This window comes from Paenibacillus agaridevorans, assembly GCF_018604145.1.
GTDB classification, from domain to species: Bacteria; Bacillota; Bacilli; order Paenibacillales; family Paenibacillaceae; genus Pristimantibacillus; species Pristimantibacillus agaridevorans.
In genome coordinates, this window is sequence record NZ_CP075889.1 from 7,688,187 (window position 1) to 7,803,529 (window position 115,343).

Here is a 115,343-nt window from a genome sequence, read left to right on the forward strand (position 1 = left end):
GGAAGACGGCATGGTTCGCGTCGGAGCTGCAGATGGCGCCGTCGCTGGGCCGCTTCTGCAGACGTTCCGGGTTGGCAAGGGGATAATCGCCCGCTGGGCCGTAGATATTCCTGCTCTGATCGTACGACTTCAGCAAGGCGAGCTGCCCGTCTATGAAGACGGCATTCCGGCGCAGGACGGATCAGGGGCCCTCAATGAAGGTATTCTGAAGGCGGACGACCAATGCCAACTGGACTGGGAAGCCGACAGAACGCACACGGCAACGGGTATGCCTTATTATGAGCATCCGTACGCCGATTATTGGCGAGAGGCGTTTATGCATCAGCTTCTGTCCGCGGCGTCGGCCTCCGATCTGATTGTGCCCTTCGTCGACTACTGGCCGGCGGGAGTCGAGGCGGTTGCTATGATCTCGCATGACAGCGACTTTAATAGCGACGATGCGGGCCGGACGACTCTCGAGGTGTTAAGCGAATGCGGCGTAAGATCGACATGGTGCATGATTGAACCGGGATATTCCCCAGAACTGTATCCGATGATACGGGAGGCGGGTCATGAGCTTGCGCTTCATTATAACGCTCTGGAGATCGAGCAAGGCATTTGGTCGCAAGAGGAATTTAATCGCCAAGCGTCCTGGTTCAAGAAGGCAACCGGTCTTCCGGCGGCAACATCCAATAAAAATCACTATACGAGGTTTGAAGGCTGGGGCGAGCTGTTCCGCTGGTGCGAGGAGGCCGGGATTCAGTCCGACCAAACACGCGGTCCAAGCAAAAAGGGGAATGTTGGATTCCCGTTCTGCACAAGCCATCCGTACTTCCCAATCGCCTGGGCAGATGAATACAATCGTCTCTACGATGTGCTGGAAATTGGATTCTTGACGCAGGATCTGATGCATCCGGCCTTATCGGATACGTCTGTTATTGCGCCTTTCCTGGAGAAGGTTATGGAGGTTCGCGGCGTCGCGCATTTTCTTTATCATCAAAAGCATATTCATGAGCTGCCGGAGGTCCGGAAAGCGTTGGTGACTACGGCAAGCGAAGCGAAGAAGCTCGGATTCGAGTTCTGGACCGGAGCCGAGATCAATGACTGGGTGAGGGCGAAGCGCGAGCTGCGGATTATTGGACTTGGCGAGGGTGGACGCTTGCGCGTAGAAGGCGAAAGAACGGCAATCGCCGCTTATCGTCCGCTGCTTGCAGGGGAGTCGTCCGAAGGCGCGGTGAAGCGATTTGGACTCCCGTGCGTTTTGCTGCAGGTCGAATTCGAAGGAGCATCGCGGCAACAATCCGTTGCGTTATCCTCATTACAATAAAGCCGAAGGGCCGAAAGGGGCAATGAAATGATAAGCAAGACGGAGGAGCTCGCGCTGTTGGGCGGGCCAAAGACGAAGACGACTGCATTTCGCACAGGCAAACGATTCGGGGTCGAGGAGGCTCGCGAGCTTCTGGAGGCGCTGGAGCAAGAGACGCTGTTTTATCATTTTGGCAATAAGGTCAAAACGTTTCTTGATGACTTTAATGCCATCTACGGTGTAAAGCACAGCGTTGCGACATCGTCCGGAACGGCGGCGATTCATGTGGCGCTCGGCGCGGCTGGCGTAACCGTTGGCGATGAGGTGATTACGAGTCCCATTACGGACCAAGGAACGCTGATTGGCATTCTATACCAGAATGCCATCCCGGTATTCGCCGATCTGGATCCGCATACGTACAACCTGGATCCCGCATCTGTCGAGGCGCGAATTACGCCGCGTACGAAGGCGATTGTCGTTGTTCACCTGGCCGGCAATCCTTGCGACATGGATGCGATCATGGCGATTGCGCAGCGTCACAACCTTAAGGTGATCGAAGATTGCGCTCAAGCCTACTTGACCCGGTACAAGGGGCGTTATGCGGGTACATTTGGCGATTATGGCTGCTTTAGCACCAATGATTTCAAACATATATCGACCGGCGACGGCGGCATGGTTACGGTGAATTCCGGCGAGGAGACAGACTATTACCGGGCACACGGCTTCGCGGACAAAAACTATCATCGATTCGGGACAGAGGTGCAGCGCGAGCTCCATTACGTTGCCCCGAACTATCGAATGACCGAATTGCAAGGCGCTGTCGGCATCGCGCAGCTGAAAAAGCTGTCATGGATTTGCGAACGTCGGCAGGCGATCGGCGATCGGATTACCGAAGGACTGCGCGGAACCCCGGGCATACATGTTCATCAAGTGACGGAAGGCGGGGCCTGCACGTATTGGTTCTACATGATGAGGCTTGACTTGTCCGCCTTATCCTGCACGAGGCAGCAATTCAGCGAGGCTCTTGAAGCGGAAGGGATTCCGAGCCGGCCCGGCTATATCCCGCAAGTGGTCTACAAGCAGCCGTTGTTCCAGCGGAAGCAGGCCTATCTGAACAGCCACTTCCCGTTTGATCTGACGGATCGTTCGTATCAACAAGGAGATTGCCCGGTAGCCGAAGAAATTTTAGAGACAGCCATACAAATTCCGATCAAAGAGTTTTATTCGGATACAGATGCAGAAGATATTATTCGAGGGGTGCGCAAGGTCGCATCGTATTACAAAAAGTAAATCTACGAAAGCGAAATCGATGACTTGTGAAAATGGGATGGTGAGCATGCAGCAGTATACAGAGCATGGCGTTCCTGCGCCTGTGGTAGAGTCGCGAACGGCCGCGGTGTGCCGAAGCCGCAACGGCGACGAGCGCGTCGTCATTCTGGCGAAGGGATTTCTGCTCGTTGTCGACCCGGTAACGGAACGCTGCACGCAGGTTTCGTTCCCGAATGGCAACACAGAATATCCATATATGTGCTTTGCCAGTTCGGAAGGCATGTTCTATGCCGGAGCCGGGACGCAGTTCATGGCGTTCGATCCGTTCGATTGCAGCTTCCTTCATGCCGAGGACGTCGGCATGGAGGGTGAACTGGTCGGCTTCAGCTATGCGGAGTCGGCGGAGGGTACGATATATTTTGCGGCTTATCCTCATTGCAGATTGTTTGGTTATGTGCCTTCGGAGAGACGCGTTATTCCGTTAGGCCAGCTTGATGCAGAGGAAAAGTACCCGAGTCATCTCGCGGTTGATGAAGCAGGCTGGGTGTATGCGGGCATCGGCACAGAACGGAGGGGACTGATCACCTTTCGGCCGTCCGATGGACGCACGATTCAGCTTGTACCCACGGAGGAGCGGACGCGAGGGATGGGCGTTGTTTACGCGGCTGCGGACGGCTCCGTGTACGGTCATTGGGCGTTCGCCGATTTGCGGGAAGCGGAGACGCCGGAACGATACCGCTGGATGCGGCTTCGCAGCGGGCAGGCAACGCCGGTTGATTGGCGCGATGTCCCGCCTTCTTTATATTCCGGAGCGGCGTTCTATCGGCTGCATCGTCAGCTATCGGGCGCATGGAAAATCGAGAAGCATGATCTGGCCGAACGAGAGCTGAGGCTGCGGGCGGCGGAGGGATCAAGCACGCGAATGATTCCGCTTCGTTACGAATGCGGCGGCGCGCAGCTGTCTCCGCTCAGTGCGGGAGCGGACGGGCATGTATACGGAACGAGCAACCATCCGCTTCACTTCTTTAGATATGAGACAGGCGAGCAGCGGATTCGCAGCTTCGGAGGGCAGGTAATTGAATTCGGCGGCGGCGGCAACCTGTGCGCCTATGCTTCAGTTGGTCCGATGCTAGCCGGAGCCGCTTATCCGGGAGGGCACCTGCATCTGATGGATACGAGGCTGCCTGTCCAGGCCGAAGCCGGGGATCCGAACCAAGCGCGCAATCCGCGCCTTGTTGCCAGTCACCCCGAGGTGCATCGCCCACGCTGCGCGCTGGCGCATTCCGACGGGGAGCATGTGCTGTATGGCGGTTATCCCGGCTACGGCGCTGTCGGAGGAGGCTTATGCCTCTATAATATAACGACAGGCGAGGACATGCTTTTGACGCATGACCAGGTAGTTCCCTTCCAGAGCACGATCAGTCTTGCGGAAGGCCAGTCGGGTCATATATTCGGGGCCACCAGTATCGAGACGCCGGGCGGAGCTGCGCCTAAGGAGACGGGAGCCAAGCTGTATCGGCTGCACTGGGAAAGCCGAACGGTGGATGGGGTATGGTCTCCCGTAGAAGCGCGGGAGATCGTCTGGATTTATGCAGACCGCAAGGGACGTATTCATGGCATGACCGAGGCTTCTCGTTACTTTGTGTTCGACCCTGTGGAGGAAAGGCTCTGCGCCGAAGCGGATTTGTCGGAGTGGGGTTCGCCGGTGCGGGTCGGTCTCGCAGCCGATCCGAACGGAACGATCTACGGTGCGCTCAGTGGGGCGATATTCCGCCTTGATCCGGATCTGTCCATGGCGGTGAAGCTGACGGAGCCTCCTGTTGCGATAACGGCGGGTCTGGCCGTCGCCGGGGACAAGGTTTTCTTTGCATCGGGCTCGCGGCTGTGGAGCTATCAATTGGAAGTATAAACGGCGGAAAAGCCGAAAGGAGGGATTTTATGAAGTATCGATTATCGGATTTGAATGAAGGCAACGTGCCAAAGCTTGCCATCGGCAAGGAGGCCGGCGCCGCCGAGGCATGGGGGGAACGGCGCGCGGAGATCGAGGCGGCATGGAGGGAGTATGTCGGGGAGATTCCCGCGCCCGTTGATCCGCAGCCGGAAATACTGGAGACGGTGCGGGAGCCGAATCATGTGCGCGTACATTTACGATACGCTACGGGCTTCGGCGACAAGGTAACCGCCTATTTGCTCATCCCCGGCGACGATCCGTCGCCTCGGTCTCCGCTTCCTGCTATATTAGCGCTGCATCCGACGCATGCCTCCGGCAAGGCCGACGTTGCGTCGTCCGAGGCGCGTGCCAACCGGGCGTACGGCTTGGAGCTTGCAGCGCGGGGCTATGTCGTGCTGGCGCCGGATACGATCACGGCAGGAGAACGCGTCTACGAGGACGAAGAAGCATTCCGGACCGCGCCGTTTTATGCCATGCATCCGACTTCGACGGCAGTCGGGAAGATGCTGCATGACCATCGGCAAAGCCTGGATGTATTGTCTGCTTTGCCGTTCGTGGACGCGACGCGAATAGGGGCGATCGGCCACTCGCTTGGCGGCTACAACGGCTTCTTCCTTGCCGGTTCCGATCGCCGAGTAAAGGCCGTTGTCTCAAGCTGCGGCTTTGCAACCTTCGCGGGGGATCCCGATCCGAACCGCTGGGGACAGAGGGAATGGTTCTCTCATTTGCCGCGAATCAGCGAATGCTTATCGTCCGGCTATGTGCCGTTCGAGTATCATGAGATCGCCGCGCTTGCAGCTCCGACGCCATTTTTTAATTGGAACGGCATGTCGGATCGGATCTTCCCGCATTGGCGGCCGGCAGCGGAGGCATTGGCGGAGCTCGGCGAGTTGTATCGGGTGCTCGGAGCAGAAGACCGGCTCGAGGTGCTGTTTGGCAACAGCGGTCATGATTTTCCGCCTACGATTCGGAAAGCGGCCTATGCTTTTCTTGATCGATGGCTGAAAGACGCGGTTGAGGAAGGATGACCTGCAAGTGAAAATATGTTACAATATTGAAGACTAATATACAATATAAGGAAGATATTGAAGGCAGATATGGACTGTCGTGAATGTGGCAGAGAGGGGAGCCGGTCGGCATGTTGAAACGTACCAATAGTTTTGAAGATCGGTATAACCGATTACAGCAGGAATTGCGAAATGAGATTCTCACAGGCAGTCTTCTTCCGGGCGAATTTATTTTGCCCGAGAATACGCTTAGCGAGAAGTATGAGATCAGCCGCGTGTCGGTTCGCAAGGTGTTGGCTAAGCTTGTCGACGAGGGCCTTATCGAGAAGATTGCGGGCAAGGGCAACCGAGTGCGCATTCCGGGCGAGGATCTTAAGCGCGAGACATTGACCGTCGCTTGGTTCTCCACGTCCTACGAGCTTGATATCATTCGTAATCTGATTGCTTTGTATGAGCAAACGCATCCTTATGTCAAGGTAGAGCTGCTGCTTCTGACAGAAGCAGAATATATTAATAATTTGGTTCATCTTATCAATTACGGGTTTGGACCCGATGTGTTCATTCTCTCCGATATTCATATTCGCCATTTGATCGAAAAGGATCATTTGGACATCTTGATGCCATATATGCCTGCCGGTATCGATATCGAGCGGGATAGCTACCAGAAAGTATTCGACATGTTTACGGTGCAGGGAGAAGTGGTATCGACGCCGATCGTGTTTTCGCCGACCGTCATTTGTTATAATGAGCGGCTGATCAAGGACGCAAGCGCCGAGCTGCATGATTCGATGAAGGATTGGTCCGATCTGCTGAGCTTGGCGGAGCGATGCACCGTGCAGCGCAAGGATAACGAGGTTATCGATCGATTCGGCTTCTGCTTCTCCGCATCGCCGAACCGCTGGCCCGTATTTATGCTTCAAAATGACGGCAGATTCATTGAGAAGGACGGGCGAGCATCCGTATTCTCCGAATCCAATAATGTCGAAGCGCTGCAGTTCTGCGTCGACCTGATGTACAAGCATCAGGTTTCGCCGATCTATTCGCACGGGAGCAGCTATTTGGCGGAGGGCTTGTTCAAGAAGGAACGCGTGGCGATGATTCTCACAACCTATTACTTTATGAACGAGTTCCGCGGTCATGATCTTCGCTGGGATGTGCTGCCGCTGCCGCAGCGGAAGAAGCCTGCTACTTTGCTGATCGGAGGCAGTCTGGCCATCAATCGCCAGACGAATCAGCCCGAGATTGCCAAGGACTTCATTACCTTTATGACGAGCAAGACCGCCCAGACGATGTTGAAGCAGCAGGGCTGCACGATCCCGATTCTGCGCGAGGTCGCGGAGGATGATGGGCTCCTCGACCCCGATATTCATCCGGAATGCTACAACGTATTCCTTGAGGTACTGCCGTATGCATCGACGCTCCGCGATTTGTCGCTTAGCCAGTCTGAGCTCGAGCTTGTTCAGAAGGAGCTCAGCTTGTTGTGGGCCAATATGGAGACGCCGGAGGACGCATGCAAACGCATCGAAGAGCAGCTGAACGGGCTCAGAAACATTGTCCCGGTATCGGGGGTCTGATACCGGAGGTCAGGCTACCAGAGACATAAGTGATAACACAGCGACAGTCCAGGACTTTATCGTCCTTCGACTGTCGCTGTTTCGATTTATTGGGTCAGATATTGGATGGCGATTTCTTGCCCATTGCCAACGATCTCGATTTCATAGACATCATTGCCGAGCGGAGTGATGCAGCCATTTTTATTTGTGCTCGGCGTAATTAAGCTATGGATACGCAAAGTCCCCGACCCAGTTGTAGCTGTTATGCGTATGGAGGTCGTATCCATATACAGCCTGACTTCGCCATTATGTATAGGGACTGTACCTTTTATCCAGCTCAGGCCGCCAAGATTTGGTTCAATATCATACATAGCGTAACCGGTTGCCGAAGGTTTAACGCCAATATAGTATTTGCCTAGCAAGTATATAGGACTTGCCCCCCAGGCATGGCACAGGCTTTTGCCGTAAGGCAAGCCGTACATCTCGTAATGCTGTAAATCCTTTGCTGTTGGATCATAAGTCTCCCAGAAGGTGGTTGCGCCCAGCGCGAGCATGCCTCCCCAATAGTTGATCATTTCATTTGTTACATGCTTGTGCTCGCCAATTTCGCATAAAGCGGCCAACTCATAGAAACGCATATATGGTGTTGTAATGGCTTGTATGTTTGGATTCAACAATATGTTCTGCTTGACGCTTTCTTTTTGCTCATTGTTCAGATAACCAAGGAGCAGGGCAAACATGCTGGCATGTTTAGTAATTTGCGCTCCTTGTTGTCCATCTTTATATTGATGAACAAGCCCTCCGTACTCTTTATTCCAATACAGGTTAAACGTTTTTTGCTTGATATCTATAGCTAAATTTTGATATTGTTGTTCGCGTAAGGGATCATTGGAAAGCCCCGCAAATAGAGTCATTGCTTCAAGACTTCTGCAAAATAGTAACTGTTCAAAGCAAACAGCCCCCTGATTATCTATATCCGCCCAGTCTACAAATACCCAATCGATCTCATGTCCTTCAATTAATCCGTCTTGATTGAGACGTGTCAAACAATAATCCATCAAACTTACCATTGAACCATAATGGGTTCGTATAAATGCTTCATCTCCTGTGTGAACAAAATAATCATACAGGCCAATAAACCAATAAAAGCTATAATCCAGTATAGTGTTAATGTGGGTGGTGACCGGATCCTTGCCTCGAAGGGAAATTAGTGTTCTCTTAACAATGTCTATATCAAAATAACTATAATAATTCATTAAAAACGACTGATACGCGTCTCCTGACCATACCCAGCGATCCCGTTTAATACCATCAAGGAAAAACTCCCTGGTGTTGAGCCGCAGCGTGTAAAGCGAGGTCTCCCATATTTTGTTCAAGGTTTCGTCCGAGCATTGAAAGTGGCCGCGATCTTGAACGGGCAAGTATTCATATAACATGGAAATAGAAGCGATCTGGAGCTCTTCCTCCCGGCCTTTGTCAGCCTGAACACGCACATACCTGAACGCTCTCGACTCGGGAAAGTTGTAGTTTTGCGGAGAAGACCCATGCAACAGACAGGAGTCAGTCTGAAGACAGTTTTCATCGTCCAATGCTTCTTCCAACGATTCGCCATAATATATAGTGAGGCCGCCATGACCAGTTGCTTGGTTGATTTTCAGATAGCCGATTGTTTCCTTGCCAAAATCAACGACCCAGCCTTCTTGTTTTTTTTCTAGCCGTTCTGGGAAGATCTCCGTTGTTGCTAGTTTGTAGGCAGAAGGGGGATGATCGGGGTGATCAAAATGCCAGAAACCAGCTTGATGCCACTGTTTATCTTGACAAGTTACCAGCCAATCGGCATTTGTTGCTATAGTATCCCCCTGTATAAATATTGCCGGTGCTGCCGTGTTATTGTAAACCGCAACGCGGATCTCATGTTTCCCGGCAGGTACAAGCAACTTGGACTGAGTGAAACGCTGGCTGTCCTTGCCGTCCAAATAGAGAGAAAACTCTCCATCGGCATAAATGGAAATCTCCTCATCCTGCTTTAAATCAACGTTGCAGCAAAAAGACACACTGCTGTAGTGCCGGTCAAGACGCCAAAATACCGGATAGATGGCTCCACGTACCTTGCGCCGTATATGTACCTTTTCATTTAGCCAAATTTCGAAATCTCCGGGATACCATATCCATGTTGCTTTAGACATATGCTCTCGCTCCTTAATGTTTACTGATATCGGCGAGGTTAGCGTATCATCTCTAGCAAATTTTCGTATATAGCTCAATTGCTACTCAATAGACAAAAAGGCAGAACGCAGAAATTTACTTCTTGGCAATCCGGGAAAGCTTAATTTTTTCCTCGTAATTTTTCAAAATTTCCGCACCATGATACTGATTCATCAGTTGATCCCGGTATTGGGGCCAATTACGACCGGACTGATCGGAAAATAGCATTTTGATATGGAATTCATGCTGCTTGCTGCGGAAGGCATCAACATCGATTTCCATCGGAGGGGTTAATGTTGTGCCGAGCTTGTCCTTTGTGGGAAGCGACGCCAAATAATCTTTAATTTCCTTGTCTCTTTGCGTTAATGCGGGATCGACCAGGTGAAAGCCTAAAACGGACGGCGTCTCGGGAGTGAAGAAACTCCATATGTCCAAAAAATCCAGTCTTTGTTTGTCTTCCTCTTTGTCCGGCGGTATCAGGGTAATGGTATTTCCGCTCCGCGTGTAATGCTGATTCTCAATGCCATAATGAGTAAGTAAAAAACCTTCTGGACCAGCCAGCCAGTCTAACAATTCAACCACTTTTTTAATTTTTTCAGGCTGAGTATCAGTGGTCATCTTGGAGAATACAAACGGATAACCCGGGTCAATTCCTGAACGCAACGGCTCATTGCCGAACGGATTAAAGGGCAGCCAATTGGCATTAGGATTGTACGCGCGGCTACGCACTTGAATGCTTCTGTGATTGGAATCATAGGCAAAGTCGGCAGTTTCACCAAGAATAACACCAGCCTTACCTTGAACGGCCTTATCGATATGCTCGCTGTTCTGGTTCAAGAACCAGTCCGAATCAACCAAGCCCTCTTTAATGATTTTGATCATGTCATTGATAACATATTCGAATTGAGGATCAGTACCCATGTCTATTAATTTGTTGTTAACGGTATAAGAAGGGTATATCAGCCCGTTCTTTATGTATTCAGGCCATTCGGTCGAAAGGGTCGCACTGTTGCCTGATGTCGTAAAACCATACGTATTGTTAAGGCCGTCATTGTCTGGATCTTGATACGTAAAGGCGCGCAGTACGGACAGATATTCCTCATAATTGGTTGGAATATTGAGATTCAACGCCTCCAGCCAGTCTGCCCGAATATAATAGCTTCTATATGCATTTTTGTCATAGGGGATTGGCGCGCGATAGAAACGATTATGAAGTTGATAGTCTTTGAGAACTTGCTCGCTAACCCAATACTTGTAATAATTCGGCATCGAAAAGGGGCTTACATAAGGCGACATATCCGCAATAACTTCATCCAATGCCGACTTGGAACCGCCATCGTTGCTAAGCTCCAACCACATATCCGGCGGGTTGTTGCCATTAATCAAATCGGCTAAGCGGGTTGTATAATCGATTCCGGCTAACGTATATTCTACGTCAAGAGAAATATTGAATTTGTTTTCGATCGTTTGCAAGACAAAATCCTGATCAGCCGGGGGAAGTTCAATATGCTCGGGGGCACTGATAAGAAGTCGAATGTTGAGTATATCAGTGGCCTGGGGCTCAGAATTTTGCAGCTTCTGCGATGTAAGGGTTCCCCAAATAATGGATATGAAAACAAGCAACAACAATAGAGGAGTAATGACAAATACATATTTTTTGCGCATATGGAGACCTCCTGCCCTGTGCAATGATCATGAAGATTGTTGACTTGATCAATAATTGAAATATATCATAGCGTGTAACCAGGCTACGTGCAAGAAGCGATTTCAGCCAGCCTTATATATGCAATTGTCGTTCGGGAGGGTATCATGTGAAAAACAACTGGTTCCACAAGCTGCTTGTGTCTTATCTGCCGGCGTTTGTCATTATTTGCTTAAGCATGTTATTAATGAGTTATTTGAGTTTGATGGAAATGTCTAAAAAATCAACGGAACAGGCCCATACGGCCCTTGTCCAAAATGTCAACAAGCTGATTGATCAGAGACTAGAGAGCGTTAATTCGCTGATGAATTATGAGATCAAAAATAATGTCGCCATCAATAATTTCTATGATGACGCCTTCAAATCCGATCGCTATTACACCGATGTCCAGGCAGCGGTAGCTGTCAAGAAGCTGCTTAACGACAACCCGTTTATCGAATCCATCTACCTGTTTCGGGTTCCTGATCAAATGGTGCTTTCACCATCCAAACTGGTCAACCTGGATCAGTTTGACGATAAGGGGTACATCGGCGCCACGCTTAATAGCAGAACGGCCTATAGCTGGAAGCCAAGAACAGTCAAGACGTCAGTAGAAGCGAACGGAAACGCGGATATAGCAGAACGACGGGTAGTCAGTCTAGCCAAAAATACCAATTTGAAAAACTATAGCTTTATGATTGTTAATGTGAATATTAATCAAGTTAGTGAATTGCTTTACAGCATGATAGACAAGGACACGACTTTTATCCATCTGATTGATCCCGAAGGAAAAGTGATTGTATCTACTGATCCCAGCCAGCAGTATAATAGCTCGCCTAGCGGCGGGAAAATAATTGCTTCTGCTAAATCGGCTTACACAGGATGGCTGGTAAGCAGCGGCAGTAAAGTAGGAGGTATTGTTGCGTTTGTATCCTCCTTATTTTATTTGTGGATGGTCCTTTCTTTTATGATCATGCTTGCCGGGCTCATCTGGATTATTTATGTGTCGCGACGAAATTATCGCCCCATTAAAACCATAATGGAACGTATATCGGTCTTGCCTGGGAGTAAGGAGACGGAAACGAAACGGTCCAATGCAGATATCGACGAATTTCAATATATCGAGACGACGATCGATTCTCTTATGCAGGAATCAAGCTCATTACAGGAAAAATACAAGGAAACCTCTTTGTTTAGAAAAAAACATATTTTGCTAAGTATGCTTGGACTTGAACAGGGCAACGGCATTACCAAATGGGAAGAGGAGTTAAAGCTGCTAGGACTTCGTTGGACCAAGCACGGAGCTGTTGCGGCAATTGTCGAGATTGACCAATATTCGAGATTTATTAAGGAGTATAAGAATGATCACCATTTGCTAAAATTTGTGCTCAGCAACGTAGCCAGAGAAGTTGCCGAAAGCAAAGGGTTTTCCGTCTGGTCGGAGTGGATTGACCAATCGCGGATGGTTATCTTGTATTTTTTGGCGGGGAATGAAGGGGAAGAAAGTGCGCTTAAAGATAATTGTGAGCTCTTGCGAGATTGGGTTGCGCAAAATTTGGACTTTACTATAACGATTGGCATTGGTCCACTCGCGCAGCATATCGAGCAGATACAATCATCCTTCCGGAAAGCCGCTGTCATTGTAGGTTATAAATCGTCACTCGGGATCAATCAGGTCATTATGGCTGCGCAGGTCATAAACCGGCCAAAAGGAGAGCTGTTTAAGCAGCTACAGTGTATTCGTTCGACCAGCCAGCTGTTTCGGGCTGGAGACAGCCAATGGGAGCTGCACTTTCAGGAAATGTATGAGGATTTGAAATTGCAGTTGTATGCGTATGATGATTTGACCAGCTTAATGCAGGTGCTCATTAGTCATTTGCAAAAGGAATTATCCGAGCTGCCGGAAGAGCTATATGCGATTTGGCGAGATGAAGCTTATCAAAACCTGATCAAAGAGCTGGAACAAAATGAAACCTTGGATGAAATATTTGCGGCGTTTAAAGCAATCATGCAAAATTCTCTTTTAAAAATGAATGAAATCCGTGAAAACAAAACCTCGCATCAAATGGTAATGAACATTAAGCAGTATATTACTGATAATTTTCATAATCCTGACCTATCGTTAACGCATTTGAATGAGGCGTTTGGTTTAAATGCCAAATATTTGAGCCGACTGTTTCGGGAATCATTTGGCGTAAAGTTTCTAGAATACGTGACAAGCTATCGAATAGAGAAAGCGCAGCAGCTGCTGGTCGAAACAGACAAAACGATTCAGGATATTGGACAGGAAGTCGGTTACGAGCAATCCTTGACATTTATTCGGGTATTTAAAAAGCAGACGGGAGAAACACCGGGACAATATCGTAAAATGAAAATGAACAAGTAAGGGACGATAGAGCGGCTTGCGGCGTTAGCGCAAGGCCGCTTTATGTTGTTTTTGCGCGGTTTATCAAGTCAAAAGTTCCTTTTTGTCTATCATCTTACATTTAAGCTATGTACGATAAAAAGGTTGCGATGCTATGTTGATTATGCCAAACGGCAGCTGCAGCCTGGCAAACGCTTTCAAACTAAAGGAAATTCATTTAAACCATTTTATGCGCTTAATCAATTTTAAATGGGGGGTACAGTTAACTTGAACAAAAAGGTAATGTCTATCATTTGTTGTTTAGCCATCTTATTAACGACCTTTCAAAACATTTATGCAATGGCCCCACTCAATGACCAATCCCCATCCGTCACTCATCCTGATTTTATTCAAGAGCTGCCTAACGATGCATGGGTATTAATCGAAAACAGTGAATTAGCTCTTCATGGTAATGCGATCAATGTTGCTGATGCAACTGCCACAGACGGTTCGGCTGCAAGGATTGGCCCCAATAACAATGAGTGGGCTATCCAGCTGGGCAATGACATTTTGCCAGAAGAAGATAAGTGGGATATTTATGTGCGTATGCGGATAGATAATAATCCAAGTGCCGCACCAACGCATGCGTTCGTATATGGACAGCATCCGTCGGGAAATATCGGATTTGGTTCTCTGGATACCTTTGGGGACGAACAGTACCATTATCAGAAGCTGGTTTTTTCTTATGACTCAAGCATCAGTAATCAGCTGATTTACTTTACTACGGAGAATGCTTCCTCGGCTAATTTCTATGTCGATCATGCTTATGCAGTTAAAATCAATACGGATGAACCAACTGATCTGCCTGACTTCTTGGACGGAGTGCCTGCCGAGAATTGGATCAAAGTCGATGAGACGCAAATGGAATTACACAATCCAGCTATTTTAGATACCGACAGAAAAGCAGAAAACGGTATGTCTGCTGTTTTGCCTGGCAACAGTCCGGTTTGGGCGATACAAGTATCTAACAAAACTATTCCTGAAGAGGGAGAATGGAAAGTATTTGCTCGTGTTCGAGTAGACATTGGAGATCAGAACCCTGCTTATGCTTTCAACTATGGGATTTATCCTCCATTAAGCTCCGGCAGAGTAGCGGATATCGAAACATATGCGGATGGTGAATATCATTATCTGGAATTTGATTATAAGTATGGCTATCAAGCAGGAGTAAGCAATCAATTTATTTGGTTCTCTACGGATGGCATAAATATCGATAAGCTTTATGTGGATCACTTCTATCTTGTAAAGCATATCCCTGAGGTAAATTCGAATCTGCCTGAGTTTCTGGAAGGAGTACCAGTCAATCAGTGGATGATGCTTGAAGAAAACGAGTTCGATCTATATAATCCGGCAGTTATAGTGTCAGATAACGAAGCAGATAATGGTAAGGCTGCCAAGCTATCCGGCAATGCGAATGATTGGGCCATTCAATTACCTAAGACAAAGCTTCCTCAAGAGAAGTATTGGGAAGTATATGCCAGGGTGAAAATTGATGCAGGTTCAGTAGCGCCTGACGCTTCGGGCTTTGCATTCAATTACGGCTTCTACAACGTACCACAGAACGGTAAATTTGCAGCCTACTCTGATTATTCCGATGGTGAATATCATTACTTGAAATTCCCATGGATCATTGATTCGGAACAAGAAGATCAACTGTATTTATATTTCTCAATGAGCAACTCACTGGCTGCTAATCTATATGTCGATAAGTTTTACGCCGTAAGCTATACTCCAGAAACAAAAACGGAAATACCGGATTTCGCTGTTTGGCTTTCAGTGGATGATTGGTTAACCATTGAAGAGAGTCAATTTGAACTGCAATCGCCTGCGGTTATTCGTGATGACAAAAAAGCGATGAATTACAAAGCGGCGCAGCTTGCCGGCAATGTGAATACGCAAGCGATTCGAATTCCCAGCTCCGTTCTTCCTACTGCAGGGGAATGGAAAATCTACGCAGACGTCTATGTAGAACAAGGTCAAGCGCAAAGCGGAGCACAAGCCTTCACTGCCGGTATGGAAGATACAAATTCGCAATCCAGATCCTTCTACGTCCCAGAGCAAGCGGTCGGTAAATACCAAACGATTCGACTGCCATGGACATATGAGTATGATGCGAATGCCGCCAACCAATTTATATGGTTTTCAACGAACGGCGCTTCGATCAAGAAACTAAATATCGACCGAATTTACTTGGCCAAACATGTAGAACAAGCACCAACTGAAGTCCCGGCATTTGTTAGCCACCTGGATGCTAATGATTGGTTGAGCATTGAAGAGAGCGATTTCCATGTCTCTGCACCTGCTGCAATTGTGCAAGATGCAAAAGCTTGGAACCAGCAAGCCGTACAAATTCCAGGTAAAACAGCAGCAAAAGCAGTTACAATTGATCAAGCAGACTTGCCTACCACCGGCAAATGGAAATTGTATGCCAATGTTCGCGTAGAATCAGGACTTGCTTCTACCAGCAATGCGATGCAGGTTGGTTTGTCGCCGAACACGGCCGAAGGAACTTCGATTAGCAAAGTTCCTCTAGCAAGCGGAGAGTATCGCTATTTGGAAATTCCCTGGATCTATGATGCTTCCGCACAAACCGACGCACAACTATTCTTCCATACAGCTAACACGCAAATCGACAAGCTATTTATCGATCGGGTTATCGCTGTAAAATACGAAGAACTAGAAACGGAAGCGGTAACGATTGTTGACGATCGTATAGCTAACGCTGTCATTGTGTACCCGGAGCAAGCAGACACAAAAGTAATTGATGCTGCTTTTACGCTGCAGAACTATGTGAAACAATCCACGGGCGTTACTCTGCAAGTAATGTCGCGTGACTGGGCGTTAGCGTTGCAAAGCGACATTAATCGTATTTATGTAGGCTTTAATCCATACAAAGATTATACAGCTATGTTGAGCGGGCTTAAAAAAGATGCATTTATTATGGATGCCAGCGGCAACTCGATTACAATTATCGGCGCTGACAAGTGGAGTACAGAGTTTGGGGTATATCGTTTCCTTGAGAAATATGCAGGCGCGATTTGGTTAATGCCGGGGCCGGACGGAGAGGATGTACTTTCGTACGATACGATCTCTGTTCCAAGTGGTACGCTAACGGATGAACCTGATGCAATTGCCCGTCATTTCTTCGGTACAGAAGCCGAATGGGGATTACATGCCAACGCAGAGTGGGCTGTACGAAATCTGATGCACGATAGCTTGAATTTTCATCATAATATGACGGAGCTATTCAACCCGTCTGTGTTTGCCGACCATCCAGAATACTATCCAGACGGAAAAGTTCCTACTCATGCTTTCGAGTGGCAGCCATGCTTTAGCGATCAAACATCAGAAGCGGCTATTGCGAGAATTGTTGAATTCTTTCAAAACAATCCGGATGAGATTTCTTATTCACTTGGTGTAAATGACAGTAAAAACTATTGTGCAGCAGACATTGCACGCTCCCCTAAGATTAACTCCATGGGTGCTGTCGATTTGTCGGATGTCTACTATGCATGGGTAAACGATATTGCAGAGGGTGTAACTACTTATAATAATGGCGAATTCTCTGACAAATATTTTGGCTTGCTTGCGTATTGGAATGTTTTAGAACCGCCTTCCTTCCAGCTGCATGAGAATGTAGTTCCGTATATCACGGTTGACCGCATGATCTGGGGGAATCCTGATGAAAAAATAGGCGGACACGCACTAACAGAAGCTTGGTCAGCAGTTGCGACTAATCTTGGTTTCTACGAGTACATTTATGGCTCTCAATATCATGTTCCGCGTATTTATATGGAAACTTTGTCCGACATGTACAAATACGCTGCAGAAAACAACGTAATCGGGCATGTTGGCGAGTTGTTCCCTAATTTCGGCGGTGAAGGCGCGAAACCATGGGCAATGGCGAAGATGCAGTGGGATGCTGATCTCAATGTAGACGATTTAATGTATGAATGGTATGAGAGAGCAGTAGGGGAAGAAGCGGCTCCATATCTAGAGGATTATTACGCCATTTGGGAAAACTTCTGGACAAATCGCATTTTCGATACGGAGTGGTACCAAACCTGGGCAAACCGAGAAATTCGTGCAAATTGGCTCTCCTTTGACGACCTGCGCTATCTTCAAGATGTAACAGAAGAAGAGCTGACGCAAGCTCGTGCGCTTATGGAACAAGTAGTTGCACATGCTGGTGACGGCAAACAACAGGTTCGTGCTGACAAGATGATGCAATCCTTCGAATATTACGAGGCTTCTGCAAAATCTTTCCCAAGAACGTCTGCAGTTGAACCGGAAAATCTTGAGCAAGCTGAACAATACGTCGCCTTCATTAAAGACAGCTATGAATATGCTAAAACGCGAGTTGAATTACGTAATGGATTTTTAGGCGATCCGATTCTAGAAATCTCCGATTATTTGAATCCTGCGCAATTTGATGGTGTTCAATCCAAAATGATTGAGGCATTGCTCTCCTATTTGGAGAAAAATCCTCAACATACTGCTGTTAAGGCCGAGTTGAACAGCTTCTTAATGCAAATTGGTTACAAAGAATATCTAGCAACTGCCGTAAAAACGACTGCTGACAAAGATGATATTTTAAATACATTAGACTTCACGTCCGGTCCTTGGACTGGCGTGCAGCCTATGTCGGATTTCCTGGTCATGAGTAAACGTACGGCAGCCCCTGCGGAAACAAAGGTGTATCTATTATGGGACGAAGAGTACCTGTACGTTGGCTATGATAATGTCGATCACAATATCAATTCGCCTGAAGTGAAAATCAGTAATTCCATTACAGCCGGCGGCTGGTGGACAAGCGGGGCAGATGATTCTGTAGAAACATTTGTTGCTAAAGACGCTTTCAGTCCCTATTATGCCTACATGACAAATCCGCTGGCAATTAACGTACTGTATTATAACGCAGGTGCAGGCCAAAGCTATCAACCGACGAAGCAAATTGAAACGAATGCTGATTTATACGAAACAGGCTGGAAGGTTGTACAAGCTATTCCGTTTGAAAAGATTGGTGTAGATCCGAATGAAACGGACAGCTTGATCGGTCTATTTTTCCGGAATTACCACGGCAATTCGGTATATATCGGATGGGGGGGAAGTCAGCCTTGGCGCCCAGACACCTTCCATACGATCAAGCTTCAAAAACCAGGCGGCTCTAATCCGGATCCTGGTTCAGGCACTAATCCAAATCCGGGCGCTGGAACCGGAACAACTGTTGTAGAAGAAACAGATGAATTTATTTCGATTGAGGAAAGTACGCGCGGAGATCAATCTGTCGTCACGTATGAGATTAACCAAAACCATGTTGCAAATGTGCTTGCAGCAAATGGACAAGCTTCAAAAGTCACAATACCTGTCGGTGGAGACTCTGATGTAATAATCGCTCGGCTTAATGGCGAAATCATCAAGCTTCTACAAAACAGCCAAGCGACGCTAGAAGTTGTAGCCGATCGTGGCACGTATACGCTGCCTGCTCAACAAATCAATTTGGACGCACTTGCAGCACAATTCGGATCTAATGCAGTGCTAAAGGATATCTTCTTCCAGATCGAAATTGGCGCCGCATCCGCAGAAATGATTCGTATTGTTGAAGCTGCAGCCAATAACGGACAGTTTGACATTATGGTTCCGCCGGTTAACTTTGTAATCACTGCTCATTATGGCGGTAAACAAATTGAAGTTTCAACCTTCACAGCTTTCGTGGAGCGACTAATCGCTATTCCAGACGGCATTGATCCAAGCGGCATTACAACGGCGATAGTTATTGATGCTGATGGAAGTACCCGTCATGTACCTACGCAAATCGTAAGTATGGATGGAAAATCTTACGCTAAAATCAACAGCTTAACTAACAGCACGTACGCTTTAATCAGCAAATCGATAACGTTTAAGGATACGACGAACCATTGGGCAGAAGAAGCTATTCTAGATATGAGTTCACGTACGATTATTAATGGAATCGGCAAGCAAATGTTTGCTCCTGATCGTGAGGTTACACGCGCCGAATTTGTTGCTCTTGTTGTTCGTGGTTTAGGAATCCCGCTTAAACAAGGGGAGTCCAAATTCTCTGACGTAACATCCGATGCTTGGTACGCCGGAGTTATTCAGGCAGCTGTCTCTTATGGTTTGATTACTGGATACGAGGATGGTACTTTCCGTCCAAATGATCGCATCACGCGCGAACAAACGATGGCAGTCATTGCTAGAGCAATGCTCTTAACAGGGATGAGTGACGGTCTTGATTCCGCAGCTGACACAGATTTATTAGCAGCCTATCAAGATGCCGATTCTGCAGCTGCTTGGGCAAAAGCCAGCATTATCAAGTCCGTCGAATCAGGTATTCTTACTGGTAGAAGCGGTCGCTTCCTTGCACCAAAAGCTTTCATTACTAGAGCCGAGGTTGCTACTGTCATTCAACGATTACTAAAAAAATCGGATCTTATCTAGCTGTTTATTGATTTTAGCGCCTTTATTAAGGCAAAAGTTCCTTTTTGTCTATCACATTACATTTAAGCTATGTACGGAAAAATGCTTGAAATGCTAAGTTGATTATGCCAAATGAAAGCTGCAGCGTGGCAAAAGTTGTTCAAGTAGCTACACGAATCTAATTCTTTTTTGGAGGGGTCAACATTGAAGCGTAAACACAAAAGTTGGAAGCTGGCACTCATCTGTATTCTATCGATTGCAATGCTAGCCGCATGTTCGGGCAAGGGAGCTACACCAGGGAATAGCAGTACACCATCAAGCTCGACTCCAGATACGACTGCAGCTCCTGGAAATTCGGAACCGGCTGTTTATGAGGAAAACGGTTTGCCTAAAGACGAGAAGGTGACGTTGAAGTTCGCCTATTGGGAAAGCGGTACGGGACGGGAATGGATTGATTATGCCATTCGTACTTTTGAAGAAAAATTCCCTAACGTAAAGATTGATACAACCTATTCTCCGAAGATCGATACGATTATTTCAACAAAAATTTCAGCGAATAATGACGACGATATGTTTGATATCTTCTCTGCTTTTCTAGGGGAAAATTCGGCTGCAGTCGCAGCCGCGCTTGCCAAGGAAGGGAAAATAGTGCCGCAGGAGGATCTGTGGGAGCGCAAGCTGTATGATGGCGACGGCAAGACACTTGGCGAATTAACAAATGCGCTAAATAAGTCGACGCCGACACTACATGGTACACAATACGCTCTTCCATACAGTCAGAATGTAACGGGTTTATTTTATAACAAACTTTTATTTGAGGAAAAAGGCTGGAATCAAAGCCCGCAAACCTGGGCCGAGTTTACCGAATTGGTGGATACCATTCGCGCAGACAATATCATCCCAATTACGTATCCGGGCAAATATCCAGGGTATTTGGAATTTTCTCTAGGTGTTAATCAGATGTATGCAACAGCTGATATTAATGGAAATCTAGATTCATTCAACAAAAATTACAAGAACTATCAAACGCCGTTTTATATGTCCGAAGAGAGTGTAAACGTTCATAACAAAATTTATGAATTAGGGAAAAAGAAAGCGTTCCCGGATGGTGTTGCGGCGCTAAGTCATACGCAATCACAGATGCAGCTGCTGCAGGGACAAGCGGCAACAGCTTCTACTGGCGAGTGGGTGCAAAATGAGATGAAGGATTCCATTCCGGAAGGATTTCAGTGGGGCTTTATGCTGATTCCGATGGGAGAGAAGGCGGAGGATGTGAAGTATTACAGCTCGCATCCAGGCGGCGGGCATTACATTTGGTCCGCAAAGCCCGAGTTGAACAAGAAATGGGCGAAGGAGTTTATTTTGTGGATGTATAATCTGGACGTGCAGCTGCAAATTGCCGAAAAGGCGGGTACATTGCCTGTTCGCGCCGACTTTTTAAATGATGAATCAAAAGCGGACAAGCTGCAAGATGCTCCAAAGGCGGTACTGGAGTATTTGAAAAATAATAATGTGAAAGGGGCAAGTCCGGATTTGAGAGACGTGTCACTGACACATCAAAATGCAGACAGAGCTATGAAATTAGTTAGAGAATCATTAAATGATATAGCATCCGGCAAACAGGATCCGCTCCCGAAGCTGGAAGAAGCAGAAAAACTACTGCAGGTAGCGGTAGACGCTCAGCAGTAATTTAGTTCGAGGTTAAGGATGCGGGCGAGCCAAAGGCTTGGCCCGCATCCCACTCTCGAGAGAAAGGGGAAAGACATCTTGACTGAGATGCTGATCAAAGAGAGTAGGTTAGGTAACGGCTGGCGTAAAAAGGAAAAGGTACAAAAGCTGGTTTTTATTCTGATAGGCCTTATTCCGGCATTTGGCGGCTATGTATTGTTTACGCTATATCCTAATCTGTTATCGGTTTATTACTCTCTGCTGGATTGGAATGGCATTAATGCAAAACGTTTTGTCGGACTACAGAATTTCATTTATATGTTTCAGGATACGTATGTATGGAGGGCGCTATGGCATAACCTCATTTACATGATTACGATCCCGCCACTCGTGATTCTTATTTCCCTTCTGTTGGCTTATTTATTAACAAGTAAAAACTATAAGGGCAATTCGATATTTAAAGTCATATTTTTCTTTCCTAACGTCTTGTCGACAGTAGCGATCTCTCTGTTATGGGCCTTTATTTACGATGGAACCTTTGGCCTGCTTAATGCGGGATTAAAAATAATAGGTGTAGATATTGGGAATTTTTATTGGCTGGGCGAAAAAAGCACGGCCATTTGGGCTACGATCCCTCCTTCGGTCTGGGGGATGGTCGGATTTTATTTTGTTATCTTTATGAATGCCATGACAACCATTCCCAAGTCGCTTTACGAGGCGGCTACGCTGGAAGGGGCTAATCATATGAACAAGCTGTTTCAGATAACCATTCCGTTAATCATGCCAATCATTCGAGTCGCTGCTTTGTTTTTAATGTTAGGCGTATTTAAAGGCTTTGAGAACATCATGATACTAACAAATGGCGGCCCTTCAGGTTCAACCGATGTTATTGGTCTGTACATGTTCAACATTGCTTTTGGCGGTGGATCACAAAGCTATGGGTATGCATCAGCGATTGGGATGTTACTATTTGTTGTTATGGTTGGCGCAAAACTGATTATTGATAAATTTACGGCAAATCGATCAGCGGAATTTTAGGAGGAAAGAGTAGTGAAAGAGAAACGCAATGCTGCGGATATCGTGTGGACATTATTTCTCTTGATTTGGACAGTTTCCATCTTGTTTCCGTTGATCTGGGTATTTTACGAATCACTCAAAACGAATCGGGAATTTTTTCAGGATGTCTGGAAGCTGCCTCAGGTCATGAACTGGATCAATTATGAAAAAGCATGGCAAGGATACGGTATTGGGCAAGCCATGATTAACACGGTGTATTATGTCGGCTTCAGCACGTTAATCGGTGCTTTTCTTACAGCTATTAATGCCTATATATTAACCCGCTTGGAGTTTAAGGGAAGGAAGCTGCTATGGGCAGCCATCATGCTGTCTCTGTTTTTACCTGGGATTAACGCATTGGTTCCACAGTATATTCTCATGCGGGATTTGAATTTGACAAACAGCTTGACGGGGCTAATTGTTCTCGACAGCTTGGGCGAAAGCGCGTTTTTTCTCATGATGTTGAGCGGGTTTATGCAATCTCTGCCAAAAGAGCTCGAGGAAAGCGGGTATATGGATGGAGCCTCCATATTTCAAGTGTTTTTTAGAATTATATTGCCTTTGTCGACAGCCGGCATTGTAACCGTTGCGATCTTCAAGATACTGGGGTTATATAATAATTTTCTTAGCCCATTTATATACTTGAGCGATCCTGTCAAATACACAATAGGCGTGGCGATGTATCAAGCCAGCATAATGATGCAATATAAGGCGGATTGGGTTACCCTGTTTGCCGGATTAATGATTACACTGTTACCGCTTGTATTTATGTATGTGTTGCTGCAGCGCTCCATTATGGAAGGAGCGACGTTAGGAGCAGTCAAAGGCTAAGGGATTAATGGATTATTCTCCACTGTTAAATCCGGTAGACTAAAAGGTACCCATACACTAAACACTTTCTTTGAAGTGCTAGAGTATGGGTACCCGTTTAATTGCTGTTTGTTACACGACAGACATAAATGATTCTAGCTCGACAGGCATTCCGCGATTGATACGAGACTGCTCAGCTGCAAAAGCGATAAGGTGGCTTTGAAGTGAGGCTGCTGCAGAAGTTAATCCTTGGTTTGGATTATTGTCAAATTGTCTAATCGCATCTATAAAGGAGCCAATAAATCGATCATCTCCTCCGCCATGCCCATCACCGGTGGGGCTGAATTGATGAATGATTTGTTTACCCGTTGCAAAGTGATACACTTTGACAACTCCATCCTCCATATTTCCTTGTATTTCGCCATGAGAGCCCATTACTTGAACGGTACGGGCTATATGCTGTGTGAAACCGGATAGTGTGAAGGAAGCGTTCGCGCCATTCTCAAACTCCATATTCACTACTTGGTGATCAACTACATCATTATCGCATCGATAAACGCATCGGCCATAAGGACCTTCCTTAATAGCTTGCAATGTATTGGCTGGCGTAGGGTTATTCGTAATATAGCGTGCATAATGCGGATCTTTTGTTTCCAAATAAATTTTAATAGCAGAGTATGGGCAGCTGCGTTCAACAGCGCAGCCATCTGTACAGCGAGCAGTTGAACCTAGAGGCGCTTCTTCCTCGCGGAAATGCATAAGACTTCCGAATGAGCTTACTCGACTGCAGCTTTGCTCCATTAGCCAGGAAATAATATCGAGGTCATGACAAGATTTGGCTAATATGATTGGGCTTGATTGCTCGGTGTTGCGCCAATGTCCGCGTACATAGCTATGTGCCATATGCTGAAAACCTACATTTTCAGTTAATTGGATGGAAGTTACTTTTCCGATTGTACCCTCTGAGATTACCTCTTTAATAGTTGCCCAAAAAGGTGAATAACGCAGTACATGGCTCACCATTAGTAATCGGCCATGCTTCTGGGCTGCTGCCTCTAATTGCACGCATTCCTCAGTTAAAGTAGACATCGGCTTTTCCAAAATAATATGATACCCAAGCTCGAGCGCTTTCATGGCTGGCTCAAAATGCATGCTATCCTGAGTGCTAATGATTGCAGCGTCTGCAATCTTGCCTTGTGCAAGGACATCTTCCCAGGATGCAAAGGTTTGCTCAGCATCGATTTCATGGACGGCTGCAAATTTGTGCCGCCGCTGCTCATCTGGCTCTGCAACAGCTAAAAAGTTAAAATCATTCGGATATTTTTCAGCGTATGGTCCATAAATAAAATTGCCTCTGCTTCCGGCACCTAACAAAATAGCAGATATAGTATGCAAATTAAGCATCTCCTTCAGTATTCTGGTATTGGATATGGTAGGTCATAACTTATCATTGGAACAACGAAATTTTCCATGATAGTCAACGGGCAATAATTCATATAAGGCACTAAATTCTTTAATTTGAACCGTTTGATTATAGTTGATCTGAACAAAACGGAAGGCTCTGGAATGATCTATTTTCACATCTTTGGGCTGTTGATGATTAATAACAATCTCATCGTAGGTTTCACAGCTTCCTTGCCGAAGTGGAGTAAATACTGTTGTCGGAAGATTCAGATATTAATATTTGCTCAGTGAAGCTTATCCTCCGAAGTGTGAAAGGGAAGCTCAGCAGCTGGAAGCCGTTATTGTATCTGTTGTTTCAGATCAAGCAGTTCCTGCGATATTTGCCGAAGGCACGCTCGTTAATTGCAATATTATAAATCCCATCTGCGTAGAGAGATACCTGCTCCTCCTTATGAAACTGGACCCATTTGCGGAATTTAACACAGTATAATGGGGATCCATGCGGAAAAAGGGCGGGATGACCGTTAATCGTTCATCCCGACGCATGCTTACTTCCTTGTGCAGCCAAAGCTCAAAATCATCCGGATATCAAATCCATGACGCAGAAAGTGTTGGATTATTATACATCAGTTGCTGCTCCTTTTTGTTATTTCGCTGCTTGATAGGGCGCGATTGTACCGCCTTCAAAACATTCGAAATCAGTTATATATACAGAAATTGTATCATCGGTAATTTTTTTGTTAATCAAATCTACTAATACGTTGACGGTACGTTCCTTCTCCGTATTGGAGATATAGTAGGTAGTTAGCTGAGGTATACTTAATTTGACCAATTCAGTAAATCCGGAACCGATCAAGCTGATATCACCTGGTACAGCTATTCCAGTACTTTGCAAGTATTGTAATGCCCCAAATTGTATAACTGTATTACCACAGAAAGCTGCTGAATAATCGAGGCGCAGCATGTGAGCTCGCTTACATATTTCATAGCCATTCTCATCATTGCTAATCTGAATGAGAGACTTATCTATCTCAATCCCACTATCTTTAAGCGCCTCCAAATAGCCTTCTAAAGTCCGCTGGTGAATGAGATAATCCAGTGATCCCATAAAAAGTGCAATGCGGGTGTGTCCGAGCGATAGAAGTTTGTTGACAGCATCATAAGCGAGCTTATGGTCATCAGTCGCGATGTGATTGCAATTTTTTCCGATTTCGTATAACGGCTTACCATAAAAGATATACGGGGTGCTGGAATGCTTGAAAATTCCCAACAATTTGTCGTCCACATCTCCGGATATGACGAAGCCATCGACTTCCTGATTTTCTATTATTTTTTGCAGCTTATTCAGCGACTCTGCTTCATGAGTGATATTCATAAAGATCAAGCCATAATCATGCTGGCTGGCAGCTGATTCAATCGCTTGCAAATCCGGCAGATAACGCGGGTCATTAGCATCTCGATCATATAGCACATAGCAAAGCTTTGGAGAAACCTCAATATCGCGATAGCCGAGATCTTTGGCTGCCTGCAATATTTTGTTGCGCGTTTCTGCGGATATAGTGCTACTAGGCGTATTGTTTAGAACGAGAGAAACGGCAGTGCGAGAAATACCGAGGTATTCTGCTATTTCTTTTTTAGTCACCATATACATAAACTCCTTTAAAAACAATTCATAACGATGGTTATATTATAGGCTGAAACTAGTTAAAACGTCAAATCTTTATGTAATTTGCGATTTTATCGTGACCAGATACAGGTTATGTAAGCGCATTAAATGCAAAAAATAATATTTTAGATCAGGGTTGACAGCAATATATAACGGGTGTTATTATCACTTCGAAAACAGGTTTACCGATTTATGGGTGGTGTAGACCTATGTTAAGAAGGATGTGATAAGGTGCGCCAAATAACGGCAGTGGTAATGGGCGCCGGGGCAAGAGGAAGATTTGTGTACGGAGCTTACGCTAATAAGCATCCATATGAATTGAAAATTGTCGCGGTTGCAGATCCGGATGAAGAACGCAGAATGCTTGCAGCTGCCGAACATGGCTTATTGCCAAATCAAGTGTATGAAAGCTGGGAGCAACTGCTTGATCAAACTAAAATTGCAGATATCGCTATTATTGCAACAAAGGATAAAATGCATTTTCTGCCTACGGTGAGAGCATTGGAGTTGGGCTATGATGTGCTTCTAGAGAAGCCTATGTCTCCATTAGAAGCAGAGGTCATTGCGATGGTCGAAGCCTCCCGCAGCTCCGGGAGATTGCTCACCGTGTGTCATGTACTGCGATATACTCCTTTTTGGTCAAGTATTAAGCGGTTGATTGAAAGCGATGCCATTGGGGATCTCGTTACCATACAATTGAGCGAAAATGTTGGATATTATCATATGGCACATAGCTTTGTAAGAGGCAATTGGAACTGCTCGGAAGAAACAAGCCCTATGATACTGCAGAAGTCGTGCCATGATATGGATTTGCTGACGTGGCTTATTGATGAACCGTGTAGGAGGGTCAGTTCTTTTGGCTCTTTAAAGCATTTTTGCCTTGAGAACGCCCCGCCCGGTTCGACTGAGCGATGTCTGGACGGCTGCGCAGTAGAGCGCGAGTGCCCGTATTCTGCTATTCGCATTTATGAGGAGGCAGAGACAACAGACTGGACCAGATTTATAACACATGATCTTTCAGCGCAAGGCATTCGCAAGGCACTGCAAACGGGCCCATTCGGCAAATGTGTTTATCGCTGCAATAATAATGTTGTTGACCATCAGGTTGTAAATATGGAGTTTAATAGCGGTGTGACAGCTTCCTTTACGATGTCTGGCTTTTCGCACGATATTTCAAGAACGGTTCAGATCATGGGAACGCTGGGTGAAATTAGAGGATATATGGAGAAAAACGACATACAGCTCTATCGATTTGGAGCTGAGCCTGAAACGGTGCCAGTCATCCTTGAAGAAGGCGGGCATGGCGGAGGAGACGAAGGGCTAATGCGTTCGTTTTTGGAGCAAGTACGATCGCGTGGCAAGGATGCAGGGCCAGGACTTACATCAGCTGAAGCCTCTATGCAAAGTCATCTGATGGCTTTTGCGGCAGAGAAGTCAAGGCTTTCTGGCGGCAAGTCCATTGAATTGGCAGTTGAGCTGAGAAGCGGTCAGCTTTTAAATAGCATCAGCTGAATAAAAAACCAGGGGGTAATTGATTTGAAAAGATTTCATGTACTTTTATTATCCGTAGTAATGTGTTTTTCTTTGCTAACGGCTTGCGGCTCCAATGGAAACGATAAACCGTCAAGCTCGCCTTCAGTAACGCCGAATGAGTCTGCTGCTCCATCTGAATCGGCGCCGGCAGAACCGGAAGTGTATGAGAATGGGCTTCCTAAAGATGAGAAGGTAACTTTAAAAGTGGGTTTATGGGAAAGTGGATCTGGTCGTATTTGGATGGACTTGGCTATGGCAGAGTTTACCAAAAAGTATCCAAACGTTACATTCGATTTGACTTCTACGCCTACATTGGAAACAATACTTGAGCCGAAAATTGCAGCGGGCAAAGATGAAGATATGTTTGATTTATTTTTTCCGCGATTCTCTGCAGCAGGATCGCTTGAACGTCTAGTAGAAGCAGGCAAGCTGGAACCACAAGATGATCTTTGGGATCGCCAACTGCCGGATGGATCTGGCAAAACGCTTCGTTCAGTTATTTCTGATGATTTCTATGATACAGCGCTAAGCCTTGGCATGACAGCTCGAGTGCCAGTTGTCGGCTACACAGCGGGATTGTTCTTCGATCAGAAGCTATTTGACGAGAAAGGCTGGAACAAAAGCCCAAATACTTGGGATGAGTTTGTTGCCCTGCTTGATCAGATCAAAGCAGATGGCATCATTCCAATTACATTCCCTGGAGTTTATGCAGGCTATTTAACGAATTATGTATTCGACACAGTTCAATTTGGCATAGCGAAGGCTAATGGCAACTTCGATAGTTATTTGAAAAATTTCCGCAATTTCGATGGACCTCAGCTCACAACGGAAGAAAATAAGGAAGCTTGGAAACGTATGTATGATTTTGGTAAAAAGGGATATTTCCCAGCCGGTGTAGCTGCTCTTAATCATACACAGTCGCAAATGCAGGTCATGCAGCATAAAGCCGCAATGGTTGCAACAGGTGACTGGGTAGGCAATGAAATGAAGGAAAGCACACCAGAAGGCTTTACTTGGGGATTTATGAGCATCCCAGTTACGAACGATTCGAATCAAACGGTTTTTGTTAATGCGGGCGTAGGTGATGTAAGCTTTGTTATTTGGAAAAACAAACCTGATTTGACAAAGAAATGGGCAAAAGAATTTATTATGAGCCTTTACAATTTTGAAATTCAAGAGTCACTAGCAATTGATGCGGGCTCCTACCCAGGCAGACTTGATTTCGGCGATGACCCTGCTCGTATTGCGAAGCTGCAGCCAACACAAAAAGCAGTAATGGAATATTTCACTAAACATAATGTAGAGTACATTTCTTACCGCCGCAATTTCGGTCTGTCTAGTCCCGAAGATGGACAATCCAGTAAAATGATCAGCGAACTGATTACCGCAGTTGCAACAGGCAAAAAGGACCCGCTTCCGGTATTGGAAGAAGCCGAGAAGCTGAAGCAAGCAGCCATTGCTAAAGACCGTCCGTAACATCATTTGCGGATTTGGGAGAAAGATTCTTTCTCCCAAATCCTGTATAAGGGGGAAGAGTGTGCAATGGATGCTGAACTTAGAATGGTACAGGGCGTAGCAAGAGCTAAGAGAAAGTCGAGTAAAGCCAGCAGGCAGAAGCTGACATTTTTAATCATTGCTATTGCTCCATCCTTGCTTGGCTATATTTTATTTACGCTATATCCCAATATTATGTCCGTATACTACTCCTTTTTGGAATGGGATGGATTAACAGAACCTAAATTTGTAGGCTTCGATAACTTTGTTCATTTGGTAAAAGACAAATTCGTTTGGCGTGCCTTATATCATAATGCGATTTATATGATTATTGTGCCTGCACTTATCGTTTTCATTTCATTATTGCTTGCCTACTTGCTCAATATGAAGTCCTACAAGGAAAATGCCTGGTACAAAGTTATTTATTTCTTTACGAATGTGCTTTCTACAGTAGTGGTTGCTTTGTTATGGGCATTTATATTTGATGGGAGCTTTGGCTTGTTTAATGGGATTATTGAATTGTTTGGCATAAAGATGAATGATTTTTATTGGCTTGGCAGTACAAAGACTGCTATATGGGCGCTTGTTTTGCCGATGGTATGGGGCGGCGTAGGGTTATATGTAGTCATTTTTATTAATGCTATGAGCGCAATTCCAAAATCGCTATATGAAGCAGCTCAGCTCGAAGGGGCGCAGCCGATGGCGCTGCTCTTTAAAATTACGATACCGCTCATTCGCAATGTTATTCGGGTCTGCGTCGTTTTTGTTGTGCTGGGATCACTGAAAGGCTTTGAAATGATTATGATTCTGACCAATGGCGGACCTGAAGGCTCAACAGATGTAATCGGGCTATATATGTTTAATTTGGCTTTTGGAAAAGAGTATCATAATTATGGCTATGCATCTGCTATTGGCATGCTATTATTTGTTGTTTTGGTAGGAGCAAAAATCATTATTGATAAATTTTATCCAGAGGAATCTATTGAGTTTTAGTAGCTGCAAGGGAGGTAGAGTGTATGGCTCAACGGCGAACATTTATGGATTACATTTGGAGGCTGGCACTGTTCTTTTGGGCAGCTACCATTATTTTTCCGGTGGTATGGATAGCCTATCAATCATTGCGTACGAATGTGGAATTTTTTCAGGATATATGGGCGCTGCCTACTAGTTTGAATTGGGGCAACTACGTAAAAGCATGGACATCTTATAATATTGGGCAATCTATGATGAACACTGTCTATTATGTTGGGGTAAGTCTAGTAATCGGCACTTTTTTAACGACACTTAATGCCTATGCGCTTACGAGAATGCAATTTCGCGGCAGAGCCTTGATATGGGGACTTATTATGCTATCGCTATTTTTGCCAGGGATTAATGCTTTAGTGCCTCAGTATATATTGATGAAAAGCTTGAACTTAACGAATAGCTTGTCTGGACTCGTTATATTGGATAGTTTCGGAGAAAACGTATTTTTCTTAATGCTGCTGGGCGGATTTATGTCCTCTTTACCGAAGGATCTAGAGGAAAGTGCTTATATGGACGGAGCATCTATTTATCAAACGTTTTGGCGCATCATTATTCCATTGTCAACTCCTGGTATTGTAACCGTTGCGATATTTAAGTTCTTAGGACTGTACAACAATTTCCTTGGCCCGTTTATTTATTTAAGCGATCCAGCCAAGTATACGATTGGTGTCAATATGTATCAGGCAAATATGAAGATGCAGTACACATCAGATTGGGTAACGATGTTTGCGGGGGTCGTTATTGTTATGATTCCTTCAGTCATATTCTATATGATGTTCCAACGCAGAATTATGGAAGGGGCGACAATGGGAGCAATGAAGGGGTGATTGAATAAGGGGTAAGCATGTACTCATGCGAGTCCCTGGGTCCGCTAAAATGTAAGCACTTTCAAAGTTTGGAGTTGAAAAGTGTATCTCAAAGAGAGGGGGAAGTAATAGACAGATAAAGGCTGCAGACTTATAGGGGTTCTGGAAAGATAAATCGTAGAGGAGTGAGCTTTTTGAAAATGTGGAAGACGAGAAGTAAAAGATGGGCTGTTCAACTATTAATATTAAGTCTTATTATACCGTTTTTTTCAGTCACTGGCTATGTTCCGAAGGCAGAGGCAGCGTCCTCTGGAAATATGCTGAATAACGATGGCTTTGAGCTAATGTCAGGAGGCAAGCCGGTTGGCTGGAATCCTTCAACCGGTCAATTAGGAACAGACTTTAATATCAGCAACCAAGAAAAGCATTCAGGTACGTATAGTATTTTTATTGATAATTCAGCAGAAGCGGCTTATCCGAACTGGGATTATATCGATTATGTACCCGTAAAAGATACGAAAGAATATGAGTTCTCTGTTTGGATTAAGGTATCTGAACTGGAGATTACTGGAAAACCTACAATAGATTTGGGGTTCCATGGTGGAAATAAAGAATGGGTCGGCGCGTCTAACAAAAAAATGGAGCCCGAAGAAATGACAGGCGACTGGCAACGCTTTGTTTATCGCTTTCAACCTGTTCAGGGTACAAAATTCGTCAAGCTTTATCTGATGATAGCAGGTGGAAATGGTAAGGTCTATTTCGATGATGCTTCATTCGTAGAAATAAACCCTGATCTAGACCCGGAGCCGCAAGAAGTGACTTCTAGTAATAAGTTAAATAATGCGGACTTTGAGTTAATCTCAGATGGCAAGCCAATTGGATGGAGTCCTTCAACCGGTCAATTAGGAACCGACTTTAATATTAGCGACCAAGAAAAGCATTCAGGTACGTATAGCATTTTTATTGATAGTACAACAGGGGGTTATCCAAACTGGGATTATATGGATTATTTACCCGTGAAGGATACAAAAGAATATGAGTTCTCTGTTTGGCTCAAGGTATCTGATGTAGCGATGACTGGAAAACCTACAATAGATTTGGGGTTCCATGGCGTAAATGATGAGTGGGTTGGTGCATCGAACAAAAAAATGGAGCCGGAAGAAATGACAGGCGACTGGCAACGCTTTGTTTACCGCTTTCAACCTGCTGAGAGTGCAAAAAAAGTGAAGCTTTATCTGATGATAGCAGGTGGCAACGGCAAGGTCTATTTTGATGATGCTTCATTCGTAGAAATAAACCCAGATCCAGGCCCAGATTCAGAAGATATGACTTCCAGAAATAAGTTAGATAATGCTAGCTTCGAGTTAATATCAAGAGGCAAGCCAGCTGGATGGAGAACTTCAACCAGCCAAGTGGGAACAGACTTTGGGATTAGCGACCAAGAAAAGCATTCGGGTACGTATAGTATTTTTATTGATCATTCAACCGGTGAGGGTTATCCAAACTGGGATTACACGGAATCTATACCAGTCAGTGATACAGAAAGATATGAGTTCTCCGTTTGGCTCAAGGTATCCGACCTGGGGATGACTGGAACACCGATAATGGATTTAGGATTCCATGGCCAAAATAATGAATGGGTCGGTTCATCGAACAAAAGAATGGAGAAAGAAGAGTTTACAGGCGACTGGCAACGCTTTGTTTACCGCTTTCAACCTGTTCAGGGTACAAAAAGTGTGAAACTTTATTTGATGGTAGCAGGCGGTACTGGCAAGGTTTATTTTGATGATGCTTCATTGGTACAATTAAATGCAGGTCCTCAGTCGTCAGAAGGTACTTATCGCATTTGGACAGCACCTAGCACACTGAATTTGAAGCGTGATGCTGCTCCGCTTTCTTCAAATGAAGTGAAGCTCGAAATGGCGGGTCGTGAATATCAAAGCGGGCAGGTTCTGCTTACAGCTGACGGCGGGCATGTCAACATAACGGAGGCGACTATCTCGGATTTGAGCTCCGGCAGTTCGATCATTCCTGCAAGTGATGTCGAGGTGCTTGTGCAGCACTACGTTAAAACAACAGTAAAATCAAACAATGCTTATGAGCCAGGCTGGTATCCAGATGCATTAATTCCGCTTGAATCATATATGCAATTGCATGGTTCTATCTATGTGGAAAGCGGGAATAATCAAGCGGTTTGGTATACGGTAAAAACAGAGGCAAACACACCTGCAGGTCTGTATACAGGCACAATCTATATCACTGCTAACGGCAATGTTGAACAGGTGCCTATTACAGTAAGGGTTAGAGACTTCTCTCTGCCTGAAGAGAATCATGCACAAACTGCATTTGCTGTGTGGGGCTGGATGCTTTCATACGCCTATACAGGACTTGTAGATGGCTCACCTGAATACTGGGAGATTATGAAGAATTACTATGAGTTTTTGTTGGACTATCATGTTACGCCAACGGCTTTGCCTATCCCCACAGATGATTACGAGCGGTATGCAATTGATGCTGAGCCTTATATTAATGATCCGCGTGTATCTGCCTACAATCTACCTTATACGGTAGGTGATTTTGAAAGCGGCAGAGCACAAGCGCTCGTTGATGATTTGAAGTCGAAAGGGCTGTTTGATAAAGCCTATTACTATTTGGGCGCGGAAATCGACGAGCCTTCGGCTGCAATGTTCCCTAAAGTGAGGCTGCGCAGTCAGCAAATTGCTGCTATTGATCCAAATTTAAGAAATATTGTAACAACTACGCTTCATCCGGATCTAATTGACGATGTCAATACATTTACACCTTTGTTCCGTGACTTTGAAAGCAAGGAATATTTGAACAGGGTAAAGGAATTCACAGATAATGGCGGGAATATTTGGTGGTATGGTTGTGTTGTACCTGCTAATCCATATCCGACCTATCATCTTGACGATGATCTAATCAGCGCAAGAATGATCCCGTGGATGCAAAAATCCTACGATATTGAGGGGAATTTATATTGGGGCGTTAATATCTATGCGAAATGGAATGGCTCATATTATACGCACCGAGATATATGGAATGACCCACTAGCTTTTCCAGGTGCTAATGGAGATGGTATTTTACTATACCCGGGCGAAAAGTATGGTATGAATAGTCCAATTGCAACATTAAGGCTTCAAGCTATTCGTGATGGCAACCAGGATTATGAATATTTGTGGCTGTTAGAAGATCGTATTAATCAAGCAGCAGAGCGGTTAGGCGTGGAAGTATCGGCTAAGGATTTGATCCAGCCTTATTATGATCGCTTATTTACCAATGTAAAATCTTTTACTAAAAATGTCGATGAGCTGCAACAAGTAAGAAGTGAAATTGCAGACTTTATTGAGGAGCTAGCGAAAGATCCACAGGCACTTATCTTAATGAATGATGTACCTAATGAATTTTTGAAAAAAGAAGTTGTCGTATATGCAGCAAAAGGAACTGAGGTCACTATTGATGGTATGAACATTACCGGTGAAGTAATTCTAGGTAACTCCACTAGTGATCGCTACAGCTATATCATGAATTTCAGCATAGGTATGAATGAGGTTCAAATAAAGCTTAAGCAAGGCACAAACGAATTGACAGTAACTAAAGGATTCATGATTAAATCTCGCGTTTTAGAGCAAATCATGATGAAAAAAGTAATTAATAACTTCTCAGACCAGCAAGCGATAAGTGGCATAACATCTGTATATGGATCAACTATACTTGGCATTACAGAAGACCATGCGACAGGCGATGGAAAAGCAATAAAAGTACAGATTCCTTCTAGCATTCAGGAAAGCTATCCTGGTATACGTATTCCTGTAAGTGCTGAACTGAAAGATTTCAGATGGGCACAAACGATTGAATTTGACACTTATAATGCGACCAATGAGCCTAGAGATATTTTGATAAAGTTTTTCGATAATAATGGGGTCGCTTCTGATCACCTTATAGGTACTATTTTAGCGGGGGCCGATCATGTATCGTTTGCTATGTCAGAATTAAAGAATGATCTTTCCAATATAGTCTCTGTTACACTCTATACAAAGACTACAAGTCAGGAAGCTGAATTATATTTCAGCGATCTGCATTTGTTGGGCGTGGATAAGGATGCCATGAAGAAGTATGAGCTTCCATTCAGCCAGGTGATTCCTTATATAGATGGTAAGTTGAATGATCCAATATGGAATTCAAAAACTCAGCTGTCCTTTAAATCGGGCGTAACTGATAATGATGCTTCGGTATCATTCCATTACAACGATGAATATTTATTCGTAGCGGCAGCAGTTAAAGATCAGCAAGTCATCAATTCTGGATCTGCCAATCCGTGGGATGATGATTCGCTGGAAATTTATGTAGACGGCACAGGCAAGCAAGGAACATATGATGATCATACAGCTAGATACGTATTTAGAGTTGATGATCCGCAAGTATACATCTATCGGGAAAGACCAAAAGCGAATGAAAAGGTGAAGTATAGCTACGCTGCTACAGCAGAAGGTTATAACATGGAAATTGCTATTCCTTGGAGATCGCTTGATATCAATCCGGTGGAGGACAATATAATCGGAATCACAGCTCATGTAAATGATAAGGATATCAATAATTCTAGCTTAGCGGCAGCGGGCAAGCTGTCCTTGACAGAAGATATTTCTCAGGATGCTGTATCTTCTTCAGCTTGGATGCCGAAAAAATTTGTGAAAGAAAAATCGCTCTACGAGCTTAATGCTGTTGCAAGCAGCACGATGAATATTGACGGCATTATAGACGAATCAGCTTGGGACAACAACTGGAATATTGCTCATATGGCCTTTGGTAATTTGCTTGATGAAACAAGCGGAGGAAGACTAGGCTTATTGTGGAGTCCTACACATTTGTATGCTGCTTTCGATGTCAAGGATGGTAATATTCATGCACCGCAAACGCGTCCCGTATGGGAAGAAACAAGTGTAGAATTGTTTGTGGACAGTGAATTTATTCAAGGCGTGCGCGACAGCAGAACGCATCAATACACCATTAGAGTAGATGATCCTGTAATCTATTATAATGGAGCTCCAAGCGCTAATCTAACTCAGGGCATTATTGAACAAGGTACCCGGACTTCGGATGGTTATCAAATAGAGATGGCTATCCCTTGGACAACGATCGGCATAACGGCTGAAGAAGGCCGCAAGATAGGGGTTACAGCACATCTTAATTTGGTAGAGCCTACGAGCGCAGCAGCGCTTAGCTTAACGGATAACGGTATGATGGATGGCGCTTCGACAGTCAATTATGTTGCATTTGAATTGAAGGAGCAGACTGTAGATCCAGTAGATCCGGATAAAGTACTTGTGAGCATAACAACACCAGGGGCAATTAACGCAGTGGCTAACGGAACAGCGAAGACAGCAGATGCACTGGGCTTACCGAAGACAGTAGTGCTGGAAACTACAGCTGGAGGAGGTATAGCTGCAAGTGTTGCATGGGATGTGGCAGCGGCAAACTATGATCCGGTATCAAAAGCAGCACAGACCTTCACTGTGAACGGAACAGTAATCTTGCCGGAAGGGGTAGTAAATACAAACCATATTCCTTTGACCACAAGCATTGGAGTAACAGTAGATGCCGAAGTTCATGTAGATCCAGTAGATCCGCCTTATACCGGCGGAAACCCTGACTCGAGTTCGAAACCTAGCGAGTATGTTGTAAAGCCTCAGGACATCGCTTCGGATCAGCCTGTAATTGTACTGCAAGCCGGGCAGGAAGAAGCAGTACTTCCGCTTGATATTCTGAAACAGCTGCATGGGAAGGATAAGTCTCTTACGATCCAGCAAGGTGATGCTCAGCTCGTACTTAGCCCCGAGTGGATAAAGGAATTGCTGCAAGCCAGTGAGGCGGTAGGTGCTGAGAAGCTTAAGCTGGAGCTGAGAGCATTGGTTGAAGAACATGGACAAAGCCTTGCTTCAGTTACCGCACAAAAACAATATGCCAATGTTACTTTACCGGGTGAAGTATGGGAAGTGCTGGTGAAATGGACAAAAGGCGATAAAGAGCAGGCGGCGAAGCCATTTACAGCTCCGCTAGTGCTTTCATTGCCAGCCGTAAAAGACAAACTAGCAAACTATCATGTTTACCGGATTGGCACAGATGGGGAACTAGTCTACTTGAATGAAGAGCTTTCTGGTGATCGTCTAACCGTCCAGTTGCTTCAGGGCGGGCAATTTGCAGGCTTGGTATTTGTGAAGAAATTCGATGATTTATCGAAGGTGCAGTGGGCGCTTGAAGCAATTCGCGAGCTTGCTGCCAGACAGATTATTAATGGAATGTCAGCCTCTACGTTTGCGCCTGGCCGAGAAATTACACGTGCTGAATTTGCTGCGTTGCTGGTAAGAGCGATTGGGCTGGCTGAGGTGAGCGGAAGCACTTTTGCAGATGTAAAGCCTGATGCCTGGTATGCAGGAGTGGTTGGTGCAGCTGCGAAGGCTGGTCTCATCAATGGGCAAGGGAATAATCGTTTTGCTCCAACAGCTGCGATTACCCGAGAGGAAATGGCAGTTATTCTGAAGAGAGCTTTGGAATGGCAAAGAAAACAAGCGATCCAGGCTTCTGAAGCACATAGCTTTGCTGATGACGCTCAAATTTCTTCATGGGCAAGGGAAGCGACTAAGGCTTTGGCAGAGCTTGGCATTATGATTGGACGGAGCAATAACAATTTTGTCCCTCAAGCTCCTGTTAATCGTGCTGAAGCAGCACAAGCCATCTATAACTATTTGAAAAAGCAGTAAAGAAGGAGCCGCCTGATAGCAATCAGGCGGCTTTCTTTGTTATTAATCGGATGAATATCCATTTTTATTTTGTGTGTAGGCAATGTTGTTTGTGAGGAGAAATGGGGAGTGATTTTTTATGGCATGCTTTTCGTTATCCCCTGCTTAATAGCTCGCCCGCACACGAAGCAACACCCGGTGGTTGAGCGATTTTTCTGTGCACTCACTCCACGTTCGTCCTTAATACCGATTCTGCTTGCGGAACTCGGATGGGCTTATGTCCATCGCTTTGCGGAACACGCGGCTGAGGTAGAAGCCGTTTTCGTAGCCGCAATTTCCGGCAATGACGTCAAGCGTCCAATCCGTGGTCAAGAGCAGTCTGCACGCATGCTTGACCCGGTACGACGTTAAGTATTGCAGCGGGTTGACGCCATAGCTCTTTTTGAACTTGCGAATCAGCTTCACGGGCGTCATCCCGAACTGCTGCGCGACATCGCGGATTTCGATCATTTCATGGGCATGTTTGTGCAAATAGTCCGCGACATCGCGAATGGAGTCGTCATGCCCCGCTATGAGATCGGTGTCAGGGGATTCCATCGCCTGCCGCGTAATCATGAGCCAAATATCGATCAAATAATGCTGCCGCAGCTTTTGAGTTTTTGAATTGTAGGACAATTGCTGATCCGTTTGTCGTAAACTGCTGTAGTTTTCGGACAGTCGCCGGATTTGCGGCAGCCTGATTTTTCGCTGTGCAAGAAGGGATTGAATCTGCTGCGCTTCTCCTTCGGGGAGCAGGAACGTAAGGGAATGAAAGGATAAAGGCGTTAACACATTCCGATGAAAAGTAATTTGGGGCGGGCATACGACCACGTCTCCGAACTCCGCAACTCCGTAATCTTCTCCGATCTGGTATTCAAAACTCCCTTCTTCCACCGCGAAAAGCACCCACGTCGCATAGTTATCCGCTTCCATCAGAAATTTATCTTTTTTAATCCAATAGTTATGCCATATGAGCTCGGGCAAGGTTGCGGGCATCTTGGTTCACCTCGTCGATTCGATGAAATTTTGGATATGGAAAGTAAATTTTATGAATTCAAATGCGATAATAAAAGATAGTATCATTGAATTAAAGATATAGTATAGCAAGCAAAGGAGTCAATAAGATGGGACCGACTGATACGAAAATATGGGATACGGATGTTTTGATCGCCGGCGGAGGGATGACGGGAGTAGCAGCCGCATTAGCGGCAGCGCGCAATGGCGCGCGCGTTATATTGTGCCAGGATCGCTCCGTACTGGGCGGGAACGCCTCGTCGGAGATTCGCATGAATATATCCGGCGCTTCAACCATCGGAACGATACTGGAAGCGGAACGAAGAGAAAGCGGTATCATTGAGGAAATTATGCTGGAATGCGCTGTACGAAATCCGCAACGAAGCGCGAGCATGTTGGATTTGATCTTGTATGAGAAGTGCCGCGCCGAACCGAATTTGACGCTGCTGTTGAACACGGCGGTTGTCGGCGCCGATGTCGAGGATTCTCGAATTCGTGCCGTTCATGCGGTTAGAGAGAGCACGGAAGACCGTTTTACGATTCATGCTGCCATTTACGCGGATTGTACGGGCGACGGCAGGCTGGGGTTTGAAGCGGGCGCCGCGTTTACAACCGGTCGCGAAGCGGCTCATGAATTTAATGAGTCCGGTGCGAACCTGAATAGAGACGCATACCGGCTGGGATCCTCCCTATTGTTCACCTCGAGGGATATGGGCCGCCCGATGCCGTTTGTTCCGCCGCCATGGGCTCGCAAGTTTACGGAGGAGGATCTGCAGTTTAGAGACCACAACGCTTGGGAGTTCGGTTATTGGTGGGTGGAATTCGGAGGGACGCTGGATACGATCAAGCATAATGAACATATTCGCGACGAATTGCTGGCGATTATGCTCGGGGTATGGGATCACATCAAAAACAGCGGCAATCACCCGGATTCCGCCAATTGGGCGCTGGATTGGTTCGGTTTTCTGCCAGGCAAAAGAGAGTCCAGACGTTTCATCGGTCAGCATGTCCTGACCCAAAACGATATTCAACAGGCTGTCGATTTTGAAGATGTAGTCGCTTATGGCGGTTGGTCGATGGATACGCATCCTCCCCAGGGGATTGATGCGAAAAACGAAGAGCCTTGCAATCAGCCGTTTACGCCGTATTTGTATAGTATTCCGCTGCGCTCGATGATAAGCAACAATATTGCGAATCTGATGTTCGCGGGCCGCAATTTGTCGGCTACTCATATCGCCTTCTCCAGTACGAGGGTAATGGCGACTTGTGCGGTCATGGGAGAAGGGCTTGGAACATTCGCGGCAACGGCGGTGAAACGCAAGCTGCCGCTAGAGCAAGCATTTTGTGAAAGCGGTGTCGTGAAGGAGGCGCAGCAGCAATTGTTGCGGCAGGGCGCGTTTTTACCGGGCCGTATGCTGGAAGGCAATATCGCGAAGCTTGCTCGAATTTCTGCATCGTCCGAGCAAAAGCAAGGCAAATGCAGTAATGTTGTGAATGGGCATACTCGCGCGGTACACGGAGAGAAGGGAGTACGTCCCGACTTGACGACGGCGGGTACGCATCGCTGGATGTCGGAGCCGGGAGACGACAGTCCGTGGCTGGAGCTTGAGTGGGCGGAGCCGGTAACGGTTTCCCGGATTACAATCGTACTCGATACCGGGCTGCACCGATTGCTTATGTTATGCCATCTGGACGTGCTCCAGAAGCATATGCAGTGGGGACGGCCGCAAGCCGAGACGCTGAAGGAATTCAAGTTGATTGCGCAGGACGAAGATGGAAGAAAGGAAGTGGCTCATTTTAAGGATAATTACGAGCGAATGGTTCATTTGCCGACAATGCTGAAAAATCTGAAGACGCTGCGTCTGGAGGTCATCGCGACGAATGGATTGGACCATGCGCGAGTGGTTGAAATCGTTTGCGAGTAATTGCTTTGCGGCAGCGTCCTCGGGAGGAGAATGTGGATGAATAACGGCAAAGCCAGTTCCGTCTGGCTCTACATGAGAAAAAACAAATGGCTGTATCTGTTGCTTATACCGGGATTTCTTTATCTGTTTATTTTCAAGTACGTTCCCATGTTCGGAATTATTATTGCATTCCAGGATTTCAATTTGATTAAAGGCATAACGGGAAGCGACTGGATCGGCTTCGAAAATTTTCGTTATCTGTTCCAGTCGGACGATTTTTTCATGATTTTGCGAAATTCGCTCGTCATCAGCTTTTATCAGGTGTTGTTCGGATTTCCGGCGCCGATTCTGCTGGCCATTTTGCTCAACGAAATGCGCAGTCTGCTGTTTAAAAAATTTGCGCAAACGGTGCTGTATTTGCCGCACTTCATATCATGGGTTGTCATTGCCGGCATCGTTATTAATATGTTGTCCCCGTCGTCAGGCTGGGTCAACCGGTTGATTGTCGATTTTGGCGGGGAGCCGATTCATTTCCTGCTCAAGCCGGAATATTTCCGGACGATTCTCATTTCCGCAGAAATATGGAAGGAGCTTGGTTGGGGGACGATCATTTATTTGGCCGCGCTGACGACCATCGACCCGTCGTTTTACGAAGCGGCCACAATTGACGGAGCCAACCGGCTGCAAAAAATATGGTATATTTCGCTTCCTAGCATCGCGTCGACGATCATCATCATTTTGATATTGCGGGTCGGAAGCATTCTGGATATCGGTTTCGAGCAAATTTTCCTGTTGTACAATCCTGCCACGTACAAAGTGGCCGATGTGTTTGAAACGTACACGTACAGGGTGGGGCTGCTGGAAGGAAGGCTCGCTTTTACGGCTGCGGTCGGTTTGTTTAAATCGGTAGTCGGACTCATTATGATCGTGCTGGCTAATCGGATTGCGCGTCTGTTCGGCAAGTCATTATGGTAGGAGGTGAAGGAACTTGCGCAAGAGAATCGAGCTTTTTGACATCGCCGTCTATCTGATTGTATCCGTGATCTGCATGGTCATGCTGTATCCTCTGCTAAACGTTGCCGCAGTCTCGATCAGCTCGCACACCGCGTATATGCAAAACCCGATGCGCATATGGCCGAGCGACATCACATTTGATGCCTATAAGGATATCCTTTCGCATCCCGTGCTGGCAAGAAGCTATCTCAATACGATCATGATTACGATCAGCGGCGTGGCAATTGGGATATTTCTGTATATTATTACTGCTTATCCGCTCTCCAAGGTACATCTGAAAGGCAGAGCGATTATGATCAATTTGGTTATTTTCACGATGCTGTTCAACGGCGGCCTCATTCCGAATTTTTATTTGATCCGCTCGCTCGGCATGGTGGATACGCTGGCTGCACTCGTGTTTCCTACGCTGTTCTCCGCGTTCAGCTTGATTCTGATGATCAATTTTATGCAGAACATACCGGAGGAGCTGGAGGAAGCCGCGAAAATCGACGGAGCCTCAGAGCCCTACATTTTATTTAAAATTGTCGTCCCGCTTTCGATGCCGATTATCGCGACATTGACGTTGTTCGCAGCAGTCGGTTATTGGAACAGCTTTTTCTCGGCGATCATCTATATTCGCAGCGTGGAGAACTGGCCGCTCATGCTGTTTCTGCGGGAGGTCATCGAGGGAGCCAAAATGCTGCAAATTTCCGCAGGAGGCAACAATGCCGAGATTGGCAATATGAACGTCATGCCGGAGACGCTGAAATACGCGACGATCATGATCGTCATTCTACCGATTTTGTCGGTGTATCCATTCCTGCAACGTTATTTCGTCAAAGGGATTATGCTCGGGTCCGTCAAGGGATAACTCCTTCCGGCCCCTGTCATAGATAAACATAATTAAGGGAGGCTGAATCAAGGTGAAATTAAAAAAAGCAATAGCTTGCGTGGGCGCTGCAGTGCTGCTTGTCGCAGTTACCGCGTGTGGAGACAAAGGCGGTCCGGCGGAAATCGACGACCCGAAGCCGACGTCGGGGGCAGCGGGGGAAACCGCCAAACCGAAAGTAAACATGACGATTATGGGAGAGTTCGCGTCATCCAACTTGTCGGAAACGGACAAGCTGCTTGTTCAATCAATCGAGGAAGCGACGAATACGGCGATCAAATTCGATATCCCGCCGTCGACTGGCTATACCGAGCGGTTGCAATTATCGCTGACAACCGGCGATCTTGCCGATGTCGTCTGGTTTCCAAGTCCGGATGATGCCTCATTTTTGAAAGCGGTTAAGGATGGCGTTATCATTCCGATCGACGAATATTTGAATGAAGCCGACAATATCCAGAACTATTCCTACGACATTTCCTGGGACGCTCTGCGCGTAAACGGCGACGACAAAGTTTACGGCATTCCGCGTACAACCGTAATCCGTTCCGACGGGTACTGGTTCCGCAAAGACTGGCTCGATAAATTGAATATCCAGATCCCGGATAATAACGAGATTACATTTGATCAAATGCTCGATATCATGACCAAATTTTCGAAGGAAGATCCGGACGGCAACGGGAAACACGATACGTACGGATATGGATGGGCCGCGCAGCCTGACAAATCGATCAGACCGGTTTTCCAGAATGAGCTGGGACTTTACGGCTGGCAGGAGTCCGACGGGGGAGAGTACAAGTATATGAATCCCCAATACGATCTGAACTCGGATAAATACACGAAGGCTTTGGAGCTGACGGCCAAGCTGTTCAAAGAAGGAGTGATCGATCCGGATGGCCCTACGCTTGACGGAAGCAAAGTTCTGGAACAGTTTCAAAGCGGTAAAACGGGTGTAATCGACGGGTTTGCAGGTCATTACGAAACTTTTCTGAATGCCGGCAAACAGATCAATCCGGATTTTGAGCTTGCCTATGTTTTCGTCAAGAACGAGCAAGGCGAGATGAAGGGATTGGGGCAAGGTACGGGCTTATGGGGATTCTGGGCGGTAACAAGCAGCGCGAGTGACCCGCAAAGAGTGGTTGACGTATTTGACTATATGCTTTCGGATGAAGGTTGGGATTCCATCTACACCGGCATTGAAGGGCATGACTACAAGGTGGAAAACAACCAGCGCGTCTACTCGGCGACACCGCTGGAGACATTCGTCCGCAAAAATATGGTTCGCCGCGCCAATGACTTCATGTTCTTTATTAATCCTGCTATGTCGGAGGAACTGAAGCAGAAGCTCCTGCCGAATATCGAGAAGGCCGTAAAAAGAATCGTGATGTCCAAAGATCGCAATTACACGCCAGCCATTGCGAAGACGCCGCCTTACCTCGACTTTAACAAAAAGTTCAGCGAGGTTACGACAAAAATCATTATCGGCGATGCGCAGTCATCCGAGTACAAAGAGGTGCTGCAGGACTGGAATACGAAGTTCGGTCAAACGTATCTGAAGGAAATGAACGATTATATTGACCAAATGGAAAACAAAAAATAAGTAGCAGGATGTTTGCTCAGATATCCTTTTGCCCCACGTTCTACATGAAAAAAACGGATACGCTTTCATGCGGAACGTGGGTTTCTTTTGTTGCGTCCAATCACGATAAGAAGGAGATGATTAATGTGGTAAGAAAGCGCTTTCTTTTATGGGGGATGATTATTATGCTGTTGTTTTCCGTAGTTCCCTCGGTTTTGGCGGAAAATGGCTCAACCGGTTTGCCTGAGGAGATTGGTATGGAGGCTTTGAATGCAGTGCCGAATGATACGGGTCCCAAGCTCGCATTGGTCGAGAACGGAGAATCACGGTCCACGATCATCTTGTCGCAAAGCGCAACCGAACAGGAACAGAAGGCCGCACAGGAACTCAAAGACTACATCAAACAAATATCTGAAGTTGAGCTGCCTGTCGTGAGCAATTCGACCGGCGTGGACGGAATCAAGATCTATATTGGAAGTGCTGCCCCAGACCTTGATACAGATAAGGCTGCGATCCGGGCGAAGGGAGATGAACCCGACTCATTCCGGCTGCATGTAGAGGAGGGAGCCATTAACCTGGTAGGGTTGGACGACCGCGACAAAGGAAGCCTTTATGCCGTTTACGAGCTCCTCGAGCAAATTGGCGTACGGTGGTTTATGCCTGGCGATATCGGAACTGTCGTTCCGGAGCTGGAAACGATTGAGGTTAACTATCAAGACACCATTCAGCACGCGGGTCTTTCTTTCCGTTTTTTTCAAGCTACCACGCCATATTTATGGGCTGCCGGTATGCCGATGGGGAGCAATCTCGAAGAGGCTGCACCCTGGGTCGAGCATATGCGCCTTAATCAAAAGACAGTAGGTGCGCATGAATTGTTGAGCTCCCCTCCATCGAGATCAACGCGAGCGGATCTGTATCTGCCCAACGCCGACGGAACACCTTCGTTACACCTCGACGTGACGAAGCCGGAGGTGCTGGATATGGTTGTAGCAGAGTCGCTTGCAAAAATGCAGAAAAATCCCAACCTTGAATATCTGAGTATAGGACCAAGCGATGGGCATGTGGTGGTACTCAAGCCTGACCCTGAATGGGATGGGGATGATAGGGATGTATTAACAGGAGCATTATCAACGACGGATCGTTATATAAAATTTTTTAATCTTGTTTTGGAGGAACTTGAAAAAGAAGGCTATCAAGATGTGAAAATTGTTTTCTACGCTTATAACACTTACTATAATCCGCCGGTACGGTGGACGCCGAATCAACGAATTGTACCGATGATTGCTTCCCTCACCCTGGATCGGATACACAGCATCGGAAATCCGCTTGCATGGGAGCGCAACTATCTAAAAGAAGTTATTGATGGCTGGAATGAAGTAAGTCCCACGGTAATGATTTACGACTATCTGTATAACCCTGCCGATCCGGGCCTGCCTGTTTCGCTGGCAGAAAGAGTAGGTACAGAGTACAAGTACTTCAAAGAACATGGAGTTATAGGTATACGCGCCGAGACTACGCCGGAGTGGGGGTATGGAGGCCTGGGACTTTATCTGGCGGCCAAGATGATGTGGAACCCCGATCTGGACGTGGACGCTTTGCGGGAGGACTACTTTACAACGTTTTATGGACCTGCGGCATCGCCGATGAAGGAGCATTTTGAAATCTTGGAAAATGCTTTTGCAAGAGCGGATTATTCCGCCGGAAACATTTATGATTTCCAACACATTTTGACCGATGAAGTCATGCAAGAATTGGCAAGAACACTTGGGGAAGCAAAGGCGAAGGTGGCAGCGGATTCGGTATATGCCAAACGGATTGATATGATCAGCATCGCTAATGGTTTCAGTGAAAACTTTCTTGAAATGCTCGAACAGTTCAATCTTTTTCATTTTGATGCGGCAAAGGAAAAGCTTAATAACGTTTATGATTTCAGGGAACAGGCCGTTCTTCACTCCCCGGCCATTTTAAGCAGCTATAAAGCTTATACCTATGTAGAGTGGTTTTTTGACAGAATGGTAAACGGAGGAAAACAACGGGTCAGCAATGGAAACCAAATTGTTGCTGAGTTGCCGGATGAATGGAATGTCAAGCTGTTCCCAAATGCATCCGGCGTTGACCTGGGGCTTTGGAAACCTGGCTTGGGGACAGAATCCTGGAGGAAGCTGAAAACTTATTCAAAGACCTGGTCCGCCCAAGGGCTTCGTTATTACAAGGGACATGCCTGGTACCGGACAACGATAGATATCGCCGAGGAATTTGACACAGGAAAACCGATTCGGCTTTGGTTCAGCAGTATCGATGAGACAGCCAGGGTTTGGATAAATGGCGAAGAGCTGTCATTGGTGCAGAAGGGGACGGGTTTGACAAAACCTTGGGAATTCGACGCTACGCCGGCGGTTAAATTCGGCGAGCCCAATGTCATTGTTGTTGATGTGCGTAATGAAGACATAGATGAACTGGGTACCGGTGGGATCATGGGTCCTGCCATGCTTTGGCAGGTCAATACGGAGTTGGATTATCTCCCGCCTGCGGATGTGAAGAACTTGAAAGCTGTACACATCCCCGGTACCGCCACCGTGAAGGTAACCTGGGATATACCCGCAGATAATACAGGGGTTACAGGATATCAGTTGGAAATGCTGAACCGGGAGAGCGTAGGGGGAGTGCTTGGATCGGTAATCACTGCGACAAATGAATATATCGACACCGGTATGGAACCCGGCATGGAACGCAGGTACAGGGTAAAGGCAATCGATACTGGCGGAAATAAATCGGTTAACTATAGTGCTTACGCACGCGTAACCATGAATCCGCCCTCAACGGTGACGGGTTTGAAGGTTAAGCAAACCTCCGCCAACCAGGTTTATATAAGCTGGGACCCTTCTACCGTTTATGAAGATTTCGAAATTGCCGGGTATAGCCTGGAAGTGCTGAACCAGAATCCTCCGGGGGGAGTGCTGGAAACGATAAAATCGACAACGAATGCGTATATCCTCAGCGGACTGCAACCCGGTATGACACGCAGGTTCAGGGTGAAGGCAATCGATACTGCCGGAAATATGTCTGCTGATTATAGTGCCGTAGTACAGATAACAATGGCGGAAAATGTAACGCCTGCCGGCCCGCCTACAACCCCAACCGGTTTGAAATCGGAGCCGCTGGCTAACGGCGCGATGAAAATAAGCTGGGATCCGGCGACATCTGATGTAGGGATTGCCAAATACGTGTTGGAGGTGTGGGATGTAGACGGCGGAGCGGGACAACTTATGACGGTAGAAGCAACAACAAATGAATTTATCTTCACCGATTATTTTAAAATGGGCATCGTACGCAAGATAAGGGTACTGGCAGTTGATAATGCTGGAGGTCAATCTGCCGTGAGTGCTTTCATGACTCTAAAAGTCCCGCCTACAAAGCCTACGCTGACCGTTGAGCAGATCTCTGACACCGAGGTGAAAATAAGCTGGACTGCATCCGAATCGGTTTACGGAATGAGGGAGTATGTTTTGGAATTGCTGAATCCGGTCCCCCCTGGAGGAGTCAACAAAGAACTAATGAGAGCGTTAGAAACGGAATTTACCCACACCGGACTGGAAGCTGACGGTAAGACGCTTAGGTACAGGGTAAGGGCAATCGATCATTATAGTACGGCGTTCCCGAATGTAAGCTCTAGCGACATAGTGGAAATCATCATGCAGCCCCAATGACCCTCTAAATTATGGATGATAGGAGTTGAGCATCTTGACAAGAAAACTTTTTCTTTGCTGGGGATTAATCATGGGGTTGTTGTTTGCTTCGGTGCCCCAGATTTTGGCTGCAAATGGCCCTTCGGATCCCAAGCTTGTATTGGTGGAGAACGGAAAACCACGGTCTACGATCATCTTGTCGCAAAGTGCAACCGAATATGAAAAGAAAGCGATGCAGGAACTCAAAGACTTGATTCGGCAAATATCCGGAGTAGAACTGCCTGTGGCTGATAACACGGCCGAGGTGCAGGGCACAAAGATCTATATCGGAAAAGCCGCTCCAGATCTTGATGCAGCTAAGGCTGCAATCCGTGCCAAGGGAACTGAACCCGATTCATTCCAGCTATATGTGAAGGAGGGGATCATTCGATTAGCAGGATTGGATGACAATGACAAAGGAAGCCTTTATGCCGCTTACGAGCTCCTGGAGCAAATTGGCGTGCGGTGGTTCATGCCCGGTGATATCGGCACCGTAGTTCCGTCTATGCGTACAATTGCGGTCGGTTATCAGGACAACATCCAGCACCCGGGCTTTGATTTCCGCTTTTTGCAAGCTGTTGCGCCATATGTCGCGGGTGCCGGTTTGCCGGTGGGCGTCAATCTGACAGAAGGTGTACCTTGGGTCGAACATATGCGTCTGAATCAGAAAACGTTAGGAAATCATGGATTACTGATTACATCGCCTACGAATAAAGAACGTCCTGATTTGTTTTTGCCCGATGCCAAAGGAAATCCGACTGGACAATACGATGTGACCAAGCCGGAAGTACTGAACCTTGTCGTGGCGGAGGCAATCAGAAGATTGGAGGCAGATCCCAAGCTTGAATATCTAAGGATGGGACCCAATGACGGGCCTGTAACGGTACTCCAGCCTGACCCTGAGTGGGACGGGGATTTTAAGGGTGCCATACATGGAGGAACATTATCGTTAACAGATCGCTATATGAAATTTTTTAATCTTGTTTTGGAAAAGCTTGATGATGCCGGATATCAGGATGTGAAAATTTCTTTCTTTGCCTATGACGAGTATTATTATCCGCCAGTCAAGCATATGCCGGATCCCAGGATAGTACCGATCATCGCTTCCATTAGAACGGATAGGATGAAAAGCATTGACAATCCGCTTTCGTGGGAGCGACAGCACATCAAAGACATGATTGACGGCTGGAAAAGGGTAAGTCCTAACGTAATGATATATGATTATCTTTATAATCTTGCTGATCCGGGGCTACCTTTTTCACTTACAGAAAGAATAGGAACAGAATACAAATATTTCAACGAACAGGGGATTATCGGCATACGCGGCGAGGCGCTTCCGGCATGGGCCTATCATGGACCAACGCTCTATTTGGCGGCCAAGATGATGTGGAACCCCGATCTGGATGTGGCTGCTTTGCTGGAGGACTACTTTACAACGTTTTATGGATCTGCCGCAGAGCCGATGAAAAGACATTTCGACATTTTGGAAAATGCTTTTGCCCAGGCAGATTATTATGCGGGAAGTATCCATGATTTTCAGCATATTTTAAGTGACAGTGTCATGCAGGCGATGGAGCAGTCGCTAACGGAAGCTGAAGATGCGGCGCAACGGGCAGCGGATCCCGTATATGCCAAACGGGTCAATATGGTGCGCGTTGCTTTTAGCTTTGGCGATAACTTCCTTCAAATGAAGGAACGGATTAACAGCTTTAAGTTTATTGAGGCTAAGGAAAAATTCGATCAAATCTCTAAAGTAAGAGAACAGGCTGTTATTCACTCTCCTGTCATGCTCAATACCCTTGCCTCCTATAATTATACGGACTGGTTTTTTGATAAAATCACAAATCAGGGAAGTCAACGGCTCAGCAACGGCAACCGAATGGTTGCCGAGTTGCCGGACGAATGGCATGTTATGCTGTTCCCGAATGGTTCCGGGGATAAATTGGGGCTCTGGAAACCCGGGTTGGGAATGGAATCCTGGATGAAACTGAAAACCTATTCGGAGTCCTGGTCCGATCAGGGGATTGGTTATTACAAAGGACATGCCTGGTACAGAACAACGGTTGATGTTGACTCGGAGTTTAATACAGGAAAGCCGATTCGGCTTTGGTTCAGCAGTATTGACGAGACAGCGAGAGTATGGATGAACGGTACAGAGCTGACATTAGTTCAGAAGGGCTCTCCTCTGATGAAACCGTGGGAGTTTGACGCTACGCCGGCGATTAAATTTGGCGAACCGAATTTGATTGTCGTTGATGTGGGAAATGAAGTCCTGGATGAACTGGGTACCGGGGGGATCACCGGTCCTGCAATGCTTTGGCAGGTCAATACGGAACTGGATGTAACGCCGCCAACGGCTCCGGAAGGTTTGAAAGCCGAGCAAATCTCCGGCAGCGAGGTGCGTGTAAGCTGGTCGCCGGCTACCGATGATGTAGGCGTTGTCGGATATATTCTGGAAGTGTTGAACTCGCCGGAGATAGGCGGAATTAATGGAACGGTCAGAACGGATTCAACAACCTATATTCACGCCGGATTGGAGACCGGTACGGTACGCAGGTACAGGGTAAAGGCCATTGATGCGGCCGGAAATATATCCGGGATTAAAGATGTCGTGCTGATAAAGATGGCGAACGGGACGACAAGTCCGGGGACGCCTTCCCCGACACCAACACCAACATCGGTGCCTGGAACAACGTTTGAGGATGGACGTGTAACAACGACGATACCTGTAAAACCCGCGACAGATCAGAACGGAAAGGCTGTAGCGCCAATATCCGAGAAACAGGTGGAGGATGCCATCGCGAAGGCTGAGGCTGAAGCGGCAAAGCAAGGTGCAGGAACAGTGACGACAGTTAGAATTGAAGTGCACGTGGGGGCGGATGCCGGGACAGCGGGTATTAGTCTGACAGATGAAGCCCTAAAAGCATTCATAGATAGCAAGGCGGATACCTTGGTCGTTTCTACACCGTTTGGAACGATGACCTTGGATGACAGGACGGCAGAAGGACTTCTGAAACAGTCGGCGGGGACCATAACCATTACGGCTGCGAAGGAGAAAGACATCGGATTGCCGGCTGGAATTCGGAGCCAGGTTGGCAGCAGACCGGTAGTGAGCTTTGATATTGTAAGCGGAGAAAAGGGAATACCACAGCTTGTAGGCAAAGCGGAAGCAGCTATTCCGTATACACTGAAAGCAGGAGAAAATCCGAATGCCATTGTCGCTTATGCCATCAACGAAGAGGGGCTACCGGTGATAGTGACCAGTGGCATCTACGACCCGGCAACAGGAACACTGACCTTCAAGATAGAAGGAGCCTCGAGGTTTGCAGTCGCGTACAACAAGGTCGGCTTTGCAGATGTGGCAGAGGGCGCATGGTACTATGATGCGGTTACCTTTGCGGCGGCAAGAGGAATCACTACAGGGGTGGGCAATGGAAACTTCGGTTCGCATGACAGTGTAACCAGAGCTCAAGCCTTGGTCATGATGATGAGAGCTTTTGGTATCAGTCCTGATGAAAACACCGGAAACAACTTCGGTGATGCAGGGAACACCTACTACACCGGATATCTTGCAGTGGCGAAGCATTTGGGAATTACCAACGGGGTAGGCGGCAATAAATTTGCCCCTGACAGACAGGTGACCAGACAGGAATTGTTTGTGTTGGTATACAATGCGCTTACGAACATCAATGAACGGCCGGCAGCAGGCAACGTCAAAAATCTGTCAGACTTCAAGGATGCAGGGAAGATTGCCGATTATGCCAATCACGCCATTGAACAGTTTGTGAAAGCGGGAATAATCTCCGGTACCAATGGCAACATCCTGCCGCAAGATTCGGCAAGCAGAGCGCAATTTGTACAGATACTCTACAACATCATGACTAAATCATAATAACTAGGCGGAGTGAAAGGGTAACGGACGGAGAACGGTGAGGGTAGGAGGATCATACGTGTACAAAAAGAGCTTAGAGAATAAGATTATTTGGATTACCGGCGCATTGGGACTGATAGGCAAAGCTTCAGTCGAACACTTCCTGAAAGAGGGAGCATGGGTGATTGGTTCGGATTTGCACGAGCTCTCCACAGTGGATGAGTTCCTGGAATGGAAACGAATGTACGGGGAACGATTGGATCTGTATGCGTCAGATGCGACAAATGAAGAACAAGTTAAAGATGTAATTCAGCAAATAAAGATCAAATACGGCCGATTGGATGGTTTGTTCCATAACGTCTACACCCAAATCTGGAAGACGATTTCCGAGGCGTCGTTGCAGGAGTGGAACCTTGTCATCGAGGGAACGTTGACAAGCACGTTTATCGTCAATAAATATGTCGTGGAGATGATGAAAGAGTCGGGCGGAGGGACTATCGTCAATACATCTTCCGTGCTCGGCAATATTCCGCTCAAGAATGCTCCGATTGCTTACAGCTCGGCGAAAGCAGCGATCAATCATCTGACTCGTATTATCGCGGTCGAGCAAGCGCCGTTCGGCGTGCGTGCTAATGCGATCGTGCCGGGAGATATCAAATCCCCCGATGGTCTTCAGTCCACGCATAACCTGATCGGGAGAAGCGGCCGTCCGGAAGAGGTCGCCTGTTTGGCGGCATTCTTGCTCTCGGATGACTCCGCTTACGTTACAGGCTCACTCTATCCAATAGATGGAGGATTCATGTGTTGAACGGAATAGACTTTGGCGCATACACGCGCGAACAATTGAAGCAATTCGCCAATGACGGTTACACTGTGGTCATTCCCTTGGCCGCTACGGAGCAGCATGGCCCGCATCTTCCGGTGTGGACGGATACGGTGATCTGCGAACGAATATGCCGGGAGGCAATTGGAATCGCCACAGGTGCTGGGGCGAAACTCCTGATGGCGCCGGTGCTTGGCATCGGCTGCTCGGAGCATCATCTCGCGTTCGGGGGAACGTTGTCCATTTCATCAGAGGTATACCTGCAGATACTGATGGACATTGGACGGAGCTTGTGTCTTGATGGTTTCGGGAAGCTCGTCTTCGTGAACGGCCACGGCGGTAACGAGTGGGTGATGCAGCAAGCAGCAGTGGATCTGACTCTACAATATCCGGTGTGGACGGCTGCCGCGTCTTATTGGAACTTGGCGAAGCAAGCATTGGTGGACGCTAATGCCGGGGAGATCGGTCCGGTGCCTGGCCATGCTGGCGCATTCGAAACAGCCATGATGATGGCGCTCAATCCGGAAGTCGTGACCGGCCCCTTCGAGAAGCAGGAGCATCCCGCCATTACTTCGATCGCGCGCGGGATGACGAATGTCTTCGTCGGCCGTCGCGGCATCATTACCGGTTGGGACGGTTATACCGACTCGCCGGGCGGGGCGACGAAAGAGCTGGGCGAGCACTTTTTTTACGTAATTGCAAGGGCAGTTGGGGAGTGGCTGGTCTCATGCTGCAGTTCTATGGAGAACATTGGGCAGGCAGGGAGTGCGGAGAAGGTGGATCGGGAGAAAGGGGGCAATCGATAATGGGGCAAACGGGTGGATCGGCCAAGCCGAAAGTAGCCGTTATTATAACGGAGTATCGTTACAATTCACATGCCGAAGTCATTGTCGGGCGTCTGTTCGGTCAGCTCGGATACAAGCCGCGCATCGAGGTCGCGTCGCTTTATTTGGATCAATTTCCTGATAACGATATGAGCAGGGAGGAGGCGGCGCGTGCGGGTATACCGATTTGCGGGACGATTAAAGAAGCGATTGTCGAAGCTAACCGTCACGGTCAGGGGCTTGCAGGCGTTCTGATTATAGGAGAGCATGGGCAGTATCCGATGGTCCCGAACGGTCAGAAAGACTATCCGCGCAGGCGCTTTGTGGAGGAAACGCTGAATGCGCTCGATGAGATTGGCGTGCGGGTCCCGATCTTTTCTGATAAGCACTTGTCGTGGCACATGGACGATGCCTTATGGATATACCGATCGTTGAAAGCGCGCGGAATTCCTTTTTTGGGAGGCTCTTCGATTCCGCTCGTTCCGCTCGCTCCGGCCGTCCACGAAGCGTCGTTGCAGAAGCCGCAGGAACTGCTTGCGGTTAGCTTTGGGGGAACCGAGGATTACGGTTTTCACGCCTGGGATGCTTTACAGTCGTTAGCGGAGAGACGTTCGGGAGGAGAAACCGGCGTAACGTCCATACGAGTTATCCAAGGCGAACAAGTCTGGGAGGAGATGGATCGGGGAGAGTGGCCGGAACAATTGATGCATCTGGCGCTCGCAACTCATCCGGATCGCCGGGTTGGACATCCGCGGACAAGAGTAAACGGTCCTGTATTGATGACGGCGAGGTACGCGGACGGGTTAACGGGGTATGTGCTGCAACTGCCGAATGAAGTTGAGCAGTGGTCCGTTGCATGGCGAACGTTCGCAAGCGAGGAGTACGCCGTACGGTTCGAATCGGATTTGGCGCGTCCGTTCAATCATTTCGAGACGTTAACGGCAAGGATTGAGGATATGGTCCTTAGCGGGCAATCTCCCGTGCCGATCGAAAGGACGCTGCTTACAACCGGAATGATTCATTATTCGATGGAATCCCTCCATCACAATGCGACGATTCAAACTCCTGCGTTGCATATTCAATATTAATGGACAGCTTTAGTTGAACCATATATTAATAGAAAAGGTGGTTTTTTTACATGAGTAGCGTGCCGAAAGTGTTGCCCTTCTCCTCTTCTTCTCGTATCGGCGACTCCATATTCGTTTCCGGACAAGGCGGGCTCGATCCGCAGACAGGTGCGGTTGTCGGTCCTACGTTGGCAGAACAGACGGTACAAACGATGGAAAATATTCTCGCGATATTACGAAAAGACAATCTTGATTTCTGCCATGTCAAGAAAGTAAACATCTACTTATCCAGACGGGATCTGTACAAAGAGTTTAACGAAATATACGCTCGGTATTTCACCGCTCCTTATCCAGCGCGAACAACTGTATACTGCGACTTGAACTATGATTTGCTTGTCGAAATCGACGTTGTCGCCGAGATGATGAGCAACGGTACGAAGTAATCATCCGAGCAGCAAAAGACCGCCTCTATTTTGCATAGAGGCGGTTTGCTTGTTGTGGTCTTTCTGATTATGTTAGAACAAAGGCAGGATTTCACCGGTTGGCAAGGTAGAGGTTTGGTGACTTGGGTGACTGGTAAAAAAAGCATGGCATTGTATAATGATAGACAGGATTTCCAAGCTGCTTGGAGCCGGATAATTGTAGAAGGAGGAGAAGTACATATGGGGAAATTCATTGGCAACGAGACGCATCAATACGAAGTGGCCGAGGGATGGGGCCGGCTTCCGGAGGGAATCGCTTATGGTTATACACACGGTATCTGCGTAGATGCGGAGGATAATGTTTATGTCCATCATACAAACAAACACTCTGTTGTCGTGTTTGACCGCGAGGGCAACTTCAAGTATTCATTCGGCGATGAGTTCGAAGGGGGAGCGCATGGATTTTATCTGCACCGGGATTCGGACGGCATAGAGTACTTATATTTTACAGATACAGCACGTGCATTATTAGTAAAAACAACCCTTAAGGGCGAGGTGCTGTTAGAGGTTGGTCAGCCGGACCGGCCTGATCTGTATGATGCAGAGCGTAAGTATATTCCGACGGATGTATGTGTGGCGCCTAATGGAGATATTTATGTAGCAGATGGCTATGGTCAATATTATGTACATCAATTTACCTCTGCGGGAGACTATGTGCGCTCCTGGGGCGGGAGAGGCTCAGAAGCGGGCAAGCTACTTGAGCCGCATGGCATTTCCGTTAACCTGCGTGGAGATGAGCCGGAGCTATATGTTGCGGATCGCAGCAACAATCGCATTCAGGTATTTACGCTAGAAGGCGAGCATAAGCGGTTTATCGATCAAAATCTGGATTTTCCTTGCAGCTTTTACTTCTTCGGCAACGAGATCTATTTGCCGGATCTCCACAGCAGAATCACGATTCTGGATAAAAATGATCGTCTTATTACCCATCTCGGAGAAGATCAACAGGCGTACAAGCAGGCCGGATGGCCGAACTTGCCGAAATCGTATTATCGCGCAGATAAAGTAAGCTCCCCGCATGGCGTGTGTGTCGACTCGCATGGCGATGTATATATTGCGGAATGGATTTTTGATGGCCGCATCACGAAGCTTATCCGTCAAAGCTAGCCTGTCTAGCATATTTAATGGCGTTCTGGACGGGTTCGTCCGGCATGCCGCAATGCCCGGCACCGAAAAGGAATAGATGTCGCAACAAGTTGAAATAGACTATAGGAAAGCCACTCGGAATTTACTTCGCCGGGTGGCTTATTTTGTTTGTCAGGGTACTTTTATGATTGCAAATCAATGTTACACTTGTTATAGTTTATATATAACAGATAGTGTTGATGTTGAGGACGACGAACAGCATTGCACAGCGATAAAGAATATGGAGGCGATTAGAATGAGAAAAACTAGCGTTTACGTTTGCTTACTGTTAGCGACTTTATGGATACTGGCCGGCTGCGGAAAGTCTAAGGCGGAGGAACCTGAGGGACAATCCGATTCATGGCAAAGCATAGCCGGGTTATGGGAGGGCTCTATTGACATTCCTAATCAGCCGCTGCTTATTATTGTGAAGTTCGAGGAGAGCAAGGGTACGATTAGCATTCCTATTCAAGGACTTACGGATTACCCGCTATCAAGCGTGAATCTGACCGATACCGATTTGTTCTTTGATATGAGTATTGGAGGACAGAAGATTACGTTTGACGGCAATGTCGAAAAAGAAAAGATTGCAGGCACTTTTAAGCAGAACGGTAAAACGTTCCCTTTTGAGCTGAGCAAGAAACAAGAAGAGTCTATCGACGAGGGGGATATGGTACAAATGGAGGTTGCTAACGGTACGATGCTGGGTCAGTTGGAATTGCCCGCAGGAGAAGGTCCATTCCCGCTCATGATTATTAATGCCGGATCAGGGCCTACTGATCGCGACGGCAATTCGTTGTTGATGCCGGGCAAGAACAACAGCTTGAAAATGATCGCCGAACAGTTGGCCGCAGGGGGTGTGGCAAGCATTCGCTACGATAAGCGCGGTATTGGCAATAATGCTGGATTAGGCGGTAAAGAAGAGGATACTGCCTTTAAAGATTTTGTAGATGATGCGGCTTCCTGGGTTCAGTTTGCAAAGAAGGATAATCGTTTTTCCAAGGTTGGCATAATCGGCCATAGCGAAGGCTCCTTAGTAGGCATGGCAGCGGCCCAGCAGGCAGGTGCAGATGCGTACGTATCTATTGCAGGAGCAGGCAGGCCGATTGATCAAGTGATGCTTGAGCAGCTCGAAGCGCAGCTTCCGGCTAATTTGCTGAAGGAGTCAAAAGATATTTTGGAACAGCTAAAGCAAGGCAAGCAGGTGGACACTTTCAGTGCTGAGCTGCAAAATCTATTCCGCCAATCCGTACAGCCTTACATGATTTCCTGGCTGCAGTATGATCCGGCACGATTGCTGGGCGAGCTTAATATTCCAGTGCTTATTATTAATGGAACAACGGATATACAGGTGCCTGTCAAGGATGCCGAGCTTTTGCATGAAGCCAAGAAAGAGTCAAAGCTGCTTATCATCGACGGCATGAATCATGTATTAAAGGAATCGTCCAACGATCAAGCTGAAAATATGGCGACATACACAAATCCTGATCTTCCATTAGCTAAAGGGTTAATAGATGGAATTGCCGGCTTCTTGAAGGAAGCAGGCATTATCCAATAGATGGCTTCTCGGCATGCCGGTTCGTCCGGTATGCCGAGAAAACAAAATTTCAATTCCTATTCCTATTCTTTCGAAATTCCCTCGGTGTACACCCTGTGTATTTACGGAAAATGCGATTAAAAAAACTAATATCGTTAAAGCCGACGTTCATCGCGATGATGGCTATTTTGTCGTCAGATTGCTTTAATGCTTGGCAGGCGCGACGAATTTGGGCAGCATGCTTGAATTCGACGAGACTCATACCGGTCGCGCGCTTGAACTTTGCGGTAAAGGAAGAAACGCTCATTCGACATGTTTCCGCGAGGCTGATAAGCGTCAACTCTTGTTCGCAATGCCGTTCGACGAAGTCGACGATCGACGTCATCCAATCGTAACTGGATGGCGTGTTTGGGGCTTGAAGCAACTCACGGTTTTCATTATGGTAACGACTGAGCAGCACCAAACACTCTATCCATCGGCTTTTAATGATGATGGAAAACCCGTCGCGGTGCTGCTTAAACTCTTCATGCATAACGCGAAGATGCGATTCGAGTTGCAGACGCTGATAGTTGTCTAATGCGGTATACGGGACAAACGATGCGTTGTTGCGCAAAAAAGGAGCAAGGTAGAAAAAGTCGATGAATGCCGGAAAACGAAGCAAAGCTTCCATTTCCCGCTCGAGTAACGTCCGATGAAACAAGATGTTGTAAACGATAGTTTCCTGGTCCGAAGACCCGATATAGCCATGAACTGTGTTTGGTTCTATAGCGAACACATCACCGGGAGAGAGAGGGCTGTTTTTGTCCATCCATTCGTGCATCGCGTTTCCGGATACGATGTAGACGAATTCCACGAAATCATGTTTGTGCGGAGAAATGATTTCATTTTGCTTTATGGTGTACCGATCAATAAAAAAAGGGAAAGACGGATCATCGAAAAACTGCTGCCCCCTCATCTCGATCATTTCTTAATTACCCCCGAGTGTTTTGGTAGATAGTCTTAGTTTTTTCTTCAATACCCCAAGATTGTAAGCCAATGAAGTTGTAATGTAAAGCTAAGAAAGCACAAGTATGGAGTGAGAGGGGCATGCAGAAATGTTGGGGAAAAGTGTAAAGGCAACAGAGGAACAAGTGGGGTTTTACCGTGAAAACGGGTTCGTGCAAATGGATCATGTATTGTCGCAAGAGGAATTGGAGGAGCTTCGCGGGTACATGGACGAGGTGATGAATAACGAAGGGGGAAAAGCGGTTCATACGGATCAACAAGGAGGCGCTTACAGTAAGGTCCTGAACCAGAAGGTCAATACATGGAGAGATCACGGTGGTATGGGGAAGTTCGTGCTGCGTAATCGTTTCGCGGAACTTGGCAAGCAACTGACGGGGTTCTCTGGCGTTCGGTTGTTTCATGATCACGCCCTATTAAAGATGCCAGGAGACTCCAAGCCGACGCCATGGCACCAAGACCGTCCTTACTGGCCGATGGTCGACAACGGTAAACCGCTGCAAGCTTTCTCTATATGGATCGCCCTCGACGACGTAGACGAGAACAACGGCTGCATGATGTTCGTGCCCAAGTCGCAAAAGATAAAGAATCTGAAAGGCGTGGATTTGGTTTCGCCCGAAGATATTTTCGGACAGGAGGGCGCTTCCAATGCGGATCGGAACACCGCCGTCATCGTCCGGATGAAAGCTGGCAGTTGCACGTTTCACGACGGCATGACCTTCCACTACGCTCACGCCAACAACACCGCCAAGCCGCGCAGGGCGCTTGCGATAATTTTCTTCGAGGATGGTGTTACATTTAGCGGCGGAAATCATCTGGTGACAGACGGGGCGGGGCTTGTTGCGGGAGACAACTTGGCAGGACCGTTGTTTCCGCGTTTAGCTTAAAGAGGAAGAAGGGCTGGCCGCTCCTTTCGAAAAACCCAGTCATAGAACGCATATTCATAAATTGGAAGCATCGATATTCGCATCATGAATATCGATGCTTTCTTTTTTCGAAGTTTGTTTCCGTTGCTCCATATAATGAAAATAATTGCGTTCCCCAAGCTGCAGCAGCTCGTATTTAACGCCGCGCTTGGGGATCGTAAGCGCAGGCTGGCGCTTTATAACCTTCTGCTTGCGCAGCTGCTGTATTTTATCAACTAGAAGCTGACGGTTGCCAATGCGATTAACGATGATTTCATCCGGGTCATGCTCAGCATCATATTGAACAATAAAAGCGTCGGATAGCTCTGCGTGATCATGAGATCCTTTCGGCAGCTGTTCGATATGAATGTCTGTTATGAGACCATGCGAAATAGCGAGTATACATACTTCATTGTCGCCAAAATAGAGCACAGCTTGTCTCGTATCCGTCTGGCGCTCGACGATTTGTTTCTCCTTTGCCGCCGCCTCCAGGCTTTGAGCCGTCAGCAGCAGCTTTTGCGCCTTTTCGAAATGCAGCGCATCCGAACACTTTTGTATTTGCTCATATAATGAGGCGATTATTTCATGCGCGGGCCTTGAAAGCAACAGCGCAGCCTCTTCGGACTGCAGCTGGTATTGCTTCTTGTCGATCAGCCCTTCGCAAATGCCGCTGCAGCGGTGAATATGATAGAGCAAACATACTTTTTTCGGCATGGCTTCGCAGGAGCGCAGTCCGAATTGTTCCGTTATGTAGCTGGCCAGCTCATCGCGGTAACGGGAGCTTTTGAATGGGCCGAACTTTTTGGCGGCGGCTGATTTGGAAGCAGATATTTGATCATCACGATTTCTATAATAAATAGCTAGACGAGGAAATTCCTCCTCTGTCAGCTGCAAATAAGCATAGCCGCTATCCTCTCGGATCAAGGCGCGATTAAAAGGAGGCTTGTGCTGTTTAATGAGATTATTTTCGAGAAGCAGGCTTTCGGCTTCATTATTGACGAGCATTACATCTATAGAAGCAACCTGCTCAACCAGTTGGATTAACTTGCGCTCTGTATGCTGACGGGTGAAATAAGAACGAAGCCGGTTTCTAATGTTTTTGGCTTTGCCGATATATAACAGCTCGCCTTCCTTATTTTTCATTAGGTAGCAGCCAGCGTTTGTCGGATATTGATCGGCCTGAAAGCGAAACGGCATCGGGCGTCACCCCCTTGGTTATAGTTTAATAGAAGAGAGCCTCTAGGATTGGCTCATGCTTTTATCCTAATAAATATGCAATTGCTTTACAACATGAATGATGAATCTCGAGGAGGAAAACGGATGAGCAACAATTAAGGTGAAATATTTCCATTATGTGTTAATATAAAAACGATGTTTCTATGTTTTAAGCAAGCCTTGATCTCGTTGGAATATGAAAGTGGGAGGGTGTTATTGAAATGGCTAAGCTGATCTACAATACCAACGTATCTTTGGACGGGTACATGGAGGACGAGCACGGCAATATCGAGTGGACGATCTCCGGTGACGAGGAGTTTGCGTTCTGGACGGACTTCCAGCGGTCGATTGGCACATACCTATACGGGCGTCGATTGTACGAATCGATGGTGTACTGGGAGACGGCGAGCGCCAAGCCAGGCGATCAACCGGAGGTCATGCGGGAATTTGCGCAGATCTGGCGGGCGGCTGAAAAGATCGTATATTCCCAGACGCTTGAGGCGGTTTCAAGCGCAAGGACCAGGCTCGAGCGCGAATTCGATCCTGATGCGATCCGGAGGCTGAAGGAGTCTGCAGAAGCCGACATTACGATTGGCGGCTCCGAGCTTGCTGGTCAGGCGATGAGCGCTGGACTAATCGACGAGTTTCATCTGCTTCTTAATCCGATCGTCTTGGGCGGAGGTAAGCGAGCATTGCCGGACAACCTCCTCATGCGACTAGAGCTGCTTGGCGAACGCCGCTTCCGAAGCGGCATTATTCATCTTCATTACCGCGTGATCGTCTGAGCGCGACGCTAGAGTGAAATTTATTAGTTTATCGATAGAGACTCGCTGAATGCGGGTCTTTTTTTTATGGTCCAAGGGGCGATAGAAGGGATTCGTCAAGCGCCAAAACTGGACAACAAAGTCCCAGTCGAGTCAACAGAATCCGATTGTCCGCTTCCGCCGTTGTTTCTACAATTATAGTAGAGCGTGCACCTCTACATTATAGATACTATTTTAATTAGGAGGGTGAATATGGTAAACAAAGTCAGGAAGATGATTACGATTCTAAGTGCGGCAGCCGTGGTGTCCACGATCGCTGCGTGTGCCAATAATACACAGTCCTCTGATCCGGCTGCCGCCGCATCGGCAACGGCCCCAACTGATAGTCAGTCCCCAGAAGAAGTAAAGGTAGATCCCTTTGGGAAATATGATCCGCCGATTGAGATCACTTTTGTCGGCAGCATCAGCGACCAATTCGAAAAAACGACTCTGACCGACGGTGTCACGTTGGAAGACAATGTATGGACGAAGGCGTTTTTGGAGGAGCTTGGCATCAAGGTGAAATACAAGTGGATCGCCAAGAGCCCAGAAGAATACAAGCAGAAGCTTAATCTATCTTTGGCGTCAGGAGATATTCCCGATGTGATGACGCTGGATACGGCTGAATTACAGTCCGCGATCAAAGCGGATATCATACAGGACGTTGGCGGCATTATTGAACAATATGGAATAGACGAGGTCAAACAAAATTATACGACCTATAATTTCGACCCGTATGTTGCGGCAAAAAAAGACGGTAAGATTTTCGCCGTTCCGCAGATGTGGTCGGTCAGCGATAACGCAAGCGGCATTTTGTGGATTCGTCAGGACTGGCTGGAAAAGGTAGGCATGACTGCTCCGAAAACGATGGATGATGTCTATGCAATCAGTAAAGCGTTTACCCATAACGATCCGGACGGAAATAACAAAAACGACACTTTCGGACTGGCGATCAGCAAAGATTATATACAAGATTTAGGAGGCATGTTCTACGGCTACAATGCCTATCCGGGATCCTGGATGGAAAAAGACGGGCAACTTGTTAACGGAAGCATCCTTCCCGAAACAAAGGGCGTCATTGAAAACTTGGCGGCGATGTATAAAGACGGGCAAATTGACCCCGAATTTTATGTTAAGCCCGCAGACAAGATTGCACAGGACATTGCTTCGCAAAAGCACGGAATGATGTACGGTTTTATGTGGAACGGCATCTATCCGCTGCAGGACAGCCGCCGCGACCATCCGGAAGCTGACTGGCGGCCGTATCTGATTCCGGCTGCGGACGGCTCGGTTGCCAAGCCGAGGGCCGATTCGGGAATAGCAGGCTACTATGTTGTAAACAAAAACTTTAAGCATCCCGAAGCTTTGGTTAAGATGATGAACCTATTAAAAACACTTGGACCAAAAGATCCTAACAAATATAGCAACTCCGAGGACGGCAAAGAACTATGGAAACTGTCCCCTGTATCCGTGCCGACACTAGAAGAGAACCTGCACTATCACAAGAGAATGAACGAATTGGTTAAATCGGGCGAGACTCCGGCCAATGCAGTCGAACAGTCTGTTTTTGACAAGGTTAAGCAATGGACGGATAAAAAGGATGAAACTGTGTGGGGATTTTACCGGATGCTGGGTAACGGCGGAGTGGGAGAAATCGCGCAGGCAGCTATCGAATATTACTTTGATAATGATTTGTGGGTCTATAATGCATACCGCGGCGCTCCGACACAGACGATGAGCGATAAGGGCTCCACCTTGTCGACTCTTGAATCCGAGGCTTTTGTCAAAATGATAACCGGACAGAAGGACATAGGGGAGTTTGACAAATTCGTGACCGAGTGGAAGAAGCTCGGGGGCGATGATATTACCCGGGAAGTCAATGATTGGTATGCCAATGCCAAATAGCTCGACTTAAAGAAATGATGAGCGTGCTTGTATAAGGCGCATATGCAAAGTAAGGGGGGCTCCTTTTGCCCCCCGTTTAGCGGAGATGATCAACATGAATGTAATTAAAAAATCGAAAAACTTATCTCTACATCTGATGCTGTTGCCTGCGATGATACTCCTGATTGTATTTAGCTATATCCCGATGGCGGGCATCGTCATTGCTTTTCAGGACTTTATTCCTGCCAAAGGGTTTTTGGGAAATCAAGAATGGGTAGGTCTTAAAAACTTTGAGCTGATCGCGACCAACCCCTTTGTTTACCGGGTGTTGCAGAATACCCTTATCATCGCTTTTGCCAAGATCCTATTGGGGCTGGCGATTCCCATTGCCTTTGCCATTTTTCTCAATGAGATTCGAAGCTCTGCGTATAAGCGGACCTTGCAAACACTTGTTTATTTGCCCCATTTTTTATCATGGGTTCTTTTGGGCGGAATATTGATCGACATCCTCTCTCCTTCCACCGGGATTGTAAACAATCTGCTAAAGTCACTGGGATTTAACCCGATCTTCTTTTTAGGCGATCCTAAGTGGTTTCAGCCTACGGTGATTATTACGGATGTTTGGAAGGAATTCGGATGGTCGACTATTTTGTATTTGGCGGCAATTACAGCGATTAATCCAAGCCTGTACGAATCGGCGAAAATAGACGGGGCCGGGCGGTTTAGGCAGATGATATCCATTACGCTGCCGGGAATGAGCATGATTATTGCGATGCTCGCGATTCTTAGCATTGGCAATATTTTGAATGCGGGATTTGATCAGATTTTTAACCTGTACCACGCCGGAGTTTATGAAACCGGAGATATTATTGATACCTTTGTCTACCGGATGGGGCTGATCGATGCCAAGTTCGGACCGGCGGCGGCTGTGGGGCTGTTTAAGTCGATCTTTTCTTTGATCCTTATTACCGTTTCCTATTATTGCGCATATCGATTTGCCGATTACAGAATTTTTTAGAAGGGAGGGTGAACTTAACGATGAGAACACGGACAAATACAAAATATATCTTTCCCGTGGTTAACGGAACCATTTTGGGAATACTCGCGCTTACCTGCCTTGCCCCGCTGGTGCATATATTTGCCATCGCCTTTAGCGATAACAACGAAGTTGTTAAGGGCGCCGTCACTTTGTGGCCCAAAAGCTTTACCTTGAGTTCTTTTAACTTTGTTTTAGAACGCCAGGAATTCTGGCAAGCGTTTGGCGTGACGCTCAAACGAATCGCCATCGGGCTTCCGCTAAATATGCTCCTTACGATCATCACCGCTTATCCATTATCGAAGGAGAGCCTTACATTTAGGCCTCGAACCTTTTATGTCTGGTTTATGTTTTTTACCATGCTGTTTGCAGGAGGATTAATTCCGACATACATGCTTGTCAGACAGCTGAATATGCTGGATAGCATCTGGGCGCTGGTTCTCCCCGGAGCGCTTCAGGTCTATAATGTCATCCTTTTGCTTAATTTTTTCCGGCAGCTCCCCAAGGAGATATCCGAAGCGGCCTATATGGATGGCGCCGGGCATTGGCAGACGCTGTGGAAAATTTATGTGCCCACTTCGATGGCAGCGCTGGCGACGCTTATTCTGTTTACGGTGGTCGGTCACTGGAACGCTTGGTTTGACGGCATGATCTACATGAATATGCCGGAGAAATACCCTTTGCAAACCTTTTTGCGCACGGTTATTACGATGCCGGACTTTAAATACCTGAAGGCGGACGACTGGAAAAACCTCCAAAGCATTTCAGACCGTACTACGAGGTCGGCGCAAATTATTATTGCCTCCGTTCCGATCCTGTTGGTTTATCCGTTTTTGCAGAAATACTTCGTCAAGGGAATTGTCCTTGGAAGCGTAAAAGGTTAAGCAAAGGCTGTATACGAGGTTTGAAACAGAAAGGAGCATAAGGAGAAAATGATAAAAAACAAGAAGCGCTTATACCGGGGATTGCTGGCCGTGTTGACGGTTGCTTTGCTGTCTGGGGTCGTAAATGCGGCGATGGGACTGATTGTCGCCGCAACGCCGGACGAGCAGTTTCGCATTAATGGCGAAGGGGTTATCACGGAGTACGTGGTAGCCAATAATCAATTTGCGGCCTATAAGGATATTACGATACCGGCAACCGTTCAAGGCATAACGGTGAAAGCGATCGGGGAAGGCGCCTTTCAGGAAAAAAAGATTAGATCCGTTACGCTTCCGGACACGCTTGAGCGTATAGAAAAACGCGCCTTTTACAGCAATTATATTGAAACGATCACGTTTCCCTCAGCTTTGAAAAAGATCGGCGAAGAGGCATTTGCTTTAAACCAAATGAATGCGCTCTCATTGCAGGAGGGGCTCGAGACCCTTGGAGAATCGGCTTTTTCCGGGAATAAGCTGAGCGAGGTAACCCTGCCGGAAGGGATCCAAACTTATGGCGGGTGGATATTCCAATACAATCTAATTGAAGCGGTGCAGCTCCCAGCGGACTTGGAGGAGATACCGGACGGGATTTTTAGTGACAATAAGCTTTCTGCTGTCGTTTGGCCCGAAGGTTTGACTCATATCGGAGCGGCGGCATTTGCTTATAATCAGTTTGCCGTGCTGGATTTCCCCTTTACACTGCTCGCTGTCGGCGACAGCGGCTTTGAGCAGAACAAGCTTTCCGATCTCACTTTGCCGGAGGGGCTTCTGACCATCGGCAGCAGTGCTTTCCGGGGCAATGAGCTGACGGAGCTCGTTTTGCCGGTTAGCCTGACCGACCTGGGCGACCGGGCCTTTGCCAATAATCAAATCTCGGAGCTAACCCTGCCGCAGAGTCTGGCGGATCATATCGGAGAGTATGCTTTCCGCCAAAATCGTCTGGAATATGACTATGAACCTGTGCACGAAGGTGAAGGGGAAATTCGGGGAAAAGCGTTGCCTTATGCAAGCATTGCCGTGACTGACAGGGCGGGGCAGGAATTGGGCAAGGCAAACGCCGACGGCAAAGGCGTATTTCGCGTTGTATTCACCGGCGGACGAAAGATCGGAACGGATGAACGTTTGCTGGTAAACGTGCAAGGCGGCGATAGAACGGCAATTCAGGCCATTTCTAAAAAATAAAGTTTGCAGGGAAGGTGTTAATCCTATGAGGAGAACTATTAATAAATCGATATCCTGTGTTCTGTTGCTTGCGATCCTGTTGACCTCCGGTTATACGGTGCCGTCGGCGCGAGCCGCTGAGGCGGATCCGCCGATGACAACGATACATGTACCGACTGTTGCGGATCAGACCCCCGTCATAGACGGAGTCATTGACGACACAGAATGGAGCGGGGCGGCGCAAAGCGCGGGGTTTGCGACCTTTACCAAATCAGAGGCGGTGCCGGAGCCCACTTCCTTTAAGGTTTTCTTTACGGAGGACAAGCTGTATATTGCGGTTCGTTCGTTTCAAAAGGAAGAGCCAAGCGCCAAGGTGACGGAACACGACGGTCCGGTGTTTACCGAGGATTCGGTAGAGATTTTCTTCCAGCCGGATCTTGCGCAACAGACCTATTATCAGTTTATTGTTAATGCCATAGGAACAAAATTCGAGGGTCAGGGAAGAAACGCCTCTTGGGGGAGCAACGAGGATTGGAGAGCGAGCGCGACAACAGGGAACGGATACTGGGACCTGGAAGTGGAGCTTTCTGCAGGTCTGTTTGGGCTGGCCAGCTTTTCGGCGGAGGAATACGGATTTAATATTGGCCGATCCCAGTCGGCGGGAGATCAGGGCGGATCCGGACCTTGGTCGATTCCTGCCATGATTCAAAGCTCATGGTCGCCCTATTACAATGGGACATTTCATGATCCCGCAGCTTTTGGCAGGCTTTATCGGGGGGCCCAGGACAATAATTATGTGCGTCAGACCGTCCATGCCAATGATTTGAAAAACGGATTTCAGACGGTTTCCGGCTTTACGAATCTATCCAATAGTGAAGTGACGATCAAAGCGGTTCAACAGGCGAGGAACGGGAGTACCGGCGAGGTTCTGGGGATCGCGCAGGAACAGACTCTGGCCGTGGCTGCCGGAGCCACGGGTCATTTCACGCTGACTAACCCCTTGCAGCAAGGCAATTGGGATTGCGTCCTGATCGTTACCGACATCAACAGCGGAAAGGTATACTATAGCAGAAAAATACCGGTTCATATCCCGCCTCCGCTTCAAGTGCGTTCGTATTGGAGCGAGCAGAAGGTGGAGCTCGGCCTGGACAAAAAGGATGTTAATACAGAATTTACTGCGGAAAGCAGTCTGTTTGAGCTGAAGAATGAGCAAGGAGAAGTCGTTTCCGAGCTAGAGGCGAGCGCCGATCCTGCCGGTTTATTTAAAGCTTCGTTTGCTATGGGCTCTCATCCAGCGGGGAATTATCAGATTGTTGCAACGCTGAAGGGAAGCGGAGATTCCTTTGCGCTGCCTCCCGTGTCCCTGGAAAAGCCGGTCACGCCGGAATGGTGGGATTCTGACTTGGGTACGGAGGATATTGTGCTCGCTCCATGGACCGGCGTAAAAACGGTTGGCAATAAAGTAGAAGTCTGGGGAAGGGAATATGCTTTCGGCGGTTCTCCATTTGTTAGTCAGATCACCAGTCAGGGCCAGGACCTCCTGGCAGCGCCGATACAGATTGAGGGAGCGGCGGATGCGCGGGCACTCCAGTTTTACGAAACCAATGACATTCGCGTGGAAAAAACGGATACCAAAATAAAATATTTGAATGAGTCGGCGTCGGATGATTTGAAGCTGAGCGTAAACAGCACGGTGGAATATGACGGATTTGTCCGCTTTGATGTGGAGCTGTCCTCCGATGCTGACGTTCCGGTTCAATTGCAAAACCTCAAGGTGAAAATTCCAATGAAGCCGGAAGCGGCGACGCTGTTTGACGCGGATACGACCGATTCCCCCCTGAGAGGCAGCTATCCATACTGGAGCGGGGGGCGTTCGGGCAAGTTTCCCGATGCGACTACAGGAAGCTTTACGCCTCATATTTTTATGGGGAATGATCAGGTGGGACTGACGTGGGTCGCCGAATCGACAGAAAATTGGTCGTTCCAAAACCCCGATGCGGTGCTGGCGTTGGAAAAGCAAGGCGGAGCCCATGTGCTGGAGATGAATGTGATTGATAAGGCGATCGAGGTTAACCGGGACACGCCCCTGACCTTTACCTTTGCCATCCAGGCTTCCCCTATCAGACCTCAGGCGGAAAATAAACAGGTTTTCATTTATGGAAGCAGTGCTTATGGCGCCGAACAATGGTCCATGAATACCTTTTCGCAAAACGAAGGTCAATTGAGCTATCCCGCCAAAGATTATGTGACGGCAGAGCATGGCGATCTGACGGTCAATGTGGCGCCATACAATGCGGTCACCGCGAACTGGTCTGGCGGATATCCGGATGATCCGCAAAATGAAATGGCGACGCCGGTCGTTGCGATCCAGTTTCCTAATGGAAACAGCTTTGGCCTGTACTACAGCATGGCTTCTCCGAAGTTCTTTTTGACCACGGAAACAGGTTTTAACACAAACCGCGTTCGCCATAAAATCAAAGAATTTACTTACACGAACGAATGGAACTTCTGGTGGGAGCGTTATGTCAGGCTGGTCTGGAACGAATCCGCCTTGGAGGTTTGGATCACGGATAATACGGGCGCTTTTGCAAAGCAAGCAGAAATCCCCTTTGATTTCAACCTGATGAATGCTTCTCTTCAAGAGGCAAAGATTGTTTTCGGCAGCGGATTTGTTTACAACGATTTTTCTGCAAAGGAGAAAAACGGAGACTCCATCGATTGGGTCCAGGTAGAAGATGAGAGCAAATCCGGGAGAGCGTTGAAAGGGAATTATCAGCTGCTGCCTGATGCGAGCAATCCAGCGAGAATTTTTGTAGGGGGTCCCGAATTTAACAACAACCGTGACTGGCCGTTTTTTTTGAACCGATTAAAGAAAGACAACTACCAGTTAATCAAAATCCATGAGGACTGGACGGAATCGCAAGGTTATCCGATGACGAGAGAGCCGGGGAGAAAACAGGCCTTCCATACACTGGCGGGGGCTGCCAATGACAATGGAATTCCTATTATTCCGTACATTGGCTTTCAACTGGGGAACAATACGCCGGAATTCCAGTATTATAAGGACGAAATTGTGACGGAGCCGTTTTTCCTTCCCAACGGATGGGTGCGGTCGGATACAAACCATATCGGGGCAAATGTCTCCTATGCGGGGCGGTTCCAGAATTTCATGTTGTGGAGCATTAATAAATTGATTGTGGAAGATGGTATCGGCGGTTTATACATGGACTCCACCGCGCTTCCGCCAGTAGATCGAAACATGCACCATGGCACGGGCTACTACGATCGGGACGGAGCTTTGCAGTCGTCCTATCCGATCTTTGAGTACAGAAGATTTATGAAACGCATTCGTACGATGGGGAAAGCCATTCGCCCTGATTTCTATATGGACTTGCACACGCCTCTCGGCACATGGACGCCGACCGCCGGCTTTGTTGATAGCATCTGGAAAGGCGAGCAATTCCTTAATGCAGAAGCAAATCCGTCGGAAAAGGCTTTCCGCAGAGAGGTCACGCCGGAGCTGCTGCGTGCCACTATGGGGAAACAGACCGGGTTGGCCATTAATTTCCTCAATTATCATCAGATCGATACCGCATCGGCGGTAAATGCGGTGCTGGATATTCCGGTGAGGTTGGATGGGCTTCTGCGTTCAAAGATGATGGAATACTATGACTTGAACCATGCGCCGTTTGTTTTGTACAGCGACAGTCAAATTGCAGGATCCAACGAGGAGACGCCTATGTCGTACTACAAGCGCCCAGACGGTGCAGTGGTTGCGGTTACGGCGAATCTGAGCCAGGAAGACCAGCCGAGGGATGTGACATTTACTCTGCCCGAAGGTCTGATTTTGCCCGGAAGTATGGCAACCGACGCGATCAACGGGGACAACATGCTTTTGGATGGAAACACGTTGACGGTGCATTTTGAGAAATCATGGCGGTATAAGTATCTATTACTGGCTCCCGAAAGCGTTGAAAATCCGGTAAGATACCCCTTTGAATGGCCATCTATCGGTTTCCCTAATTAGATAAAGAAGGAGGCAAATACGGTATGAAACAAAGAATAATAGGGGCCATGCTCGGTCTGAGCATGATGATGACCCTGCTGCCCGCGGCGGCGTTTGCTGCCGGAACCGGGGCGATGGCCGGGACGGGCGGGATCGCCGACGGCAACATCATTTATTACGGTCAGTATACAGAGGGCGGTATAAGCTATGAGATGCCCTGGCTGGTGCTGGATGCCGATAAAACCAACACCAATACAGGGGGCGCGTTCCTCATTTCCAAATATCTGCTTGGAAGCACGCCCTTTGAAGCCGTTTGGGACGGCGACGACAACGATGGGCAGGTTAAGCCCAACGAGTGGCAGAACAGCGACGCCCAGACATGGAGCAAAAACTTTGCGGGATCGGATTATTTTACGGCTGCAGAGCTATCCGCTATGCTGGCAACAACCAAAACGGACGGACCGTATATGGAGTATGGCGCAAGCGAGTTGAGGAGTGAAAAGGCCTTTTTCCTTTCGGGGGAGGAAGCGGCAACCTACTTCCAAAACGATAATGAACGGGAAGCGGCTTATATCACGAATCCAGCCAGCGGCAATACGGGCTGGTGGTGGCTGCGGTCGCCGTATGGGGACAAGCCCCACTACGCTGGAGTGGTTTCGGTCGTTCAGCGCCATACCCGTGTGTCCTACGCTGACGGCGCTCGCCCGGCTATCAACTTGTCACTGTCTTCGGTTCTCTTCTCCTCCGCTGCCCAGGGCGGCAAGCAGAGCGGAACCGTAGGCGCCGCCGCGCTGAAAACAGTTTCGGCCGGCACGCCGTCGGAGTGGAAGCTGACCCTTCGGGACAACAGCAGAAATTTCAAGGCAGAGAGAACGGAATATAACTCTGCAAGCAAGGTGATGACCATTGGTTATACAGGCGCAACGGTGGGAGCCAGTGATTATATTTCGGCGGCGGTCATAGACCAAAACGGCTCTATGAAATACTATGGAAATATAGTAAAGCCGCAGAGTGCAAGCGGCAGCGCAAAGATTGACCTGTCCGGCGTTATCCTTGGTGCGGGCGATAAGCTTTATGTCTTTTCCGAAGCCGCAAACGGCAACAAAAAGACCGATTATGCGAGCGCATTGCAGGAGATGAGCATAAACGGCGGTTCATCCGGCGGAGGCAACGTTGTTATCAACGATCCGGAGATCCCCGTCAAGGAAGAGGAAGAAGAACCGACTTCCCAGCCGGTCTGGGAAAATCAGTTCACTGACGTTAAGGAAGCCGACTGGTTCTACGATGCGGTAAAATACGTCTATGAAAAAGGTCTGATGAAGGGTGTCTCTGACACGGCATTTAGCCCCGCTGCAACTACCAAACGGGCTATGCTGGTGACGATTTTGTATCGACTGGAAGGTTCGCCTGCCGTGGGCGCAACCCATCCCTTTAGCGACGTGGCGGCCGGTAAGTATTATGCCGATGCGGTAATCTGGTCGACCGATAATAAGATCGTGGGCGGATACGGCAACGGCAAGTTTGGCCCGGAAGACCCCATCACGCGTGAACAAATGGCGGCAATCCTGTACCGTTACGCATCCTTTAAAGGTTATGACGTGTCCGCGAGAGCCGACCTCTCTACGTTTGTCGATGCAGCCTCCGTTTCCGTCTATGCGAAGGATGCGATGGCCTGGGCCAACGCCAAAGGGCTTATCTTGGGCTACGACGCGAAGCTGACACCCAAAAGCAACGCATTGCGCAGCCAGATGGCGGCCATTATGCAAAGGTTTCTTGACATGTAGCATCGTACAAGTTTCGGAAGGCTGACGTGGAATCTCTTTATTTCCGCTGAGCTAGCATCTCGGCATTGCGGTTCTGATCATACAAGGATGGGAGAAACGACATGGCGAACATCACCATGAAATCAGCAGGAGCCGCAATGCTGGCGATAATGCTTTTGGTGCTCGGCGCTTGCAGCGGCAGAGAGACGGATCCGATCGACAGGGAATCGGCGAAGCCGACGAACGGCACGAAGACCGAAGAGTGGAAGGAATGGCCGAAGGAAGGCCCGCTGGGCAAGTACGACCCGCCCATCGTGCTGACGACGGGCCGGGATGTGGCGGAAACGATGAAATTCGAAGAAGGACGTTCGATCGACAACAACATCTGGTACGATGCATACCGCGACGAGCTTGGGATTCTGATCAAAAACGAGTGGGTCGTCAAAGGCAGCGAAGCCTACACCAATAAAACGAACATCGCTATTGCCTCGGGCGATACTCCGGATATCATGGCTGTTGATGCGCTGCAGCTAAGAAGTTTAGTGGAAGCCGACTTGATCGAGGATTTGACCGATGTGTATGCAGGGTACGCATCGGCCTTTACAAAAAACTTGTTGAAGGAAGACGGCGGACTTGCGATGAAAGCATCCACGTTCGGAGGTAAGCTCTACGCGCTCCCGCTCACGAACAGCAACCTGGATGAAGTCCCGATGCTTTGGGTGCGAGACGACTGGATGAAGAAACTTAATTTGCCGGAGCCGACTACGATGGAAAACATGTTCGCCATTGCAAAGGCGTTTACGGAGCAGGACCCGGACGGAAACTCGAAGGACGACACGTACGGGCTTGCGCTCGTCAAAGAGGCAAAAATTCCTGGATTTTTTAACGGCTTCCACGCTTACCCCGGTGCTTGGGTGGAGGGGCAGGACGGCAAAATCGTGTACGGCAGTACGCAACCGGAAATGAAAGCTGCGCTGCAGAAGCTGGCGGACATGTTTAAAGCCGGTTACATCGATAAGGAATTCGGCGTTAAGGATGGCCCGAAATACGACGAGTTGATCGCTTCCGGCAAAGTCGGCATGATGTACGGGCCGATGTACGCTCCGCTTGCGAATCTCAAGAACAACAAGCTGAGCGATCCGAACGCGGAATGGCGGGCTTATCCGCTCCCGTCGGCGGACGACCAGCCGGCGCTGGCTCAGGTAGGCGTATCGGCAACCTCCTTCTATGTCGTCAAGAAAGGTTACCAGCATCCAGAGGCGCTCGTAAAGCTGATGAACTTCTGGAACGATAAAAGCTGGGACAATGCGGACGTGATGCTGTCGCGCAACGCGGAGACAAAAATCGAAACGTGGCCATACGGGCTGGTCAAAGCGTTTCCGGTGCTCAAAAACGTGAAGGCGCATCGTGCCGTTAAAGCCGCGCTGGAGATCAAAAATCCGGAAGGGCTCGATACGGAGCAAAGGTTTTATTATGACGCGATTCAAAATTGGTTCGAGAAAGGCGACATCGCCGGCAACAGCTGGGGTTTCTACCGCTCGTTCGGCATGGACGGGGCGGGGATGGAAATTATCGACTACTACTTGAACGAGAACAAGTTAATAAATACGGAGTTTCTCGGCGGTTCTACCCCGACGATGGCGGAGAAAATGGCGACGCTTAACAAGATGGAGTCGGTCATGACGATCAAGATCATCCTCGGGCAGTCCGGTATCGAAGAGTTCGATAAATTTGTCAAGGACTGGAACGAGCTTGGCGGTGAGATCATGACCCAGGAGGTCAACGACTGGGTAAATGCCGCCAACTAGCAACCGGGAGACCGGGGACATACGGAGAGGAGAGCAGATCGGATGAATGTTCGGGTAAACGTCATATTGGATACGGATATCGACACGGATTGCGACGATGCGGGGACGCTTGCCTTGCTGCATACATTATGCGGCACGGAGGAAGCGAAGCTGCTCGCCGTCGTCTGCGACGCGCCGACGCGTTGGGGCGCGCCGTGCATCGACGCGATCAATCGTTATTACGGCAGAGGGGATATTCCGGTTGGCGCGCTGATCTGCGACGAGGATGACAGTCGGAACGGCGAAGCCAGCAGGTTCGGCCCGTACAGGCAATTAGCCGGACAGATCCCTCCCGCCCGGAGGTACAACAAACGGATCGCCGAAAATTATCCGAACCGTTTCGGCGAAAACGGGGAGGCTGTGCCTGAGGCGGTCGCCTTATACCGGCAATTGCTTGCCGAGCATACGGAAGTGGTCATTTGCGCCGTCGGCTTGCTGACGGTTTTGTCCGCTCTAATGAAGTCCGGCCCGGACGCGATCAGCGGCATGAGCGGTATGGAGCTGATTCGCCGGAGTGTCAAGCGGCTCGTCGTGATGGGCGGCGGTACGTTTCCGGAAGGCGAGGATGCATTTAACTGGAAGATGGATCCCGAGGCTGCTGAAAATGTGCTTAACCGGTGGCCGGGGCCGCTCTCCGTCAGCTCCGCGGGGGAGACGATCCTGACGGGCGCCCGGCTCATGGAACGGATGCCGCCGGATCATCCGATAAAGTTTGCGTATGAGGCTTATTTGGAGGCGCCCGCCCGCAACCGCTCAAGCTGGGATCAGGTGACTGCCCTGTATGCCGTGCGCGGAGGGGCAAATCTATTTGAGGTAACGGAAGGGTATTCGATCTATTACGATGCCGCAACGAATCGTTATACGTGGAGCGTAAAAGCGTCCGCTCCGGAGCGGGAATGGATATGGCCGGCATTGCCGGACGAAGAGATAGGCGGCTTGATCGAGGAACTGATGATGGGCTCCAGGCTGACTTAGCGTTCGAAGCAGGATGGGAGATGGGACGATGTCACGGGACAAGCAGCCGAGATGGGGGATTCACAAAAAGTTGGTAGGCACGTTCCTCCTCATTTTGATTCCGATCTATGCGATCAGCCTCTGGATGAATCAGCAGGGGGCGGATGTCGTCAGGCAGGAAATTTCCAATTCGATGCAGCAAAAAACAGATTACGTCATGACGTCGCTAGAAAACGAGATCGAACGAATTACGACCTTGCAGCAAACGTTTATCAATGACGCCGATCTCAACGATTTGAGCATTCGGGCGGCGACGCTGACCGATTACGAGCGGACCAAAGCGTTTAAGGACTTGCAGTCGAAAATCGTTATGCTGGCCGAATCCAGCAAGTTGATTCAGGATGTGTTCGTCTTGATGCCGAATCTGGACAAAAGACTGTCGGCCAAATCCAGGTTTAACGTCGATGCGATGGATCAAGGGGAGTACGAGAGCTTGCTCAAGGCAGAAAGCCGCACATTTAACCCGGTGTATTACAGTGGTAGACTATTGCTTCCGCTTGGATATCCGAGCGCGACTCGTTCCCAATATTTGCTGGTCATCGAGCTGTCGATCGAAAAAATCGCTCGGGAGATGGACGTGTTCCGCTCTTATGGAGACAATGTAACTTATTTGACGGACGATCATAATCAAGCGACACTGTTTGCGCATTCGGGCGGCGCGGAAGCGGCAGGCAAAATTCAGGCGCTGGAGCGAGACGGGAGCGGGGAGTTTGCGATAGACGGCACGCCCTATCTCGTATTTGTCAAACGATCCGAGATGCTGCAATGGAGTCTAAAGACGGCTTTGCCGGAAAATATCGTACTCGATCCCGTCTATTCGTTTAAACGTTGGTACGGGTATTTGTCGGCGGCTTCGATCGTCATCGTGCTGGTCGCTTCGTTTATGATTTTTCGGCTGATTCATCAGCCGCTCAAAAAGCTTATTACCGGCTTCCGCAAGGTGGAGCAGGGCAAGCTCGATATTGTAATCGAGCGCCGCGATCATGACGAGTTTGCCTATTTGTATGCGCAATTCAATAGGATGGTCGGGAAATTAAACGAATTGATTCAGGAAGTGTACGAAAAAACGATCTATAGCCAGCAATCGGAGCTGAAGCAACTGCAATCGCAGATCAATCCGCATTTTTTGTACAACAGCCTGTACATCTTGTATTTGATGGCCGACGAAGAGGATTACGACGGGATTCGAACGTTGTCCAGGCATCTCGGCGACTATTTTAAATTTATTACGCACAACAAAGCCGACATGATCCCGCTCGAACAGGAACTCAATCATGCCCGGGTATATGGCGCGATACAGGAAATCCGCTTTAGCAACCGCATATCGTGCGAGTATATAGTAGAAGGCGATTTGTCCGGGTGGCATGTACCTAGATTGATCATCCAACCGGTGATGGAGAACGCGTTTGTACATGGTCACGAGCATACGGAGGAGAACGGACGAATCGCCGTACGAATAAGCTGTAGACAAGAGTGTCTTACGATTACGGTGGAGGATAACGGCAAAGGAATTGGCGCCGAACGATTGGCGGAAGTCCGGCAAAGTCTGACGCTCCGGCGCGACGAAATGGAAACGCACGGCATAGCAAACGTTCATCGGAGGCTGGCGCTGCTGTACGGCAGCGCCAGCGGAGTTTGCATTGATCCGGTCGCGACGGCCGGGACGGCAGTCACGCTGCGTATGGAAGCAGGGCTTGCCGGAACGGAAGAAGAGGGGGAGTGGCAGCATGCATCATATACTCGTAGTGGATGATGAGCCGCTTATCGTACGCGGGGTATGCAATATATTGAGCGAATTGGAGCAGACGCATATCCGATACGCCCATTCGCCTCGCGAGGCGAGACGAATTGCCGAAGAGAGCCGCATCGATATTTTAATAACCGATGTGCGGATGCCGGGCATGAGCGGTCTGGATTTGGCCCTGCATGTCAGGGAGCTTTGGCCGCGTTGCAAGGTCATCTTTTTGTCGGGGCATGCTGATTTCGAATATTTGCAGTTTGCTCTGCGTCATGGCGCGTTCGACTATCTGATGAAGCCGTCGGATAGAGAGACGTTGCTTGGTTTGCTCCGCAAAGCGATGGACTGCATCGCGGAGGAAATCAGCGAAAGGGCCGTCATGGACAGAACGCGACAGCAAGTAAAGGACGCCCGTCCGTTACTTATTGAAATGTACATGCGCAAGCTTCTGTCCGGAGATGCGGATGCGCTTGGCGAACTGCCCGAGCAATTGGCGATGCTCGATATTCCGTTGCGGTCCGGCGGCCCGCTGGTCTTGCTCGTCGGGCGCATCGACAGTTGGCCCATGCATCTGGCGCCTAAGGACAGACTGCTGCTGGAATACGCCGCCTGCAATATTATGGAGGAGTATTTGCAATCGTTTAGCCGGATCGTCTCCATCAAAGACGGAAAGAGCTTCGTTTGGCTCGTCCAGTCCGTGAGCGATGACGAGGAATCGGCGCGGCATCATCTCTACATTCGTGAAATGCTGGAAAAAATACAGCAATCCGTGCGGCAGCTCCTCCGGCTGCCGATGTCGATCGTGCTGTCGTCGCCCGCTGTGGCGTGGGATGCGCTTGCCTATGAATACCGCGCGATGTGCGGTTTGCTTCAGCAAGGAATCGGCTTGGACGAAGAAATTATTATAAGCGGCGTGGCCAAACAGGAGACGGAAGATCAGGATAAGCCGGGCGGGGAGTACGATTATATCGAGGATACCGTCGCCAAGTTGCGGCTGCAATTGGAAACACGGGAACGGGAAGCGTTCGGCAGAACCTTGTCTGCGCTTTTCGAGTGGGGGCAGAAGACTATGTTTGTCGGCTATTCTGTGCAACTTGAGTTATTTAGCTCCGTGTCGGCGATGCTCCTGGGCTTTATGAATAAGCGCAAGCTGGCGCAGACGGTTGGACAATCCTTTGAACTGACGTCCTTGTCTTCGTATCATGCCCATGATACATGGGGCGATTTGTTAGACTTTTATTTGCGCTTGGGCGATGCGCTGTTTGACCGGATCGAAGAGGAGCGGACCGACCAAAAAAGAGAAATTGTCGATAAGCTTGATCGTTATGTCTTGGAAAATCTGGATAAGGATTTATCGCTGCCGCGACTGGCGGACATCGTGCATTTGAGTCCTCATTATTTATCGAGAATCTATCATAGGGTAAAAGGATACCCACTGGCCGATTATATTGCGGATCTAAAGGTCGGCACAGCCAAGCGGTTGCTTGCGTCGCAGGATATGAAGGCGCAGGATGTTGGCCGGATGATCGGGTTCGAGGACATGTCTTATTTCGGCAGGTTTTTTAAAAAGCATGCGGGCATGACGCCCGGCGAATACAAGGAAGCGGCAAAAAGCGGCCGATTGGCGATTAGTTCGGAATAAGCTACGGACGAGCGCGGAGTTTGTTTCCAAACACAAAAGAAACGAAAGAAGTTTTGTTTTTCAAACAAAATCAATAAAAACGAAATGTGTTATTGTTTTTACATTAAATTGAAATCTGACAGAACGGGAGACAATCATGATGATTATCGGCATTCCGAAGGAAATTAAAAACAATGAAAATAGAGTTGCCATTACTCCTGCCGGGGTCGTGACTCTTAAGAAGGCCGGCCATCGAGTGTTGATTGAAAAGGATGCAGGTGTTGGCAGCGGCTTTATTAATGAAGATTACATCCTTGCCGGTGGAGAAATCATCGCTAATGCTTCTGAGGTGTGGAACGCTTCGGATATGATTATGAAGGTGAAAGAACCGTTGGCAAGCGAATATGGTTATTTCCGTCGCGGTCTTATTCTATTTACTTATCTGCACCTGGCTGCCGAGCCTGCGTTGGCTGCGGCACTCAAGGAAAAGGGCGTCGTCGCGATTGCTTATGAAACCGTTTCGGTTAATCGGACGCTCCCATTGCTAACGCCTATGAGCGAGGTTGCCGGTCGGATGTCGATCCTGCTAGGCACACAATTTCTACTAAAAAACAATGGCGGCCAAGGCATCCTGCTGTCGGGAGTGCCAGGAGTAAGCCGTGGCAAGGTAAGTATTATTGGCGGTGGAGTGGTGGGCACTAACGCCGCAAAAATGGCGATCGGTCTTGGGGCAGATGTCACGATTATTGATATGAGTGCAGATCGTTTAAGGCAACTGGACGATATTTTTGGTACGCAGATTCAAACGTTGATGTCTAATCCATTTAATATTGCCAAGGCTGTGGCAGAGGCGGATTTGTTGGTGGGCGCGGTTCTAATACCTGGAGCCAAGGCTCCGAAATTAGTTACAGAAGCGATGGTAAAGACGATGAAGCCTGGTTCTGTCATTATCGATGTTGCGATTGACCAGGGAGGAATCGTAGAAACGATTGATAAAATAACGACGCATGATCATCCGGTATTCGAGAAGTACGGTGTCCTTCATTATTCGGTTGCCAATATGCCGGGAGCTGCTCCAAGAACATCGACAATGGCATTAACCAATGTTACCATTCCTTATGCCTTGCAAATTGCGAATGAGGGTCTCCTTCGTGCAATCGCAGGAAGCGACGCATTAAAGAGCGGTGTTAATGTAGCTAATGGATCCATTACCTGCGAGGCTGTTGCAAAGGATCTTAAAGAAGAGTATGTTTCAATAGAGAAGGCGCTTAAACAGGAATTTTTGGCGAATTAACAATTATGCTGCAAGGGGAAGACGGCCAAATAGAGGGGTGGCTGTCTTTTTCCTATTTGGGCAGTCAGACAAGGTGATGAATGCGTTGCAGGAGAGGCTTAGCCTTCGGGATACATGGGCGGAAATCAGCCTGGGATCCATATCGAACAACATAAAAAGGATAAAAAGCTACATCGGCTCCAAGACGAAAATGATGGCGGTTGTAAAGGCCGATGGTTACGGGCATGGAGCAGTTGAGGTGGGGAAGTCGGCGCTGCGATCGGGAGTCGATTATTTAGCAGTGGCGATCCTGGATGAAGCTCTGCAATTAAGAGAATCGGGCATCCGAGCGCCTATTCTTATATTAGGTTATACGCCGATAAGATCCATCTCTGAAGCAGTCAGCCATCATATTACAATAACAGTGTACTCGGAGGATGTGCTCGAAGAAATTATTACGCAAGCCTCCCTGCTTGGCACAGTGGCGGCGATCCATTTGAAGGTGGATACGGGTATGAATCGAATAGGGGTAAGTTCGAGAGAGGAAGCATTATCCCTTGTGGAGAGAGCTAGTAAAAGTCCATTCGTACGACTAGAAGGGATATATACTCATTTTGCCATTGCGGATGATCAGGATTGTCCATTTACGGCGGAGCAATTTATGAGATTTATGTCCTACATCCAATTCATTGAGGAGAAGGGTTACGAAATCCCCATTAAACATTGCTGCAACTCCGCCGCCACGCTTAATTTCCCGCATATGCATTTGGATATGGTTCGAGTAGGTATTGCCTTGTATGGCCTATATCCGGATCCATCGATGAAGAAGCATCCTGTCGTATTGGAACAAGCGATTAGCTTGAAATCAAAGATCGTTTCAGTAAAGACGGTATCCGAATCGCAGTCGATTAGTTATGGTCGTACCTATAAGCCGGATCGAGAGAGTCTGATCGCCACCTTGCCTATAGGTTATGCGGATGGGTTTTCTCGTGCGCTGTCCAATGTGGGGCATGTCGCTGTTCGTGGTCGGAGAGCGCCAATTGTTGGGCGTATTTGTATGGATCAAACGATGATTGATGTAACGGATATTGCGGATTGCAAGCCTGGCGAAGTCACCACACTGATTGGGATCGAAGGGTTAGCGCCATCGGTGGATGAAATGGCTGATTGGATGGGAACGATTAATTATGAGGTGGTATGTCTGATCGGCAAGCGCGTTCCAAGAGTGTTTAAATAGGTGCTCGTAAGGAAAGCGAGAAGGGACTATTTAGAGCGGTTATGAAATGGTACAATCGATTAGAATGTTAGATTTTTACTCCAGGAGTGGTTGGTTATGACGGAATTAGATGCTTCCTTTGGACGAGCCTTTGAGCGTGCCTTTGATAGTCTGGAAGCTCTCGCGGATACGATTAGCGAATCTCTTCAGTCCCAGGTAACGATTGAAGACGATCATCATAATGTTATAGGATATAGCTCTCATCAACTGGAGAGCGATGCGGCGAGGCTTTCCACCATTATCGAGAGGCGTGTTCCCAATTCGGTCCTGTCAGGCTTACGTAAAAAGGGGATCCTGCAGCTACTGGAATCCGTGGCCCACTCCGTCAGAATTCCAGCCATTAATGAGATTGGTTTAGGGGCGAGACTGGCTGTTTGCATTAAAAATAATCATACGGTTCTAGGTTATATATGGGTAGTAGATACAGGGAATTTAATAGAGGGTCATGCGGAACGGGTCATCGAAAAGTCGGCAGAAATTGCGAAGCGGTTCTTATTGAAGCAAAGAAGCTGGAAAGCGAAGCAGGACAAAACGCATGATGAATTTATTTGGAAGCTGCTGACGGACTCTTATCAATCCGATTCGATGATAAGAAAAGATGCGGAAGCCTTATCTCTTCTGCTTCCAGATTGTTATCATATCGTTGTTTTTGAATGCAATGTACCGATCAATGATGAGAGGGTAGCGAGATTTAGGCTAGCGCTTACTGCTAAATCGCAGGCACGTTTGGCTTGCCTGACGGCAAGTCAAAATCATGTGATAGCGATCCTATCGTTATATTCGACGGCCTCCAATAAAGCAGATCTTACCTCGTTCATCCACGCTTTTGTTCAGGGAGCCAACGAAAAAAAAGATGTTACCATTACCGCATTCGGCTGCAGCGGCAAATACGATAAGTATACGCGGGCTTCCAATGCTTACAAAGAAACCATGCATATTCTCTCATTGAAGAAACTTCTCCCTTTTCATACTCGCCAGGTTGTCCATTATGATGATCTGGGATTTCTTATGCATGTCCCATCTATTATCGAGCATAAAAAAAATAGCGATTACAGCAGCCCATTGCTGCAATTATTAAGAGAGCACGATCGTGAAAGCAAAAGCGATTTTATGAAAACGTTAGCAACGTATTTGTCCCTCAATTGCAATGCCAAGGATACGGCCGCTCTCCTGCATATTCATGCTAATACGCTTAATTATCGCCTCAATCGAATATCGGAGATTACAGGTCAAAGCTTGAAAAACTCGAATGATTTCGTATCCATTTATTTGGATATTTTGACCGAAGAGACCAGCTCAATTAATCAATGGCTGCCTTCTCGGCAGGATAGAAATGACTGACGGATCGGAAAATGGAGGGATACGATGTATCGGGTCCTGCTTGCAGAAGATGAAATACTCGTCCGTCTCGGACTGAAAAACTCAATCGACTGGAAACGGTTCGACATGCAAGTCATTGCCGACGTTGCCAACGGTGCGGAAGCTTGGAGCGTTTACGAGAAATTGGAGCCGGAGATCGTGATTACGGATCTTAAAATGCCGATCATGGGAGGAATGGAGCTGATTACGAAAATCAGAGCCGTCAACCCCCATACGCAGCTGGTCATCCTGACTTGCATAGAAGAATTCGCGCTTGCCCGGAAAGCGATGTCGCTTGGCGTCAGCGATTACATCGTCAAGCACAGCGTGTCCACGGAAGAATTGGAGCAGGTGCTCTCCAAGCTTCATGCGGAGCTTTCGGTCAGTTCTGTAAAACCCCCTGTACCCGAAGCGGATGCAGGGATCATGAAAGAGAACCTGTTAAAGGATTATTTATTTCTTCACCGCTTCACGCCGGAACAATTTGCTCTTAAGGCAGAAGAAATGAATATGTCCCTATCCCCCCGTCATATCGTGGCTTGCGCGATGGATATCGATCAATTCGAACAATTGCGGGAGAAGTTTAAGGACGATAAGGGTCAATTGATTCGAGTGTCCTTGCTAAACGTGCTCAATGAAGTGATTAAGGTTTATGGTCATTGCGAAGCCTTTCACGATAACGAAAGTCGATATATTTTGCTCTTCAGCAGTCCCGATTCGGTAAGCGAGAAAGAAATCGAGGAATCGATGCTTCGGATGTTAGGGCATATCCGCAAAGTGATGCGGACATATTTTAACGTTATCGTTTCGTTCGGAATAAGCAGTAAACAATCAGGTTTTCAGCACTTGAAGCAGCAATATAAGGAATGTGTAGAAGCCATCGAGCAATCCTTTGCAGGCGGGACCGGAAACAATTATTTATGGGCAAGCAGGGACGACGAAGGGAATTCCCGGGAGATGGAAGAGCGGCTGCTTCGTTTACCTGACTTATGGGAGAAAGTAAGCGTCGGTTTTCAGGCGGATTTCTGTGACCAGATCCAACATTTTATCGCAAACCGGCATTATCGTACGAAATTAGAAGCCCAAAAGGCGTTCATGCAATGGCTGCATAGTCCGGTACTGTCGCTGCGACTTACAGGCGAGGAGATGACCGCATTATGTTCGTCTTATGCTTACCGGTTGGCTCAGGCGAAAACGCTGCTTGCGATGATCGAATTGTACGGTGATTTTGTGAAAGATTTAACCGGAAAAATAACGATCCGGAAGCGGACAAGCGGGCCGGTGACCCAGGCGCTTCGATTCATCGAGTCTCGTCATGCGGAAGATATTTCGCTGCAGCAAGTCGCGGAATCCGTATCCATGAACGCCAACTATTTCAGCACGCTGTTCAAAAAAGAAATGGATGTTAATTTCGTTGATTACGTGCTGCAATTCCGCGTGGAAAAAGCCAAAGAGTTATTCCTGCACTCGAACCTGAAATCTTATGAGATTGGGGAACGGGTTGGTTTCGTGAATTACAGCCACTTCAGCCGAGTGTTCAAAAAATATTCGGGTCTGAGTCCGCGGGAATTCCGAAAGCAATGGGGGGCGGAATCGATTGAGGATGTTCAGCATGAAGATCTTTAGTCGAGGGGCCTGGATAGGAAGGAGACGGGGAAGGGGACGCAGCCTTCGCCTGCAGCTTCGGGTTTCATTTATATTAATCAGCCTGATTGCCTTATTGATGAGCGCGATTCTTACCTACTTTGGAGTGCTTGGCATTCTCGAAAGAAAGACGAACGAGTCGTCGATGCAATACTTTTTGCAGGCCGGCGATTCGATCCATGAATTTAGGCAAGAGATTGACAAAATGTCGAAGCAACTGCTGACCGATCCGATCATACAGCAGTTTTTGGATAATAAGCTTTTGGAAATACCGGATAAAATTCAATTGCATAGGGATGTCATTCAAGAACTGGACGCCTATATGGGTAATTACGAGTATTTGGATTCGATCTATGTGTATGCCGAGGACGGCAGGATCATAGGCGCAACAGGCGATAGAACGTTTGTGTTTAATGACGAAAAGAAGCAGGAACTTTATTATGCCTCATCCTTCCATCATCAAGTTCTGCAGGTCAAGTTGGATAATTCGTATCCGAGAATCGTGTGGGAAGGGGCTCATCGAAAAGGAGATTTCGGCGAGTCTTCTTCACTTTCCAATGATGAGCCCAGAAACCTGATTACGGCGGCACGGGCTGTCAAATCTCTTTTTCAGAGTTTGCCTTCAGCTTCCTTGATCATCAATATTCGGGAAGATAAGCTGTTTTCCCTATACAACAATTTGAAGTCCAAGCTTAACGGGCGAATTTATGTTTGCAATGGATTAGGCCAAATTATCTCGCATACGGATAAAAGCTTGTTAGGCGCTTCCAGCGAGGCTTGTGCGGCAATTCCCGAAGATGGGGCTAACGGAAGCATCAAGATGAACAATGAACAGATCGTTTATTATCAGGTCGGCTCATCGGATTGGACAATGGTAAAAGAAGTGCCGATCAATGAGTTTATCGAGGATATTTTCAATTTGCGGTTTCAGATGCTGTGGATATTGGGAGTCAGCTTCGCAGCAGCGTTTTTGGCATCCGCATTGTGGATTAAAAAAATAACGAGGCCTATGCATAATTTAATGGAAGCAATGGGGAATATCGAGAAGGGCAAGTTCGATTTCACTATCGAAGATAATCAATTGAATGAGTTTGGCCGATTGAGCAGCGGATTTAATCGGATGTCCTTTGGCATCAAGGAGCTCATCGAGCAAAACCGAATGGTTGAAAACGAGAAAATCAAGGTGGAAATCCAGATGCTCCAATCTCAAATCAATCCCCATTTCTTATTTAACACCTTGAACACAATCAAATGGATGGCGGTCGTGAATAAGTCGGACAACATTACGAAAAGCATTACTGCTTTGTGCAATTTGCTTCGGCCGATTTTTAAAAATCCGGCAGTGTTATGCACGCTTAAGGAAGAGCTGGAGTACGCGTATCATTATATTACGATTCTTAATTACCGGTACGGTGAAGGGATCGAGATTGAATATGCTGTTGTGGAAGAAGCATTATCCTGCACGGTTCCGCGTTTTATATTGCAGCCGATCATTGAGAACGCCATCTTGCATGGATTCGAGTACAGCGGCTACGCGGGCAAGATCCGAATTGAAGTGGAGGAGCTTCCAGCTTTCATCGTCATTCGCGTCATCGACAACGGACGTGGCATGTCCGACGAAAATTTGCGGCGGGTAAAAGAATGGATGGAGTCGCATAAGCCGGAAGAACGGTCGGATGCTGACGAATCCGCGTATGGGATCGGTTTGGCGAATGTTTATCGCAGAATCCGCTTAAACTTTCCGAAGTCGCCGGGGCTTGAAATCTCCAGATTGCCATCCGGAGGCACTCGTGTCGACCTGTTTATCCCTAAAAGCTGAAAATCAGCAATGTTTTCCCGAATATCCATCATATCTGTTAAAGGCAAGCTTGCAGGACGATTAATCCGCCGAAAAAGGAGCATTATTTCGGAGATTACATCATTTTGCGGCTGCCTTTTTTTATTTATGATGGTTCTGCAGTAAGCTAATTTGAATTGGTGGGTCATGAAGAAAATCCTGAGGTGATTGCGTGAAATCGGCAGAAATTAAAATGCTCGATCAGAGAGTTGTTAAGGAAAAAAGCAAAAAAAGTATGATCCTGTTATTAATGGCGCTTCCTTTCGTCATCCTCGTGTTTATGTTTAATTACGTCCCTTTGTTTGGGTGGATTTATGCGTTTTTCGACTATAAGCCGGGAATTCCCTTATCTAGCAGTCCTTTTGTCGGTTTGAAATTTTTTGAGCTCATTCTTCATGATGGAGGTGACATGGCGAGGGTAGTAAAAAACACGTTAGCAATGGGCTTGCTGGGGATATTGTGTTCTCCTCTTCCTGTTATCTTCGCCATTATGCTTAATGAGGTGAAACATAAATATTTTAGAAAAATCGTACAAACTGCGGCTACTTTTCCCAATTTTATTAGCTGGGTCATCGTATTCTCGCTTTCTTTTTCCATCTTTTCCAGCGAGGGACTTTTTAATGGGATTATGACTTCGCTAGGGCTGATTGACAAACCTACGAATTTGCTTGGAAATGCGGATGCTGTCTGGTATTTTCAGACTGCTCTCCTCATATGGAAGAGTCTCGGATGGACTTCGGTCATTTATTTGGCGGCTATAACAGGCATAGATGCGGAGATTTATGAAGCTGGCAAAATGGATGGAGCGAGCAGGCTTAAGTTGATCTGGCATGTAACAGTGCCAGGCATCATGCCGACATTTATCGTACTCCTGCTGTTATCGGTTAGCAATATACTTACAATCGGGTTTGATCAATATTATGCCTTTAAAAATCCGCTTGTCGCCGACAATATCGAGGTTCTCGATCTCTATGTATACCGGATAGGCATTGCCACTAACGATTATTCCTATGCGACCGCGATCGGGATTGCCAAAACCTTCGTAGGCATCGTACTTCTATTTTCCGTCAACATGTTCGCCAAAAAAGTAAGAGGCCAATCCATTGTATAAAGGGGTGCAGGAAATGGATGTCGTTCAGAGGAGTAAATTATCGGATCGTTGCTTCACGGCTATGAACTATTTTTTGTTAATCCTGTTTACGATCTTGTGCATCTATCCATTCTATTATGTATTTATATTTTCGATCAGCGATCCGGCAAAAGTAGTCTCGGGCGTTACGTGGTTCCCAAAGGGCCTTACTTTATATAATTATATATCCATATTTAAGATCGAAGGCATTGTTAGGGCATTTATGAATTCTACGATTAGGACGGTCGTCGGGACGTTAATTACATTGTTTTGTTGCTCCATATTTGCTTATACGGTTACTAAAAACCAAACCTATTTCCGCAAATTTATTTATCGATTCGTGATACTTACGATGTTCTTTAATCCGGGACTTATACCGATTTATTTGACGATGAAGTCCTATGGATTAATTAATTCCTTCTGGATATACATTTTGCCTTTTGCAATGTCGGCTTATTTTGTAATCCTGCTCAAAACATTTATCGAGCAACTGCCGATCTCGCTTGAGGAAGCGGCGCTTATCGACGGTGCAGGTTATTTTACGGTTTTTGCGAAAATCATTTTTCCTTTAAGTCAACCGATTCTGGCGACTATAGCGGTTTTTTCAGCGGTAAATCAATGGAATTCCTGGTTTGATAATTACCTCTATGTATCCAATCCCAAGCTGCAAACGTTGCAATACCTTTTGTATCAATATCTCACCGAATCACAGAGAATAGCGGACAGCATCAAAAATATGAATACGCAACAAATGTTGGACGCGGCTAACCAAATGGTGTTGACGCCGGAAGGCGTTAGAATGACGATTACGATGATTGCCGTCATTCCTATTATCCTTGTCTATCCCATGATGCAGAGATATTTTGTAAAGGGGATTATGATGGGCGCGGTCAAGGGTTAAAGCAAGCAAGCGCGGTTAGAGCATATGTCGTTATACCAAGACTGATATACTTGACCTTGCATATGGGGTCGTATATATAAAAACAAAAACAGGAGGAAGGTCGAAATGAAAGCAAGGAGCTCGGGAAGACGCAAGAAGCTTCAATTCATCTTGGTGCTGTGTATGGCCGCAGTCATTATGATTACAGGTTGCACGTCCGGCAATAAGAAGGAGGAAGAGAACTCGGGACAGGCCGGCAATCAAACGACGGCAAGCCAAAAGCCCGTTGAGCCCGTTAAGCTTACGATTGGAAGCATCACATCGCTTTTTCAGATCGAAGAACAGTATTGGCCGAATTTGGTTACCGATGAAATTAAGAAAAAGCTGGGCGTAGAGATCGAAGTGATTGAATATGACGATGAGAAGCTAAAGCTTGCTCTTGCCAGCGGCGAACTGCCTGATATTCTCGTTACGAACAATAGCTACATCCAACAGCTGGTCGAAGGGAAAAATGTGATTGCATTAGATGAATATCTGGTCGATCACGGGAAAAATATTGCAGCTAATTATCCCAACCGAGTTTCCTTTTCCAAAAAGTTTTTGAGCAACGATACGGGAAATCTGTATTTCCTAAACTCGAATGCAGGTCCGACGGGCCTATCGAACTGGTGGTGGAACGGTTTCATTGTAAGATGGGATCTGTATAAAGAGATGGGTTATCCTACGATTAAAAACGAAGATGATCATCTTGCTGTATTGGCGGAAATGCAGAAGAAGCAACCGACAACGGAGGATGGCAAAAAGGTTTACGGAATGGGATTATTTAATGATTGGGGTCCATGGGCTTATTGGGTCGGCCATGGAGCGAACATGGGGTATGCAAACTGGGCGCCTCATGCGTATATAACCAATGTTCATACAAATGAGATTTCCGCAAACTATGCGGACACCTCGAGTCCGCTATGGGCAAACTTAAAATATTTGTACAAGGCAAATAAGTTAGGTCTTCTCGACCCCGATAGCTTTACGATGAAGAGCGCAGACTACGCAGCGAAAGCTGCGGCCGGTCAGTATTTGTCGGCCATGGCGACCTGGTGGATCGATGCGTATTCCATTGCCAGCGTGCAAAAGGATCCGAACTCGCTTAAAGGATATGTCTCATTGCCTGTAGAGGGGATGACCGCATGGGCCAATTCCTCAAGTTCGACCGGATGGCCAGGGTTTCTGCTTAGCGTGACCAAAAATGCGGAAAATCCGGAGAAAGCGGTCGAGCTTATCGATTATCTGTTCTCCTATGATGGAGTACGTACAGCGCTGAGCGGCATTCAAGGTGAAGATTGGGATATCGTCGATGGCAAAGCGCAGATGCTGCCGGCTGCAATCGAACGACTCCAAAATCCGAAGGATGAGGATAAGAAGAGGGGACTTGGCGTACTTAACAATATCGTAGGGATCACGGGTGCAGATACTCATCCGACGGACGGCGGCCTCCTTGATCTTCGCAAAAGTATTGACGTGCTTAAGTTATCTCTCACTCCAACGCAACGAGACTTTAGCAGCCATTACGGAGTAGAGATGCCTTATCAGGTTCACGAGAAGCTAATGAAGGAAGGAAAGGCCTTCGATCAGTCTAATCAGATGATTGAAATTTCTAACGTATTGCCGCAAACTCCGGATGATATTACAAGAATCGATGCCAAACTGGACGATATCATGATGAAGGGTATGCCCAAAGTCATCCTTTCCAAGTCCGATGAAGACTATGAAAAGAATAGGAACGACATATTGAAACAGTTAGAGAGTGCCGGTGCGGAAACTTCTTTTGCATGGTGGAAAAAGGCTTGGGATGATGCGAAAGCTACAGTAACAAGCATGAAGTAAGAACGGATAAAGGAACAAGTACGGGAACAAGGTAGATGCGCAGGTTCACGTTTCTACCTTGTTACCGCTTGGATACTGAATATCGAAGTTTAAATATGAAAGCGTTTCCAAATGTATCGAGATAGAGTTTACTATTATATGGAGGTGTTTCAGTTGTTTAAAAGGTGGATGTTCCAAATCATAACGATCGTGTTTATCGTTTCAAACATCAGTTTGTGCGCGAGCCCCGCCATTTCTTATGCGGAAGACAATCCATTTGAATACGTGGGGCAAGATTCGCTATTTTTTATAAACGATACACCGGATACCCTTATCGGAGTAGCGGATCCAACGGCATCTGATGGTATGACGGCTAAAAAAGTGCTTAAAGCGATAAATACGTGGGATTTCCAACTGCGTATGACCAATGGCATTTTTACAAACGACGCAAACGGCAACGCGACCGGCGTTTCGCCTTTTGTTCCAGGGAAAGCGTATGAACTTTACGCTAGAGTGAAAGTGGATTTTAATGATGAAGATGCTCCGGGCTATGCGTTCTCAGTCGGTGTCTATTCGATTACTCAAAGTAACTTTCCACTTCCCGGAATTCGCCAGCCATTGTCGCAATTGAATGCCAATGAGTGGACGGATATTAAGATTGGAACCTACATCCCCGCTTTAAATGGGAAGGAAGCCATCTATCTGGCTGCTGCAAACCATATGAACCATATTATAACGGCTGTTTATGTCGACAAGTTTTATTATAAAGAGGCGCCAGCAGGCGTGCCGGCAATCAATCTTGGCGGTGATTTTCAAAATTCACCTGTATCTCATGCGGGAGGAACTTTATCTATACCCGTTACGACTGTTAATATTGCGAACGGTGGACTTTTGGACGTAAAGGTCACGAATAGCAACGGCGAGCTGCAAAATTTTGAAGTCCAATCGAATACGATTCAAGGAAATAACGCCACGATTAAAATCATCGTTCCTCAACGTACCAAGGGCGGGATCTATCATGTCGAAGCAAGCTATCAGAATGCCGGGATCAGCAGAGCAACATTTGAAATAACGAACGCTCCTTTAATCATGATAGGCAACATGCAGGGGACTCCCGTCTCCTACAATGGCGGCACGTTAAATGTAAGCGCAGCCACTCTGAATATCGAGGATTCCGAGACCATTGCGGCTCAAGTTTATGATGCTAATGGCAATGATGTGACTGGGGCTTCGGGCATCACATTTACTGGAAATACCGTTTCAGGGGATGCTGTGGAGATGGCCGTTCAAATTCCGCCGTTTACGGCAGCCGGAACCTATACGCTGCAATTGGCTTATGGGAACACGACTCACCAGGGGACCTTTGTTGTCGATCAGGCGCCAATCATCACAATCGGGGCAGTGAGCGGGGATCCCATCGCTTCTTCATTAGGCGGAGAACTCGTGATCCCGGTGACGACGCAAAATATTGCGGATCAAGAAAATGTCGTAGTCATCGTTCGCAATGAGAACGATCAAGTGGAAAACTTCTCGATATCGGGCACGACGGTCGTTTCCGGCCAGGCGAATATTCGCGTGACGATCCCGCCTGCAACAACGGATGGCAACTATACCGCGGAGCTGAAATACGCAACTATTCCGTCAAGCACCATTACATTTACTGTGACGGGAGTCCCATATCTTAAAGCGGGCGAAGTCACAAATAGTCCTGTTTCTTACAAAGGCGGGGAGATCCAACTGCCTGTTTCTTCCGCTAACATAGCGGATGGGTCTGAAATAGCCGTAACGATCAAAGACGATGCCGGAGCTGACGTGACAGAGACTTTATCATTTGCGGCAACAGGAAATACGATTATGGCTAACGCAGCCCATGTTGTGATCACCGTTCCGAACGGCACACCGGAAGGCGTATATGCGGTCGAGCTGGAAAGTCCGGGCGCAGCAATAAGCGAATCGAGCTTTGCGGTGCAGGGGGCTCCTCTAGCCGACATTTTGCCCATTATTGACAACCCGGTATCTTACTCTGGGGGATCCCTGATTATACCGATTACGACGATGAATATCGGGGACAACGAAGATTTATCGATTACCGTTAAGGACGGCATGGGGGCCGATCAGACTTCTTTGTTTGCGATTACAGGGAACAAGGTTGCCGCAAATCAAGCTAGCATACAGGTTATTGTCCCTGAAACGAATGCAACCCAGGACGCTATTTACACGGTGCAAATTCATTATGATAGCTCCTTGCTGGGTAGTACGCAGTTTCGTGTCCTTGCTCGCCCCGAAAGCGTTACCGGCGATTACTTGATTGAAGACAACAGCTTTATTTACCGTAACAATGCCGCAAGCGAAGTGGATGGGACGGCCTCGGATGGATTTTCGGCAACAATGGCAGGCAGCAGCGCGAGCAAGGATATCGTCTATAAAGCTTGGGATTTCAGCATGCTTAAATACGCTGCTCCGTATGACGTATATTTCAAGTTAAAAGTCGATCCCGGCACAAGTGTCGGCGGCGGTGTCGTAAAAGTAGGCGTATATGATGCCACTCAGAAAAAGGAGCTGATTCCTCCGCGAGTGATCGACGTGTCGGAGATCACGGATCAGCAATGGAAAGAATTTAGAGTGGGTACGATAAATCCGAATTACGGCGTCAATCGGCTTGATTTCTACGTGGAAGGAATGGGGAACGACGGCATCTCCGGCGTTTATGTGGATCATATCGTGTTAAAAGAAGCTGCACCTCATGTGATCCAGAATGGACAATTTACGCTCGGCAGCAATGCTTCGAATATACCTGATGGATTAACGCCCGACAACAGTGCGACGAGAGTAGTTAATGGGGCGAACGAAGAAATTCCGGCTATCGAAATCCCTATTGCTGGAAGCGACTTGGTTGCCGGCGACTATACGTTGATGCTGCTGGTAAATCCGGATCGAGTGCCGGGTTCGAATTGGGACGACGCTACCGGAGACGTTATGGGCTTATCTGTACATGATGTGACGACAGGTCAAGCGCTGTTGCCTAAAAAAATCTATACGACGGCAAACTCGCCCTTTAATATGAAGCTCGAATATTTCGGAGCGATCACGATGCCCATTGGGATTGATCCCTCTCACGAATATCTCGTTAAAATCTATTCGACTGCGAATGAGGCCAAATTCCCTTCGTTTAGAGTCGACAGCCTAACGCTTACAAGAGTGCTTCCGGAAATCTATTATGATCCGAATAAGTATAACAATGTGTATCCGTACAAGATTTCACCTGCGAATCAAGATGGCATTAATGATAGGGCTACCATTTATTACAGCATCCACGGGCTGTACGAGCCAGGCAAAACCATTGATGTCAAGGTTTATGACGAGCAAGGAAACACGATCAAAAGGCTTGTAGAGGCAAGAGAAGATTGGACGTATGTGAAAGAGACATGGGACGGAACCAATGATCAGGGCATTACGGTTGCAAACGGACTTTATACGATCGAAGTAAAACGATCGGATAATCGGATTTTCTTAAGAAGAAACGTTCAGGTGATAAGCGGCGTGCAGTTGACGGAGGCGTCCGTGAATCCTGCGCTGGATGACTTTCCGAAAGGCGTCTGGTTTGAAGCCGGCAATATTCCGTATATTGCAGCGGATGCGGCCGCGTATTTGGATCAAACATTCAAGGATATTAGCGATGCGGGAGTCGACACTGTATTTCTTGCGAACTGGCACGGAAAGCCGGGGATCTACGACGTTACATTGGAAAAGGCTGCCGAATACGGACTCAAGATGATCGGTTTGCCCGACGGACATGGGTTGTTCAAGTTTTGGGGAGGCAACTATTTCGATTCGGAGGCACTCTATAGTAATGATGAAGTTCAAATGCACAGCGCTCTAGTCGAACTGACCAATAAAGCCTTGGATTCCGAGCATGCCGAGCAACTGATCGGCTATCTATTATTCGATGAGCCGCGGAGCTTGTACGTGGTGGATAAGGAGCGTTTCCGGGATAATCTGTCCGTTATGAGAAGAATGCTGGAGAGCATCGATCCGGGTCGCTTTACCGTCATTGATTATACAATGCCCGAGGATGCTGCGTATTTCTATCCTTCCAACCAAACGCAAGCGATGAGCCTGGACTTGTATCCGGTTGTCAATCACTATCCTACACCGGGAAATTTCAAGCATATCGGCACGTATCCTAATGCTACGTATGAGGAAAGCCTGGATGCCTCTACGTTGCAGATTCGTAAAGAGCTTACGAATGATGCGCCGGTGTGGATGATTTTGCAGGCGCATGGAGAGGTCGGGGGCCTTCCGAGGGAACCGATTCCTTCGGAGATAAGGGCGATGACTTATGAAGCGATAGGCCGAGGAGCAAGAGGATTTACGTACTTCTTGTATCAATCCACAGTCGTTTGGAGAGGTATGGTTGATTATGACTATACGCACAGGCCGCACATTTATGGAACCATTAAGCAGCTAATGAGCGAGATCGACGCGCTGAAACCAACCATTCTTGATATGCGAAGGATCGCCAACATCGCTGCCACAACCGGCGGTGGCGGAGGGGCTACGACCCAACCGTTCGATCCGGGATACCCAAGCGCCGACATTACGACGCATGAAAGCGTGAGTACTCCGAACAAGTATATGGTGGTCGTCAATCATAATGCGGAGGTCGATGATGACGTGACGATCACGATCGACCGGGCGAAGCTCGGAATGAACGTCAAATCGATCTTGGAGGTCAGCAAAACGGACGGCAGCAAGTCGGAAGTCGAATTCCAGACTACATTGGACAGCTATATCATTTCCGATGTGAATTTTGCGGCCGGAGACGGGAAAATCTTCGAGCTAGTCAGGGACGATGAACAGATTGTCAAAGAGGTTCAGGATAGTCTCTTTGGAACATGGGGAGCGGGCAGTACAAGAGGTAATGCGGATCTATCCGCCTCTGACGGCAAAACGGCAATGAAAGTCATTGGAGACAGCAACGGTCCGATGGATTTCTACAGCTATACGCATGATGCAGAGCTTACTGTCGGTCAAACCTATGATGTATATGCAAAAGTTAAGGTCAATTACAAAACGGCATTATTGGCCGACTTGGTTAATGGCCCGTCCTTTCCTAAGCCGGAAGGAGATGCGTTTACCGTCGGACTGAACTTTAGCGCGGGAGGAAACATCCTGGATCCGACCGTGATCCCGGCTGGCAGCATGGAAAACATGTTCTGGACAGACTTGAAAGTAGGTCGGTTCACGGCTACGGCGGACAATATCGCCCAGCAAGCATCGTATGTGTATGTGTCGCCTGCAAATAACAAGGCGAATATCGAATCGATATACGTAGATAAGTTTTACTTCGTAGAAGCGGGCGAACCTGTTTCCAGCGAACCGGGTGCCCAGCCGCCAGTTACTAATGAAAACGGAAAAGTCGAAAACAGTTCGAAAGTATCCGTTTCTCCACAGAAGCTGAAGGAGTTGTTCGCAGCCGCGAAGCCGGATGAAAACGGGATCTTAAACATCGTGCTGGATTACACCAAAAATAAAGTCGTCAACGAGGTTCGAATCAACTTTACGGATGTAAACGAATGGCTGTCCAAACGGGAAGAACGCGCCAATCTGGTTGTTATGACCGACTTTGGAACGGTGAAAGTGAATGGTGCATCGATCCGGAAGCTTTCTACGAGCTCGACTGGTCAAATGACGTTAGTCATTCGAAAAGGCAGCTTCATCATCGAAGGTTTGGTCAATGATAGACCGGTCGATTGGACGGACGAAGAGCATCCGTTGGAAGTCGAAGTGAACCGGGAAATCAAGCCGGGGGAGAACGGCGATTATATCGTTGCCTATCGCGAAAGCGGCGGGGTGAAAACAATCCTTCCTCAAAGCGTTTATGCAAACGGAAAAGCGGCATTCCGCTCCGCGCAAAGCGGAACCTTCGATGTCCTGTATAATGAAAAGTCCTTTATGGACATGAAGGGGCATTGGTCTGATAAAGCGGTGAAATACATGGCTGCGAGGGATGTAATCAAAGGGACGGGAAATAACGCCTTCTTGCCTGATGCGACAGTCACTCGCGCGGATTTTGTAGCGATGCTCGTTCGCATGTTAGGGCTGAAAGGCACGGGGACGGAGTCTTTCAGCGACGTGAGCAGCGGCGATTACTATGCCAAAGAGGTCGCAACAGCCAAGGCATTGCAGCTTATTAAAGGTAACGGGAAAAATGAATTCAAACCGAAAGAACAAATAACCCGCCAGGAAATGTTTACGATAGCTGAACGCGCATTGCGAAAGTTGGAGATGTTGAATGATGAACCGGGGGATGCCGATCTCAGCCGGTTCAAGGATGCCAATGCGATATCCGGCTATGCCCGTGATAGCATCTCAGCTTTGTATGCAAAGGGCTTGGTAAACGGATCCCAGGGTAAGTTAAATCCTGCAAATCCTGCAACACGTGCTGAAGCGGCGCAGTTTCTCATGAATGTGCTATTAGAAATATCCATAAGGGATTAGAGGCAGAAGGGGAATCACCAAAAAAACGGCAGCCCGTCAATTGACGGGCTGCCGTTTTTTTGCGCGCTTGGCAGCGCATAGGCCTACTCGATTCAGGAATGATAGAATCACGTTTTCGATCCGAGAAAACCAGACAAAATTTTGGCAGTTTCCATCAATTTATCGGCATATTCGGCAACTTTCTGCATAGGCATATTGGCTTTCAAGGTGGAAATGCTGATGGCTCCGAATATATGCTGGTTGTCTCTGAAAATGGGAGTGCCTACGCATCTCACGCCCAATTCTCCCTCTTCGTCGTCAATCGAGTACCCGTACTCTCGAATTTGCTTCAGATGTTCACGGAAAGCGGATTCTGAGGAAATCGAGTTGTCTGTCAAGGAGCCCATCCCCTTATCAAACAATTTTTGCAGTTCATTTTCAGGCAAGAAGGCTGAGATTGCTTTGCCGCAGGCTGACACATTCAAGGGTTTGCGTTCACCGACATAAGAGAGAAATCGCACGGAGCCAAAACCTTCGATCTTTTTAAGGCAGATCGACTCCCCGTTATCAAAGGTGCATAGATGTACGGTGAAGTGGGTTTCATCCCGTAATTTTTCCAAATGCGGGCCGAATAAAGAGTTAGGGTCTATATGTCGAATGGACAACATCCCTAAACTGTAAAGACTTAAACCGAGATTATAAGATCCATCAGGGTTTTTGCGTACATAGTTGTGAGTCTCAAGGGTATGCAGTATGGAGTATACGCTTGTTTTGGGCAAATTCAGCTTTTTGCATAGGCCGGATAATGTCAATCCTTCCGCAGAATGTGCGAGACAATCGATAATGGCGATCGATTTCTCCAGAGCAGGGACGGAATAACTTGGACTTTCGGTCTTAATTGACATAACATGTCCCTCCAGAAAACAAAAATGTGAAATTGTTCAGACGGCTACAAATCTATAATAGATGAATTCGTAATAATTTGCAAAACGTCCATTTATGCAGCAGAAATAGGGGGGAGGCAAATCGAATAAAGCGCCTTCATTTTCGTTGACAGAAATTATCTTTTAATATATTCTTTATTTAGACCTATTTTTAAATATCGTTCAATATACGGAACAACACGCAAATGAATAGGTCGTCCGAACAACAAAAAAAGAAGGGAGACGGCAAATGAAGGGAGCAAAATTAAAAAAGAAGTTGATTGCATTGCTCGTCGCGTGTCTTGCACTATCGCTCATTGTCGCATGTACAAACAACGGGGGGAATTCAGGCCAGACGACAGCAAACCCAGAAAGTACTCCTTCAGGCAGCAGTGACACGACAGGGGAAAACCAGCCAGATCGATCACCTTATACGATCAAGTACATGTATCCCGGAGGCACTAACAAAATCAAATTATCCGATGAAACCGAGATTGGCCAAATTATTAAAGAGAAATTCAATATTGTATTCGAATTCATTCCTTATGCTGGTAATTGGGAGGAAAAAGTAAATCTGATGCTTGCCGGAGGGGATTACCCGGAAATTTTGTGGATTCAATACAATCCGAGTCTGCAAAAGTACATACAAGCCGGAGCTGCTTTGCCGTTAGATGATTATTTGGCGGATTCGCCCAACTTCGCGAAACGGTATGCCGAACAGATTCCCATTTGGCGCAGTATTGCCGCCGACCAGAAGCTCTACAACTGGCAAAACGGGCAAAGCGATTTTATGAACAACATTCGTGGTTTCGATATCGGGACTCGAATCGACGTTCTGGAGAAGCAGGGTTATCCGAACTTGGTATCAGAAGATGAGTGGATCGCTTATTTGAAGCAAGCGATGCAGGATTTTCCGACTACGCCGTCCGGTCAAAAAACAATCGGTATGGTGGCACCGTTCGGGGAGCCGTGGGGAATGGCCGGAATTGCCGGCATTATGTACGAAAAAGGTGGAAGATACACGGGTGTAGCCGGTAACGGAGCGGTTATTTTCGACCATAGCAATGATCAGTTTGTCGACTACTTGAAGAATGAATACGTCAAGGAATCCATCCAATTCTTCAACAAGCTATACAGAGAAGGCATATTGGATAGGGAAAGCTTTACGGACAAGAGTCCCCAGGTGGAAGAAAAGCTGGATAGCGGCCGCGCGCTAAGCTCTTGGTATCAACTTCCCGGATACGGCACCAATCTGAAGTTGATCGAATCCGGACATCCGGAGATGCAGTACATCACATTGCCGGTTCGTAGCAATACGCAGGTTGAAAGAAACGAGAAACGTTTGATTATGGAACTGGATCTTGTTCCTTTTAACAATATGATTATTACCAAAAACGCCAAGGACCCGAAACGCATTATGGAGCTTGTTGACTGGGCATCGACAGACGAAGCGCAAATTCTGTTCCAGTCGGGCATTAAAGACAAGCATTACACGGTCGATGCGAACGGAGTACGCACGCCTACCGATTTGTACACCTCCGAAGCGCAAAATCCGGATAGCAAAGTCGGCTTGTTCCTGTTCAACTTCCTTGGATACGATTCGAGAACGGGGGAGGACGGTCAAGCTTACAGCGTAAGCTCCAATCTGGAATACCGGGATAAGCTATCGCAAACAGAAGAAACGATGAATGCCTTTAAACAACTCGGCTGGGAGACTTCGTTTGATTACTGGCTGGAAACGGCAGAAGGAGCGAAGTCAGGCGTCGTTCCTTCCATTAAGCTCGACCCGGATTCGGCGCTTAGTCAGACCGATCAAAAGCTGGTGGAATTCAGAGTGAAAAATACAGCCAAGCTCATTATGGCAAAAGACGACGCTGATTTTGACAAACTATGGGGAGAAGTCCTGCAAGAGTACGAGAAGCTTAAACCGCAGACCGTGATCGATGAATACAACCGGCTTTATCAGGAAGCGTTGCAAATTTTCAAATAGATAACTATTAAATCGGGCGAAGAATAGGAGACGGCTTGTCTTCTATTCTTCCCGGACTAAAGGGTGATCCGCTATCATGTTGCAACGCAAACTGTATCGGCAACGTTATCTCTTTCTCATGCTGGCTCCGGCTTTTCTGCTGGTCCTGATTTTTAACTATGTGCCTTTGGTCGGATGGATGCTGGCATTTAAGCGTTATCAGGTTGGATTGGGTTTTTGGGCTTCGGAGTGGGTCGGTCTTGAACAGTTCAAACGATTTTTTATGCAAAGCACCGACTATGTCTATTTGCTGCAAAATACATTGTCCATCAATTTCATGATGATCATTACCAATTTGACTTTAGGGCTTTTGTTTGCCGTTCTGCTCAATGAAATCAGACGCCGCTTTTTTGTTAAAATCATACAGACGGTATCATTTTTTCCGTTTTTCATTTCATGGGTCATCATTTATTCCATAGCGAATACTTTTCTTTCCTCCTCTTCCGGCCTGCTCAACGAACTGCTGATGAAATGGGGGATATTGTCCGAAGGGCTGAATATTCTCGGGGAAAGCAAATATGCATGGCCTCTTGTCATCCTGCTGGAAGCCTGGAAATCTGTCGGATATATCAGCATTATCTTTATTGCCGCAATATCGGCCATACCCGGCGAACAATACGAGGCGGCCGATATCGACGGCGCTACGCGCGTGCAGAAATTGAAATTCATTACAATTCCCAATTTAATGCCGACATTCGTGGTCATTCTGATCTTGAACAGCGGCTGGATCCTTAATTCTAACTTTGAGTTGTTCTATATGTTCACAAATGCAACAAATTGGGAAAAGATGGAAGTTTTAGATATGTACATCTATAAATTTGGATTACAGCAGTTGAACTATTCGTATGCTTCCGCCGTAGGGATCGTAAAAACGATTGTCAGTATCGCTATCCTGTTGTCGGTAAACGCATTCTCGAAGAAAATGACAGGGAAATCTATTTTTTGAGCTGCGGAAAGGAGAGCGAATATGCATTACAAAGCAAGTCCGGGCGACCGCGTGTTTGATTTTATTAACTATTTAATTATGATCCTTGTTTTTATTGTCATGGTCTTTCCTTTTCTTCACTTGATCAATTACTCGCTCAGCAATCCTTCGCTTGTCAGCGGGAAATTTCTGTTTTACCCGAAGCAGTTCAATTTGGATTCCTACAGAGCCATTTTTGCCAATCCGGATGTCCTTAACGGCATTTATATCTCGCTTGCAAGGACCATTATCGGCACCTTATTTATGGCTATAGTCACCTCTATGGCGGCCTATGTAATAACGCGCGACGACATGGTCGGCATCAAATTCATAAGAAGATATTTTGTCTTCACCATGTACTTTTCCGGCGGCATTATTCCGACTTACATTTTGATCAAAAGTCTTGGATTGGTGGGTACCTTTTGGGTCTATGTCATTCCGTCGGCGGTAAGTGTTTTCAACATGATTTTGATCAAAACGTATATTGAGGGAATTCCCAAAGAGCTGGAAGAGTCGGCGTTAATTGACGGAGCAAATGACGCATACCTTTTTGCCAGAATTATTCTCCCGCTTTGTCTTCCGGTTATGGCGGCTATTTCGTTGTTTGCGGGCATCGGTCAATGGAACGCATTTATTGATACGCAATTCTACAACGCGATGCATCCGGAGCTATTCCCGCTTCAATATGTGCTTTACAATTCCTTTCAAACTATCACATCGGTAGAGCAGTTTACCAACAGCATGTCCGGTGCGGAAAAATTCAGGATGCTCACCCCGCAGAGTCTCAAAATCGCGATGACGGTAATTACAGTGCTGCCTATTATGCTTGTGTACCCGTTTTTGCAGAAGTACTTTATGAAAGGGCTATTGCTTGGTGCGGTTAAAGGATAAAAATATTACCGGATGGGAAAGTGAGGATATCATGATTTTTGATTGCCATACCCACTTGGCGCAGCCAGAACATATTTCCGGTCCCTTTTTAGCTGATGCGCGACGCGCGTGGGGCGATAGTTTCGCCATGAAGTGCACGCCTGAGGATCATAAAAATGCGCTGGATAAGGTGGAAAATTGCTCCGGCGCGATCGTGCTGGCGCTGGACGCTCCATCGACGGGATTTAACGTGCCTAATGAATATGTCGCGCAATATGTGCAGGGGAATCCGACCCGACTTTTCGGTTTCGCGAGCATTGATCCACAGCGGGAAGAACCGGAACGGCTGCTGGAAGCCGCCGTGAAGGAATATAAGCTGAAGGGGCTGAAGCTGGCGCCGTTTTATCAGGATTTTCATCCACTGGATCGGCATTGCTGTCCTCTGTACGCCAAAGCGCAGCAATTGCGATTGCCCATCATGTGGCATCAGGGCACATCATTTGTTCAGAAAGGGCCCTTGGAAAAATCAAGGCCGGTCTATCTGGACCCGGTAGCGCGCTCGTTCCCTGATTTGAAGATGATTATTGCCCACATGGGGCACCCGTGGATGGGCGAAACGATCTCGGTTGTTCGCAAAAATCCGAATGTATATACGGATATCTCGGCATTGGGTCGCAGACCTTGGCAAATGTACAACGGATTGATCGAAGCCATTGAATACGGCATTGAGGATAAACTTTTGTTTGGCACCGACTTCCCGTTTTTTACAATCGAAGAGACGATTGAAAGCTTGCAGAACCTCAATCATCTGGTGGAAGGAACGAATTTGCCGCGGATACCGGATCGTGTCATTGATAAAATTCTCAGCAAGAATACGCCCGAAGTTTTGGGGCTTCGTTAAAAGGAGCGTTGCATTGTGAAAATTGTTTCGGTTGAAGCGATTCCTGTTATTCTGCCTTTCCGCAAAGCCGTAAGCGATATATGGGGAACTTACCCCTCATCCCGTCACGGCATTGTGATCGTACGCGGCGAATCGGGTCATTACGGCGCCGGGGAGATCGCCTTCGCATGGTTTGGCGGGGCGCATTCTTTATGTCATGAGGTCAATACGCACTGGGCCGACTTCCTGGTTGGTATGGATATCCGGGATATTTCCTTGATTAACGAAAAGCTGGATCATCTTTGCAGCTTCTCCAAACGGCATCTGCTGGCAAAAGCGGGCGTCGAGACGGCCATATGGGATCTGCTTGGCAAGGAACTGCGGCAGCCGGTCTATCAACTGCTGGGGGGGAGGAGAAGAGCGGAGATTCCGCTGACCGGCGGAGTTTCGATGGGCGTCCAGGAGGAGATGGTGGAGGCGGCCGTTCAGCATGCAGCGCAAGGGTACGGGGAGCTTAAATTAAAGATTGGAGCCGATGACCGAAAGGATTTGGAAATGGTGAGCGCCATACGCGCAGCCATCCCCGACTCCATCCTGCTCAGAGTGGATGTAAATATGGCGTGGCGCGATCCGAAGCAAGCGAAACGAATGATTGACGAGCTTGAGAAGCATGGCGTACACATGGTCGAGCAACCGCTGCACTACGACAGGCTGAGCGAGACGGCCTGGCTGCGGCGCAACACCAATGTCAGTATTCTGATTGACGAGGGCGTATGGGATGTTCCGGACGCAAAGCGGACTCTGGAGGCGAATGCAGCAGACCTGCTCCATGTGTACATATCGGAATCCGGCGGGATATGGGGTTCGCGGCAAGTATTCGAGCTGGCCGCCCATTATGGCGTGGATTGCACGATCGGCTCCATGCCGGAGGGCGTCATCGGCGGTGCGGCGTCGGCGCATATAGCTGCGGCTATGGCCAATCTGTCTGGACACGCTTCCGATATCCGGGGCTTTACCGGTTATCTTGAGGATGTGGCGGCGGAAGAAATGACCATCAGGAACGGAGCCTTGATTGTGCCGGAAGGGCCGGGGCTGGGAGTCACGATCGATTTTGAAAAGCTGCGCAAATTGTCCGTCAGCTAGGGGGGATTCCATGATCTTTCATGAACTGACTTATGAAGCAATTAAAGATATCGACTTTTCGCGCACGATTGTACTTATACCGACGGGGGCAACGGAGCAGCATGGGCCGCATCTGCCGACAAATACGGATACTTTGATCGTCGGTCGATTGGCCGAGAGGATCGAGCGGTCGCTTGCGGAGCATATATTGCTTACCCCGACGATCTGGTTGGGACATTCTCCGCATCATATGTCGTTTGGCGGTACATTGTCTTTGCCTCATTCGGTCTATATCCAGATGCTGCATGCGGTTTGCGATTCTCATGTCCGAATGGGCGCGAAAAAAATATGGCTATTAAACGGCCATGGAGGAAATGGAGCGCCTCACCAGATCGTACTTCAACAATTAAAAAACGAATATCCCGATGTGATCGCCGTTGCCGCTGATTATTGGAACCTGGCCAGGGAGGAGATCGGCAGCATTCGCCAGTCCGGCACAGGGGGGCTCGGACATGCCTGCGAGCTGGAAACTTCCCTCTATCTGTATCTCGATGAAACCAAAGTGTTGCGCGAGCGGATTCGCGATGACGGCGTACAACCCGAAGGAGATATCTGGTTGTTGGATATGCAGAGAGGAAATGAAGTTTCGCGCGTGTTTAATTTTCGGGAGCTCACGAAATCGGGCGTTTTTGGCAGGCCTTCGTTGGCAACGAAAGATAAGGGTCAGCAGTTGTTTGATGGTATTAGCGCTAGGTTGGAGCAATTCGCATTGCAGTTGCTGCAAATTCAATAGAAACGAGGGTGGCGCATGTCTAAACAAATGATTAGCTCACCACGGGTTCATCCGGTGTTTGGCCATTATTCGTCGGCAGTTCTGAAACAAAATACGATGTATTTGGCCGGATTTGGACCCTTTGATGTTAACCAGCAGCTGGTAGGGGAGACCATAGTCGAACAGACGCATCAGACGATGCAGAATATTCGCAATCTATTGGAAGATAACGGATTCGGCATGAGCGATATTGTACGCGCCACCGTTTATTTGAGTTCGATATCCGATTGGGCCGCTTTTAATGAAGTTTTCGGCCAGTACTTCGATGGAGATTATCCGGCCAGAACAGTAGTCGCGTGCGAGTTGAACGGTTTTCTGGTGGAGGTCGAATGCACGGCTATCAAGGACTGATTCGACAGTCGGGGGGAGGCAAGCGATGAAAGACTTTCTATGCATGGGTGTAATAGGCTGTGGCGATATCGCCGTTTCCAGGCATCTTCCTGCTATGCACGCATCCGATGCGGTCCGGATTGTTGCGCTTTGCGACACGGATCTGGAGCGAGCCAATCAACTGGCCGCCAGGTACGAAGTACCCTTGGCGACAACCGATCACCGCGAGCTGTTGAATGATCCCGGCATTGATGCGGTTGTCATATGCACGCCGCCTTGGATAACGCCGTTATTGACGATAGAAAGTTTGCAAGCGGGCAAGCATGTGCTGTGCGAGAAGCCGATGGCGGTGGATTTGGAGACGGCGCTGAAAGTGCGGGAGGCGGAGCAAAGCAGCGGTTGCCAGGTGCAAGTAGGTTTTACATACCGGCACGGCCCCCTGTTCGAAACATTAAGAACATGGATTCGGAGCGGGCAGTTGGGAGCGCCGCTTATCTATCGAATGGGCATCTTTGATGAAATTTGGGATCCGGACGGCAATCCCGAGCATTATGACAGAATCTATCGCACTATGGAGCGCGGCTCGCCATCTATTCATGACGGCGCCCATGTGGCGGATTATCTGAACTTTCTGAGCGATTCCCGGGTCGAGGAAGTACAGTCGTTCGGCCTGCGTACCCGAGAGGAGTTTCCCGCGTCGAATTACGACCTGTCGGTCATCCGGTTTGCTAACGGCGATATCGCTAAAGTGGAAATCGGCTGGTTTATGCCGCGGTTTCCGAAGGGCGAATTTGAAGTTGTCGGTCCGCGCGGCATCGCCATTTTTGATCGCGACTCCCGCACCGTTCAATTGAAAAATGAAACCGTTACGCAGACCGTTCGGCTTGAGGATGATTATTTTGAATCCTGCTTTAAAATCCAGTTGGACAAATTTGTCCATAGCATCAAGACAGGGGAGCCATGCATTCCCGGTACGCAAGAGGGCATTGACAGCCTTGCTTTAACCAAAGCTATCGAAAAAAGCATTTCCGGAAAACCATAAAGCTAGATGCGAGGGAGAGAACAGCGTGAATATGAACAGCGACAGTCAACTTTTTGAAGTCATGAAAGCGAAGCTGTATACCGGCGTTATTTGCGATACTTTGGATGAATTGGGGTATCGGGAACAGGCCATGAGCGAGCATGTACGGCCGCTGCAGCCTGATCTTGTTGTTGTAGGGCGGGCCAAAACGATATTGGCAGCCGATGTTTACCATGTGCATGAACATCCGTACAAGCTGGAAATTCAAGCGCTTGACAGCATTAAACCCGGTGAAGTGGTGGTGATGTGCACGAATCAATCCGTGAATAACGGCATTTGGGGCGAACTGCTGTCTACGGCAGCCGCGATGAGGGGAAGCACGGGCGCGATTGTTGACGGATTGATCAGGGATACCCGCAAGATCAAAGACATGAATTTTCCCGTCTTTTGCAAAGGGATCAAACCGGTGGATTCCAGGGGAAGAGGAATCGTGATCGATTATGACTGCCCTGTTGTTGCGGGAGGAATTCGCGTGCATCCGGGCGACGTTGTATTCGCAGACTGCGACGGCGTTGCGGTTATTCCTTCCGCAGTGCTTGAACAGACGGTCGAATTGGCAGTCGGGAAGGTCGAAAGAGAGAATAACAGCCGTAAAGAACTGCTGGAGGGCAAGCTGCTTCAGGATGTCTTCGATAAATATGGCGTTTTGTAAAAGCGAAGTCAAGGTGAAAGACACATTCCGCCACGGAGGCTGCAACTATGCATGATGATTTGTTATATACCAGCCGCGTTTTTACCGAACCGTTTGGATTTACGGACGGAATTGAGGGACCGGCATGCGATCGGCACGGGAATTTGTATGCAGTCAACTATGCGAGGCAGCATACGATTGGCAGGATTACGCCTGACGGGCAATGCGCCGTATTTGTCGAGCTGGAGAACGGGAGCATAGGCAACGGTATTCGCTTCAATCGGGCGGGCGACATGCTGATCGCGGATTATACCCGTCACCAGATTCTCAAAGTCGAGATGGCAACCCGCCATGTATCCGTACTTGCACACGAACCTTCGATGAGTCAGCCGAACGATATTGCCATCACGGACGACGATATCGTATTTGCCAGCGACCCCGACTGGGAGGCGTCCTTAGGCCGATTGTGGAGAATCGAGCCGGATGGGATAACGACCTTGCTGGAGGAAGGGATGGGTACAACCAACGGCATCGAAGTGAGTCCCGACGGCAAACGTCTTTATGTGAACGAATCATTTCAACGAATGATTTGGGTTTATGATCTGTCGGCCGATGCGCAAATTTCGAACAAATGTCTGTTGTTTGCCTTTGACGATTATGGACTTGACGGAATGAGATGCGACATGGAAGGCAACCTTTACGTGACCCGCTATGGGAAGGGGAGTGTGGTGAAGCTGTCGCCCGGCGGCGAAATATTGGAGGAAATTATGCTGTCGGGAAAAAATTGCACGAATTTAACCTTCGGCGGACACGATGGGAGAACCTGCTATGTCACGGTTGCGGACACGGGCAACATAGAAGTCTTCCGGGTGGATGCTCCCGGAAGATGCTGGACCATGCAACAAGCGCAATCATTCACAAATATACGGAGCGTTGGAGAGGAGCAAGAAGGATCGTGATGAATAGAAAAGTAAGATTGGGCGTTATCGGATTGGGACCAAGAGGCGTATATATCGCACAGTTGTACGCAAGACATCCGGATTGCGAGATTGTTGCGTTATGCGATCGTGTCGGCCCCACGGTTGAGCAGGCTGCGGTTGCCCTGAAATCCAGTGCAAACCGGTACACGGACTTCGAGCGAATGATTCGCGAAGAAAAGCCGGATGCGGTATTAATAGCGTCCCCGCCCGACGAGCAAGTGGATATTGCCTGTTATGCGATGGAACAAGGCGTGCACGTCACAACCGAAGTTCCAGCGGCCTATACGATGGAACAATGTTGGAAACTCGTTCGCACGGTTGAGAAAACCGGCGCAAAATATCAATTATCGGAACAAACCCGTTATTGGGGATTTATCGATGAGTGGCGCCGGATGGCGGAGCGCGGCGACTTCGGGCAGATTTTGTTCGCCGAAGGGGAATATTTTCATTATGGCGAGTGGGACTATTATATCGATCCTCAAACGGGGGAACGTTTTTATGGAAACGCGCTGCCTCCGGAAGGCAGGGAAGTAGAAGCAACGTGGCGCAACAAACGGTTTTACAATCCGATCTATTATTTGCCGCATACGCTAAGTCCGCTTCTAAAGATTACGGGCGGGAGAGTGACCAAGGTATCATGTATGGGAACGAGGCCCCGAAGCTATTATGTCGATAACTACGAGGCGAGGGACATTGAAGTTGCGCTTATGCATACAAGCACCGACACCGTATTGCGAGTTGCTGCCGGATTCACCTCGCCGCACGGCCCCCGCAAGGAAACCGGCTTCCACTGGTACCAGGTGAAAGGAACCGAGCAGACGGCGGAATGGGCAAGGACGGAGAACGACAGTCCAAGATTGTGGACGGCAGCGGATCGTCAATGGCGAGAGATGGATTGGAGCACGAACGTCCGTGACGTAAGCGATTTCATCAAAGCAAGCGGTCACGGAAGCTCAGATGGATGGCCCGTCGTCAATTTCCTGCGAGCGATCCGGGAAGACAAACCTATCGATATGGATGTTTACAAGGCCGTCGAGACGGCCGCTCCTGCCATTCTTGCCGCCGAATCTTCCAATCGGGGCGGGATTCTGCTCGAGGTTCCGGATTTCAGAAAGAAGGCGCCGGATCATGAATGAGCAGGCTAGATCGTTTGTTGGTTATCTCTATAGCGATCTACTGAGAGCGGAGGCCAATCACAGCGGGAGAAACTACTGGTATGCCTATTTGCCGGAAATATTCGATGAAATGGGCTTGCGCGCGACGGAGCTGTCCCTTGATGCATTGAAGAACGTTTCGGATCTTGCAGGATATAAATATTTATTTGCCGGTTCAATGAGTCTGAATGAACGGCAGCAGGAAGTTCTGCGTGAATGGGTGCGACTCGGTGGCGTCCTGGTAGGATTCGCGCTCAGGGGAGCGGATGATCTGTTCGGCATTCATCATCGCGAAACGGTTGAACAGCCGGACGACGAGTTCACGATTTCGGGATACGGCAAATTTTTGCGGCAGGAAGGAGATGCCGAGACGTCTCCGGATCCGATGTACGATTATCGCGGCGCGCTGCTTCCGATCTTTTCGCCGCTGGAGATGGTCGCGCCGGGCCATGAGGCCGTGATCGAGGAAGCTTTGCTGCTTAACGCAGGTAGAACGGCTACCGGCTGCGCTTCTGTTGTCCGGACACAACTGGAAGCCGGGAAGACATGGTACTTTGCCTTTGATCTGACTCAGACGATCTGGGTGATGCATCAAGGGCGGCCGATTGATCGGGACTACGACGGCGACGGATATTATCGGACCGGAGATGCGATTCCGTTTAGCCGTCTGCATGATCTGGAGGTTCCTTATGGGGATTATTGGCTGCAGTATCTGGAGGAGATATTGTCATCCACTCCCCAGCCCTTTATTCATCAACTCCCGCCATTGCCTTGCGGAAGCGTGCCGGACTTGCTCATACATTTCGGCGGAGACGATGAGTGCACGCCAGGCATTCAGGTCGAGGCTTCCCGCTATATGAAAGCGTTGGGACTTCCCTATCACATGAATTTGATGCCCGTAAACGGCAAATTTGCAATCGATCGGCAAGAGTATGAGATCATCAAAAACAACGGACATGATTTATCGATCCATTTTGATTTTGTCAAACCCCATTTTCATTATACGGAAGCCGATGTGCTGGAACAAATCCAGATGTATACGGAGGCCTTCGGAGAAGTGCCGATTGCTTCCGTAAATCATTGGTGCACAGGCACAGGCTGGGCGGAGCATGCGCGTTGGGCAAGCTCGGGAGGAATGAAAGGCGACAATTCAAGGGCGCATGCTTTCAATCCCCCTTATAATCCAATTAATCTGATGGGCTATGGATTCGGAACGGTATATCCGCATTTTGTATACGACGATTTTAAGCATGACAACGCGCGCATACCGTTTGTCAACATTCCCATCGGCTTTTTCGAGCCGCGTATTTATGAAGAATCGAAAGATCGGGATATTGCTCGAATACAGCTGGCTGTCGAGCGGGCGGCGTATTTCGGGTGGACGCTCAATATGTTTATTCATCCGGTGTATATTTCCGACGCGGAGCACAATATGCATTGCTTGCCCGCGCTGGAAGAACTGCTTCGATATTTGAATGAAAAGCAATTCAAGGTAAAGTATCATTCCACAAATCAGCTGTGCCTTTGGTGGATGGAGCGTGCTTCGACCCGATTGGAGCATTGCGTACTGGATGCTGGAGACGGCGGATCCACTTTATCATTTGAAGTGGAAACGCAATCAAGCGACGGCGTGCTGGTCAAAATCCCGCTAAACGACGGTAACGGGGAAGCAGCCTCTTATTCGTTAGACGGTCAACAGCGGGCGGCTGCCGTTCATCGCCAGAACGGCCGATGCTGGATCATATGCCATGTACCGAGAGGAGAGCATCGAATTAGCGTAACGTTGCCGAATTGATGGATTCTGAAGAAGGAGTGATGGATAAATGCGACATGCAGAGCTGAAAAGCGGTTTGATGCGATGGAGAAAAGCTGCAGGATATTTTATGCTGGTCGTCTTTATGATTTCTCTGAACTTTTTTGGCGTCACTGCTCCCAAGTTGACGTTTGCCCAATCTTCCACGTACACCAATCCGATCCGGCCCGGCGATTTTGCCGACCCTACTATAATTAAAGGCAAGGACGGGTATTGGTATGCGTATGCTACCGGGGACAGATTCCAAATTTCCAGGTCGGAAGATCTGCAAACATGGACAAATATGGGCACGGTATTCGCTTCAAAACCTGCCTGGGCGAGTGGTTATTCCTTTTGGGCTCCAGACATTCGATATATTGATGGGCAATACGTTCTTTATTACAGCGTGATCAACAGTTCCGGCATGTCGGCGATCGGCGCCGCATCCGCGCCTTCGCCGACGGGGCCATGGACGGACAGAGGCTCAGCGCTGCTGACCGTCGGCGCCACGCTGATTGATCCTGCAGGCTTTACCGATACAGACGGAACAAATTATGTCCTATACGGGAGTTATCCGGGAGGGGTCTGGATTCAGAAGCTCAACGGCAGCGGGCTGAGTGCCGATCCGGCCTTCTCTCCGGTGAAAATTGCCAGCGGCAAATATGAAGGGCCTTACATGGTGCATCGTGACGGCTTTTATTATCTGATGCTGTCGTCATCCAGTTGTTGTGCCGGACCTTCGTCCGGGTATGTAACCTATGTCGGGAAGTCCGCAAGCCTGCTTGGTTCCTATGTCGATCGCGATGGAATACCGCTTGTGAATTCGCGAAGCGGCGGAACGATCATGATGTCCAACAGCGGGAATTCGGTTCTTGGCGGGGGCCACAATGCCATGCTGACCGATCTTTCCGGTCAAACCTATATCGTGTATCATGCGCTTAATCGTTACACGGCTGCCGACACGGTCCGTCAATTGCATATCGATCGCCTCGACTGGATTGACGGATGGCCGATCGTGCGCGAGGGCAGAGGGGCATCGGCTACCCCCCAGCCCATGCCGATTGTAACGGGAACGGTGGATGATCGCTTTGGAGATTCTGTCGCCACAGCCAACAATTTTGTTGCGCTTCAAGGCAGCTTCTCGAACATCAGCGGTGCAGGAACGGACAGCGGGGCGTTCATGCGGCTGAACGGACCGGATACAATGGCGAGAGTGAAGGTGCTTTCCGGCTCGGATGTGCAGGTCCAGGCGGATATACGTACAATGGGGACGGCCGATGTCGTTGGCTTGCTGAGTAACTATGTGGATGAAGACCATTATGTGCGGATTTTGCTTAATGCCGCAGCGAACGAGCTGCAAATCGAAACCGTGACCAACGGAATTCCGACAGTTACGACTACTTCTTTGCCATCGAGCTTTGCGCCGGACCAATGGCATACCTTGACCGTCCAAGTGCGCGGCAATCATCTCAAGGCCGAAGTCACCCATGCCAATCTTGGAGACCCTTTGGCTGTAAAAACAGCTACGCTTCCAAACGCTCTGGTTAATCAGGGGGTTTCCGGAATAGCGGGAGACAGTCTTGCGGAAGTGGATAATTTTTCGGTAAATACAATCTTTACGGCTTATACATCTTTGGTTTCGGATCCGCCTATTGTCAGCAACAATTTATTAACCGCCTATTCCGATGAATTTACAGGAAGCTTGGGTGCCGGCTGGAGCTGGATCAGGAATGATCCGAATGCCAGTGTGCAGTCGGGTTCGTTGGCATGGCCGACACAATCGGGGGATCTCGCCGCCGCGTCGGGCAAACCCGGGGTCTTGTTGCGATCTCCGCCTAAAGGCAACTATATGATCGAAACGAAACTTCATTTTAATGTCGGAATCAACACGATCAGAGATTTTGAACAGGCCGGCCTCATTATTTATACCAATGATAACAATCATTTGCGTTTGGTCCACAGCACCGCGAATACGCTCAGGTTGTTAGAGTTTTGGAAGGTGACGCAAGAGGGCGGCGGTACTCGATGGGCGGGAGCAACAAATTTCGGAGTGCCGGCTGATACGACTTGGCTCCGCATCAACGTAACCATTGATCCTGTAACGGGCGAGCAGCATTATCGGCCTTCAAGCAGTACGGACGGCGTAAACTGGAAAGCGGGGGGAGTGTGGGTCCTTCCCGCCAATACCTCCGCCCAGATCGGACTGGTGTCGCACGGCCGTACAAACGCAACCCAGGCAACAGCCAAATTCGAGTATTTCCGTGTGTTCCAGAATAAAATCGACCGAACCGAAGGCGATGTTACCGGCGACAAGTATGGAGATCTGACAACCATTGACGCAGACGGGAGGTTGTCCATCTATGCGAATGGATTCCTTGAGCCCGCTCATAACGGATATCCTTTCGTCAATAAGTACTGGACATCTCCGGGCACATCGTGGGGAGCAGATACAACAGCCATTACGACAGCCGATTTAACGGGCGACGGAAAGGCCGAGTTGCTGGCTCTGGGAACAGACGGTCATCTGCGCATATGGAAAAATACAGGCAGCACCACCCCTTGGACATTCGTTACCTGGGATTACGTCAATTGGAGCGATGCGATTCGCATTGCTGCGGGGGATGTGAATGGCGACGGGTTGGCTGATCTCGTTTCCACGCACACAGACGGTTCCTTGCGCATTCATGTGAATACGGGGAATGCTTCCGGTTCCGGAACGGGACTTCCGTTTAACATGCTGACCTGGTCTGTTCCGTCAGGCTATTCCTCGGGAATAACGGGAATAGCCGTTGCCGATACGACAGGTGACGGGTATGCCGATCTGCTGGTGGCGAGAAGCGACGGAACTTTGACGGAGTATGCCAATCAATGGTCAAGCGCCCCCAATCAGCTGCCCTTTGCTGCTGCAAGCTGGAGCGTGTCAGGGGAGTGGGATGACATATCGGATATTTCGGCAAGCGATGTCAATGGAGACGGATGGGCCGATCTGATGGCTCTGACAACAGCGGGTCAGCTTCAAATATACGCCAACAAAAAGTTTTATACAGGCGCGCCATTTGATACTGCGACCTGGATTTATTACAACTGGAGCGGTGTAAGTGTAATCGGGTAGGCCGTCTTAGGAGCCAGAAGCGAAATCCCCGCAATAGGGAAGACGCGGGTAGTAACGAAGGAGCATTTGTGCTTGTCCGGGTCATAAAGTCGTTTCGAGGGTCCGCTCATGGGCCTCTCGAAACGGCTTTTTTGGCATCCTTGGTGACTCCGAATCTATGAGCGGCCTCACTTAAATAAACTAACTTTCGATAATCATCAATCGCGCCTTCCTATGGTACGATTTATTTATTCGCTTAATAATTAATAGACTGAAGGAGTGCTTCTAATGATTGGTAATAGCTTCCGCGGCCATCTGGCGAAGGTTGCGGCGGTCGTGTTGACTATAGCGGTTGTGTTTGCGTGGTTGGGAGGAGGACGGGAGGAAGTATTGGCCGCGGCATCGCCCGATCCTGTCGACCAGCAAGTCGTTTCGAGCGGATTGGGAACGGGCGCCATGTTCGATGATGCGGCCCAGAGCTTTACAGCGGGTAGAAGCGGCTATCTGTACGACATTGAGCTTCATCTGTTCCGATTTACAAACGCGGAAGCAGGACAACTCAAGATCGAGATTTTTGCGGGGGAGACCCTGTCGGGTTCGGCGCTTGGTTCGGTCACGCTCGACTATTTGGATATCCCTTTGTCGCCGGCGCCGAATATGACCTTAATCACCTTCGACGGCATTCCTATAACGGAGGGACAGCAATATACGATTCGAACCACTTCCGCCAGCCAAGGCGGTATGTGGTTGGGCACGGGAAATTCCTACTCTGGAGGAAGGTTCTATAGCAGCTCTCATTGGCCCCCTGATTGGAAGAACGAATATGACGCTTACTTCCGCACCTATGTAGCGGACGCCGTGCGGACTCCCGACACGCAATTGACGGTGGCTGCGCAGGCGAATGCGACTTATGGAGATGTGGTCGTCTTCTCCGCTCAATTGATGAACGGGGCAAGGGCATTTGCCAATCAACAGGTCGAATTTCAATTGAACGGCGTGCCTGTCGGCAGCGCGGCAACGAATGCTCAAGGCAGAGCGGAGCTGTCGTACGGTATGGACAAGCCGCCGGGAAATCTCCTGTTGGAGGCACGATACAACGGGACCTCGTTCTACTCCATGGCGGCGGACGATACGACGATCACCGTCGCCAAGAGGCCGATAACGGTAACGGTCGGCGGGGCGACGCGTCCGTACGGAAGCGGCAATCCTGCCTTTACGAGTCAAGTAACCGGGCTCGCTTCGTGGGATGCGGAGTCTTCGCTTGGGACGCTCTCCTACACGACAATCGCCTCCGCTGCCTCGAACGTGGGAGCATACGCGGTTCAGGCATCGGGCTATCATTCACCGAACTACACGATAACTTATGTAGCGGGCACGCTCACGATTACGAAAGCTCCGCTGACCGCAGAGGCCCATTCGACTTCGCGCCAATACGGTCTGAGCAATCCTGTCTTAACGGGCACGCTGACGGGACTTAGAAACGGAGATGCCATAACGGTCTCCTATTCGACTGCGGCCTCGACAAGCAGTCCGGCAGGTGTTTATGCGATTACTCCGACCCCTGCGGGCACGGGCAACTCGCTGCTCAATTATGAGCTGCAATTGAAGGAAGGCCAGTTGACCGTGACGAAGGCGCCTTTGACCGTTACGGCGTCGAACGGCGAACGGCAATACGGAGCCGTCAATCCGCCTTTGTCGGGGTCGATCGTCGGTCTCCGCAACGGGGACACGTTTCCGGTTGCCTATTCGACTACCGCCACTGCGGGCAGCGGGGTCGGGTCATATGCCATTACGTCTAACGTGACGGATCGGGACGATAAACTCAAGAACTACGAGGTGCAATCCGTCCCTGGCACGCTTACCGTAACGAAAGCGCCGCTATCCGTGACGGCTGATAATAAAACGCGCAAATACGGAGATGCGAATCCCGTCTTTACGAGTACCAGCGTCGGACTCCGCAACGGGGACATATTCTCTGTGTCCTATTCGACCTCGGCTACGGCGGGCAGCGCTGTGGGTCAATATGATATTACCGCGACCGTTGCGGATCAGGGGGGCAAGCTGGCGAATTACGAGGTTCAGACGGAGAAGGGGAAGCTGACGATCTCCAAGGCGTCTTATACAGTGACGG

Annotated in this window: 69 protein-coding genes and 1 pseudogene (2 of these 70 cut by a window edge); 62 read left to right on the forward strand and 8 right to left on the reverse strand. The window is 48.0% G+C overall.

All coding sequences use genetic code 11. The annotated features are described in order from the left end of the window. The 5 genes from KJW29_RS30915 to KJW29_RS30935 all read left to right on the forward strand — a co-directional run. Positions 1-1,306, forward strand: partial view of a polysaccharide deacetylase family protein gene (locus KJW29_RS30915; protein WP_214627473.1) — the 3' portion only. The gene continues 428 nt to the left of window position 1, outside the view; 1,306 of the gene's 1,734 nt are visible here — the last part of the coding sequence; its start codon lies beyond the left edge, outside the window; the stop codon is at positions 1,304-1,306. A gap of 27 nt (positions 1,307-1,333) precedes the next feature. After that, positions 1,334-2,575 carry a DegT/DnrJ/EryC1/StrS family aminotransferase gene (locus tag KJW29_RS30920; protein ID WP_214627474.1) on the forward strand — a complete coding sequence of 414 codons (1,242 nt, stop codon included), beginning with the start codon at positions 1,334-1,336 and terminating at the stop codon, positions 2,573-2,575. A 46-nt stretch (positions 2,576-2,621) separates the two neighbouring features. After that, positions 2,622-4,463 (forward strand): hypothetical protein, encoded by a 1,842-nt coding sequence (locus tag KJW29_RS30925; protein WP_214627475.1) that lies wholly within the window; start codon positions 2,622-2,624, stop codon positions 4,461-4,463. Positions 4,464-4,492: 29 nt separating this feature from the next. Further along, positions 4,493-5,533, forward strand: a complete 1,041-nt coding sequence (locus KJW29_RS30930) for an alpha/beta hydrolase family protein (RefSeq protein WP_214627476.1) — start codon at positions 4,493-4,495, stop codon at positions 5,531-5,533. Between the two features lie 110 nt (positions 5,534-5,643). Further along, on the forward strand, positions 5,644-7,086 hold the full coding sequence (locus KJW29_RS30935) for an extracellular solute-binding protein (RefSeq protein WP_108991329.1): 1,443 nt from the start codon (positions 5,644-5,646) through the stop codon (positions 7,084-7,086). An 86-nt stretch (positions 7,087-7,172) separates the two neighbouring features. On the opposite strand, the gene KJW29_RS30940 is transcribed toward KJW29_RS30935, so the two are convergent. Both KJW29_RS30940 and KJW29_RS30945 read right to left on the reverse strand, forming a co-directional pair. After that, on the reverse strand, positions 7,173-9,251 hold the full coding sequence (locus tag KJW29_RS30940; RefSeq protein WP_214627477.1) for a family 78 glycoside hydrolase catalytic domain: 2,079 nt from the start codon (positions 9,249-9,251) through the stop codon (positions 7,173-7,175). A gap of 115 nt (positions 9,252-9,366) precedes the next feature. Next, positions 9,367-10,935 carry a type 2 periplasmic-binding domain-containing protein gene (locus KJW29_RS30945; protein ID WP_214627478.1) on the reverse strand — a complete coding sequence of 523 codons (1,569 nt, stop codon included), beginning with the start codon at positions 10,933-10,935 and terminating at the stop codon, positions 9,367-9,369. Between the two features lie 146 nt (positions 10,936-11,081). Between KJW29_RS30945 and KJW29_RS30950 the strand changes: the two genes are divergently transcribed. The 5 genes from KJW29_RS30950 to KJW29_RS30970 all read left to right on the forward strand — a co-directional run bounded on the left by KJW29_RS30950 (position 11,082) and on the right by KJW29_RS30970 (position 23,348). Continuing rightward, a complete protein-coding gene (locus KJW29_RS30950; protein WP_214627479.1) occupies positions 11,082-13,337 on the forward strand; it encodes an AraC family transcriptional regulator in 2,256 nt (751 codons plus the stop codon). 246 nt (positions 13,338-13,583) lie between these two features. Next, positions 13,584-19,814: a DUF4838 domain-containing protein gene (locus tag KJW29_RS30955; RefSeq protein WP_214627480.1), complete on the forward strand. Its 6,231-nt coding sequence runs from the start codon at positions 13,584-13,586 to the stop codon at positions 19,812-19,814. Positions 19,815-19,997: 183 nt separating this feature from the next. After that, positions 19,998-21,482 carry an extracellular solute-binding protein gene (locus KJW29_RS30960; RefSeq protein ID WP_214627481.1) on the forward strand — a complete coding sequence of 495 codons (1,485 nt, stop codon included), beginning with the start codon at positions 19,998-20,000 and terminating at the stop codon, positions 21,480-21,482. An 87-nt stretch (positions 21,483-21,569) separates the two neighbouring features. Beyond that, positions 21,570-22,499 (forward strand): carbohydrate ABC transporter permease, encoded by a 930-nt coding sequence (locus KJW29_RS30965; protein ID WP_214631396.1) that lies wholly within the window; start codon positions 21,570-21,572, stop codon positions 22,497-22,499. Between the two features lie 12 nt (positions 22,500-22,511). After that, on the forward strand, positions 22,512-23,348 hold the full coding sequence (locus KJW29_RS30970; RefSeq protein ID WP_214627482.1) for a carbohydrate ABC transporter permease: 837 nt from the start codon (positions 22,512-22,514) through the stop codon (positions 23,346-23,348). 111 nt (positions 23,349-23,459) lie between these two features. Here the strand turns inward: KJW29_RS30970 and KJW29_RS30975 are convergent, their stop codons facing one another. Continuing rightward, complete coding sequence (locus tag KJW29_RS30975) at positions 23,460-24,722, reverse strand: Gfo/Idh/MocA family protein (RefSeq protein ID WP_214627483.1); 1,263 nt, start codon at positions 24,720-24,722, stop codon at positions 23,460-23,462. A 655-nt stretch (positions 24,723-25,377) separates the two neighbouring features. Then, positions 25,378-26,376: a LacI family DNA-binding transcriptional regulator gene (locus KJW29_RS30980; RefSeq protein WP_214627484.1), complete on the reverse strand. Its 999-nt coding sequence runs from the start codon at positions 26,374-26,376 to the stop codon at positions 25,378-25,380. Positions 26,377-26,628: 252 nt separating this feature from the next. Here KJW29_RS30980 and KJW29_RS30985 point away from each other — a divergent pair, with 252 nt between their 5' ends. From KJW29_RS30985 to KJW29_RS31005, 5 genes are all read left to right on the forward strand, one after another. Then, the gene (locus KJW29_RS30985) at positions 26,629-27,909 is read left to right on the forward strand and encodes a Gfo/Idh/MocA family protein (protein WP_214627485.1); all 1,281 of its coding nucleotides are present in this window, start codon (positions 26,629-26,631) and stop codon (positions 27,907-27,909) included. A gap of 24 nt (positions 27,910-27,933) precedes the next feature. Then, positions 27,934-29,406, forward strand: a complete 1,473-nt coding sequence (locus KJW29_RS30990; RefSeq protein ID WP_214627486.1) for an ABC transporter substrate-binding protein — start codon at positions 27,934-27,936, stop codon at positions 29,404-29,406. A 66-nt stretch (positions 29,407-29,472) separates the two neighbouring features. Further along, complete coding sequence (locus KJW29_RS30995; RefSeq protein WP_214627487.1) at positions 29,473-30,417, forward strand: carbohydrate ABC transporter permease; 945 nt, start codon at positions 29,473-29,475, stop codon at positions 30,415-30,417. A 23-nt stretch (positions 30,418-30,440) separates the two neighbouring features. Continuing rightward, entirely contained in the window at positions 30,441-31,277 is an 837-nt protein-coding gene (locus KJW29_RS31000; RefSeq protein WP_214627488.1) for a carbohydrate ABC transporter permease, read from the forward strand. Positions 31,278-31,456: 179 nt separating this feature from the next. Continuing rightward, the gene (locus KJW29_RS31005; protein WP_246608918.1) at positions 31,457-38,032 is read left to right on the forward strand and encodes a sugar-binding protein; all 6,576 of its coding nucleotides are present in this window, start codon (positions 31,457-31,459) and stop codon (positions 38,030-38,032) included. A 219-nt stretch (positions 38,033-38,251) separates the two neighbouring features. On the opposite strand, the gene KJW29_RS31010 is transcribed toward KJW29_RS31005, so the two are convergent. Further along, the gene (locus tag KJW29_RS31010; protein ID WP_214627490.1) at positions 38,252-39,046 is read right to left on the reverse strand and encodes a helix-turn-helix domain-containing protein; all 795 of its coding nucleotides are present in this window, start codon (positions 39,044-39,046) and stop codon (positions 38,252-38,254) included. 128 nt (positions 39,047-39,174) lie between these two features. Here KJW29_RS31010 and KJW29_RS31015 point away from each other — a divergent pair, with 128 nt between their 5' ends. The 12 genes from KJW29_RS31015 to KJW29_RS31070 all read left to right on the forward strand — a co-directional run bounded on the left by KJW29_RS31015 (position 39,175) and on the right by KJW29_RS31070 (position 57,901). Beyond that, complete coding sequence (locus tag KJW29_RS31015) at positions 39,175-40,989, forward strand: FAD-dependent oxidoreductase (protein WP_214627491.1); 1,815 nt, start codon at positions 39,175-39,177, stop codon at positions 40,987-40,989. A 36-nt stretch (positions 40,990-41,025) separates the two neighbouring features. Then, entirely contained in the window at positions 41,026-41,943 is a 918-nt protein-coding gene (locus KJW29_RS31020) for an ABC transporter permease (RefSeq protein ID WP_246608452.1), read from the forward strand. Positions 41,944-41,956: 13 nt separating this feature from the next. Continuing rightward, positions 41,957-42,832 carry a carbohydrate ABC transporter permease gene (locus tag KJW29_RS31025; protein WP_214627492.1) on the forward strand — a complete coding sequence of 292 codons (876 nt, stop codon included), beginning with the start codon at positions 41,957-41,959 and terminating at the stop codon, positions 42,830-42,832. A 52-nt stretch (positions 42,833-42,884) separates the two neighbouring features. Further along, on the forward strand, positions 42,885-44,447 hold the full coding sequence (locus KJW29_RS31030) for an extracellular solute-binding protein (protein WP_214627493.1): 1,563 nt from the start codon (positions 42,885-42,887) through the stop codon (positions 44,445-44,447). Between the two features lie 125 nt (positions 44,448-44,572). Continuing rightward, complete coding sequence (locus KJW29_RS31035) at positions 44,573-48,133, forward strand: DUF4838 domain-containing protein (protein WP_214627494.1); 3,561 nt, start codon at positions 44,573-44,575, stop codon at positions 48,131-48,133. Between the two features lie 34 nt (positions 48,134-48,167). Continuing rightward, positions 48,168-52,043, forward strand: coding sequence for a DUF4838 domain-containing protein (locus KJW29_RS31040; protein ID WP_214627495.1), 3,876 nt, complete (start codon positions 48,168-48,170; stop codon positions 52,041-52,043). A gap of 58 nt (positions 52,044-52,101) precedes the next feature. Continuing rightward, on the forward strand, positions 52,102-52,830 hold the full coding sequence (locus KJW29_RS31045; RefSeq protein WP_214627496.1) for an SDR family NAD(P)-dependent oxidoreductase: 729 nt from the start codon (positions 52,102-52,104) through the stop codon (positions 52,828-52,830). Next, positions 52,824-53,651, forward strand: a complete 828-nt coding sequence (locus KJW29_RS31050) for a creatininase family protein (protein ID WP_214627497.1) — start codon at positions 52,824-52,826, stop codon at positions 53,649-53,651. The genes KJW29_RS31045 and KJW29_RS31050 overlap by 7 nt, the downstream gene beginning before the upstream one ends. Beyond that, a complete protein-coding gene (locus KJW29_RS31055; protein WP_214627498.1) occupies positions 53,651-54,757 on the forward strand; it encodes a hypothetical protein in 1,107 nt (368 codons plus the stop codon). The genes KJW29_RS31050 and KJW29_RS31055 overlap by 1 nt, the downstream gene beginning before the upstream one ends. Before the next feature lie 50 nt (positions 54,758-54,807). Next, positions 54,808-55,179: a RidA family protein gene (locus KJW29_RS31060; RefSeq protein ID WP_214627499.1), complete on the forward strand. Its 372-nt coding sequence runs from the start codon at positions 54,808-54,810 to the stop codon at positions 55,177-55,179. Positions 55,180-55,398: 219 nt separating this feature from the next. Continuing rightward, a complete protein-coding gene (locus KJW29_RS31065; protein ID WP_214627500.1) occupies positions 55,399-56,325 on the forward strand; it encodes an NHL repeat-containing protein in 927 nt (308 codons plus the stop codon). Positions 56,326-56,599: 274 nt separating this feature from the next. Further along, positions 56,600-57,901, forward strand: a complete 1,302-nt coding sequence (locus KJW29_RS31070) for an alpha/beta hydrolase family protein (RefSeq protein WP_214627501.1) — start codon at positions 56,600-56,602, stop codon at positions 57,899-57,901. 49 nt (positions 57,902-57,950) lie between these two features. Here KJW29_RS31070 and KJW29_RS31075 read toward each other — a convergent pair whose 3' ends face one another. Further along, positions 57,951-58,844: an AraC family transcriptional regulator gene (locus KJW29_RS31075; protein WP_343222710.1), complete on the reverse strand. Its 894-nt coding sequence runs from the start codon at positions 58,842-58,844 to the stop codon at positions 57,951-57,953. A gap of 130 nt (positions 58,845-58,974) precedes the next feature. Between KJW29_RS31075 and KJW29_RS31080 the strand changes: the two genes are divergently transcribed. Further along, the gene (locus tag KJW29_RS31080; protein WP_214627503.1) at positions 58,975-59,769 is read left to right on the forward strand and encodes a phytanoyl-CoA dioxygenase family protein; all 795 of its coding nucleotides are present in this window, start codon (positions 58,975-58,977) and stop codon (positions 59,767-59,769) included. A 54-nt stretch (positions 59,770-59,823) separates the two neighbouring features. Here KJW29_RS31080 and KJW29_RS31085 read toward each other — a convergent pair whose 3' ends face one another. Further along, positions 59,824-60,984, reverse strand: coding sequence for a GIY-YIG nuclease family protein (locus tag KJW29_RS31085; RefSeq protein ID WP_214627504.1), 1,161 nt, complete (start codon positions 60,982-60,984; stop codon positions 59,824-59,826). Positions 60,985-61,223: 239 nt separating this feature from the next. Between KJW29_RS31085 and KJW29_RS31090 the strand changes: the two genes are divergently transcribed. From KJW29_RS31090 to KJW29_RS31185, 20 genes are all read left to right on the forward strand, one after another. After that, positions 61,224-61,787, forward strand: coding sequence for a dihydrofolate reductase family protein (locus KJW29_RS31090; protein ID WP_214627505.1), 564 nt, complete (start codon positions 61,224-61,226; stop codon positions 61,785-61,787). A gap of 231 nt (positions 61,788-62,018) precedes the next feature. Beyond that, positions 62,019-63,710 (forward strand): extracellular solute-binding protein, encoded by a 1,692-nt coding sequence (locus tag KJW29_RS31095; RefSeq protein ID WP_214627506.1) that lies wholly within the window; start codon positions 62,019-62,021, stop codon positions 63,708-63,710. 94 nt (positions 63,711-63,804) lie between these two features. After that, positions 63,805-64,707: an ABC transporter permease gene (locus KJW29_RS31100; RefSeq protein WP_425517476.1), complete on the forward strand. Its 903-nt coding sequence runs from the start codon at positions 63,805-63,807 to the stop codon at positions 64,705-64,707. 20 nt (positions 64,708-64,727) lie between these two features. Beyond that, positions 64,728-65,609, forward strand: a complete 882-nt coding sequence (locus KJW29_RS31105; RefSeq protein ID WP_214627508.1) for a carbohydrate ABC transporter permease — start codon at positions 64,728-64,730, stop codon at positions 65,607-65,609. 48 nt (positions 65,610-65,657) lie between these two features. Then, positions 65,658-66,827, forward strand: coding sequence for a leucine-rich repeat domain-containing protein (locus tag KJW29_RS31110; protein WP_214627509.1), 1,170 nt, complete (start codon positions 65,658-65,660; stop codon positions 66,825-66,827). A 25-nt stretch (positions 66,828-66,852) separates the two neighbouring features. Further along, complete coding sequence (locus KJW29_RS31115) at positions 66,853-70,833, forward strand: carbohydrate-binding family 9-like protein (protein WP_214627510.1); 3,981 nt, start codon at positions 66,853-66,855, stop codon at positions 70,831-70,833. Between the two features lie 23 nt (positions 70,834-70,856). Beyond that, complete coding sequence (locus tag KJW29_RS31120) at positions 70,857-72,596, forward strand: S-layer homology domain-containing protein (RefSeq protein ID WP_214627511.1); 1,740 nt, start codon at positions 70,857-70,859, stop codon at positions 72,594-72,596. A 101-nt stretch (positions 72,597-72,697) separates the two neighbouring features. Next, positions 72,698-74,383: an extracellular solute-binding protein gene (locus KJW29_RS31125; RefSeq protein ID WP_214627512.1), complete on the forward strand. Its 1,686-nt coding sequence runs from the start codon at positions 72,698-72,700 to the stop codon at positions 74,381-74,383. Between the two features lie 42 nt (positions 74,384-74,425). Beyond that, a complete protein-coding gene (locus KJW29_RS31130) occupies positions 74,426-75,397 on the forward strand; it encodes a nucleoside hydrolase (RefSeq protein ID WP_214627513.1) in 972 nt (323 codons plus the stop codon). Between the two features lie 28 nt (positions 75,398-75,425). Further along, a complete protein-coding gene (locus KJW29_RS31135) occupies positions 75,426-77,189 on the forward strand; it encodes a sensor histidine kinase (protein WP_214627514.1) in 1,764 nt (587 codons plus the stop codon). Next, entirely contained in the window at positions 77,164-78,816 is a 1,653-nt protein-coding gene (locus tag KJW29_RS31140) for a response regulator transcription factor (RefSeq protein WP_214627515.1), read from the forward strand. The genes KJW29_RS31135 and KJW29_RS31140 overlap by 26 nt, the downstream gene beginning before the upstream one ends. 139 nt (positions 78,817-78,955) lie before the next feature. Next, positions 78,956-80,089, forward strand: a complete 1,134-nt coding sequence (gene ald / locus KJW29_RS31145) for an alanine dehydrogenase (protein WP_214631398.1) — start codon at positions 78,956-78,958, stop codon at positions 80,087-80,089. 76 nt (positions 80,090-80,165) lie between these two features. Further along, a complete protein-coding gene (alr, locus tag KJW29_RS31150) occupies positions 80,166-81,305 on the forward strand; it encodes an alanine racemase (RefSeq protein ID WP_214631399.1) in 1,140 nt (379 codons plus the stop codon). Positions 81,306-81,401: 96 nt separating this feature from the next. Beyond that, on the forward strand, positions 81,402-82,685 hold the full coding sequence (locus tag KJW29_RS31155; RefSeq protein ID WP_214627516.1) for a PucR family transcriptional regulator: 1,284 nt from the start codon (positions 81,402-81,404) through the stop codon (positions 82,683-82,685). Positions 82,686-82,709: 24 nt separating this feature from the next. Next, positions 82,710-84,329, forward strand: coding sequence for a response regulator (locus tag KJW29_RS31160; RefSeq protein ID WP_214627517.1), 1,620 nt, complete (start codon positions 82,710-82,712; stop codon positions 84,327-84,329). Then, complete coding sequence (locus KJW29_RS31165) at positions 84,316-86,166, forward strand: cache domain-containing sensor histidine kinase (protein ID WP_214627518.1); 1,851 nt, start codon at positions 84,316-84,318, stop codon at positions 86,164-86,166. The genes KJW29_RS31160 and KJW29_RS31165 overlap by 14 nt, the downstream gene beginning before the upstream one ends. 427 nt (positions 86,167-86,593) lie before the next feature. After that, positions 86,594-87,295, forward strand: a complete 702-nt coding sequence (locus KJW29_RS31170; RefSeq protein WP_246608453.1) for an ABC transporter permease subunit — start codon at positions 86,594-86,596, stop codon at positions 87,293-87,295. Then, a complete protein-coding gene (locus KJW29_RS31175) occupies positions 87,288-88,214 on the forward strand; it encodes a carbohydrate ABC transporter permease (protein WP_246608454.1) in 927 nt (308 codons plus the stop codon). The genes KJW29_RS31170 and KJW29_RS31175 overlap by 8 nt, the downstream gene beginning before the upstream one ends. A gap of 105 nt (positions 88,215-88,319) precedes the next feature. Beyond that, a complete protein-coding gene (locus KJW29_RS31180) occupies positions 88,320-90,074 on the forward strand; it encodes a type 2 periplasmic-binding domain-containing protein (protein ID WP_214627519.1) in 1,755 nt (584 codons plus the stop codon). A gap of 153 nt (positions 90,075-90,227) precedes the next feature. Next, positions 90,228-96,554 (forward strand): S-layer homology domain-containing protein, encoded by a 6,327-nt coding sequence (locus tag KJW29_RS31185; protein ID WP_214627520.1) that lies wholly within the window; start codon positions 90,228-90,230, stop codon positions 96,552-96,554. Between the two features lie 107 nt (positions 96,555-96,661). Here KJW29_RS31185 and KJW29_RS31190 read toward each other — a convergent pair whose 3' ends face one another. After that, positions 96,662-97,438 (reverse strand): IclR family transcriptional regulator, encoded by a 777-nt coding sequence (locus KJW29_RS31190; protein ID WP_087570606.1) that lies wholly within the window; start codon positions 97,436-97,438, stop codon positions 96,662-96,664. A 268-nt stretch (positions 97,439-97,706) separates the two neighbouring features. Between KJW29_RS31190 and KJW29_RS31195 the strand changes: the two genes are divergently transcribed. The 14 genes and pseudogenes from KJW29_RS31195 to KJW29_RS31260 all read left to right on the forward strand — a co-directional run. Next, a complete protein-coding gene (locus tag KJW29_RS31195; RefSeq protein WP_214627521.1) occupies positions 97,707-99,446 on the forward strand; it encodes a type 2 periplasmic-binding domain-containing protein in 1,740 nt (579 codons plus the stop codon). A 76-nt stretch (positions 99,447-99,522) separates the two neighbouring features. Further along, positions 99,523-100,431 (forward strand): ABC transporter permease subunit, encoded by a 909-nt coding sequence (locus tag KJW29_RS31200; RefSeq protein WP_087570604.1) that lies wholly within the window; start codon positions 99,523-99,525, stop codon positions 100,429-100,431. Between the two features lie 21 nt (positions 100,432-100,452). Beyond that, positions 100,453-101,340 (forward strand): carbohydrate ABC transporter permease, encoded by an 888-nt coding sequence (locus tag KJW29_RS31205; RefSeq protein ID WP_214627522.1) that lies wholly within the window; start codon positions 100,453-100,455, stop codon positions 101,338-101,340. Positions 101,341-101,371: 31 nt separating this feature from the next. Further along, the gene (locus KJW29_RS31210) at positions 101,372-102,220 is read left to right on the forward strand and encodes an amidohydrolase family protein (protein ID WP_214627523.1); all 849 of its coding nucleotides are present in this window, start codon (positions 101,372-101,374) and stop codon (positions 102,218-102,220) included. Between the two features lie 15 nt (positions 102,221-102,235). After that, complete coding sequence (locus KJW29_RS31215) at positions 102,236-103,342, forward strand: mandelate racemase/muconate lactonizing enzyme family protein (protein WP_214627524.1); 1,107 nt, start codon at positions 102,236-102,238, stop codon at positions 103,340-103,342. Between the two features lie 10 nt (positions 103,343-103,352). Beyond that, positions 103,353-104,114 (forward strand): creatininase family protein, encoded by a 762-nt coding sequence (locus KJW29_RS31220; protein ID WP_214627525.1) that lies wholly within the window; start codon positions 103,353-103,355, stop codon positions 104,112-104,114. A 15-nt stretch (positions 104,115-104,129) separates the two neighbouring features. Further along, a complete protein-coding gene (locus KJW29_RS31225) occupies positions 104,130-104,504 on the forward strand; it encodes a RidA family protein (protein ID WP_108994011.1) in 375 nt (124 codons plus the stop codon). A gap of 43 nt (positions 104,505-104,547) precedes the next feature. Next, positions 104,548-105,288: pseudogene (locus tag KJW29_RS31230) on the forward strand (Gfo/Idh/MocA family protein); the annotation flags it as partial. Between the two features lie 268 nt (positions 105,289-105,556). Continuing rightward, a complete protein-coding gene (locus KJW29_RS31235) occupies positions 105,557-106,216 on the forward strand; it encodes an RraA family protein (protein WP_187105242.1) in 660 nt (219 codons plus the stop codon). Between the two features lie 47 nt (positions 106,217-106,263). Beyond that, positions 106,264-107,154, forward strand: coding sequence for an SMP-30/gluconolactonase/LRE family protein (locus KJW29_RS31240; protein WP_214627528.1), 891 nt, complete (start codon positions 106,264-106,266; stop codon positions 107,152-107,154). Next, positions 107,154-108,311 (forward strand): Gfo/Idh/MocA family protein, encoded by a 1,158-nt coding sequence (locus KJW29_RS31245; protein WP_246608920.1) that lies wholly within the window; start codon positions 107,154-107,156, stop codon positions 108,309-108,311. The genes KJW29_RS31240 and KJW29_RS31245 overlap by 1 nt, the downstream gene beginning before the upstream one ends. Next, positions 108,304-110,124: a hypothetical protein gene (locus KJW29_RS31250; protein ID WP_214627530.1), complete on the forward strand. Its 1,821-nt coding sequence runs from the start codon at positions 108,304-108,306 to the stop codon at positions 110,122-110,124. Before KJW29_RS31245 ends, KJW29_RS31250 begins: the two co-directional genes overlap by 8 nt. A gap of 28 nt (positions 110,125-110,152) precedes the next feature. After that, positions 110,153-113,233 carry a family 43 glycosylhydrolase gene (locus KJW29_RS31255; RefSeq protein ID WP_214627531.1) on the forward strand — a complete coding sequence of 1,027 codons (3,081 nt, stop codon included), beginning with the start codon at positions 110,153-110,155 and terminating at the stop codon, positions 113,231-113,233. A gap of 267 nt (positions 113,234-113,500) precedes the next feature. Next, positions 113,501-115,343, forward strand: partial view of an MBG domain-containing protein gene (locus tag KJW29_RS31260; RefSeq protein WP_214627532.1) — the 5' portion only. It continues 3,845 nt past the right edge of the window; 1,843 of the gene's 5,688 nt are visible here — the first part of the coding sequence; the start codon lies at positions 113,501-113,503; its stop codon lies off the right edge, out of view.

What these genes read in the sequence shown, in the direction of transcription:
- KJW29_RS30920 (WP_214627474.1), top strand. Translation starts at nt 1,334, where the DNA reads ATGATAAGCAAGACGGAGGAGCTCGCGCTGTTGGGCGGGCCAAAGACG.
- KJW29_RS30925 (WP_214627475.1), top strand. Translation starts at nt 2,622, where the DNA reads ATGCAGCAGTATACAGAGCATGGCGTTCCTGCGCCTGTGGTAGAGTCG.
- KJW29_RS30930 (WP_214627476.1), top strand. Translation starts at nt 4,493, where the DNA reads ATGAAGTATCGATTATCGGATTTGAATGAAGGCAACGTGCCAAAGCTT.
- KJW29_RS30935 (WP_108991329.1), top strand. Translation starts at nt 5,644, where the DNA reads ATGTTGAAACGTACCAATAGTTTTGAAGATCGGTATAACCGATTACAG.
- KJW29_RS30940 (WP_214627477.1), bottom strand. Translation starts at nt 9,251, where the DNA reads ATGTCTAAAGCAACATGGATATGGTATCCCGGAGATTTCGAAATTTGG.
- KJW29_RS30945 (WP_214627478.1), bottom strand. Translation starts at nt 10,935, where the DNA reads ATGCGCAAAAAATATGTATTTGTCATTACTCCTCTATTGTTGTTGCTT.
- KJW29_RS30965 (WP_214631396.1), top strand. Translation starts at nt 21,570, where the DNA reads ATGCTGATCAAAGAGAGTAGGTTAGGTAACGGCTGGCGTAAAAAGGAA.
- KJW29_RS30980 (WP_214627484.1), bottom strand. Translation starts at nt 26,376, where the DNA reads ATGGTGACTAAAAAAGAAATAGCAGAATACCTCGGTATTTCTCGCACT.
- KJW29_RS30995 (WP_214627487.1), top strand. Translation starts at nt 29,473, where the DNA reads ATGGATGCTGAACTTAGAATGGTACAGGGCGTAGCAAGAGCTAAGAGA.
- KJW29_RS31000 (WP_214627488.1), top strand. Translation starts at nt 30,441, where the DNA reads ATGGCTCAACGGCGAACATTTATGGATTACATTTGGAGGCTGGCACTG.
- KJW29_RS31005 (WP_246608918.1), top strand. Translation starts at nt 31,457, where the DNA reads ATGTGGAAGACGAGAAGTAAAAGATGGGCTGTTCAACTATTAATATTA.
- KJW29_RS31010 (WP_214627490.1), bottom strand. Translation starts at nt 39,046, where the DNA reads ATGCCCGCAACCTTGCCCGAGCTCATATGGCATAACTATTGGATTAAA.
- KJW29_RS31015 (WP_214627491.1), top strand. Translation starts at nt 39,175, where the DNA reads ATGGGACCGACTGATACGAAAATATGGGATACGGATGTTTTGATCGCC.
- KJW29_RS31020 (WP_246608452.1), top strand. Translation starts at nt 41,026, where the DNA reads ATGAATAACGGCAAAGCCAGTTCCGTCTGGCTCTACATGAGAAAAAAC.
- KJW29_RS31055 (WP_214627498.1), top strand. Translation starts at nt 53,651, where the DNA reads ATGGGGCAAACGGGTGGATCGGCCAAGCCGAAAGTAGCCGTTATTATA.
- KJW29_RS31060 (WP_214627499.1), top strand. Translation starts at nt 54,808, where the DNA reads ATGAGTAGCGTGCCGAAAGTGTTGCCCTTCTCCTCTTCTTCTCGTATC.
- KJW29_RS31065 (WP_214627500.1), top strand. Translation starts at nt 55,399, where the DNA reads ATGGGGAAATTCATTGGCAACGAGACGCATCAATACGAAGTGGCCGAG.
- KJW29_RS31070 (WP_214627501.1), top strand. Translation starts at nt 56,600, where the DNA reads ATGAGAAAAACTAGCGTTTACGTTTGCTTACTGTTAGCGACTTTATGG.
- KJW29_RS31075 (WP_343222710.1), bottom strand. Translation starts at nt 58,844, where the DNA reads ATGATCGAGATGAGGGGGCAGCAGTTTTTCGATGATCCGTCTTTCCCT.
- KJW29_RS31080 (WP_214627503.1), top strand. Translation starts at nt 58,975, where the DNA reads ATGTTGGGGAAAAGTGTAAAGGCAACAGAGGAACAAGTGGGGTTTTAC.
- KJW29_RS31085 (WP_214627504.1), bottom strand. Translation starts at nt 60,984, where the DNA reads ATGCCGTTTCGCTTTCAGGCCGATCAATATCCGACAAACGCTGGCTGC.
- KJW29_RS31090 (WP_214627505.1), top strand. Translation starts at nt 61,224, where the DNA reads ATGGCTAAGCTGATCTACAATACCAACGTATCTTTGGACGGGTACATG.
- KJW29_RS31095 (WP_214627506.1), top strand. Translation starts at nt 62,019, where the DNA reads ATGGTAAACAAAGTCAGGAAGATGATTACGATTCTAAGTGCGGCAGCC.
- KJW29_RS31100 (WP_425517476.1), top strand. Translation starts at nt 63,805, where the DNA reads ATGAATGTAATTAAAAAATCGAAAAACTTATCTCTACATCTGATGCTG.
- KJW29_RS31105 (WP_214627508.1), top strand. Translation starts at nt 64,728, where the DNA reads ATGAGAACACGGACAAATACAAAATATATCTTTCCCGTGGTTAACGGA.
- KJW29_RS31110 (WP_214627509.1), top strand. Translation starts at nt 65,658, where the DNA reads ATGATAAAAAACAAGAAGCGCTTATACCGGGGATTGCTGGCCGTGTTG.
- KJW29_RS31115 (WP_214627510.1), top strand. Translation starts at nt 66,853, where the DNA reads ATGAGGAGAACTATTAATAAATCGATATCCTGTGTTCTGTTGCTTGCG.
- KJW29_RS31120 (WP_214627511.1), top strand. Translation starts at nt 70,857, where the DNA reads ATGAAACAAAGAATAATAGGGGCCATGCTCGGTCTGAGCATGATGATG.
- KJW29_RS31125 (WP_214627512.1), top strand. Translation starts at nt 72,698, where the DNA reads ATGGCGAACATCACCATGAAATCAGCAGGAGCCGCAATGCTGGCGATA.
- KJW29_RS31130 (WP_214627513.1), top strand. Translation starts at nt 74,426, where the DNA reads ATGAATGTTCGGGTAAACGTCATATTGGATACGGATATCGACACGGAT.
- KJW29_RS31135 (WP_214627514.1), top strand. Translation starts at nt 75,426, where the DNA reads ATGTCACGGGACAAGCAGCCGAGATGGGGGATTCACAAAAAGTTGGTA.
- KJW29_RS31140 (WP_214627515.1), top strand. Translation starts at nt 77,164, where the DNA reads ATGCATCATATACTCGTAGTGGATGATGAGCCGCTTATCGTACGCGGG.
- ald (WP_214631398.1), top strand. Translation starts at nt 78,956, where the DNA reads ATGATTATCGGCATTCCGAAGGAAATTAAAAACAATGAAAATAGAGTT.
- alr (WP_214631399.1), top strand. Translation starts at nt 80,166, where the DNA reads ATGAATGCGTTGCAGGAGAGGCTTAGCCTTCGGGATACATGGGCGGAA.
- KJW29_RS31155 (WP_214627516.1), top strand. Translation starts at nt 81,402, where the DNA reads ATGACGGAATTAGATGCTTCCTTTGGACGAGCCTTTGAGCGTGCCTTT.
- KJW29_RS31160 (WP_214627517.1), top strand. Translation starts at nt 82,710, where the DNA reads ATGTATCGGGTCCTGCTTGCAGAAGATGAAATACTCGTCCGTCTCGGA.
- KJW29_RS31165 (WP_214627518.1), top strand. Translation starts at nt 84,316, where the DNA reads ATGAAGATCTTTAGTCGAGGGGCCTGGATAGGAAGGAGACGGGGAAGG.
- KJW29_RS31170 (WP_246608453.1), top strand. Translation starts at nt 86,594, where the DNA reads ATGGCGAGGGTAGTAAAAAACACGTTAGCAATGGGCTTGCTGGGGATA.
- KJW29_RS31180 (WP_214627519.1), top strand. Translation starts at nt 88,320, where the DNA reads ATGAAAGCAAGGAGCTCGGGAAGACGCAAGAAGCTTCAATTCATCTTG.
- KJW29_RS31190 (WP_087570606.1), bottom strand. Translation starts at nt 97,438, where the DNA reads ATGTCAATTAAGACCGAAAGTCCAAGTTATTCCGTCCCTGCTCTGGAG.
- KJW29_RS31195 (WP_214627521.1), top strand. Translation starts at nt 97,707, where the DNA reads ATGAAGGGAGCAAAATTAAAAAAGAAGTTGATTGCATTGCTCGTCGCG.
- KJW29_RS31200 (WP_087570604.1), top strand. Translation starts at nt 99,523, where the DNA reads ATGTTGCAACGCAAACTGTATCGGCAACGTTATCTCTTTCTCATGCTG.
- KJW29_RS31205 (WP_214627522.1), top strand. Translation starts at nt 100,453, where the DNA reads ATGCATTACAAAGCAAGTCCGGGCGACCGCGTGTTTGATTTTATTAAC.
- KJW29_RS31210 (WP_214627523.1), top strand. Translation starts at nt 101,372, where the DNA reads ATGATTTTTGATTGCCATACCCACTTGGCGCAGCCAGAACATATTTCC.
- KJW29_RS31220 (WP_214627525.1), top strand. Translation starts at nt 103,353, where the DNA reads ATGATCTTTCATGAACTGACTTATGAAGCAATTAAAGATATCGACTTT.
- KJW29_RS31225 (WP_108994011.1), top strand. Translation starts at nt 104,130, where the DNA reads ATGTCTAAACAAATGATTAGCTCACCACGGGTTCATCCGGTGTTTGGC.
- KJW29_RS31235 (WP_187105242.1), top strand. Translation starts at nt 105,557, where the DNA reads ATGAACAGCGACAGTCAACTTTTTGAAGTCATGAAAGCGAAGCTGTAT.
- KJW29_RS31240 (WP_214627528.1), top strand. Translation starts at nt 106,264, where the DNA reads ATGCATGATGATTTGTTATATACCAGCCGCGTTTTTACCGAACCGTTT.
- KJW29_RS31245 (WP_246608920.1), top strand. Translation starts at nt 107,154, where the DNA reads ATGAATAGAAAAGTAAGATTGGGCGTTATCGGATTGGGACCAAGAGGC.
- KJW29_RS31250 (WP_214627530.1), top strand. Translation starts at nt 108,304, where the DNA reads ATGAATGAGCAGGCTAGATCGTTTGTTGGTTATCTCTATAGCGATCTA.
- KJW29_RS31255 (WP_214627531.1), top strand. Translation starts at nt 110,153, where the DNA reads ATGCGACATGCAGAGCTGAAAAGCGGTTTGATGCGATGGAGAAAAGCT.